The organism is Marinococcus halophilus, assembly GCF_900166605.1.
GTDB classification, from domain to species: domain Bacteria; phylum Bacillota; class Bacilli; order Bacillales; family Marinococcaceae; genus Marinococcus; species Marinococcus halophilus.
In genome coordinates, this window is record NZ_FVZD01000006.1 from 1,605,176 (window position 1) to 1,718,626 (window position 113,451).

Genomic DNA, 113,451 nt, shown 5'->3' on the forward strand with positions numbered 1-113,451 from the left:
TTTCGTTCTTCAAGCTGCTGTCGTACTTCTGCTTTTGTCATCGTTCAGGCTCCTTCCCTTCTCTATTACGACCTGGGTTTTCGCTCCTGTTCCATTTTCTCACTCATCTGCTTCCAGATGGACCCTTTTGCTTCTTTCCCGCCTTCAATTCGTTTTAGTGCGAGCTTAATCTGCAGATCCACTTCAAATTCCGGGTCCCCGCTGGCTTCTTTTAAAGCCTCCACGGCGGAACTGTCACCTACTTCATATAAAAACATTGCCGCACGCCAGCGCACCAGCTTGTTTTTGTCCTTCAGCGCTTCAATCATGTCGGGGATGCCCGCAGGGTCCCCCAGATCAGAATACGTGTCTGCTGCTGTTCTTCGCACGGTGACAGACGGATCCTGCATCGCCTTTTGCAGATCCGGAAGTACCTGAGGATCTTCAAGCATGCCTAAATACACGACGGCGAGCCGGCGAATCGCCGGTTTTTCATCTGCAAGCCCTTTTTGGATGACCGGAAGATCTTCCATGGAAGGATCCATCTGGTCAAAGGCTGCATAGCGCTGTTTCCAATCCGGCTCCTCCATCATCTCCATGGTCACTTTTTTAAACTTCGGCTCTGTTTCTTCCGCTTCCGGCGTATTCGCGATTCGCACCAGCCGTTTCAGCCGTTCATCGGGATAAGCAGCAGCAATCTCTTCTGCCATGTCGCTGCCTATCTGTTCCAGATCCTGGCCGTAACGAACCCCGTAATCCTCCCATTTGCGCTGCATCACGATGTTATCGTCTTCAAGCTGGGCTTCAAACGCAGCGGTCTGAAAGCGTTCCGGCAAACCCTGGCGTTTTTCTTCCTCGCCAGCCAATAGTTTTATCTGCATCGGGATGTTTTTAAACATCTGTACCTGTGCCTGTACTTCCCCGAACGCTTCCTGCGGCTCCTCCGGCTCTTCGGCCGGCTGCTCCACCTCTTCGCCGAATGCCTGGCGCACCTGAGGGAGCAGCTGCTCCCAGTCGGCTTTTGGATGACGCTCGAGGGCCATAAAGTCAGCGACGTGATACACACCTTTAATGCCTTCGATCTCCAGCAGTTGCTGGATCGGTGCCGGTGCGTCTTCTTTATTTTCCGGTTTATAATTGCCTGTCGTTCCAGCAGGCAGCGTTTCGTTAACATTCAGCTTCATCGTATGAGGACTCGGTGTTGGCTCAATGGATGTAATATGCATGATTAATCTCTCTCCTTTAAAATAACGTCCCGATTTGCACGTCTGATTATAGCACAGGAGAAGCCTCTCCTGCCAACCGGCTTGTGCATTTGCATTCCAAACCAGCCCGCTGTTCTGATACACTGTAATAAGATTGTTTCAAAAGCTCATGAGGAGGTTATTACGTTGCAAATTGCACTTCTTTCCGACGTCCATGGCAATGCACGAGCGTTAAAAGCTGTATTAAACGACCTGCATGCCTTATCGGTAGACCATATGTATATGCTTGGCGATCTTGCTTTTCGCGGACCGGAGCCAAAAAATTCTATTGAAACCGTTCAGTCCCTGCCTGCAAAAGTACTGAAGGGAAATGCAGACGAATGGATTGTCCGCGGCGTGCGCGAGGGGGAGGTGCCTGAAGCTAAGCGCTCTATTATGAATCAGGAGAGAGAGTGGGCACTCGAGCGACTCTCCAGCAATGACATTAAATACTTAGAAGAACTTCCTGAGTCATTTCTCGATGACTATGAAGGCTTCCGCTTGTTCGCCTTCCATGCGGTGCCGGGCAGCCTGTTCCCTCCAGTGCCTGTCGACAGTGATGCTTCTGTTTTTGAAGAATCATTTTTCCAGAAGCAGGAGGCAGACATTTATGTATACGGCCATGTGCACACTCCATCCATTCGAAAAATAGGAGCGAGATGGGTGATCAATACAGGGAGCATCGGCCTGCCCTTTGACGGGGACCCAACACCGTCCTACGTTCTTTTGACTATCGAAGACGGAGAAATCATCCCGGAAATCCGCCGGGTGCCTTATGATACTGATGAAGTTTTAGCACAGTTTGATGCTAACGATTATCCAAACAGCGATCAGGTAAAACGCATTATTTCTTCTGGACGCCCGCCAAAATGAAGCTTATCCAATATATGCAAAAAGCCCGCCGTCCGCGGCGGGCTTTTTATATGCTGTTTACCTTCTGCAGGCTTTGCATAATATCAATAAATGATGCTTTATCTCCGTATTGGGCAACAATGTCGCCTTGTTCATCAATAATAAACGTACTCGGCACACCTTCGCATTTATAGCGTCTGTACGTATCCACGCCTTCGTCCTGAAGTACCGGGAAACGATAATTGTTGTTTTCCACATACATTTCAGGATCTTCTTCCCGCCGTTCACGGCCGGTTACGTTAATTGTAACAAACTGCAGCGGACTGTCTACGTTCATTTGTTCATAAAACCGGTTTTTCTGCACCAGATCCGCGGAAGAATCCGGGCACCAGGATGCCCAGAACGTTAACAGTACCGGCTTTCCTTTCAGCTGTTCCAGCGACCATTCAACGCCGCTCGACATTTCTTTGAGTTGAAACTGAGGGGCCTGCATGCGAATCCTCCTTTGATTCTGTCAAATCTTTTTTCAAGTACGAATGCAGCTGCTCGAGCAAATATGCGCCCGACTGCATTTTGTACAACCGCTGCTTTTCTTCTCCACTGGCAAATACCATCAAGCACGGCACGCTCTGGATCTCGAGCTGCCTGGCCCGCTCAGGAGCGGTGTTAATATCTACTTCCAGAAAAGAAGCACCGGCATACAGTTTTTCTATCGGTGCAAGCATCCGTTTTGCCAGCTGGCACGTGCCGCACGTCGGGGAAGTGAACAGGACCACCTGGCGCCCCTCCCGCGCTTTTAGCATCTGCTCAAGCTGTTCGCTCGTTTTTCGTTCCAATTAGTCCTCCCCGCTTTATCTCTCAGACCTTTACCAGCTGGCTTCTTATAAAATGCCCGGCTGGCGCAGTCTGGTCTTTTTACTGCGCACGAAAAGCTTCGACAAGCGCCTGATTGTAAGCTGGAATATCCGGCGGGCGCTGGCTTGAAACGATATGACCGTCTACGACTACCGGGTCGTCTGACCATACTGCGCCTGCGTTGGTCATGTCGTCCTTGATGCCTGGCGTGCTTGTTACATGAACACCCTTCAGAATCCCTGCTGAAGCAAGTACCCACCCGGCATGGCAAATTTCACCAATGATTTTTTTATGGTCATTCATATACCGTACAATCGAGAGCACTTCACTGTAGCGGCGGAGTTTATCCGGTGCCCATCCTCCGGGCACCAGCACACCGTCATAGTCTGCCGGGTCCACGTCGGCGAGCGCTGCTTCAGCTGCCGCCGGCACGCCGTGTTTTCCCGTGTACGTTTTGCCGTTTTCTTTTCCGGTAAGGAGCACCTCAGCGCCTTCTTCACGCAGCCGCATGACCGGCACCCACAATTCTAAATCTTCAAAGTCGTCTTCTACAAATGCAATAATTCTTTTGCCCTGCAGTGTCATGATGATTCCTCCTTTATCGTGCTTTTAACAGCTAGTCCGCAGGCTGCAAAGTTACCCGGCGGCTGTCCGGCTTCACATCCCACAAATCCTTGGGCGCCTGAAGCGGCTGTTTTACGCAGCGTCGTTTTACCTCAACGGTAAAAGGTTCCGTAAACGGAAACGGCTGCAGAACTACCGTCTCTTCATCTTTCCAATGGGCCTGGATCGTTTCATGATTGAGCGAGTCGAACGTCTGGCGGAAGCCGTCCCGAAACCAGGGAACCTCCTGTTCTTTGGAAGCCCCCGGCGTATTCATGCATATATAAAGAGATAAGTCGTCAAAAAACTGAAGCAGATGAAAATGCTCAGCTGCCATCAGAAAATTCCACTGCCAGCCGATAATCAGCCGCTGCTGGCGGGCAATTTCTTCCTGCATAAAAGCGATTTCCTCCGGCACCTCGGATTCTTTAAAAAACGAGCCGTAATGGCTGCTGAGCAGGTAAGCCTGGTACGGATCTTCCTCTTCAAGAGCATTAATAGTATTTCGGTAGGCGTCAAGCTTCGGCGGCACCGGATAATGCACAAACGATACCGGCCACCCGTTTTCATCAAGCATCGGTTCTTCATCCAATGTTTTCCAGGCATCGTCGTGCCTGGAGGTGGCCTGAAGCGCTGAAGGCCAGGATGGCTGTTGTTTGAATGTTTCATGGTGCCAGTATTTCATGCACTCTCCCGAAAGAGCCGCGTGCTCCTGCTGCATCATAACCTCTACCCAGCCGTTCCGATTCTCGCTGATCATTGTATCCGCTCCTTTTCTGCCCTTGTACCGTTTTTAAATTAGGAAATTAAACAGCGTTTCTTCTTTATTGATTTCCGTATATTTGATGCCGCGGTCTTTCATCCTTGTCAGCAGCTTGTCGTAGTCCGAAGGGTAAGTCACTTCAATACCGACAAGCGCCGGACCGTTGGACTTGTTGTTTTTCTTGTTGTATTCAAAGCGGGTAATATCATCATCCGGCCCAAGCACGTCGTGTAAAAATTCCCGTAAAGCGCCCGCACGCTGCGGAAAATTCACAATAAAGTAGTGCTGCAGTCCTTCATAGATCAATGATTTCTCCCTCATTTCTTCCATGCGGCCGATATCATTGTTTCCTCCGCTGACAATACAAACGACCGTTTTTCCTTTGATTTCTTCTTTATGGAAATCAAGAGCTGCAATCGACAGGGCGCCTGCCGGTTCAGCCACCACCGCATTTTCATTGTACAGTTCCAGAATAGTGGTGCATATTTTGCCTTCAGGCACGAGCGTAATGCTGTTAAGAAGATCCTTACATACATCATATGTCAGTTCTCCCACCCTCTTTACTGCAGCTCCGTCTACAAATTTGTCGATGTAGTCGAGGGAAACGACGCCCTGATTTTCAATGGAGGCCTTCATTCCAGGTGCACCGGCCGGCTCACAGCCGATGATCTTCGTGGAAGGAGAAATGGAGTTAACATATGTGCCGACCCCGGACACAAGCCCTCCACCGCCAATACAGGAAAATAAATAATCGATCGGCTCTTCAATATCATTCATAATTTCCATCCCGACCGTGCCCTGTCCGGCGATCACTTTTTCATTGTTGAACGGGTGCACAAATTCCATGTCGTGCGCTTCCCCGTAAGCATTCGCTTCGTAATAAGCGTCGTCAAACGTGTCTCCTGTAAGTACTACTTCCACATACTCCTTCCCAAATAACTTCACCTGGGAAATTTTCTGGCGCGGAGTCGTATTAGGCATGAAAATATGGCCCTTTACCTTCAGTGCCTGGCAGGAATACGCCACCCCCTGGGCGTGGTTACCAGCGCTTGCGCACACGACGCCATTTTCAAGCTTATCCTTGGGAAGGCTGCTCATCATATAGTACGCTCCGCGAATTTTAAATGAGCGCACCACCTGAAGATCCTCCCGTTTTAAATAAATATTGGCCCCGTAACGTTCAGAAAGCACCTGGTTTTTCTGCAATGGGGTATGCGTTACCACGTCTTTCAGCGTTTGATTTGCAATGATAATGTCTTCAATGTGTATATTCCCCATACAAGCAACGTTCCTTTCTACTAAGCGCGCCTTCACTTTAGGTGTGAATGCCCGGTTAACATGATTATTGTAAATGCTCGAAAGCGGCAGAGATCTTCTCCGCCGCTTGTTGCTCTCGTTCAAACCCTTACTATTATAACATGAATATGCACACTGAAAAGCCGTGCGTTTTCAGGCTTTGCCTGCAGGGTACATAAATGATAATTCCGGCATTTCTTTATCCGTCCCGATCTTTGGTATAATGTATTTAGTGCAATTCTTTCAAATCATAAAGGGGGAATTTTTCATGAACGATATGCTGAAAAAAGGATTTTTTCTCGGACTCGGAGCGGCCTCATATGGACGGGAAAAAGTCCAGACATACCTTGATGATCTGGTGACCAAGGGAAAGATTACCCCGAGGGAAGCAGACGAATGGAAAGAAGAAATGATTCAACGAGGATCGGTGCAGAGCGATTCCTGGAACAGCCAGGCGAAAAACTCCTTCGAAAACCGGGTGGAAAGCATGGGCATCGCAACAAAACGGGATATTGAGCGGCTTGAGCTAAAGCTCGATGCCATTGAAAGGGCGATGAACAATTCTGACCGCGAATAACCGCAAATTTTAATTAAAGGAAGGAACGCTTCATGGCCATAACAAAAAGTATCCGGCACGCAAATCGATACAGAAAAATTGCTACCACTCTTGCGAAACACGGCTTCGGATATATTTTGCAGGAAGTGGGACTTTTTCATATTCTTTCTCTTCCTAAGCGGATCATGTCGGATCCCAACGACTGGAATACCCAGTCTATCGGGGTCCGCCTCCGGCTTGTTGTGGAAGAGCTTGGCCCAGCATTCATCAAACTCGGCCAGCTTGTAAGTACCCGGAGGGACATTTTTCCTCCGTCCATTGTCGATGAACTTGCAAAGCTGCAGGATCATGTGCCGCCGTTTCCGTATGAAACAGCCAAATCGGTAATCGAGCATGACCTTCATGAACCTCTTGGCAACATTTATTCCTATTTTGATGAAATTCCTATAGCCGCTGCATCAATTGGCCAGGTACATAAAGCAGTACTTCATGACGGACGGGATGTTGTTGTAAAAATCAGCCGCCCGCATATTAAAGAGATTATCGAACAGGATATCGATATTCTTCGGGATCTGGCCCGTCTCCTCACTCAACGATTCCAATGGGCCCAGTTTTATCAGCTTCAGGATGTTGTAGAGGAATATGTTGCTGCCATACGGGACGAATTTGACTATTTTACCGAAGCACGCAATGTAGAAAAAATGGCACGGGCCCTTCAGCACTTTGATTCCGTTCAGGTTCCTGAAGTTTATGAAACCTGGTCATCACGCCGCGTGCTGACTATTGAATATATCGAGGGGTATAAACTCTCCGAGCTTAGATACGCTACTGTTGAATTTGATAAAAAGAAGCTCGCTCACCATCTGGTGGACTCTTTTTTACACCAGGTGCTGCGTACCGGTTTTTTTCATAGCGACCCCCATCCCGGGAATCTGCTTTTTAAAAGGGGAAACATTGTTGCCTACATTGATTTCGGGCAGGTCGGCCGCTTAAGCAAAAGCATGCGCAGACAGTTCATTAACTATGTTATTGCCATGACGAGGCAGAACACCCGGGATGTAGCGGCTGCGATCTATGAAATGGCCGACTTTCCGGAAGATATGGATACAGAAATTTTTGAAGAGGACGTAGAATACCTTTTATCCAAATATTACGAAACACCTTTTAAAGAGATTGAAATCGGCGCAGCCATCAACGATGTATTTTCCACCTCACACCGATATGGTATCAGCATCCACAAAGAATTTACGATGCTTGCCAAAGCCATTATTACGATTGAATCCATTGCTACTGAGCTCGACCCGGACTTAAGCATTGTGGAAATTGCCGAGCCTTACGGCAGGATGCTTGTAAAAGAACGGCTGAACCCGCAGGACCGGATCGAGGATGTATTTCGCGAAGGCAAAGCACAGTTTGGCTATATCCGCGAGCTGCCGAAGGAAATTCGTTCTGCATTGAAAAAAATTAATGATGATGAACTCGGCGTCGATGTGCGCATGCCCCGCATAAATATTTTAATGAACAAGCTTGATCGGATCGGCAACCGCCTAAGCTTCAGCGTCATCTTACTTGCGTTTAGCATCGTGATGGTCGGCTTGATCGTCGGCTCTACGTTCGGGGATAACAATTCAATCCTCGTTCAGCTCCCAGTCATCGAAATCAGCTTTATTGTCGCGTTCTTTTTGTTTGTCTGGCTGCTGTACGCAATTTTCCGATCGGGGCGTTTTTGATGCATTTATATAAAGCAAAGCTGCCGGCTTCCTGCCGGCAGCTTTATTATTTCATCCACCTTATAAAGTATTTGGCTCTTTTTCAATTGGAAGGTCCGGATAGGAAATCCAATCACTCCAGCTTCCATTATAAAGACGCACCTGTTCGATTCCAGCCTCTCTCATGCCGAGTACGTTGACGCAGGCTGTAATACCCGAGCCACAGTAAGAAATAACTTCATCAAATCCCTCGAGTCCCCGGAAGTGATCACGCAGCTCACCCTGGGATTTCCATGTGCCGTCTTCGCAAAGTACATCCTTCCAGAAATAATGATAGGCACCGGGAATATGACCAGAAACTGCATCCACTTCTTCGTTTTCTCCAGCATAGCGCTCATAGCTTCTCGCATCCACGAGGGCCACGTGTTCGTTTCGCAGCTGCTGCTTTACTTCTTCGAGATGGACCAGCTGGTTCGGCTCGCGGTCTATTTTCATCTGCTTCATAAGCGGCGTTGGGATTTCCTCTGTTGTCGGGAACCCTTCTTTCACCCAGTGAGTATAAGAGCGATCGAGGACATATGTATTCGTATGGCCTGCATACTGCATTAGCCACCAAAATCTAGCTGCCCCCATGCCTCCCTGGTCGTCATAAGCTACCACGGTCGTCTGCATGTCTATTCCACGCTCTGACAAAACCTGGGCGAAAAAGTCCATATCCGGTAATGGATGGCGCCCTCCGTGGGTACCTGCCTGGGCAGATAGATGCTTATCTACATCGATAAAGACAGCACCGGGAATATGATCTTTAACATACGCTTCATGTCCCGCGGCTGCATCTTTCAGTTCAAACCGGCAGTCCACCACCCGGACGTGTTCATCGCGGCGGTGTTCATCCAGCCATTCAGAAGAAATTAGAAAGCTCAACTTACTCTCCCCTTTCTAGGATTCCTGTTTTAACTGCGTTTGAATGCTATTTAGAATAAACTCCACAGCCTGCAGCGTTTCCTTGAACTGTTTTTCTTTTGTTGTCCGCTGGTAGGCCTGGAGAGAGGCATTCATAATGTTATCGTACGTATCCTCCATCTGGGATTCGTGCAGGTACGGATAGCTTGTCGTCTGCACCCAGGCAGAAGCCTCCTCTTTCCATACATCTGCTTCCCCTTTTACCTTGTCGACAAACGGCTTCACTTCCTCGTAAAAATCCGGACGGTCGTCCCGTTCCTGTACCTCGTAAAAAACCTGTTCCGCTTCGTCCATCCGGCGCTTCATCTGGTCACAGCTTTCGAAAAGCCCTGGCATCGAAAAACCCCCTTTTGATACAAAGAACGCTTCCCTTTTCAGGAAAGCGAATATTTTATGAAGTGCTCTCTTCCTGCTCCTGCTGATTGCTTACCCTTTGAGCAACTGTTTCCGGCTGAATGGCCGACAGCAGCACATGGTCGCTGTCCGACAGGATGATGCTCCTTGTTTTCCGTCCGTTGGTTACATCGATAAGCATTTTTCTTTCACGTGCTTCCTGAATCAAACGTTTTGTCGGGGCAGAATCAGAGCTCACAATTGAAATTACCCGTTCTGCCATCACCATATTGCCAAATCCAATATTAATCGGTGTATCGCTCATGCTATCCCCTTCCTTTCTCATTCTTTTCTATCCTAACACGAACAACCAAGGCTTTGTCTATCATTGTAAGCACAGGAAACATAATTCCCGGCAGAAATTATGGTAAAATAGCAGAAGGCAGTAATTTTTAGAAAAGGAAGATTCCTATGGCTTACCGCTACCCCAATGGAAAAGTATACCGCCCGAACAAAAACACTCCCTCCCGGCAGAGCCCGCCGGCGGAAAAAAGCTTTGCCAACCGCGGCATGACACTTGAAGAAGACATTAATGAATCCAACGATTACTACATTGCACGTGACATCGGGATCATACATAAAAAGCCAACGCCCGTACAGATTGTCGATGTGCATTATCCGAAGCGAAGCGCTGCACGCATCACCGAAGCATATTTCAAACAGGCTTCCACCACAGATTATAATGGTGTTTTTGCCGGGCGTTATATTGATTTTGAAGCGAAAGAAACGCGCAATAAGACAGCCTTTCCGCTGCAGAATTTTCATGATCATCAGGCGGAGCACATGCATAAAGTCCAAAAGCAGGACGGTATCGCATTTGTGCTTCTCCGTTTCACTGTACATGGGGAGACGTACCTGTACGACGCTTCCCGGTTTCTTCACTGGTATTACGGCCAGTCGAAACGAAAATCCATTCCTTATAAGGAACTTCAGGAACACGGGCATCCGATTCCGCTCGGCCTTCATCCAAGACTCGACTATTTAAAGACCGTGAAGGACGTTTATTTTCACTGAACATACGTGTAACAAAATAAAAATTTGAACGTCTAATGCCTGGGTACACAGAACTAGATGCTATGCACAACGAAAGGACGAACGTCAATGAGTGACAATTACCGGTCCCGCCGGGAAAAACGAACGGCCGACCAGAAGAACCCTAAAAATAAACAAAAGAAAAAGCGCAAACGGCCGCTTTGGCAGACATTCATTATATGGGCGCTTTCGCTCATGCTTGTCTTCATGACTGCCGTTGTCATTATTGTCGCTTATATGATCAATCAGGCCCCGGAACTAGACGCGGAAGCGATCGTTTTATCGGAGGCTGCTACGGTATACGACCAAAACGACGAAGAAATTGCCCAGCTGCAGAACAGCAGCAACCGGGAACTCGCCGACATTGAAGAAATGCCCGACTATGCGAAGGAAGCATTTATCGCGGTAGAAGACGAGAGGTTTTACAGCCACTTCGGCATCGACGTTCAGCGGATTTTTGGAGCGTTATGGGCAAATGTTACTGACGGTTTCGGCTCCCAGGGGGCTAGCACTATCACCCAGCAGGTTGTGAAAAATGCGTTTCTTTCCCCTGATAAAAATATATCGCGTAAAGTCCAGGAGCAGTATTTAGCCATCAAACTTGAGCAGCAGTACAGCAAGGATGAAATTCTCGAAATGTACGTCAATCTAATCTATTTCAACCAGGGAGCCTACGGCATCACCCAGGCCGGGCAGACCTATTTTGGAAAAGAGGAGCCAGGCGAGCTCACGATCGCAGATGCTGCTCTTCTAGCCGCTATTCCGCGCCGGCCTACGTATTATGACCCGGTGCAAAATCCGGAAAATGCCGAGGAACGAAGAAACCAGATTATTTCTATGATGAATGAACAAGGCTACATTACCGACGAGGAAGCGGAAGAAGCTTCTAGTACCCCGGTAGATGAACAGCTTAACTACCAGCCGCCGGAAAACGGCGCCGCCTATGACTCCTTTATGTCTTACGTCCAAAACGAGCTTGAAGACTTTGACGGCATTGAGGCATCTGATATATACACAGCTGGCCTGAAGGTCTACACGACGCTTGATACTGAAGCACAGGAACAGGCCGAAGAGCTAATCCAAAGCCCCGAGGCGCTTGCAAGCTTTCCGGATAATGAAGAATTTCAAATCGGCTTCACGTTGCTTGACACCCAGACTGGCGCAGTGAAAGCCATTGTCGGCAACCGTCAGAGCCCTGATACGGCAATGAGCTATAATTTCGCTACCGACCCCAACCAGCCAGGCTCCACTATCAAGCCTGTCCTGGATTACGGTCCGGCTATCGAAAATATGCAGTGGTCTACGTACCATCAGATCGAGGATGAAGAATACCAGTACCCGGACACAGACACCGACGTACGCAACTATACCCGGGACTACCGGGGCAGTGTCAGCATGCGTGAAGCGCTGACGGATTCCCTGAACGTCCCTGCAGTAAAAACGCTTGAGGAAGTCGGCCTTGATAATGCCAGGTCGTTTGCCAACGGTCTTGGCCTTGGCCTTGAGGACGTCTACTATGGTTCAGCTCTCGGCGGGCTTGAGCAGGGGGTTTCCTCTGAGCAGATGGCCGGGGCCTACGCCGCTTTCGGAAATGAAGGGGTTTATAACGATCCTCACTCTATCCGGCGGATTGAGTTTCCGGATGGACGGACGATTGACTTTGAACCAGAGCAGGAGCAGGCGATGGAGGACTACACTGCCTATATGATTACAGACATGCTAAAAGACGTCATATCTGAAGGCACCGGCACCGGCGCTCAGATCGACGGTCTCCCGCTCGCCGGCAAAACTGGCACAACCAACTTTACAGAGGACGAAATGAACAGCCTGAATATCCCTGATGGCGGTGTACCAGACGTATGGTTTAATGGTTACACTACAAATTATACAGCTTCTGTCTGGGCGGGCTTTGAAAGCCGGTCGGAAAATAATTATCTTGTAGACGGGCAGACTGAGGCTGCCAAAGATGTTTTCCGCGAGATCATGCAGCAGGTGAGCAGCGGCATCGACACTCCTGACTTTGAACAGCCCGATTCTGTTGTGACAGTACAGTTGAATGAACAAACGGGGGAACGGGCTACATCCAGCACCCCGGACGCTGAGACAATTACGGAGCTGTTTGTAGAAGGTGAAGTGGACGTCCAGGTTACTGAACCATCCTCTGAGAATGAATCGGAAAACGGGAGAGCACCAGAGAATGAAGAGCCAGCTGAAGACAACAGCTCTGACGAAACTGAAGACAGTCAGAGTGATCCCGAACCGGCAGAGGAGCCAGCTGAAGAAGCTGAGGAGAACCCAGAAGACACACCAGAAGAAAACCCAGAACAGAGCCCGGAAGAAAGCGGTGGAACTGAAGAGGAGACGCCGGCAGAGGAAGATTCCGGCACCACAGAAGAAGGCCGCGAAGAAGAAACAGACACAGGCAGCGAAGCCCCGGCCGAATCTGAATCAGATGCCGGCGGGGAAAGCGGTACCGGCGGCAATAACGGGGACGAGGACACCGGAGATTCCCCACCGGAGTCAGAGACCTCCGAACCTGCGGAGCCAGAGGATAGTGCGTCTGAACCGGAAGAAGAAGCCCAGACAAACGAATAATAAACAAGAACCGCACGCCTTGTGGGCTGTGCGGTTTCTTTTATATATGAACCTCATTTTCTCTTTTAACCAACGGCGCAAGTTTTTCCCATTCTGCCTGCAGCACGGTGTAATAGCTCTGGTCATACCATGTGGACAGTCGCTCGAATTCCCTATTGAGAGCCTGGCTGTGTTCAGCATAAATATATTCAGAGGCCGCCCCGATGCCGGCTTCAATGTTTTCTTCAAGCTCCTGGACTATTTCTTTCGTTACTTTTGCTGCTTCATTTTGAACTTCTTCTCCGTAGACCTCTTTCAGGTTTTTTATTTCCTGATGCACAAAGAAATCCTTTGCTGAGCGAAAATACGTTTCAAATGCTTTAGGCTCCACCTCGATACCGAGCGTTTTTTCTGCTTTCGGAATAAAAGAGCGGCTGGCATCGGGAACCTGAAACATTGGGAAATCTTCCCGGACGTTTCTGTACTGTTCTTCTATTTCCTGCTTCAACTGCCGCTTCATTAATTCTTCAAGACGGATAAACGCTGTTTCTCTTTCCTGGCCGGCCTGCACCAGCAGCTCCTCTTTAATTTCAGTCAGCCGTCCGGCCAGCTGCCTTCGCTGTTCTTTCCGGGTAGCCCCGTCGATAGTAACTGGGTTCACGGCTTTGTTAAAGTAGTCCTGATAAAATAGATAGAGACGCTTACGCACATGAATCAGCCGCTCTTCGGTGTCTGAGGCGAGCTCTTTTCGCAAACGCTCCATATGAAAGCGCTCCGGGACTTCTTTGTACTGCTGAAGCTTTTGCTTTAGCCGTTCTGCTTCTGCAGCGACACTTTTTGCATCGTGCTTTTGTACCTGCAACGCCCGCTCGAGCTGTTCTTTTAAATTGAGCGCCTGCTCGACGACATACTGCTGTTGCACCACAAGCAGCTCCTGCCAGATCTGTCCGGACAAATAATTTTCAAAGGCTGAAAACATCTCGTCTTCTTCGCCCTGCTGTTTTGCCTCCAGGCCGCGCTGGCTTGAAACAGGCAGCAGAAACGGGGCCTCAAATCCATTCCGGCGCAGCTGTCCGCGCACATGATTGACGACCTGCCGGCGCTCATTGTCATCTCTTGCCAAGTCGGCGGCATTGATCAGGAAGTACAGTTTATTTTGTTCAAATTCCTCATTTGCCCGCGAAAGCTGCTGGATAAATCGTTCATCGGCATCTGAGAATGCATGATTGAAGTACGTAACGTAAAAAATAGCATCCGACTGGCGTAAATGATCAAACGCGACATTGGTATGGCGCCCGTGGATGGAATTAACCCCTGGCGTGTCGGTTAATACAAGTCCCCGGTTCGTCCAGTAGCTCTCATAATAAAGCGTTACCTGTTTGACGAGACATGCTTTTTGTTCATCCGCCACCCAGGAGCTCCAGTCCTCCATATCGATGGTACGAATTTCGCCGAGCGAGGAATGATGTTTTTTGATGCTTTCCTGCAGGGTGTACATATACTGACTGTATGTTTCCATCCGGGCGTCGCGGGTCCGGTTTGGCTTTTTCCATTTTTGAATGGAGGCAAGCGAATACTGTTCCCCAAGCTCTTTTGATACAGCCTGGATTTCCTCGTCCAGAAAATCTTCATCTTTCAGCTGCAGAATAACCGTGCCATGAGTGTAATCATTCTCCGGCGCACGGACAATATTTACAGCAGCCGTTGTCGGATGCGGTGATACGGGGAGCGCCGGAGCGCCAAGAAGCGCGTTGATAAAGCTCGATTTACCCGCACTGAAAGCGCCAAACACTGAAACATGAAGCTCCTGGTGCTGCAGATTCTCACATAGACGCTGCAAATGCTTCTTTTCTTCTTCAATTAACGGAGAATCAGAAGAATCGGCTGCGAATGCTTCCACCATCTGAATTTCTTCTTTGTACGAAGGAAGTTCCTTTTGCACTGGAGAAATACTTTCCTGTTCTTCTGTCGTTTCTTCCTTCTGCGATATAATAATTTCCGGAACATCGAAAGGCGCCTCTTCGCTCATCATCTGCCGGATTTCCTGCTCCCATTCCCGCCGGGAGGCTACGCTTTCCATCTGGCGTTCGAGCCGGGTGATTTCCTGATTCAGCCGTTCTTTTTCCTCTTGCCAGCCGTTTTGCAGTTCATTTAGTTTCGTTTGCTCCTCTTCCGACAATACCGGGCCTGCAGTTGAGGTAAGCACCCGTTCTTTTTCTTCGAGCAGTGCCTCCGCCTGATCTTTAAAGCGCCGGGTAATTAAAGCGGCGAGCTGATCGGTCACTTGAAATACATACTGCCTTCCCGTTTCCCCATCCGGGATAAACACTTCCAGGTCTTTACGTCCGAGTTGAACATCAATCTCCTGCACACGATCTGTAAAAGCAGCGCTATAGGAAGAAGCGTCCTGCTTCTCAGGCTGCAGCAGTTCACGCACGTGAAACGTCAGTGACGCTTTAATGTTCTCATTTATATCTGCCAGCAGTGCTTCTGCCCGCTCCTCTCTGGCTTGTTCCGTTTTCCGTTTTTTATTAAACAAGGACCCTGCTTTGAATCCGGGCTGCCAGCTTTCAAGCCAGTCTCTTGCTTTATCTACAGTGGATGCTGGAAACAAATGTGCCTGGTCCAGTGTTCGTTTCCATTCCCTGAACCACTCGTTCCATCTTTCTTCACTGTCAGGCTGAGCGCTATCGTCAATAAGCTGTGCAGGAATTCCGGCGTGCTCTGTCCGTTCCTGCCAGTCTTCAAGGGCTGTCTGCTGTTCCTCCCGCAGCCTGTCGCGGATTCGTGACAGCACGGTCTGGCGCATCCGTTCCTCACTTCGTTCGAGCAGTTCGCTTCCGTGATACAGGAGGCTTCGCACGTGGGCGGCAAACGTCTCCAGCTCGTTATCCGGGTACTGCTCCTCGCGCATAGAAATATAATACGTCGCAAGCACGTGCACCTGATTACGTTCAAGCGTTGCGGCAATCTGGTTGCGGTACGCCCGCAGCGTTATTTCTTCTTCCCGGTGCTTGTCCATCTGGTTGACAACAAAAATAATCGGTTTGCCCTCTGCCGTCAGCTGCTGCAAAAACCGGATGTTTGTTTCCGACTGAGCATGGTTATAGTCTGTAACATAAATAACAGCGTCGGTGGCCAGCAGTCTCTCCATTGTCACTGCCTGGTGCAGTGGATCCGTCGAATCCACTCCCGGGGTGTCCACCATCCGGCTGTGAGGCCCTAAAAACGGCAGGGGGGCCCGCATACGGATAGAACGGATATCCGCTCCATCCCGTCCCCACTTTTGCACCTGCCCCCACGGAATATCGTCTTCCCAGGCTTGGATTTGACCTTCGCGCGTCTCAACTTCAAGACCAAGCTCCCCGTTTTCAATCGATATAATATTGGCGCTTGTTGGAATCGGACTTGCGGGCAGCAGTTCGTTTTGAAGCAGGCCGTTTAATACAGTCGACTTCCCAGCTGAAAAATGCCCGCAAAACGCAGCTTCAAAATAAGGGCGCTCAATCTTTTCCTGCACCTCTTTAAGCATGGCGGTTTCTGCCGGATCCAATTGTACGTCTGTCTGCAGCCATTGTTGTTCCCAACCGCTCGTATATGCCATATTTTACTCCTTTATCATTCGTGATTTCGGGATCGTTTTGCCAGCGCTTCTTTTTTCTTCACTTCTGTATACAGCTCCTTCAGCTGCAGGTAGGAATGAAAATAATTCGGATACTCAAGCAGAAAGCTGAGCCTTTCCTCTACGTTGATCGGCTTATGGGCGAGCTTTCTGCTTTCTGCGATCAATTCTTCCGGCTCCGCAGAAGGCACCGGCCGCTCGTTCATCCAAAACAGCATGCACAGCCAGTGGGCGAGCCCGCGTCTCATGTAGGGAGCCGCCTTTTCCTTGTCTCTTTCGTCCCAGCATTCATCCAAGAAAGGCAGATGCTCTTCCCACCACTGTATAAATGTTTTGATATGCTGGTTAATGTTTTCCTGCCACGGCGGAGTACCGGCCAGTCCATTTTCATAAGCAATCTCATACCAGAACGGGTAACGAAGCGCTAATATCTGCTGCCCTTCCGTTTCGTCTGCTTCGATTTGCGTTACGGTATAAAAAATTTCGTGCTGAAATGACGCTGGAATTTGTATGTTCACCATGCTGCACCTTCTTTCCGCATCCGTTTTTGTCCTTCCCTGCAGTACTCAAGCACTGGACAGGACGGACACTGTGGGGCCTGGGACTTGCAGTGATAGCGGCCGAAAAAAATAAGCTGGTGGTGCATCTGTGACCACTTTTCCTTTGGCAGCCGCTTCATTAATGTCTGCTCTACCTGGGTAACGTTGTCTTTCCATCTGCATATGCCTAAACGTTTGGCCACCCGCTCCACGTGTGTATCCACTGCAATGGCCGGCACCCCGAAGGCTACCGATGCTACCACGTTCGCCGTTTTTCTTCCGACGCCGGCAAGTCCAACCAGCTCTTCCTGCGTTTCCGGGACACGCCCGTCATGTAACTCGAGAAGAGAGGCTGAAAGCTTTTTTAAATTTTTTGCTTTGTTACGATAAAGTCCAATGGAACGAATCGCCTGTTCAATATCCTCAAGTGGAGCATGGGCAAAATCTTCCGGAGAGCTGTACTGTTCAAACAGGCCGGGAGTGACTCTGTTTACCAGCGCATCAGTCGCCTGGGCGGAGAGCACGACCGCTACCAGCAGTTCAAACGGGTTGCGGTGATTCAGTTCACATTCCGCCTCCGGAAACATGTGCTCGATCCGTTCAACCACAACTTGTAAATCTTTATTCGTCAATGCCATTTTTTTCTCCTCTACTCTTTATCCAGCCAGTTAATATTAGGGTATTCGGGCAGTTTTTCCGACTGGGCCGCCTGCGTACGCCTTCCGCCTTTTTGTTTAAACTGTTCGGTCTGCGCTTTAGCGTCTTCTTTGGTTTGAATGCCTTTGCGTTTCCACTCGTGCAGCATCCTGTCCATGTAGCGAAGGCTGAATTTCTGATTCATGACCGCTTCTTTCAGCGCAATCTGAATCATATCCGGCGAATAATGATCCTGATCGAGCCAGACATTAATCGTTTCCCATTCCATTGGGGAGAGCGGCCGGGAAAATTCCTGCTCAATGTTTTGAAACAGATGCTGCTCTTCGATCTGCTCCCCTTCACTGGACGGAACTTCAGCCGTAAGAGCCTGGCGGAAAAAAGGGTAGAGCGAATATGATTCCTGGCGCACTGCCTCGCGTTCGTATTCGTCAATCTGCAGCAGGTTCCGCTTAATCATTGAGCGCAGGCAGCCGGCGCATTCATTTTCATCCATGCTCATTTTCTCTGCCAGTTCCTTCGGTGTTGGTAGCGGCACGTTGTTTTGGCCAAAACGGTAGATATGCAGGAGCATCATTGCTTCTTTTTCATTCAGCCCCACCTGATGATATTTGTCCAGAATAATTACTGGAATGGAAAGATGACCATGCATCAGTGCTTCTATTTCTTTATCCTTGTTCATCTGTTTGTCCTCCTCTTCACCCGGCCGGCCGTCGGCAAAGTGCATAAAGGAAAACCCCCGGGACGGGGGCTTTTTCTCTTATGGGTACAGCCTGTTCAACAAACGCGGAAACGGTATGGTTTCCCGGACATGTTCAGTGCCTGCAATCCAGCCGACTGTACGTTCAAGTCCGAGACCGAATCCGGAGTGCGGCACGGTGCCGTATTTTCTTAAATCCAGATACCAGCCATAGGCTTCCTCCGACAGGTTGTGTTCTTCGTACCGCCGTTTCATAAGCTCTGGGTCGTCAATACGCTGGCTGCCGCCAATAATTTCCCCGTAGCCTTCCGGAGCAATCAGGTCGGCACAGAGCGCGGTTTCTGGATAATCCGGGTCCGGCTTCATGTAAAAGGCCTTGATGCCGAGCGGGTAATTAGTAATAAATACCGGCTTTTGAAACTGCTCTGCTATATACGTCTCATGAGGCGCACCAAAATCCTCGCCCCAGCTTACTTCATAACCTGCTTCCTGCAGCATTTCAATCGCTTTATCGTACGTGATGCGCGGAAAAGGCGCCTGAATGGCTTCTAGCTTGGATGTGTCGCGCTCCAGCGTAGTCAGCTCCTGTCGGCAGTTGGCAAGCACCGCCTGCACGACATGGGAGACGTACTGCTCCTGAATTTCCAGGCTCTCGTTATGATCACAAAAAGCCATTTCGGGCTCAATCATCCAAAATTCAATCAAGTGCCTTCGGGTTTTTGATTTTTCCGCACGGAATGTCGGGCCAAATGAAAACACACGCTGAAAAGCGAGAGCCGCAGCCTCCATATACAGTTGGCCGGACTGGGACAGGTACGCGTCTTCATCAAAGTACTTCGTATGAAAAAGTGATGTTGTCCCCTCCGCCGAGCTTCCTGTCAAAATTGGGGGATCGACTTTAATAAACTGATTTTCCCGGAAAAAAGCGTAGGTTGCCTGAATAATTTCATCACGTATACGCAAAAGCGCGTGCTGCTTGCTCGAGCGCATCCAAAGGTGACGGTGATCCATCAAAAATTCTGTCCCATGCTCTTTCGGGGTAATCGGGTAAGGTTCTGCTTCCTGGATAACCTCGAAGCCGGTCACCTGAAGCTCCACGCCGGTTGGGGAACGATCATCTTCTTTCACCGCACCGTCCACATACAACGAGCTTTCCTGAGGAAGGTTTTTGGCCTGGGCGAACAGCTCTTCCCCGACTTCATTTTTTACGATAACACCCTGCACAAAGCCGGTGCCGTCCCGCAGCTGTAAAAATGCGATTTTGCCGCTGGAGCGCTTATTGGCCAGCCAGGCGCCAAACCTTACCTCCTGGCCGATATATTGATTTAAACGTTCAATGGTTACTTTCACGTTAGTCCCTCCGGTTCGTCCTGTTTATACTCATTAAATTATTTTTCTACGAAACGGCGTATTCTTGCCACTGCTTCTTCCAGCTGTCCCAGGGACGTAGCGTAGGAGAGCCTCACGTTTTGCGGAGAACCAAATCCGCTGCCTGGAACAACCGCCACGTTTTCTTCTTCCAACAGTGCCTTCACCCATTCGTCTACGTCTTTATATGAGCTGGCTGCTTTTTCAACATTTGGAAATAAATAAAAGGCGCCTTCCGGCTTCACGCAGGTAATTCCCGGGATAGAGACGAGCTTGTCGTAAATCGTGTTCAGCCGTTCGCTGAATGCCTGGCGCATCGTTTCTACAGCACCGTCGTCTTGCGTATAGGCGGCGATCGCTCCGTACTGGGCATTCGTTGTCGGGTTAGACGTTGAATGGCTCGCAAGGCTCGTCATTGCCTTGACAATCGCACGATTGCCGGCTGCGTAGCCGATTCTCCACCCGGTCATCGAATGGGATTTAGAAACGCCGTTAACGACAATAGTCTGCTCTTTTAATTCCGGGGAAAGCTCTGCGATGGATGTATGCTGCTTGTCTCCGTAAATCAGTTTTTCATAAATTTCATCGGAAACGATCAGCAGATCTTCGGCTTTTGCTGCTTCTCCCAGGGCCTCGAGTTCCTCCCGGCTGTACATCGTGCCAGTCGGATTGCTCGGTGAATTAATAATGACGGCTTTCGTTTTGCTCGTTACTGCCTCGCGCAGCTGCTCCGGAAGGATTTTGAACTGGTTTTCTTCCTTGCCGTCGACAAATACCGGCCGCCCGCCGGCAAGCTTAACCTGCTCCGGATAGCTGACCCAGTAAGGCGTTGGAATAATCACTTCATCTTCCGGATCAAGAATGGTTTGAAACAGTGTAAACAGAATATGCTTGGCGCCGGTTCCAACGATGATTTCGTCGCGGGAGTACTCAAGTCCCTGATCCTGCTTGAATTTTTGAATCACTGCATCCTTTAATTCCGGCAGACCGCCGGAAGGGGTGTATTTCGTTTTTCCTTCCTGCATGGAGCGCACCGCTGCATCTATTACGTACTGCGGGGTATTAAAATCCGGCTCTCCGGCGCCAAGGCCGATAACGTCCTGGCCGGCAGCTTTTAATTCATTGGCTTTGGCTGTAATCGCCAGAGTTGATGAAGGGGTAATTTCTTTCACTCGTTGGGACAATTCCATACTTTTTCCTCCTCAATAATTTCCGTGCTCAATCTATCCATAGTTAGTGTAAAGAAAAGCGAAAAGGAGTTCAAGCGTGGTTTAGCGTACTTAGCCCCGGTCCAGGCTGAAGCTTTTCACAAATTCTCCCGTTTCCATATCAATGTACACATAATGCTGCTGGTTTTCCGTCCGGTATTTGCCTTCGTATACCGGACGGTCGTCTTCGTAGCCGGGCGTCACCTTCCGTACAGCGTCAATCCCCTCTATTTCCACTATACGCTCCTCAGCTTCCTGCATACTCAACGTATCAGCAGCGGCCAGGCGTTCGAGCAATTCCCCGTCGTGGAAAAACAGCCAATCCCTGCTGCCGTCATTAGTTTCGACGCGCACTGTTTTTACCGGCTGTTTGCCGTTATAAATAAATGTATTCTGTACTTCGGCAACATTATTTTCTTCAAGTGCCAGCGTTTCTGCACGCTCCTTGTCATCAGCAAGCGGCGCCCGGGCCTGAAAATAGCCGACGACAAGGCCGACTACCACCAGAAAAACAACCAGAAAGGCTGCAAGCGTCATCCAGTTTTTCACGACATCTCCCCCTATGTGCGGTAAATGGTAAACACCATCTGCTCTTCGTTTTCCTTATCAAGAGAAAGGCCGAACATTAATTCCTCCTGCTTTAACGTGCGATTTAGTGTATCAACAATTTTATACAGATCCGACGACGCTTCGATTTTTACAGAGGCGACGACCTCAAGCTGTTCGTTTCCCATTATTTCACCTCGCCCGGCGTACTATAAGTACGCTTCATTTAATTTACGGTAATGGCGGTTGGCCTCGGCGTTAATTTTTTCTTCATCGAGCGTCAGAAGTTCGCCGTCTTTCATCAGCTGTCTGCCGTTCACAAAGCTGTCAGTGACATCTCTGCCGGAGGCCGCGTACACTAGGTGCGATAAAATATTATCATACGGCTGGAGCGCAAATGATGCACTGTCGAGTAGAATAAAGTCGGCTGCAGCTCCTGATTCCAGCTTGCCGCTGTTGTCAAATCCCATCGATGCTGCACCGTTCTCTGTTGCCATCTTCCAGACCGCTTCTGTTTCTATTGAACTGGGATCCTGAAAGGCAACTTTCTGCATCAAAGCGCCCAGGCGGAGCTCTTCAAACATGTCAAGGTTGTTGTTGGAAACAGCACTGTCCGTGCCAATTGTCACCCTTAGGCCGCGTTTTAGCATTTCCGGAACACGAGCAATACCTGAGCCAAGCTTGGCATTGCTCATTGGATTGTAGGAAATAGTCACTTCCGGCACGCTCATGTCGTCGAGATCCTCATCTGTCGCATGCACGACGTGCGTAAGCATCGCCGGGCGTGAATAAAATCCAATCTCCTTTAATTTCCTGGCCGGAGTCATGCCATAATCGCGCTGATAATCTGCCACTTCCCTGGCCGTTTCCTCAAGATGAATACCAAGCGGCAAATTGTAGCGGTGCCCCGCATCAACAATTTTTTCCAAAAAGTCCGGTGTGCATGTATACGGTGCGTGTGGGAAAAGCATCCCTGTTATTCTTCCGCTTGAATCCTGCTCCCACTCGTTTAAGTCACGGGCGGCCGCTGCAAGCTTTTCGCTCTGCTCCTCCGGCGTTCCAATACTCATCATGCCCTTAGAAATCATTGACTTGATGCCCGAGCTTTTCACGAGTTCATATGTGTTTTGCATGCCCATATGGTACATGTCGAGGAAGCCAGTCGTGCCAGTGCGGATCATTTCCGCGAGAGCAAGCTCTGTGCCGGCCTTCGCTGTTTCGCTGGTAAACAGGCGCTCTCTTGGCCACACATGGTTGTTCAGCCATTCCTGGAGCACCACGTCATCCGAAACCCCCCGCATCATTGTCATCGGGGTATGGCCGTGGGTGTTGTACAGACCCGGGCTCAGCCATTTGCCCCGGCCATCCAGAATAATAGCGCCGCTTTCCCTATTCTGGTAGTCTCCCGGGGCTACAGTAATGATTGTGCCGTTCTTCACTTCAATATGGCTTTTGACCGCCCGGACGCCGCGTGCATTTGGGATTGGGTAAACATGCTCGATTACAAAGTGTTCCATTTCTGCACTCCTTTTAACGTTTTTTTGCTTCTTCAAAAAAATCAGCGATACGGTCCAGCACCGCATACATCGGTTCATAATACGTATTGGTGCGGGGAATCGAGTCAATGAATGAGGAGCCGTAGGAAGCCTCCATAATCCTTTTATCAAGGACCGTTACTACGCCCCGGTCATCAGAATGGCGGATCAGGCGGCCAAATCCCTGCTTGAACCGGAGCACAGCATGCGGCAGGGCCTCTGTATAAAATGACCTTTTTCCTTCGCGCTGCAATTTATCCGACACAGCTTCGTAGACGGGGTCTGTGGGCGGGGAAAACGGCAGGCGCACAATAATTACATGCTGCAGCTTTTCACCGGGGATATCGACACCCTCCCAGAAGGCATTGGTCCCAAGTAAAAGAGCATTGTCCTGCTGTTGAAACAGCTTGGTCAGCTTGGCATGGGTGCCGCTTGTAATCCCTTGCCCGATAACACTCAATGTCGATTCTTCCGTCCATTCCTTGAGCTGATGATACACCTGTTTAAGCATATTAAACGAAGTAAACAGCACCATTGTTTTACCTTCCGTAATATTAACAGCATGGAAAATATATTCAGCCGCTTCCAGCTCAAAGTCTGCGTGTTTGTCGTTCACCCCGGAAATGTCTTTTGGAACGAGCAGCTGTGTCTGGGACGCGTAATGGTAAGGAGAAGCGATCAGGCTTGTTTGTGGCAGGAAATCATTCAACCCCATTTTTGATTTCATGTAATCAAACGAGCCATTAACCGCCAGGGAACCGGACGTAAGCACCACGCTGTCTTTTCTCATAAACAGCTGTTCACTCAGCTCCGATGCCACTTCCATTGGGCGGGCATAAACGTACGCGGCATTTTTGGCGCCGCTCTGCTCTGCTTCCACCCAGTACACATGCTCAGGCTCCCGTTCAAACAGCAGGTGAAACAGATTGTCCCCAAGCCCGTCCAGCTGTTCCATATATGCATTTAGTTCAGCAAGTTCATTTACAAAACTTTTAGCTGATGGCTGGGTTTCCCACACTTTCTCAAACGTTTGCCATTCCTTGAATTCCTGTTCCAGCAGGGCGAGAAAACGACGGCCGGCTTCCTCCACCTGTTCCCATACCGGACCCGCTTCTCCGCCGGGAATAAAGCGCTGGCTGTATCTGCCCACCTCCGAACGACGACGGCCGGAAGACGTGCGGCACCAGCGGGTGAGAAGGCGGAACAGTTCGTCACATTCATACATGAGCACCGCGTGGTTATCCTCGCGTTCCTGGTACCAGCCTGACTCAAACGTGATTCCGGCTTCTTCGCCAAACCAAATGAGCGGCCGTACCACACTCTGCTTCGTATCCAGGCCAAATCTGCGGAGCAGGCGGTTCGCTTTTGTATAGTGCACGGCTCTGCCTGCATATTTTCCTGCCGTGTCCGGCAGATGATGCGCTTCATCAATAATCACATAAGGGTAGGCGGCAAATAAATTCTTTCCCTGGTATATGTCGCTTAAAAGCATCGCATGATTGGTAACGACAATATCAGCATATTCAGCTTTGCGGCGGGCCCGTGCATAAAAGCAAAACGCCTCCCATCCTCTTTGGGCATGCTCCTCCTGGTAATGGTTTTGACGCAGACTTTCCCACAGGGCATTTCTGCGGCCGCCGGCCATATTTATTTCATCCAGATCCCCGTGCCTGGTTTCCGTCAGCCATACCAGCACCTGGCCGAGGCCAAGCGCTTCTTCGAGCGAAAATTGGCGGTGCTGCAGCCATTTTTCAAACCGCTGAAGAGAGATATAGTTGCTCCGGCCTTTTAAAACTGCCACAGAGATCCGGTCGTCAATGAGCCGCTCGAGCAACGGCAGGTCCTCATTCATCAGCTGCTCCTGCAGGGTAAGTGTCTGAGTGGAAATTAAGATTTTTTGGTTATATGTACGATGGTATTTTACTGCCGGAAGCAAATAAGCTAGCGTTTTCCCCAGGCCGGTGCCGGCTTCTATGACAGCATGAGACCGCTCCTTAAACGAAGCATAGACCATTTCAGCCATCTCCAGCTGCCCCGGGCGCTCCTCAAAGCGTTCCCAACCGCTTCGTTTAGCATGGCCTTTGCTGAGGGTTTCCTTAAGCGATACGCTTCTCTGCTCCGGCTTATCCGCTGGAAGCTCTTTACGGAACACAATGCCGTGGTTTTCCTCTAAATCGTAGGGAAGCTGCTGCGGTGCTTTTGCAATGCAGCGTTCAATATACCGGTGGAGATCACTGTGCAGAAAGCCAGCCAGCCGGTCCAGATGGTGGAGCACAGCCTTCGGAAGCATAGCAAGTTTTTTACGGATGGATATCCACAGTTCCGCCGTGACGAGGGCGTCACTGTCCGCCCGGTGTGGACGATCATGGTCGAGGTCCAGCCACGACGTGATCTGCGACAGCCGGAACCCCGGAGCTTCGGGATAGGCCAGTCTCGCACACTCCACCGTATCCACTACGGCTCCCTGAAACAGCGGGAATCCCGCTTCCTGCATGCCGGCATTGATAAATGCCAGATCAAACTGCACGTTGTGTCCGACAAAGGCGGCATCCTCGAGCCAGGCAGTTAAGGTGGGAGCTACTTCGTAAAACTCGGGGGCGTGCTCTACATCCTGGTCATGAATGCCCGTAAACTGCTGGATAAAAGGAGGAATCGGCATATGCGGCTGGATAAAGGTCGAAAGAGTGTCAAGCACTTGTTCATCCTCCATCAGCACTGCGCCGATTTCAATTATTTTTGCTCCTTTTCTTGGAGAAGTGCCGGTCGTTTCTACATCTATGACTACATATTTTTGTCCCATCTGCCTGCCTCCTTTCTTCCGTTACCCGGACGGCGGATCATCCAAAATTTCGCCGCTGTGCACCGTCTGGGTGTTTCCGTCTGACCTTTGAACCTGCAGTGCCCCTTCCTCCGTTATACGAAGAGCTTTTCCTTCTACTGTCTGCCTGGACGTCTCTACCTGGATAAAGCTGCCCAGAGTATCAGCCTTGGCGGTCCAGGCTGCTTTGACTGCACCAAATCCATTCGTTAAGTATTCATTATACCAGGTCTCGTAGCTTTTTAAGATAGAAGCGATAACCTGCGGACGGCTCTGGCGGACACCTGCGTACTGACGGATAGAGCCAGCTTTTTCAGCAAGTTCTTCAGTGAAATCCCCGTCGTTTTGATTCACATTAATACCCATGCCGACAATGACCGTCTGTACTTCATCCATGTCTGCCTGCATTTCCGTTAGTATCCCTGCGACTTTTCTTTTATGAATGCGTATATCGTTCGGCCATTTAATCGTCGTCGGCTCCGGCAGATAACTGTCAAGCGCCTCGGCAAGAGCTACCGCTGACAACAGAGTGAGCTGCGGAGCGTAGCGCGGGGGCACCTGCGGGCGAAGCAGCAGGCTCATCCAAATGCCTTGTTCGGGCCTGCTCTGCCATACGCGCCCAAGTCTTCCGCGGCCCTGCATCTGTTCATTCGCGACCGCAATAAGTCCTTCTTTGGCTCCTTTTTCAGCTTCTTCCCTCACAATTTCCTGAGTGGAGGTAACGGTATCTTTATAAATAATCGGGCGGCCGAGACGTGCAGTTGTAAGATGAAGCATTATTTCTTCTGTGCCGACACGGTCGGGAATACGCACCAGCCGGTATCCGCGCCGGGACGCTGCTTCAATTTCGTACCCGTTTTTCCGCAGTTCTTCAATTTGTTTCCATACAGCAGTACGGGACACCTGCAGGTCATCGCTGATTTCCTGCCCGGACACCGGGCGATCCTGGTGAGCCATCAACAGCTGCAGCAATCGGTTTTTATTCATCGTTCTTTTTCCTCCAAATAGGCTAACAGCTTTTGTTCACTGTTTTCTACCTTTTCGTTCACAACCGCCTTTTCCAATAATGCTACTGCCTCTCCAATCTTCGCCGTGCCCTTGTAGGCCGGCATTAAAGCGATTGTCTTCGGCGGAAGCGCAAGCTCCTGACTGGAATGGATTGGAAGACCTTCCCATTTTCTTTTCCATTCTGACCTGGGGCGTCGGTGGTAAGCAAAATACTTCCACTGTTTAAGTTCTTCAAGATCCGCCACCTGCTGCGGCCCGAAATAATACAGCCACTGCAGCCACGTATCGGGGGAAGCGGGGACGTCGATCCGTTCCAACAGCCAGCGGCACTGTTTTCGTGCCTGGTTGGAAAACCTCCATCCATGCAGCATGTTCAAGCTTCTATGCCCATACAGGGCGTATAATAAAGCTGCCCACGAAGCCTCTTTGCCAGCAGGGAATTGTACAAGCGTCGAATGATAAAAAAAGGCGGACACCGTTTGTATTGCTTGCGGAAAATACGAAAACAGACGCAGCTCCCTCATGTTTTCCAGGGCGTCCAGCCGCTTTTGGCCCTCAAGCAGTCTGGTAATTTCATCACGTATTCGTTCCACAGCGGTATGTGCAAGACCAGCCGCAGCTGATTCTGCTGCCCGCTCGACTCCCGGGTCCAGCGAAAATCCGAGGACCGAACTAAACCGAAACGCCCGCACAACCCGAAGCGGATCAAGGGAAAAGGTCTGTTCAGCCGGGCCCGGCGTGCGCAGCACCTGCTGCCGGATGTCTCTCCGGCCGTTAAATGGATCTATTACCATGCCCTGTTCATCTGCTGCTATCGCGTTACATGTAAAATCCCGCTGCTGCAGGTCCTCTTCAATTGTTTTTGCCCCTGCGCGGAATGGGGTAACCTCCACGATATTCTTTCCACTCTTCACGAGCAGGGTTCCGTGTTTTTCCGACGGCTTCACTGCGTGCGGAAATATAACCGAAAGTTCCTTCACAGTCGCGGCGGCTGCTATATCTATATCACTCGGCTCCCGGCTCATCAGCCCGTCGCGCACGGCTCCCCCTACCACGTAGGCATCGATGCCGCGCCGTCGTAACGTCTTGATAATATGCAGCCCTTCTTCCCACGTCTGCCCTTCGTTCATTATTCGTCCCCCATGGTCCGGCGGTACACTTCTTCGTATTGGGTTACGATGCGTGAGGAGGAGAAATGTTCTTCCACCACGTCGAGCGAACGCTGCTCAAACCGTTTCATTTTGTCTGGATCAAGTAGCAGTTCCACCGCCTGCTGGGCGGCTAGTTCCACAGCCCCGAGCGGCACAACATAGCCGGTTTCATTATGAAAAACTACTTCAGGAATGCCTCCAACATCCGTGCCGATTACTGGCACTCCGCACGCCATTGCTTCCAGCGCGGCGAGTCCGAAGCTTTCTTTCTCGGAAAGAAGCAGCATCAGGTCAGCAATATGCAAATAGTCGGCGACCTCCCGCTGATTGCCTAAGAACAGCACATCCTGGTCAACGCCTAGTTTTTTTGCCTCGGCCCATGCCTTTTCCCGGTCCGGTCCGTCCCCGAGCATGACGAGCTTGCAGGAAACTTCGGTCTGTACTGCTGCAAATGTGCGAACAACGTCTACCACTCTTTTTACCGGCCGAAAATTAGAGACATGGAGAAGCACTTTTTCGTCCTCATCAATATTGTACGCTTTTTTTAAATCCTTTTTATCCTTTTTCGGGGCATAAACCCGTTCATCCACGAAATTGTATATTGTATGAATATCACGGTCGACTTCAAGCATATGCCGGGTCTGGTTAACTAAAGCGTCAGACACGGCCGTTACTTCATCCGAACGCTGAATGGCGTAGCGGATAATGTCCCGAAGCGATGAATCATGTCCGAGAACGGTAATGTCAGTGCCGTGCAGCGTTGTTACTACTTTCACAGGATGGTCGGTCATATCTCTGGCTAAAATCGCACAGACAGCGTGAGGTACGGCGTAATGCACATGCAGCACGTCAAGCTGCTCCCGGTTGACCACTTCCGCCATTTTACTTGCGAGTGTTAATGAATAAGGCGGGTACTGAAACACTTCGTACTGATTCACGGAAACTTCGTGGTAATAAATATTCGGTGAGGTTTCGGTTAAACGATATGGGATGGCCGAGGTGATGAAATGGATCTCATGGCCTTGTTCAGCGAGCAGCTTGCCGAGCTCCGTCGCAATCACTCCCGACCCTCCTACCGTCGGGTAGCACGTTATTCCAATTTTCATGCTTAGTCACTTCCTTGTTTGCCGGGCACCTGTTGAAAAAGCATCGGAGTTTCTGCGATAAACCCTTCCGCGTAAGTCACTCCCGTTTCTTTGCCGAATAGTCGGTCTCTTGCCTGTATCGTTTCGAGGTACCCATCCGTAAGCGGCGTACTTGTGGCCTCTTCTCCCGGATTAAACTGGCTTTTATACGCCCGTAATGCCGCTTCTTTGTAACCGGCGGCCGTGGTGATATCCACATAAAAGGTCGGCCGGTGGTAGCCGTTAATCATGTAGTAGTACATGTCTGGCACCTTGTGGGCATTTTCATCCACACCCGGATAAAGCTTAACCCCCGCATCAAACAAAGCCCGCTTAACGATATTCCCGGCATCGCCGTGGTCCGGATGCCGATCGATATAGTAAGGGGCAAATATCGTGTCCGGCTGGATGCGGCGGATCAGCTGCACAAGCTGCGTGTACTCTTCCTGGGTTACTGCTGTAAGCATCCGGTCTCTCCAGGTAAGCTGCAGCCGCTGGGCACCGAGGATTTCCGCCGCACGCTCTGCTTCCTGCTGCCTTGTTTCCACTGTGCCGTTGGATGAAAGGTCCCCCTCTGTCAGGGAAAGCATATAGACATTGTCGGTTTTACTGTGCTGCGCTACCGTTCCGCCCATCCCGATTTCGATATCATCAGGATGGGCTCCCACGGTTAAAAGCGTTCGTTTATGTGTCATATTGATCTGTGGACTCCTTTAAAATCTCCCGAAAGGCAAACAATCCGTGTTCCAGGCCTTTAATCAGCACTTCAGCCGCAGCCATATTTGTTGCCAGCGGCACCCCATGTACGTCAGCAAGCCTCATCAGGGCCGTAATATCGGGTTCATGAGGCTGTGCAGTTAACGGGTCCCGGAAAAAAAGCACCAGGTCCACCTGCTGTTCCGCTATTTTTGCCCCGATCTGCTGATCGCCCCCGAGCGGCCCGGACTGATATTGTTTTACGTGCAGGCCTGCTTCCTTCTGCAGTCTTCCTCCGGTGGTTCCTGTTGCTGAAAGAGTATGACGCTCGAGAATATGTCTGTAGGCTTCGGCAAACCGAATGAGGTCGTCTTTTTTCTTATCATGGGCAATCAATGCGATATTCATAAAAAAGTCCCCTTACTCCAGAATATTTTCGAGGCCATACACAAGTTCTTTCATCGTGATTACCTGCTCGATTGCAAATTTAACTCCCGGCATAAACGACGCACGGTTAATCGAGTCGTGCCGTATAGTGAGTGTCTGGCCTTCACCGCCAAACATTACCTGCTGATGAGCCACCAGCCCTGGAAGACGGGTGCTGTGAATCCGCATCCCATCGAGCTCCGCCCCGCGGGCTCCCGGCATGGTTTCTTTTTCCTCCGGGTGCCCCTGGGTTTTTTTGGCCCGGTTTTCTTGAATCAGCTTTGCTGTTTTCACGGCTGTGCCAGACGGAGCGTCGAGCTTACGGTCATGATGGAGTTCAGTAATCTCTACATCCGGGAAGTAGGCCGCTGCCATTTGTGACATTTTCATCATCAGAACAGCACCAATGGCAAAGTTTGGAACAATCAGCACTCCCCGCTGCTGTTCCTTCGCTTTCTGCCGCAGGCGTTCAAGATCTTCATCAGAAAAACCGGTAGTCCCGACGACAGGTGCCAGTCCGTAATCGAGCGCTTTCTCTGTATGTACCTTTCCAATTTCCGGAGTAGTCAGATCTACAAACACTTCTGCTCCAATCTCGCTAAGACACTGGTCGACGTTCGTATAGACGCGAGCTTCCACGTTGGGCATGCCTTCGATATCGGAAAGCAAAGCACCCTCGTATTTATGATCCACTACGGCAGCGAGCTCCAGGTGGTCTTCTCTTTCAATCATATGTACAGCTTCTTTGCCCATGTTTCCTCTTGGCCCGGCAACAATAACGCGGATTGATTCAGTCATTTGTCATTCTCCTTTTTCGTCCATCTATCCTGATCTCTTGTTTCAAACTTGTCCATTACGATACGAAAGGCTTCCTCTAGATCAATATCAAGTGAATTCGCAAAGCAAATAAGCACAAACAGCAGATCACCCATTTCTTTATCCAGAGATTTATGCTCTTCGCTTTCTTTTTTCGGCTTTTCTCCGTAGTAGTGATTAATTTCTCTAGCAAGCTCGCCCGTTTCCTCGGTCATTCTTGCAAGCATGGCCAGCGGACTGAAATACCCTTCTTCAAACTGGCCGATAAAGGCGTCTACCTTTTCCTGCATATCTTTCATTGTTATTTGTTCCTGTGTCATACCGGCTTCCTCCCCTCAATCGTATAAAAATCCTTTTGGTTTGACAAACATCGATTGCCTCCTGCTGCAGGCTTTACTATAATGTAACGGTTGATACGAGCTTTCCGGCCAGAGAGGAGGAATCATTATTAACGTTTGGATACATACCCGTAATATCTTTTTTGTCGTACTTGGCTCTGCCATTATGAGTTTTGGACTCGTCTATTTTAACATGCAAAACCAGCTAGCGGACGGCGGCTTTACTGGTATTACCCTAATTCTTTATAATTTATTCAATATCAACCCAGCCTTCAGCAACCTTTTTCTAAATATTCCAGTTCTGATTTTGGGCTGGCGGCTGCTTGGCCGGCACGTGTTTGTCTATACGCTTATAAGTACAGCCGCTGTCAGCTTTTTTCTATGGCTGTTTCAAAAAGTCGATCTCCTCCGTCTACCGCTCCAGGATGACCTTGTGCTTGTCGCCCTGTTTGCCGGAGTTTTTGTTGGTTCAGGGCTCGGCATTGTTTTCCGGTACGGCGGTACGACCGGGGGAGCCGACATTATCGCCAAGCTTGCAAGCAACGTATTCGGCTGGACGATGGGGCGGTCATTGTTTATGTTCGATGCTTTCGTAATCATTGCTTCCCTGTTGTATTTGGACTACCGGGAAGCGATGTATACACTTGTGTTCGTGTTCGTGGCTGCGCGGGTCATCGATTTTATTCAGCAGGGCGCATACTCCGGCAAAGCTGCCATGATCATTTCCGATCAGGCGCCGGAGGTAGCTGATGCCATTTTACAGGAAATGAACCGAGGAGCGACCATATTAAATGGAAAAGGAAGCTTCACCCGCCAGGAAAAAGAAATACTTTACTGCGTGGTCGGTAAAAATGAACTGATGCGTCTGAAGCATCTTGTCGAGCGGGTGGACCCCCATGCATTTGTTACAGTTAATGATGTACAGGATGTTATTGGCGAAGGCTTTACTCTCGATGAAAACAAAAACCCGCTGCAATGAGGAAATCCCCAGGCTCTCAGTGTCTGACAGACAAAAACACCTGCGCCGATCGTTATCGGGCAGGTGTTTTCCACTATTCTTCGCTTGTCATGAGAAACATGGCGATAAAACGTCCCAGTTCCAGCACGGCTACCAGAGCAGCTGCAACGTACGTTAATGCTGCGGCGTCAAGCACTTTTTTCGTTTCCCGCTCTTCGTTGTTGCTGATAATACCGGTTGCCACTATTTGGTTCATTGCCCGGCTGCTCGCGTTAAATTCCACCGGAAGAGTGACAACCTGGAACAGTACGGCGGCCGAAAAGAATATGATACCTGCCAGAAACATGCCGGTCGATTGAAGAAAAATACCTCCAAGGATTAAAAAGAACGACAGGTTTGAGCCAGTCGAAGCAACCGGCGCAAGCGAGGAACGGAAGCGCAAGAACGCGTAGTTTTCTGCGTCCTGGATAGCGTGCCCCACCTCGTGGGAAGCAATGGCCTGAGCCGCTACTGTCGAATTGTAGTAGTTCTCCTCCGACAAGCGGACGACTTTTTTCGAAGGATCATAATGATCCGTTAATTTTCCTTTAGTTGGCTCTACGCGTACGTTATAGATGCCGTTTTCCTCCAGGATTTTTTTTGCGACAGAGGCGCCTGTCATCCCGGACGAATTGCTTACGTTCGAATATTTTTTGTATGCTTTTTTCACTTTGGACTGCGCCCAAAGCGGAATGAGGATCAGCGCTGCTAAATATAACAGAAGCATTCCCATTTTTTCTCATCCCTCCATTTATATATACTTACATTATATGCAGACGGGGGTATAAAGTCAAAGATTACGCACTATTCCTCCATGAGCCGAAGCTCTGGCCGGCCGGGGCTGAGCCTCCACCAGAGCAGCAGTCCGACCGAAAGAATGCTGAGCCAGAACGTGCCGTAGCCGATTAGGGAAATATACGGCTCAAGTGGTGTGGAAACCCACGGATACATTCCAAAAACATAATCAATCACGTCATTATGTAGCGTCCATACGGCCACTGCCCCGATATGCCAGAGCTTCACCCGGTAATATGGAAGATACAGCAGCGCCTGCAGTGCCATGCCCGCATGAGAGGCAATAAGCATGTAGTGCTGCCAGCTGAGCGCCTCTCCGGCAATGCCGGAAAACACATTCATTCCTACCGCCCAAAGCCCGTATTTCACAAGTGTTATAAAAGCGAATGCTTCCGCCAGTCCGCTTCTCCTGCCAATAATGTACAGACCGAGAACGACCGTAAAAACCAGGCTCGCCGTCGGGCTGTCCGGGACGAAAGGCAGAAACACAGCCGGAGTCTGCTGCAGCTGCCCTCCGTACCAGACGTAGCCGTAAATAGTGCCGAGCGCGTTAATAATAAAAAGCGGGATTAACACATAGGGCGTCCCAAACCATCCAAGTAGCTGTTTCACTGTATCATCCGCCTCATTGTATATGTAGGAAAAGACACCAGGTTCGTGTCTTTATTCGCTCATACGAAGGTCTTCAAGCAGAAGCTGCAGCTCTGTGTTGTCCGGCTGCATAACTGAAGCCTGTTCCAGATGCTTCAACGCGTTTTCACGGTAGCCAAGCTCGAGCAGCAGACGTCCGTATTCTTCGAGAAATACTTCGTTTTCCTGGTATACGCTGTAAACCTCTTCATACTTTTCCTTTGCCTCGACGGGCTCGTCCTGAAGGTTTTTGGCACGGGCATAGTACCACTGAAAACGCACGTCCGGCTCGCCCATTTCGTACAAATGATCAATCAGATCAATCATTGCCTCTGGTTCTTCCTGCTCCATCCACATGCTGAGGAGCGCATTCGCCGCTTCCAGATGTCCCGGATTTAAAGCCAAAGCCTCTTTCAGGTGTTTCTCTCCTTCTCCTTCATTGCCAAGTGCCATGTAAAGCTTTCCGGCTTCCGCATACAGATTCTCATTGTGTTCATCTTCCTTTATGCCAGCCTGTGCTGCTTCAAGGGCCTTTTCATGATCTTCGAGCCCTTCGTAGCTTCGCACCAGGTACGGATATAACGCCACAAAGTCTTTATCCATATTCCGGAGTTCTTCAAATTTCTCCGCGGCCAGCTGATAATCACTCACCTGTAGAGCCGTATACCCATAGCCGAACAGCGCATGAAGCTCGGTGTGTTCTTTCAGTCCGGCTTCGTAGTAATTCAGCGCATCCTCAAATGAACCGGTTACGCTGTATGCTTCAGCGAGACGTAGGTTCAGACTGCCGTCCGGAAATTTAAACCCGGCGCCCTCGGCCTGCTTCAAGTAAGGAATACTTTTGGCATAATCCCCACGCGATAAATAATAATCGCCGACAGCGGCAAGCAGTACCGGCTCTTCAGGGCTCTGCTTTAAGGCGTCCAGAAGTTTCTGTTCCGCTACTTCATCAAGCCCCTGCATCTGATACAGATCGGCCAGCAGAAGCTGAGCCCGTAAATATTCTTCGTCTGATTCTTTCACTTCGAGCAGCCACTCAATTGCCTCATCTTCATCGTCGAGGTCAATGGCATTCTCGGCCGCCGTAGTGAGCAGAGCCCCCTCGTCCGGGTAGTTCCCGAGCAGCTCTTCAATAAGTGGCTGAGCCTTATCCGAGCGGCCCAGCTCCTGGTACACTTCCACAATATCGTATTTTTCCTGATCGTTCGCAGATTTGGTATATTTCTCGAGCTCTTCCAGGCCTTTTTCCGTATCACCATTTTTTATCGTTTCGAGGATCGTTTCTAAATTCACGCCGTCAACAACCTTTCTCCCAGATAAATCTCGTTTAGCACTGTGTAATTATAGCAAACATTGCCTGCTGTGACGAACAGAAAACCTTTAATCCCGCCTCCTTGATAACGCTTGCAAAAACAAAAAAAAACACCCGATGTCTACTCATCAAGTGTGCCGCCATTCCGGCTAGTTTTAAGATAAAGAGTATGGATAGGAGTGGAGAGAAACCATACGCTAATATTAGTATAACGTAATTGTAAGCGTTGTCAATGATTCTCTCCTATTTTTTCATTCTTTTTTGCGTTACCCAATATAAGATTCATAATCATGCTTTTCAAGCTGCTGCATTCCAGCCCGCCGGTCGTTTTCAGTACGGAACGTCAGCTGCAGCACTCCCATGATGTCCTCTCTCGTTTCAAGAATTCGTATATTAATAATACTGATACCGCTTCGTCCAAGAATCCCGGTTACATCTGAAATCACCCCGGGGTGGTCCGGCACGTCGACAAACAGGTCATAAATAGCCGGTATGGCTCCCTGTTTTTTAGCCGGCAGGCCATCCCGGTACGACTTGGCATGCTCAAAAAATTGATATATTTGTTGCTTGTCCTGCAGGACAAGCATTTGTTCAATGGCACTCATCTGCTGTTTCCAGTCTTCCATCAGCTGCCGCATGACGTCATTGTTTTTCAGCAGAATATCCGTCCACATTTCGGGACTGGCTGAAGCGATTCTTGTAATATCCCGAAACCCGCCGGCGGCGAGCTTCGTTACCCAGGCTTGTTCGTCCTCCATCCCCTTCACCTGATGTACGAGTGCCGATGCTACAATATGCGGAAAATGACTGATTACTCCTGTCAGCATATCGTGCTGCTCGTAGGACAACTCAATAAACTTTGCCTGCGTGCCCTGAAGCCACTCTTTAATCTCTCCAACCTTTTCGGAAGAGCCCGGGCCGTTTGGCACCAGTACGTAGTAGGCATTTTCGAACAGGCGGACACGGGCGGCATGAACGCCGCTTTTATGTGAGCCGGCCATCGGGTGGCCTCCGATAAAATGTACTTGCTTTCCCGATAAAACTTCTGCCTGTTCACAGATTGATGTCTTTGTACTGCCGACGTCGGTGACGATGGCTCCGGATTTCAGAGACATGCCAGCCAGCTGTACCAGCAAGTTCTCGGTCGTTGCCACCGGGGTGGCAAGCACAATCAGATCTGCTTCCTTTACGGCTTCCTGCAGGCCCGGGGCAGCTTCGTCAATAACATTCAAAGAGACCGCAAGCTTGGTCTGCGCTTCGTCCACGTCTGTTCCTGTAATATACACGCCAGGGTGCTCCTGTTTGATGGCAAGGGCAATCGATCCTCCGATCAGTCCCAGCCCGATAACTGCTGCTTTTTTCTGCATCTGTTTCCCTCCAGGCCTCTCTTTGTTCCATACATAAAAACACCCGGCCCACGCGGAGCCGGGTTCCAGGCACTGCCCGCTAAAGCTTGGCCTGCTGGTGTTCAAGCACTTCACTCAATGTCTTTCGGAAGGCTTCGTTCTGCTCTTCAGTTCCTATCGTTACACGGATCGATTCCGGATAGCCAAGAGCTTCTCCTGAGCGGATGATAATCCCCTTTTTCAGCATCTCATTAAAAACGATGCTGCCTGCCACTCCGGTATGAATCAACAGAAAATTAGTCTGCGAAGGGACATAGTCCAGCCCCTGCCCTTCACAAAACGCCGTCATTTTTTCGAGTTCTTTTTTGTTTTGCTCCCGGCAATTTTCAATAAAGCTGCGGTCCTTCAACGCAGCTGTTGCTGCCCTTTGGGCAACAGCTGTTACGTTAAACGGCGGCCGCACCGGGTCCAGAGATTGAATCAGCTCTTCATGGCCGATTCCGTACCCGACCCGAAGCGATGCCAGGCCGTATGCTTTTGAGAATGTACGTAAAAGCAGGAGGTTCGGGTATTCCTTCAGCAGCTTCAGCGTGTCCGGATAATCCTTTGCAGTAACGTATTCGATATACGCCTCGTCCGACACCACCAGGACATTTTCCGGCACCCGGTCAAGAAAGTCTACAAACGCTTCCTCATTGATGTAAGCTCCCGAAGGGTTATTCGGGTTACACACCCAGATGATGCGTGTGTTCTCATCGATTGCTTCAAGCATTGCTTCGAGCTGATGCTCTCCGTGCACCGCCGGAATTTCCCGGATTTCTGCTCCTTCAATAACCGCGTTATGTTTATACTGCGAAAATGAAGGAACTGCCATGACTGTATTTGTATCCGGTCCAAGCATTGCCCGGCAAAGCATCAAAATCACTTCATCAGAGCCGGCGCCAAACAGCAGCTGTTTTTCCCCGACATTCAGCTCTTCAGCGACGGCCTGACGCAGTTCGGCCGCATAGCCATCCGGGTAAATTTCCGGATCGGCTGCAGCTGCTTGAATCGCCTGTTTGGCCTCCTGCGGAGCACCATATGGATTTTCATTGGAAGCCATTTTATGAACAGTGGCCAGGCCAAGCTCCCGTTTTACTTCTTCAATCGGTTTTCCCGGCTGGTAAGGCGTCATGCCTTTAATCTGTTTTTTAATATACAACATTGTCACCTCGTCTTTGTATGCTGATTACTATCTTACGACGAAATTAACGTGGAGACAAAGGTTTTAATTTCGTTCAGTGCCTGGTTTCGATCTGCTTTATTACTCGAAGTCAAGGCTTTCTGCTGCTCTTCAACAATTTTCATAATCGCACTGCCAACAACAATACCGTCGCTCACACCATCAAGCAGCTCCACCTGCCGGCGGTTGGATATACCAAAACCGACGGCGACCGGCACCGTACTTGTTTCTTTTACTTTGCGGATAAATGCATAGGCTTCATCCGGGAAGGCATCTCTGGTGCCGGTTACGCCGAGACTTGAGACGCAGTACAGAAAACCCCGGGCCTGGGAGGCAATTTTTTCAATACGGTGGGCAGACGTTGGTGCCACGAGTGAAATGACCGACAATCCTTTCTCTTTAGCAAAGGTACTAATCAAACTGCTTTCTTCCATGGGAAGGTCCGGAATCAGCACCCCGTTTGCTCCCGCAGATGCCGCTTCTTTGACAAACGTTTCTTCTCCCATGCGGAGTACCGGATTGACGTAGGAAAACACGACGACCGGAATGGTCAGCCCGTGTTCTCTCATCGTCCGGATTAGGCGCAGAGCCCCTTTCAGGCTCATGCCTCCTTTGAGCGCACGCTGGGCTGAGCGCTGAAGCAGCGGCCCATCAGCCAGCGGATCAGAATACGGAATGCCAAGCTCTAAAATATGAGCCCCCGCCTCCTGAAGCGAAAGAGCAATCGAAATGGTCGCCTCCTCATCCGGATCCCCTGCCATAATAAATGGCACGAACAAAGGGTACGATGCCCGAGTTGCTGCTTCTTCCACCGTCAGCACATTTGTTGCTTTATTCATCACTGCTCTCTCCTTCCATGCGGCGGCGGATCGTTTCGACATCTTTGTCCCCGCGGCCCGAGAGGCAGATAACGATTCGTTCATTTCTGTCCATCTGTTTGGCTTTTTCAAACGCCAGGTAGAGCGCGTGGGAGGATTCAATTGCCGGTAGAATACCTTCTTTTTTCGTTAACAGCGAAAGTGCTTCCAGCGATTCTTCGTCTGTCACACCCGTGTATTCTACGCGTCCGCTTTCGGCCAGATGGGCGTGCTCCGGCCCAATGCCCGGGTAGTCCAGCCCCGCGGAAATAGAATACGGCTCAATAATCTGCCCGTTTTCGTCCTGGATTAAATACGTCAGCGATCCGTGAATCACCCCGCGGGTGCCTTTTGAAATCGTTGCTGCGTGCTGGGCGGTATGAACGCCCATGCCGGCTGCCTCTGCCCCGTAAAGCTTTACATTGTCTTCGAGAAACGGATAAAACATGCCGATCGCATTGCTTCCGCCCCCCACGCATGCTGCAATCGCATCTGGAAGAGCCCCGCAACACGTCTGCATCTGCTGTTTTGTTTCGTCTCCAATAATCCGCTGGTAGTTCCGGACAATCATTGGATAAGGGTGCGGCCCGACAACGGATCCAATTAAATAAAACGTATCTTCAACGTTCGTCACCCAGTAGCGGATCGCTTCGTTGGTAGCATCCTTTAAAGTTTTGTTTCCGGACGAGGCAGGCAGCACTTCCGCTCCGAGCAGCTCCATGCGGAAAACATTCAGTGCCTGCCGTTCCATATCCTCTTCACCCATAAACACTTTGCACTCCAGCCCGAACTTCGCACAAACCGTAGCTGTTGCTACTCCGTGCTGGCCCGCTCCGGTTTCTGCAACAATTTTTGATTTCCCCATCCGTCTGGCCAAAAGCACCTGGCCGATGGCATTATTTAACTTATGGGCGCCGGTATGGAGCAGGTCCTCCCGTTTTAAATAAATCTGCGCTCCGCCCAGGTGCTCCGTCAAATGCCCAGCAAACGTCAGCGGGGTTTCACGGCCGGCATATTCACGCAGAATATCCTGATATTCTTCATGAAAGGACGCATCCCCCCAGGCAGCGTTAAATGCTTCTTCAAGCTCCTCCAGTGCATACATGAGCGTTTCCGGCACGTATTTTCCGCCATAATCCCCGTACCGTCCACGTTCATCGGGATATATCTGCTGCATAGCTATTCAACCTCTTCTCTAATTGTTCTAATAAGCCGGCATCTTTTATTCCGTCTTTTTCCAGGCCACTGGAAATATCAATACCTGCCGGATGATACGCGAGCAGGTCTTCAACATTTTCCGGGCGAACGCCTCCTGCGATAAATAGCGGAAGCCGGTGGGCTTTTCCAGCTTTTATATAACCGGGTACGTGCTCCCAGGCGAAGGATTCGCCTGACCCTCCAAACCGGCCATTGACTTTGGCGTCGATGATGAAGCCATCAACATAATCCGCATAGGCATCAATCTGTTGATGCGTATATTCTCCGTGCGGAAGGGCTTTCCACACATCCTTCCCAGTACGGTGGCGAATAACAGCTGCTTCCTCCGGTGGTTCTTCGCCGTGGAGCTGGATTACGTCCGCCTGAATTTCTTCAACGACAGCAATCACTTTCCGGACCGGGGCATTCACAAACAGGGCAGCTATTTTTTTACTGCACAGCGGGTGAGCCTGCAGCCATTTTCGCACGTTGGCAGGCTCTACGTTTCTTTTCCCCGGGGCGAAAACAAACCCTGCAAACGACGCGGAGGAAGAAGCCGCAAGCCGTACATCGTTTTCGGAATGCAGGCCGCACATTTTAAACATCGGTGTCTGTGGAAGCATGAATATTCACTCCCCGTAATTTTAGTAGCGCCTCCCGCACATCCGGCTGCCTCATCAGTGATTCACCGACAAGAGCCGCCTCTGCTCCGAGCAGCTGCACATAATCAAGATCTTCCTTTGTACGGATGCCGCTTTCGCTGACGAGCACACTGTCTTCCGGTATAAATGAAGCTGCTTTCCCTGTCTGCCCGAGCTCTGTATGGAACGTGTGAAGGTCACGATTATTAATACCGATAATTTCCGGGGTAAACTGATGAAGCAGTTCATGAAGCATTTCCGGGGAATGAGCTTCTACAAGTACTTCCATACCCAGCTTGTAAGCCTGTTGATACAATTCATGGAGTTTCTCCGGGGCAAGTGCTTCTGCAATCAGTAAAATGGCGTCTGCCCCCATTGCTGCACTTTCCTCCACCTGTCTGGAATCGATAATAAAATCCTTGCGCAGCACAGGCAGCGAGGAAAGGGTTTTAACCGCTGTCAAATAACTGCCGCTTCCCTGAAAATACGTTTCATCGGTCAATACTGACAGGGCGGCAGCCCCTCCCTGTTCGTAGTCTAAAGCGATCGTTTCCGGATCAAAATCGTTTCGTATCAGTCCTTTGGATGGAGAAGCTTTTTTTACTTCCGCGATAATTTGTACATTCAGCGAATCCTGCTGCAATGCGTTTTTCAACGAACGAAACGGCACGTCCGGCCGCTCGCCGATCACAATACGGGAGAGCTCTTCCTGTTTGGTTTGCAGTATTTTTTCAAGCATACGTTGATTTAACCTCATTTCCCCGCAGACGCTGCAGCTGTTGCTCGGCCTGGCCGCCGCCGATGGTCTCTTCTGCAAGCTGTACGCCATCTGCAATTGTTTCTGCCCGGCCGACAGCGTAAAATGCAGCGCCCATGTTTAAAAGTAAAATATCTTTTGCTGCCCCGGTTTTTGAGCCATTAAAAATATTTTCAATTAGAGATGCGCTTTCCTCTGCCGTTTCCACCTGTACCTCCTCGATAGGAGCCCTTGTAAGGCCTGCTTCCTCAGGTGTAATTTCATATTTCGTAATTTCACCATCACGAAGCTCCGTGATATACGTACTGTCTGAAATCGTCATTTCATCGAGGCCGTCTCTGCCAGTAACAAATAGCGCACGGCTCGCACCCAGGTTTCTTAGCACGTAAGCCATTTTTTCCCCGTATTCCCGGTCGAACACACCGACTACCTGGATATCGGCATTTGCCGGATTCGTTAACGGTCCGAGCACATTAAAAATCGTACGAAAGCCCAGTTCTTTTCTGGGAGTGACCGCATGCTTCATGGCTACATGGTACAGAGGGGCAAACAGAAAGGCCAGGCCTTTTTCCTGCAGAGCTTTCACTGCTTCCTCCGGCCCTGACTGTACGGGCACTTGCATCGTTTCAAGCACATCGGCGCTGCCGCTTTTGGATGAAACCGAGCGGTTGCCGTGCTTGGCCACCTTGATCCCTGCTCCACTCAACGCGATCGCAGAAGCAGTGGAAATGTTGTACGTGGAACTTACGTCGCCGCCGGTGCCGCACGTATCGAGAAGAGAAGGTTCTTCATGCTCTAATGAAAGGGCATGCCGGCGCATACTGCGGACAAAACCAGTTAACTCTTCCACCGTTTCGCCCCGAAACCTCATGATGGTAATAAGGCCGGCAATCTGGCTTGGTGTAGCCTCACCCTGCATAATAAAGTCCATAGCCTGTTCTGCTTCCTGTTCTTTTAGTGTATGCCCCTCAATGCATTTATTCAACAGTGCTTTGAGCATGAATATTCTCTCCCTTCTCATCGGCAAACATTGCTTCAGCTGCAGCCACAGCACGGAGAAGAGCTGCCGCTTTGTTTTGTGTTTCTTCATATTCTGACTCCGGGTCCGAATCAGCAACGATGCCGGCCCCCGCCTGCACCTTCGCCACCTGATTTTCCACAAGCATCGTACGGATTGCAATACAGGAGTCAATGTTTCCGTCAAAACCCATATAGCACACGGCTCCGGCGTACATTCCTCGCCTTGTGGGCTCGAGTTCTTTCAAAATTTCCATCGCCCGGATTTTCGGTGCACCCGAAACAGTTCCGGCCGGAAAAGCAGACTGAAGGGCAGCTACCGGAGAGACAAATGGAGAAAGGCGCCCTGTCACCTTGGAAATGATGTGCATCACGTGCGAAAAACGGACCGTTTCAAGCAATACCGGTGTTTCCACCGTCCCGTAGGAGGCAATCCTGCCCACATCGTTTCGTGCCAAATCAACGAGCATAAAGTGTTCAGCCCGCTCTTTTTCATCGGCAAGGAGCTCTTGTTCAAACGTTTTATCCTCCTCATTCGTTTTGCCCCGCTTCCGGGTGCCAGCAATTGGATGAATTTCCACATGACCGTCCAGCACCTGGACAAGCCGCTCCGGAGAGCTTCCCACAACTTCTGTTTCCCCAAGGCGCAGGTAAAACAAATACGGTGACGGGTTAATCATCCGCAGTACCCGGTAAAGGTCAAAGCCGCTTACGGTCGTCGGAATCTCGAATCGCTGGGACAGCACCGTTTGAAATACGTCTCCGGCTACAATATACTCTTTGATTTTCTCCACCGCATTCATAAAGCTTTCCTTCGAATAATTAGATTGGACCCGGCTGAAGTCCACTGCTGTATTTTTTTCAAGCGGAGGATACATTGCAGAGCCTGAATTTCCATTCTGAAGGCTTTTTTGAAGCTTCCCGACCGTATTTTTTGCTTCTTCAAACCGGCCGTCAGGCGCTGTCTCTGTATGTTCATCGTAATAAATGATCGTCAGCTCTTTGTTTGTCTGGTCGAGTGCCATAATCGTCTGGCAGTACACGAAATGAATGCGCGATTCCGGAGACGTCTCTGGAGCAAGCTTTGGTTCAAACAGTTCTACTGCATCGTACGACAGCGCTCCAACAGCTCCTCCTTTAAAGGGAAGATCCACCTCCGGGAGCGCAGGGTCAATATAATCTGTTGCCTGCTGCATGCACGATTCCAGATCAGCTGCTGTAAGTACAAGGGTCCCGTCTATCTTCTCGAGACGAAACTCCCCTCCCTGTTCTACAATCCGGTAGGAGGGATGAAGCCCGACAAATGAGTACCTGGACCACGGGGATGCTTCGTCTTTACTTTCAAGCAGATACACCGCATCCTCCTGAAAGTGACGGAACACATCAATCGGGGTGAGAGTATCGGAAAAGTAATGCTCCATATAGGGAATCGTCCGGTGGGATGCACATGCATCAGTAAATACTTGCTTCGTTGTTTTGGTCACGGTTTTTCCTCCTTTAGTGGAAAAGCATGCCAGAACACAAGAAAAACCTCTCTGCAGGCAGAGAGGCATAATAGAAGAGAACCCTGCATATGCTACGCAGGATTGTTTTGTTAAATGTATCGTTAGGTATCTTCTATTCTCTGCTATTCTGTCTCTGCTCTTCTAACTCTCTAGGCTGCCTCCGGCGGCAGCGCTCGTCTATACCTTAACTGTCGATTCTCTAAACTTATCCTTATCCTACTAGGAATCGTTCTGCTTTGTCAAACCCAGATCCGGACGAAGCGCTACTGCCTCGTTTAAAAAGACATGCTGCACATCTTTTGCAGGCACTTTCACGTCCGCAGTCATCATCACGCGGATGCACTTCTCCAGACTGCCGGGCACTGGTATCTCCTGGGCACACATTACGGGCACAAATTCCCAGCCCGGGATTTCCCTTGCCGCTTTTGCTGGAAAAGCAGCGTTGAGGTCGGAAGTGACCGTAAACCAAATATGTGACACCTGATCTGCAGTAATATGATTTTCCGCAATCATCTCCCGGAGCACCCGTTCGGTTTCCTCCCAGATCTCTTCTGCACGATTTTCTTTTACCGTTGTTGCTCCCCTTACACCTCGTATCACTATGGTCACCTGCCTATTTGTAGTAGCGATCTAGCAGCTGCCTGATCGTATCTTCTTCCACTTTTGCTTTCCGTGGCTTCCCTGGTTCCTCAAGCAGCACGTAATGGATATTCCCGTGGGAAGTCTTTTTATCTCTTTTCATTGATTCCACCAGCGTGGCCGCTGAAAGCTCACCGGGGGCGTCCATTGGATAGCCGAGCGATTCGAGCCATTTTTTTTCTTTGCCCAGGTCCCAGTGGCCCACGCCCTCATCGTTACTTAAGGCGAGCGCAAACCAAAGGCCGGCCGCCACACCTTCCCCATGAGTAATCCGGCCGTACCCCAACTCTTTTTCCAAGGCATGGCCCAGGGTGTGCCCCAGGTTTAAAAACGCCCGCACTCCCTGCTCGCGTTCGTCTTCTTCGACAATACGGGCTTTGACTTCAATCGACCGTCTGATCCATGAAGCGACTTCAGGTGACTTCATATCTTCCACACTCTGGACGCGGGCTTTTAAATCCTGTAAAAAGCTCTCTCCGTCAAGATAGGCATGCTTGATCATTTCTGCGAATCCAGAGCGCCACTCGGCGTCTGGCAGGGTATGAAGCGTCTGTATATCGTATATTACGGCAAGTGGCGGGTGAAAAGCGCCAGCGAGATTTTTGCCGGCATTCAGGTTAATACCGGTCTTCCCCCCCACACTGCTGTCCTGAGCAAGAAGAGTGGTCGGCAGTTGAATATAGTCCACACCCCGCATGTACCCAGCCGCTGCAAACCCGGTCAAGTCTCCTGCCACTCCGCCACCGAGTGCTACAAAGACTGATTTTCTGTCCATCTCCTTTTCCGCTGCGAACTCCCAAAGCCGGGCAAGCTCCATTACCGATTTGGATCCTTCTCCTGAAGGCATCACATAGGTGCTTACGGGAAGCAGCCGGGCGAGCTGGCTTTCTGTTTCTCTCCGGTACAGAGCTTCTACCGCCTCGTCCACGACGAGCAGAAAGCGGCTTTTGCCGGCCGCCGTTTCCTGTAAAACGTCTCCAAGCTGATAGCGGAGCCCTTCCCCGATTATTACCGGATAGCTTCTTTTCTCCGCTTGTATCTGTACGGTTTCCATCGCTTAAAATTCCTTCGCTTCCTGTACGTACTCTTCAAAATTCCGGCGGATGCGGTCAACATTATCTGTGCCGAACATATCCAAAAAGGATACAGCCACTTCGAATGCTACAACGTTTTCCATCACAACTGAGGCAGCAGGCACCGCACAGCTGTCCGAACGCTCAATGCTCGCTTTAAACGGCTCTTTAGAATCAATGTCTACGCTTTGCAGCGGCTTGTAGAGAGTTGGAATCGGCTTCATCACGCCCTGAATGACTACTGGCATACCGTTTGTCATACCGCCCTCAAAACCACCAAGGTTATTGGTGCTGCGATAGTAGCCGTGCTCTTTGTCCCAGACAATTTCATCATGAACCTGGCTCCCCGGCCGGTTCGCTGCTTCAAAGCCAATACCGACTTCCGCCCCTTTAAAAGCGTTAATGCTTGCAACGGCCCCAACGATTTTACCGTCAAGCTTATGATCGTACTGCACATGGCTTCCCAGCCCCACCGGCAGGCCTTCCACCACAGTCTGTACAACGCCGCCAATGGAATCGCCATCCGCTTTCGCCTTGTCGATCGCTTCCATCATTTGCTTCTCTGCTTCCGGATCCAGGCAGCGAACCGGGGAAGCTTCTGTTTTTTCCTGCAGTTCCCGGATGGAGGAATAAGACGTCTGCGCTGAATGAATACCGCCAATCGTAAGTACCTGTCCGCCAACCTCTATTCCAAAGGTCTTAAGAATTTTTTTCGCGAGTGCCCCCGCCATTACCCGGGCGGTCGTTTCTCTTGCCGAAGACCGCTCGAGGACATTTCTCATGTCGCGGTGGCCGTATTTAATAGCCCCGTTCAAATCCGCATGACCAGGACGCGGGCGGGTAATTTTCCTTTTCACTTTTTCCGCTTCCTCTTCAGATAAAGGCTCCGTGCCCATAATTTTTTCCCAGTGTTTAAAATCGTCGTTTTCTACGACCATTGTGATCGGTGCTCCGGTCGTTTTTCCGTGCCGGACCCCGCTTAAAAACTTCACTTTATCTTTTTCAATCTGCATCCTGCGGCCGCGGCCGTAACCGCCCTGGCGCCTAGCCAGCTCCTGGTTGATGTCCTCTTCAAGAAGCTCCATCTGTGCCGGAACTCCCTCAACGATCGTTGTCTGTTGTGGTCCGTGTGATTCCCCTGCGGTTAAAAATCTCATGTGTGCCTTCTCTCCCCTTTACTCCATGCGTATCTCTTTAGTGCTTTTATGCAGTAAATGATAACATACTCCTCTATTTAGCGAAACTGCCTTCTGCCATCTTCCTGAAAAGCTTATATTTTACGGTAAAAAAAAGTCCCGGCCGGCTCAAATTTATACTTTTCCGGATGAAACATCTGCTCCGTGCTTCCGACAAACAACACCCCGCCCGGCCGCAATGTTTGATAAAACTGGTGATAAATATACTCCTTTGCTTCTTCAGTAAAATAAATCATCACATTTCTGCAAATGATAACATCTACATCCCTTACTGGTTTGTCTGCAAGAAGATTCTGCTTTTTAAAACGAATATCTTTGGCCGCAGCTTTTGTATCAAATTGGTAGGCAGGCGGACCTGCCTGGAAATATTTTTGCAGATATGCCGGCGGCACATTTTCCACAGCCCGGCTTGAATAGATGCCCAACTGCGCCTGCTCAAGAATCCGGCGGTCAATGTCAGTGGCAGTAATAGAAAAAGGTACTCCCGAAAATTGTTCTTTCATCATCATCCAAAGAGAATATGGTTCTTCCCCCGTGGAACAGGCTGCAGACCAAATGTGCGGGTTGCTTTGCTTTTTAACTATTTCTGGAAGAATCGACGTCTGCAGCACCTCCCACCGGGAGGGATTACGAAAAAATTCGGAAACATTAATGGTCATCCGGTCCAGCATTTCTTCTAAAAGTACTTTGTCATTTTGAATCCCCCGGTTATATAAATCTGTAAACGAGTAAAACCCTTTTTTCTGCAGAAAGGAAAACAGGCGCCGCTTCATCTGCGCCTCTTTGTATAAATGCAGATCCAGACCGGTGAGGCCTTTCATTTTTTGCACAAACACACCATAATCATCGTTTATTTGATCTTCCACTACTGTGTTCTGCCTGCCTGTCATAGTATCCCCACTTTACTGAGTATCAATATTATAGCACGGCGTTCTTTTTTCATCAGAGCCCGTGCGAAAACCTTTTTAATTATATCGACTGGCGGCATAAAAATATTCAATTGAAATAATACAGGAGGCGTTTTGATAGATTATAAAAAAACGAGCCCCCTGATGGGGACACGTTTTAAGTTAGTACCTTTTCGCTCGTTTTTCTGCTTTGGCATCTGCAACAACAAAGCAGGCATGAATGGACGCCGGCACCCAGAAAATCAGGAGCAGCAGAAAATTAATAAACGCCTGAAATGGCCGGCCAACGATTAATACAGCCACCGGCGGCAAAAGTATTGCCAGTAAATACATCATTAGTTATCACCCTTATCTTGGATTGTCTATAAGGGTGTATTCCCAAAAGCATGTCAGCTTAATCTTATTTTACAGCCAGGCATCAATGGCACGCTCGTACTCGAGCACTTCTTCTGCTTTGAAGAACAAACCAATTTCCCGGTCCGCACTTTCGAGAGAATCCGAACCATGGACTACGTTTTTTTCTTTTATATGGCCATAATCGCCGCGGATTGTTCCTGCCAGTGCTTCTTTTGGATCTGTTTTCCCGATCAGTGCCCGGGAAATATGTATGGCGTCCTGGCCTTCAAGCACTACGGCAAATACTGGCCCTGATGTAATAAAACTGACCAAATCATCAAAAAAAGGCTTTTCCTTATGTTCTTCGTAATGCGTTTGAGCTAATTCAGTTGAAATACGCATGAATTTACCGGCAGCCATTTTCAATCCTTTTTCTTCAAAGCGTTGAACAATTCTGCCGACTAAGCCGCGCTGGACCCCGTCCGGCTTTACCATCACAAACGTTCGTTCACTGGTCATAATACTTCCCCCATCCATAACTATTTACCAGAAATAGTATAGCAAAAGTTGAAAGCGTTAGCAATTACAGGCTGGACGGGAAATTAATATTTTCTGCCGCCAATATATGCAGCTATATCCTTTAAAGAGTCCTTTGCCTCTATTTCCGGCAAAGTAGCAATGGCTTCATATGCTTTCTCAAGATACCGTTCGCTCATCGCTTTCGCGTATTCTATTCCCCCGGAATTGTTAATTTTTGAAAGAATTCGGGAGACCTGCTCTTCGTCTACCCTCTCTTCCAGAATGGCCGCACTAATTTCTTCCTGTAGATGGGGATTGTGATACATGGCAAACAGCGCAGGGAGCGTTACATTTCCCTGCCTCAGGTCACCGCCGGCCGGCTTTCCGAGCTCTTTTTCACTGCCGGTGAAGTCAAGAATGTCATCGATAATCTGGTAGGACATGCCAAGGTGATAACCGTAGCGGTAAAGCTGGCACTGTGTTTGCTTCGACGCTCCGGCACTAGCAGCTCCAAGTTCACATCCGGCAGCAATCAATACCGCTGTTTTTCTCCGGATTCTTCGCAGATAAGTACGCAGCGGCTGATCCCAGTTATACTGATCGCGAATCTGTTCGATCTCTCCTACGCATATTTCGATCAGCGTTTTCGAGATAATCCGGTTAATAACTGGGTCCCGGTAATAAGCAGCCCGTTCGACCGCACTACCAAAGATGTAATCGCCAGTATACATTGCTACTTTATTGTCCCACGCGGCTTTCACTGTAGGTTCACCCCGACGCAGTTCGGCATCATCTATCACGTCATCATGAACAAGAGAAGCCATGTGTATCAGTTCGAGCGAGGCAGCAGCGTGCTTAATGTGCCCGATATCATAATTTCCAAATTTCGCGCTTAACAACACTAAAACCGGCCGGATGCGCTTGCCCCCAGCTTTCAATAAATGATTCGACGCTTCTGTTAAGACGGCATGCTTCGAATCCACCGCTTCCTCGAGCGTCTTTTCAATCACTTTTATATCCGGTTTCAAGTCTCTGTACAGATCCATCAGCTTCATCTTATTCACCTTCAAAATAAATAATGCACCTCGTCTCCCGGCTGCAAAATATCTAAACTTTCAACTGCTTCATTTAAATACCCATACTTATAAGCGAGATGGTAATAATAAAGCAGGCCTTCCTGTTCTTTGGTCCCAAGCGTGAAATGAAGGCCCCGGAAGTACTCCTGCCAGTAAGCACTGCTCCCTCCAAGCTGCTGGCTGTACTCAGCGGCCATGCCGGTAAAATTATCTCGTTCAGCTTTCTGGCGGCTCTGTAAAAAATTCTGGTAAAGCACTGTCCACGTACTCTCATTCTGCTGAAACGAATCATTTTGGACAGCAAATACGGCATAAACCATTGGAAGCCCGGTATGAGCATACCACAATTCGCCGAGGTCGTACTGGAACCAATCACTCTCTTCCCATGAAGCTTTAATGGCGTCGTCGCCAATTAAAAGGTAAGCGTCGTTCTGTTCTTTCATTTTCACTGGGTCCGGGGTCTGTGTCTGGTAATCTGCCTCTGTCACCTGGTAGAATTCCTGCAGAATGATTTTCAGCAGATGAACGCTGGTGGCGCTTGTCGAGGTCAAAGCAATCCGTCTTCCCGAAAGCTCGTCAACCGGGTACCTGGAGTAGAACAGAATGGACCTTACCTTCCCCACAGAAGCTACACAAACAGAAGGCAGAAGCGAAAGAGCACGTATGCTCGAGCCAAAAGCAAACGAAGAAACGGCGCTTCCGCTCAGTTTCTGTTCTTCGAGCTTCCGGTTCAGCGATGCCGGAACGTCCTGTTCGAATTGGACTCCTTCCTGAAGCAGCTTTTGCCGGTCAAGATAATAAAAAAACGGTTTTGCATTCGTATAAGCGATTTCTCCCATTGTTATGGACATAACCATCTCTCCAAATCGTATACATCTTCAAATATGCTAAGCAAGCTTTTACATTAAAATATCCCCGAGGGTAAATACCAATATCACGATACTAATGATTCCATTCATAGGAAAAAAAGCTACACCAACCTTTGACAGATCGTAAGGCTTCACCAGGGAATGTTCGTAAATCATGACCGCTGCGGCGGCGGCTAGACCGAGAAGGTAGAACCAACTGAGCGGGGAAAGCAGATACAAAATCAAAAGTGAAATAAGGCTGACAAGATGAAAACCCCGGGAGATATAAAGTGCTTTCGTAATCCCGAAGCGGGCCGGAATAGACTTTAGGCCGACGCGCTTATCGTATTCCGCATCCTGCGTAGCATAAATAATATCAAATCCACCAATCCACATCGCTACTGCCGCAAACAGCAAAAAAGCCTCCGGCTGCAGTGTGCCTGTTGCTCCGACCCATCCTCCGAGCGGAGCGATTCCGATTGTTACCCCTAAAAACACGTGGCAGAGCCAAGTAAAACGTTTTGTGTAGGAATACAGAGTCATAAAAAAGACAGGGATTGGCAGCAGATAAACGGCCAGCATGTTTAACTGGAAGGCAGCGATAAATAAAATAAAAAAAGAACCAAGCACAAACAAAATGGCTTGACCTCTTGAAACGTCTCCAGCAGGGATGGCACGTGTTTCCGTTCTAGGATTGCGGGCATCTATTTCTGCATCGATCAGGCGATTCAATGTCATTGCAGCGCTTCGTGCGCCAAACATTGCAAGTGTAATCCAGATCCAGTCAGCAATGGACGGCCAGGCTCCGTTGATCATGAGGCCGCCGAGCGCCGCTCCCAAAAATGCAAATGGGAGGGCAAATACGGTATGTTCAAATTTAATCATTTCTAAAATAGTTTTAAGTTTACTCATTGGTTCAACTTCCTTATTATTATCATCTTATCATTTTTTCCGTGCAATATGGGCACAGACCGTTCCGGCAGAAAAAGGAGACATCTGTACCTGGCTGAATCCTGCTTCCATGAACATTACCCCGAGCGTTTCTTTTGATGGGAATGCCATGGTCGACTCCTGCAGCCAGCGGTATTCCTCGTACCGATTAATTAATACCTTACCTACTATCGGCATAACCGATTGAAAGTAAAACGAATAGAATTTTTCTACTACATTGTTTTCCGGCCAGGATGTTTCCAGGCATACTGCGGTTCCGCCAGGCTTTAACACCCGCTGCATTTCCTTCAGCACCCGCAGATAGTCCGATACATTACGCAGACCAAAGCCTATTGTAACGTAATCAAACGAGTTATCCTCAAATGGCAGGTTGTTCACATTTCCGTGTATCAAATCAATGTTTGCAAGCTGTTCCCGTTGAATTTTTTCCCGTCCGACTTCGAGCATCTTTTCGCTGAAATCGATCCCGGTGACACCGCCGCCTGGCCCTGCTGCTTTACCCAGCTGAATAGTCCAGTCTGCTGTCCCGCAGCATAAATCAAGCGCGGTTGTTCCGCGTCGGACGTTCATCTGCTTCATCGTTTTTTTCCGCCAGAGCTTATGCAGCCGGAAGCTGATCACGCTGTTCATGTGATCGTAGCTGCCTGAGATGGACTGAAATACTTGATATACTTTTTTTTCTTTTTGGGTAGCCATTATTGAAACCCCTCTTTACTCAATACCTACAGCTATCCATTCATCCATCAACGACTGCAGCGCAGTTGAAAGTTGATCGTCTTGTTTAACATGCTGATGAAAAAAGCTGTGTTCTTGATCGATTAATTGTTTTAGTATTTGCTGGGCGTTCTGTGATTGACATTCCCAGTGCTGCACCTGAACGGCACAGGCAGAAAATTCTTCACTGCGGTCAAACCACTCCCGTTCATGCATAAGCCTTTTCAAGGCGAATATAGATGAAGAAGCTACTGCCAGATGCTCTCGTCCGTAAAAACGAGTGACTGCTTCCACAATTCCTGCTTCGCCCGTTCTCAATGTTTGGAGCATATCGGCAAAATCCCGGCATTCCCCAAAATGCAGCTTCATTTTTGCCTCGTTCATGCTTCGGATTGCTGATGTAAAGATCAGAAGGATCTCCTGATGGAAGACAGTGCTTAGCAAGCGGTAGTAGAGACTGCTCATTAAATCGCCATTTAGAATCGTCAGCTGCCTTATCTTTTTGTCGTCTCCGTCATTATGGAGCTGAATTTGTTCATGAGCTTTAAACGCTGACTGTACGAGCAGCACAGCAGCGATTTGTTCCACTGCCTGCTCCTGGGAAACTTTGGTTTCCCTTAGCGCTTCCAGCAGCAGATAGATCGTTTCTTCGTGCGCTTCCGGCAGCCCGATTTTCTGCTCAATATACGAATGCTGGGTCAGGCGCTGAAACTCTTTTTTTATTTCCTCTGCACATTGTGTCCAGTAGTCGTTCATGCCGCTCCCCCCAACCCCTTAAATGCTGTTGATTTCATTTCTCGCATTCTCTGCTCTCCAATTATAGCACAGCCTCTTTATTTCCAAGAGAGAATGCTTTAATCTTCCTTGCTTCCTGCCTTCATTTCCCCGTAGCTCGTCTGTATAATCGCATTGCCGCGTACCTTAATCGCAGACGTATGCTCGGTAAACTGGGCGATGAGTACTTCTCCACCGTCCAATTTTTCCAGATGATGAAAACGGGTATCCTTGCCGCGGGTCAAACCCATGACATTGACACCATCTTCTTCTGCACGGATAACGATAAAATCATCTCCGTTCTGCATTTAAGACCCTCCCTGATTTCGGTTTGCGTTCATGGTAAAGCGCCCGCTCTCTGCAGGCGCCTGATAATTATCTGCTATTTTCAATGCTTGATAAGAGACAGAACTTCACTTCTTGCTGCCTGATCTTTTTCAAATGTTCCTCTCACCGCAGATGTCACCGTCATCGATCCCGGCTTTTTCACGCCGCGCATCGTCATGCACATATGTTCTGCTTCAAGCACCACCATCACACCGTGCGGTTCGAGCGTGGATACAATTTCGTTGGCGATCGTATAGGTGATGCGCTCCTGAAGCTGTGGACGCTTGGCGATCGTTTCTACGGTCCGTGCCAGCTTACTGAGACCTGTTACCATTCCGCCTTTAGGGATATAAGCTACGTGTGCTTTTCCAAAAAAAGGAACTAAATGATGTTCACACATCGAAAAAAATGGAATATCCTTTACCAGAACCAGTTCCTCATGGTCTTCCCCAAATACAGTTTTCAAATGCTCATCGGCTGATTCGTGCAGCCCGGCAAAAACTTCCTGATACAACCTCGCTACTCTGTCCGGAGTATCAAGCAGTCCTTCACGACCGGCATCTTCGCCTACTCCTTCGAGAATCAGCTTGACACCTTCTTTTATTTTTTCGTGATCGAAATTAGCCACCGTAAGTCCTCCAATCAACTTCTGCTGCCTTCAACTGCTGCTATTTGTCTTGAAAAATTTTAGCATAAGCCCTTTTAGAAAGCAAAAAAGGTGCCTTTGGATCTGAATGGCGCATTAATTATTATCAAGCAGCATGATGGAGTGCTCTTTTTCATTCTTCTTCCCACGCTCCATCAGGGATTTCGCCATGTTTTCCGGCGGCACGTGTTCAAACAGTACCTTGTACAGCCCTTCGGTAATCGGCATCTCTACTCCGAGTTCCCGGGACCAGTGGTACACAGCTTCAGTGGTGCGCACGCCTTCGACAACCATACCCATTTGTTCAAGCACATCTTCAAGGCTTTTACCCGACCCGATTTGATTCCCCGCACGCCAGTTCCGGCTATGTTCACTTGTACAAGTAACGATCAAATCCCCAAGGCCGGAAAGGCCGGTAAAGGTTAACGGCGAAGCCCCCAAATGAGTACCGAGGCGGGTGATTTCCGCCAGTCCTCTCGTCATTAAAGCAGCTTTTGCATTATCGCCGTACCCGAGACCTGAAGTAAGCCCAATGCCCAGAGCAATAATATTTTTCAACGCCCCGCCAAGCTCAACGCCAAGAAAATCATCATTTGTGTATACTCGAAAAGCCTGGTTCATAAACAATTCCTGTACAAGGGTCTGAACTTGTTCAGAGGTGCCGGATACCGCGACAGTGGTCGGCTGCTGCTCTGCTACTTCTTCCGCATGGCTGGGGCCTGAAAGTACTGCCATTCCTCGAAAAGAAAGATCCGCCCACTCTTCTTTCAGAATCTGTGACACTCTTAAAAACGATTCCGGTTCAATGCCTTTAGCTGCGTGGACGACAATGGTGTCCTCGTGAAGGTAGGGCATTAACTTGCGGGCGATTTTTCTGACTGCGCCGCTCGGGACCGCCAGCACAATATAAGAGGCCTTTTCGGCCGCTTCCTTCATGTCAGTGGTAGCCACGATGTTGTCGGGCAGTACGATGCCTTTTAAATAACCTTCGTTTTTGTGTGCCGTGTTGATTTCTTCAGCCAGTGCTTCCCTGCGGCACCAAAGACGTACTGTGTGCTGGTTTTGGCCTAAGACGGAAGCCAGGGCCGTCCCCCAGCTCCCAGCCCCAATAACAGCTGCCTGTTTCTTCATGTTTTTAACTCCTTTTATCCTTCCCTGCTTTTTTTATACAATGAACTTTCATTGCCGCGCAGCAGGCGGACGATATTTGTGCGGTGCTTCCATATCGACAGAAGGCCGAGGAAAACGGTTAGATACAAATAGGTCTCTGGATGGTCGTTGGTCGACTGGGTATAAAAGACGGCAACCGGAGTCAAAACAGCAAACAACAGTGACCCAAGCGACACGTAGCCAGTTATTGCAATGGCCGCAATGGCTATAATACCGACATAGATAGCCGGGAAAAAAACAAGTACACTGATGACCCCAATGGCCGTTGCTACTCCCTTACCGCCCCGGAACCCAAAATAAACCGGCCAGTTATGGCCAAGTACAGCAGCCAGTCCCCCAAGAGCGGGTGCCAGGCCATCCACCTGGCTTAATGACAAAAAGCCCGGCAGCAAAGTCGAAGCTGTCCATTGTAAAAAGAAGCCTAGCCAGACGGCCGCCATTCCCTTCAGCACATCCAAAAGAAGTACCACTACCGCCCATTTCGTTCCTAGTACCCGCCGGGTATTAGTAGCGCCGGCATTGCCGCTTCCTACAGAACGGACGTCCACCTTCTTTATCCGCTGAACAAATAGATAACTAAAACTAATTGAGCCAATTAGATAACCAATCACAACTGCAAGAACTACTCCCATTGCACTCTCCCCTTACCAAACATTTCCGGCTGCTATTCGTTTTTCTTTCTGGCTACAATCCGAAGCGGGGTGCCTTCAAACGAGAAAGCTTCGCGGCATTTGTTTTCCAAATATCTGCGATATGAAAAATGCAGAAGCTCCGGGTCGTTTACAAACAATACGATAACCGGAGGCCCGGAGGCCACTTGTGTTGCAAAATTAATACGCAGGCGTTTATTACTGTGGGTAGGTGTCGGATTCATAATCACTGCGTCCATGATCACTTCATTCAGAACGTTGGTAGGCACCCGCACGTGATGGTTTTCAGCCACCTGACGCACTACCGGCAGAAGGTTCTGCATTCTCCGCTTGGTTTTGGCAGAAAGGAAAACGATCGGTGCATAGTCCAGAAACTGGAATTCTTCCCGTATTTCTTCGGTAAACCGGTGCATTGTTTTGTCGTCTTTTTCTATTACATCCCATTTATTGACTACAATAACAATCGCCCGGCCAGAGTCATGCGCATAGCCAGCTACTTTTTTGTCCTGCTCCCGGATACCTGCTTCGCCGTCAAGCACCACTACGGCGACATCGGCCCGTTCCATGGCCCGCATCGCCCGGAGGACACTGTATTTTTCTGCTTTTTCATACACTTTTCCCCGCCGGCGCATACCCGCTGTATCAATAATGCTGTATTTTTGATCGTCTTTTTCAAACTCTGTATCCACCGCATCTCTCGTCGTACCAGGGATATCGCTCACAATTACCCGTTCTTCGCCCAGCACTGCATTCACGAGAGAGGATTTACCAACATTTGGCTGGCCAATGACAGCCATATGAATCGTGTCATCGTCCTTTTCTTCTTCTTCCTCCACAGGAAAACGTTCGAGTACTTCATCAAGCAGATCTCCGAGGCCGAGGCCATGGGAGCCTGAAATCGGAAATACTTCTCCAAGACCAAGCGAATAGAATTCGTACATCTGCTCCCGCATTTCATAATTGTCTATTTTATTCACAGCCGTGATGACTGGTTTCTTAGACCGAAGCAGAATATCTGCCACTTCTTCATCAGAAGCCGTAATACCATCCCGGCCATTCACGATAAAAATAATGACGTCTGCTTCATCAATGGCAAGCTTTGCCTGTTCCCGGATTTGCGTGAGCAGTGGTTCATCGTTTAGTTCAATGCCTCCGGTGTCAATTACGTGAAAGAAGCGGTGAAGCCATTCGCCCTCTCCGTAAAGTCTATCTCTTGTAATCCCAGGCTCGTCTTCGACGATAGCCATTCGTTCTCCGATAATGCGGTTAAATATTGTTGATTTGCCGACATTTGGCCTGCCGACAATGGCAACTGTAGGTTTTACCATCATTTTGATTCCTTTCTGTCTCTAAATCTATCTTCATTATCATAACACGAAACAGAACCGTTCCTCGCCCCCAAATTTGCATCAAGCCTTAAAACAAGGAAAGAACCAGGCACGTTTGTTGCGCCTGGTTGCTTTTCTGCCTTTATATTGAACGCCGGCTGTAGACAGTCGTGTCAATTCCGCGTTCTTTCAGCCAGTAGGCTGTCTCTCCGCGCAGGACTACCGGAGCTCTTTTCAGCTCCTCAATATTTTGTGCTCCCACCGCCGTCATCACTATTTTCAGTTCTTCCTGGGTCTGGCGAAGAAAAGCAGCGGCTCCATCCGCTCCGTGATTTTTAGCTTCCCGCAGAACCGCCCCTGCCATACCGCTTGCACTGCCTCCAAGGGCGATAATTTTTGCGATGTCCAGACCGTGCCGCACTCCGCCTGAGCCGATCACGCTTCCGGGGTGCCAAGCATGCACTGTTTCAGCAATGGCAGCTGCTGTCGGTATGCCCCATTGATCGAAAAAAGCAAATGGCTGGTTTCTCCTTTTATTTTCAATCATGGAAAAGTTAGTGCCTCCACTGCCTCCCGCATCAATGATGACCACTCCGGAACTACGCAGTTTGGCTGCTGTTTCAAAGGAGATACCAAATCCTACTTCTTTTACAATAACCGGTACAGAAAGACCTTCAGCAATACGCTTAATCCGCTCCAGGGCTCCCTGAAAATCCCTGTCTCCTTCCGGCATAACAAGTTCCTGAATAACGTTTAAATGAATCTGAAGGGCATCCGCCTGAATCATTTCTACTGCCTGCGCAGCCTGCTCCACGCTAACTTCACTTCCTGTATTGGCAAAAATAACGCCATCAGGGTTTTTTTCGCGGACGATTTTGTATGTATAGGATTCCTGTTCGTTTTTGATCGCCGATGTTTGAGACCCGACTGCCATAGCAACGCCGGTTGCTGCTGCAGCTTCTGCCAGTGACGCATTAACAGCGGCTGTTTCATCGCCGCCGCCACCTGTCATTGCATTAATAAGAATCGGCGAACTTAAGGAAAGTCCGCCGATTTCTACTGATGCATCTGTATAAAGAGAAGCTGAGTCAGGCAGACTCTGATGGACAAATTGAATGTCATCTAAACTGCTTTCGGCTGAAAAACCTGTGGATAAAGCATATTCAATGTGATCCTGTTTCCGCCTAGCCCGCGACACAAGCAAATCTCCTTACTTTTTATATTTTTTCAACTGATCGCCGACCATATCTCCGAGGGAGAAGCCAGCATGATCTTCTTCCGGTGCTTCGTATTCGCTTTGAACTTTCGAATCACTGGTCTCGGCGCTCTCAAGCTCTCTGATGCTTAACGAAATACGGTGCTCGGCAGGGTTAATATCAAGCACTTTAGCCGTTACTGCCTGACCTTCTTCAAGCACCTCTCCCGGCGTTCCGATGTGACGGTTCGCGATTTGGGAAATGTGGACAAGGCCTTCTACTCCGGGAGCCACTTCAACGAATGCGCCGAAGCTGACAAGCCGTTTTACATGACCGTCGATAACATCGCCGGCTTCAATTTGTCCTTCAATAGTTGTCCACGGTCCAGGGAGGGTATCTTTAATCGACAGAGATACTCTTTCGCTGTCCGGATCAACAGCCAAGATTTTTACTTCAATCTCATCGCCTTCGTTAACGACTTCTCCTGGTGATTCCACACGGTGATGGGCCATCTGCGAAATGTGGACAAGACCGTCGACACCGCCGACATCCACAAATGCACCAAAGTTAGTCAGGCGCTGCACTGTTCCTTTCACCGTATCTCCTACATTCAAGTTTTCAAGTACTTCTTTCTTCTTCACTTCGGCCTCCTCGTCCAGAACGGCACGCTGCGATAAAATCAGCTTGTTTTCTTCCGGATCTATTTCTGCAATTTTTAGTCTTAATGTTTTTCCCTGATAATCTGAAAAGTCTTCCACATAGTATCTTTCCACGAGCGAAGCCGGGATAAAGCCACGCACGCCTAAATCGACGACAAGCCCGCCTTTGACAATTTCAGCCACCTGGGCTTCAATGACATCGCCGGATTCATATTTTTCCTGAAGCTCGCCCCAGGATTTATCAGCAAGTGCTGCCCGGCGGGAGAGAACCAGCTCATCATCTTCCATTTTTGTCACTTTGAATTCGAGCTGATCTCCTTCCTTAAGCACATCGTCTACTTTCTCTACATGCAGGCTGGAAAGTTCACTGATCGGAATAACCGCATCAACTTTGTATCCTGCATCTGCATACGCTTGCTTTTCTTCTACTTTTGTTACTGTGGCAGTGATAATATCTCCCACGTTAAACTCTTTCATTCCTTCTAGTTCATTGTTCATTTCATCTGCCATTGACCATTGCCTCCTTCAGTGTCCTAAAATCCTGTCTATGGGGTTTTGGGGATTTCAAGGAAATTAACCGGTCTTCGCCTGCTGATGAACGGCTTTAATTTCTTCCATGATTACTTCGGTTGCTTCTTCAGCTTTCGCTTTATTCGTCCGAAGGTCCTGCATGGGTACCGGCCGGCCTATCACTACGTTCACACGCCTAAACAAACCGCAGCGGCCGCTGATGGCTACTGGAACTACTGCCGCGTCTGAACGGAGGGCGAAAAAACCGGCGCCGGTTAATCCTTTTCCTATTTCCCCGCTTTTACTCCTAGTACCCTCAGGAAAAAGACATAAAACCTGTCCCTCGTTTAAAAATTGAATTCCCTGTTTTAATGACTTTCGGTCTACCACGCCTCTGCGGACGGGAAAGGCTCCGACAAAATACATAATAAAACCGAGAACTTTTTTATTAAACAGTTCGCTTTTAGCCATAAAGTGCACTTTTCTGCGAATATGGGTGGCGAGCAGAGGCGGATCAAAGTTGCTAATGTGATTCGAACAAAGCAGGACGGGACCTTCCTTTGGGATATTTTCTCTTCCGGTGACCCGGACCCGCATAAGAATAACCGCAAGGAAGTAGGCAGAATACTTTACGATATTATACATCATGTGACTGATTCACCTTCTCCTCCGCGAGCGCCGTGATTTTACTGATAACCTCGGGTACAGTCAGCACCGTTGTATCAATTTCCACAGCATCCGCTGCTTTTTTTAACGGTGAATGCTCTCTGGCTTTATCAAGCTCATCCCGGTGAATGATTGCTTCATAAATTTCTTCGTAATCTGCCGGTTTTCCGCGCTCCTGCATCTCCTTGTACCTGCGCAGTGCACGTTCCTGTACAGAGGCGATTAAAAATATTTTCAATTCCGCATCCGGAAGGATAGTCGTGCCGATGTCCCGTCCGTCAAGTACCGCGCTTTTTTCTGCTGCAAGCCGCCGCTGCTTAACAGCCATTTCTTCGCGTACTCCAAGATGAGCCGCAGTTAGAGAGACCACGCTGTCAACTTCGCTCGTGCGAATAGCCTCCGATACGTTTTCCTCGTCCAAGTAAACTTCACTTACCTTCGGATTACCGACGAGACGGATGCTTGTGCTTTTTAACAGCTCCGTCATTTTTTCGCCGTCATCAAGCGGCGTGCCCGTCCGCAGCGCCTTTAATGAGAGCGCCCGGTACATCGCCCCTGTATCGATGTATGTATAATCAAGCTGTACGGCACATCCTTTCGATACAGTGCTCTTTCCAGCACCGGCCGGCCCGTCGATTGCAATATTGATTTTCCTCATCCTCCTGCACCCCGCCCATTAGATTGTTGAACATGTAGCCTTTGCCCATCATTTTCAAAACTAACATATTTCGCACGGTTTGCATATATTGTTCCGCCTGAACTTTTTATTTTCTCCTATTCAAAAGAGACAGTAAAAAGACCGCTTCTGCGGCCTTTAGTTTCTTAACTCCTTACTCGTTTTTCCTGATTCGCTGCTGCACGCTGCCGCTCAAAGCAGTACCTGATCACTGCCTGGCGCTCTTTTTCAGTAATCTCCAAAAACTCCATGCTTGCCCGCTTTGGCCTCCGCTCTTCTTTTTCAAGTACTCTTCTTACTGCAGCGGAACACTGCAAATATTGCATTGAGCCATCTTCCATCGGGAAAGCCAGCGTGATTTGTACGTGCTCCTCTTCCATCAGTTTTGCTTTTGGCGGCACAATGAGCATGCATCCACCACCGCTCACATTTACCGTCACAGTTGTAAACGGCCGGGAAGATCCGTGGACAGCTGCATTAACGCTCGTGTCGACACGTACATAGTTTCTGCGCTGGACACGCTGCCATTCTTTTTTTTCTGGACGTTTAATGATTAATGCCGGTATTTGCCCCTTTAGCCGGGAAAGGACCGTTGAACGGAATGAATAAACAGCACTGTCTTCTCCAACATACCAAACATGCACTGCTCTGCCTGCCTGAAAAGAAATGCTTTTCCCGGTTTCCTGGTCCGCGGGCAAAGCAATTGTAAACGTATTTTCATCTGCATCAAGCAGCTGGGATTTGTATTGAACCTTATTGTCATGCGGTTCCTTTGTATTTATGTTTTCATGCAAATGCCAAACGCTTCCAATTTCGTACAATAGCTAAAACCCCTTTTATATTATATGTCGGACGAAAGGAAAAACTGTTAAATTTCTGTAACGCCAGCTTCCGTCTGCTCCCGCACATACCTTGTCAGTTCAGCCGTAATTTCATAGCGCAGAAACGGCGTAATTAAATAAATACCGTTAAAGTACCGGAGTGTTTCATCAATCAGTTCTTTCGCAATAGCGATTCCTTCCCGTTTGGCTGCTTCAGCATCATTCCCGCAGGCTGCCATTCGCTTTCGCGTATCGTCTGTTAACTGAATGCCCGGCACTTCATTGTGAAGAAACTCTGCATTTCCAGCGCTCACTAGAGGCATTATTCCGATAAATACAGGAGCTTCGAGTTCCTTGACCGCTTCGTGAATTGTTTTAATCCGGTTAACATCATAAACGGGCTGACTCATAAAGTAATGCGCCCCCGCATTCACTTTTTTCTCCAGCCGTTTCACGGCTTTATCAATATGAAGCACGTTCGGATTAAACGCTCCCCCAATGGAGAAATTTGTTTTTTCTCCAAGCGACTTTCCGGAAAACAGACGCCCTTCGTTCATTTCCCGGATGAGGGAAATGAGTGAAACAGAGTTGGCGTCATATACAGACTTTGCTCCTGGAAAATCCCCCACCTTGGAAGGATCTCCGGTAATGGCAAGCAGATCCCGCACACCAATGGTATGAAGTCCCAGCAGATGGGACTGCAAACCGATCAGGTTCCGGTCCCGGCAGGCAATATGCAGGAGCGGCCGGGCAGAGCTCTGCTGCTTAAGCATCGCCCCCATCGCCAGGTTGTCGATCCGGGGGGAGGCGAGGGAGTTGTCGGCAAGTGTCACTGCGTCCGCCCCAGCGTCGTGAAGCGCCTGGGAGCCGCGCATAAATTTCCCCGTTTTCAGCTTCTTCGGCGGGTCCAGCTCTACAATAACCGTATTTTCATTTTTTACTTTTTCATGGAGAGGGACAAACTGTTCCTTTTCAGCTGGGGGCTCAGCTGCTGGGGGCTCCACCTTCACTGGAGGCTTAGTTTTTTCCGGCACGTCGTGTTTCACTGCTTCCGCTATCATGCGCACGTGTTCGGGGGTTGTGCCGCAGCAGCCGCCTATCAAACGTACGCCTTGTTCTTTAAAGCGGAATGCCTGTTTATAAAAGTACTCGGGATTGGACTGGTAGACATACCGGCCATCGTACCAGTTTGGCAGACTGGCGTTAGGGTAGGCGGAATAATACGCCTTTCCGGTCAATTCTGCCTGCTCAAGGGATTTCAATATATGATACGGGCCCATACGGCAGTTGAGACCGACCACTGAAGCGCCGGCGTCCTCGAGCCGGCTGAAAGCTTCACTGATCTGCACCCCGCCGTGCATAACGCCAACGTCTCCAAGCGCCACCTGGGCGATAACCGGGATTTCTGCATCCTTACTCTGGATGTAGCGGACAACCTGCAGAAGCTCTGGCAGGTCATAGAACGTTTCAAGCAGCAGGCCGTCCACCGGCTCCGCCAAAAAGACATCCACTTGCTCCTGCAGCGCATTTCTCAAATATTCATCCGAATATTCACTTACCTGGACGCCTTTAATGCCTCCAACTGTAGCAAATACATACGCTGTTTCACCTGCTGCTTTTCTTGCAAGCTGCACGCCGGCACGGTTAATATCCAACACTTTATCTTCAAGCTCATAGCCTTCAAGCTTCACCCGGTTGGCAGCGTAAGTATTCGTTTGAAGGATATCTGCCCCGGCCTCTGCATATTCCCGGTGAGCGCGCTCCACAGTATCTGGACTGGTCAGGTTCATGGCTTCAAACGAACCCTTATAGCCTTTCTGATAAAGATACGTCCCCATTGCCCCGTCGCCGATCAAAATTGAGGAACTGAGTTTTTTGAGTACGTTCATAGCTTTGCCCCTCTCCTGGTTGTTAGTTACAGCGCCCTTAGCGCCTGCTCGAGATCCTCAATTAAATCGTCTTTATCTTCGATGCCGATGCTGAAACGAAGCAGCCGGTTATCTACGCCGTTGTTAACCCTTACTGCCTCTGGCATGTCGGCATGTGTCTGCGTGGCCGGATACGTGATAAAGCTTTCAACTCCGCCCAGGCTTTCTGCGAAAGTAATGATTTTTATATTTCGCAAAAACGAGTCCACCCACTCTTCGTTTTCGAGACGGAAGGAAAGCATGCCTCCCCGTCCGGAGTAAAGCACATCCGTTATCTTTTCATGGCGGCTGAGATACTCTGCGATCGCCTTCCCGTTTTCTGTATGCTGCTTCATGCGGAGCTTTAAGGTTTTCATACCGCGCATGAGCAGCCAGGAATCAAACGGGCTTAAAATTGTCCCCATGCCGTTCTGAAGCGCACCAATTTTTTCGGAGAGCTCGTCCACGTTGGATACAATCAGGCCGGCAATCAGATCATTATGCCCTCCTAAATATTTCGAGGCCGAGTGTACTACAATGTCAGCGCCTTCTTCGATTGGGCGCTGAAGTACCGGGGTATAAAACGTATTGTCTACAATAAGCCAGGCCCCGTGCTTTTTCGCGAGCAGTGACAGTTCCTTCAGATCCGCTTCCTGCATCAGCGGGTTCGTCGGTGTCTCAATAAACAGCGCCTTCGTTTTCCCGGTAATCAGCTGTTCGAATGCTTCAAGATCCCTCGGGTCACCGTATGTAACCGTCACGCCCCAGCGCCGCCATCCTTCTTCAAACAGACGGTACGTACCGCCGTAAATATCGCTTGTTGCAATCACTTCATCACCGGTTTCAAAGATCGCAAACAGCGTCTGAATAGCAGCCATCCCCGAGCTGAGAGCAAACCCCTGTTTACCTCCTTCGAGCGCGGCGATACCATTTTCGAGAAGATCTCTCGTCGGGTTCGCCGTCCGGGAATAGTCGTATCCCGTGGACTCTCCAATACCTGTATGTTTATACGCTGTGGAAAAATAAACAGGAGGGTTTATTGCACCGGTCCGCGGGTCGGAATTATTCCCCAGTTGTGCAAGGATGGTTTCTATCTGCAGTTGCTTTGACATGTCACAGCCCTCATTTCTCTAAAATTAATGCATTAAATGTACGAAAAGGCCTTCTTCCGTAGACAGAAGAAGACCTTGGCATGCAATACTTCTTCTCATCTCGCAAGCACAGCTTGCAGGAGTTAGCACCTGACCGCATCTTTTGCAGCTGGTTGCTGAGACTTCCAAGGGCCGATCCCTCCATCTCTCTTGATAAGAAACGTTATATGATTACTTTCCAAAGTACATGAAACGAATCGATATTGCAAGTCACCATTTTACTCCGGCGCAATATCAATATGCAGCTGGCTTTCATTGCCGCAGACACAGCGGCGAAAACCCGTTTCCATTTCCCCGTTGGTGTTCTTTCTGCCACGTAGAATATACTTTTCGCCGCATTTCGGGCAGCGGATAACAACGCGGTAGCGGCGGTCTTCTGACATAGTAGCTTCGTCCTTTCGAGTTGTTATTTCGCATTGGCTTTATTAGCCTTTGACAACGCAAACCACCATAAAAATAGCATGAACGGTATGAGATAATACAGAATATTGGCTAAAGAAGCACTTAATATATAATCATACAGCCCGTGAAAGATAAGCGGAATGGCAAGGGCAAGAAAAAAAGAGAATAACCTCCTGCCATGGCGAGAGGCGCGCTTAGCCGATACCGCATAATATCCCATGATCACCCCGAGGAGCGCATGAACCGTTACAGGCAGAAGAGCTCTTGTAACCGCTGTTTCAATGCCGTTTGCAATTAAGTACAAAATATTTTCGAGCGAAGCAAATCCAAGCGACAGGGAAAGTCCGTATATAACGCCATCATAAGTATTTTTAATCGGAGCAAAACGCAGCACAAATGTATATAAAAGGAAAAATTTAATTCCTTCCTCCAATACAGCGGCCTGAGTGTACTGGGCCGCGAAAAGCGGCATGCCTACTCCTTCTGTTTCGAGCGCGTGCTCGATTACAAGCACTGGAAACACGATCAGCACCCCGATGACAAACGCCCGGATGACCGGCAGCCTCCGCTCCACGTCCGCCCGGCGTTTTAATGTAAAATATAGCAGTAAAGCGACAGCCGGCGCCAGGGCCGCCATAATCAGTGCGATCACCTTTCGTTCTCACCCTCTCTTGTTAAACGTATCGTATCATGCTATGTTCAGATTCGTAAAAGAATAATGACAGTCCAGCAGAGCCGACGAGGAGGAATTGAAATGAAAAAAATACTAGTTATCCATACAGGCGGCACGATCGCCATGACCCAGACAGAAGAAAGCGGCGTCGAGCCAGGGCTTCATAATCCGTTAAGCCAATGGAGCCGCATTGCTAATCAAATTGCTGAAATTGTGACGAGCGATTTTCTACATCTCCCTTCCCCTCACATTACTCCGGAGCATATGCTTTCTTTGCACGAACATATGCTTGAAAAGCTGTCCGAAGATATATATGACGGGGTCGTCATTACTCACGGCACCGATACGCTTGAAGAAACCGCCTACGCACTTGATCTTTTTCATGACAAAGAGCTGCCGGTTGTCGTGACAGGCGCCATGCGTTCGAGTAATGAAATCAGCGCCGACGGTCCGCAAAACTTTCTAGCAGCGGTCCGTACTGCTGCAAGCGATAAAGCCCGCGGCATCGGCGTCCTCGTCGTTTTAAACGAAGAGATCCATTCTGCAAAAAACGTTACAAAAACCCATTCGTCCAACATCGCCACATTTCAGAGTCCGCAATACGGTCCGCTCGGCTTTGTAACGAACAATGAAATATTTATCCATCACTACCCGGCAAGCCGGGAGCATTTTTCACCGGTCCATCTGAACAAGAAGGTGCTCCTCTTAAAAATGGCAGCCGGCATGGATGCAGCTTTACTTTCCCCACTGCTCTACCAGCCTCTTGACGGAATCATTATCGAAGCGTTCGGCCAGGGGAACATTCCTCCAACTGTCGTGCCGCTGCTGGAGGATTCAATAGCCAAACAAGTTCCTGTAGTCCTGGTCTCCCGCTGCCATAGCGGTGTGGTCCAGGCTACCTACAGCTATGAAGGGGGAGGCTATCAGCTGAAGCGAAAGGGCGTTATTTTCACGAACGGTCTTAACGGCCAGAAAGCGCGTCTTAAGCTGCTCGCTGCTCTAGATGACCAACGGTCACTCGAGGAAATACGCGACTGCTTTGAGCATGTCGAATAAGGCGGATTAATTCATACTAAAAAGCCACTGGTTTGTTAAAACAAAGTGGCTTTTTTTCGTGCTATATCCTCCGCTATTTGTTCACCGTGAAAACGGCCGTTTTCAATAAATATTTCATTTGCTTCATCTCCGGCGGCAATAACACCGGCAATATAAATGTTTTCCCGGTTTGTTTCCATCGTTTCTTCGTCAAAGGAGGGACGGCCCGACTGTTCGTCAACAGCAATGCCAAGCTGGCGGAAAAAGGCCCGGGACGGGTGGTAGCCGGTCATGGCAAAAACAAAATCTGCCGCAACGGACCGCTCCCGTTCCTCCTGCTTGTATATAACCCGGTCCGGCTCAATGCGCACGACATCTGCTTCAAATTCCATACGGGCCGCACCACGCCGGACCATTGCCTGAAAATCCGGGAGAATCCATGGCTTGATGCTTTTGGAATATTCAGAGCCGCGGTAAAGCACTGTAACCTGAGCATTCACCTGCTCGAGGGCAAGAGCGGCATCCACAGCCGAATTTCTCCCGCCGATAATAACGACCTGCTGATTAAAATGGGGATGAGCTTCTTCAAAGTAGTGCTTTACGTGCGGCAAATTTTCCCCCGGCACGTTCATAGGATTAGGGTTATCGTAGTAGCCGGTGGCTATAATCACGTGCGAAGCTTCCCACTCCCGGGTCCTGCCCTGAAGTGTTTCGGTTTGCACCAGATAGCCGCTGCCCGTTTCCTGGATCTTTTGTACTTCCTCATAGTTATATATACGCAGTTTTTCCGCTTCCGCTACTTTCCGGTAATACACCAGAGCTTCCTGGCGCCGTGGCTTTCGGTCTACCACTGGAAAAGGGTGCCCGCCGATTTCAAGTTTATCTGCAGAGCTGAAAAACGTCTGGTGGACAGGATATTCATAAATGCTGTGCACAATATTTTTCTTTTCAATTATTGCCGCATCAATGCCACGGCGCTTTAAAGCGATAGCTGCCGACAGGCCGCAGGGGCCGCCCCCGATAATAATTACTTCCTCTTTCATATTCATACTCCCTTATTCGCTATAAGAATGACCGTTTGTCAGTACAAACAGGTGCGTTTCCGCCGGGGCGCCATGGCGCAGCGGTATGGTAGTCGTACCGTAGCCGTTGCTGATAAACAGATTCTGATGTTTTTCGCGGTACCAGCCGCCCTTTAATTTTGGGCCCCACCCGAACAGCCGGATCTGGCCCCCGTGGGTATGGCCGGTAAGCATGTAGGCCGCCCGTTTCGGGAAGGGCCCGTACCGGTAATATGCTTCTGGGTTGTGGGCGATAAGCAGATCCGCCTCCGGCACGTGCGCTGGATAATGGTAGGATTCATAAAAGCGTTCCTCCCCAAAGGAAGCAATCGCAAAAGCAGTTCCCTTTAACGTATACACATTTTTTTCAAGAATACTGATTCTTTCCTGCTCCAGTAGCGGCCTCAGCCATCCGCGGCCCACCTGCAGGTCATGATTTCCCCACACAAACACAACCGGTGCATAACTGCGGAGCATACGAAGGTTTTGCCTGATCCGCTCCGCAGACACGCCAATTTCAGCCAAGTCCCCGCCGATTATAATCAGATCCGGAGTCAAGCCGAGCTTCCGGAACAACGCTGGCGACACCCGCCGCCGGTGGATGTCGGTAATAAAGAAAATGGTAAAGCCCTGCACTTCTGCCGGAAGATTTTCATATTCAAGCTCATGGGTTCTTACTTTATTCTGCCATGTCTCCTGCAGGACCCTGCCGGCATACAGCACAGAAAAAAGAAGAGGAGCCAGCAGCCATTTTTTCATGATGGAACCCCTCTTTTCTTTTATAAAATTTGAACGTTTCCGGACAATTTAAAAACGAGTATACGCACACCGCTTATCTCCGCTATACTTATGTAAGGAAAAAATTGACCGGAAAGAAGGTATCAAACAATGGATCTTATTGTCTTTTTAGCAGGAGCCGCTTTATTTGGAGGAGGCTTTTTTTTGCTTTTATATTTCTTATTTAGAAAAAAACCACTTACCTGGCCATTTATATTAATGATTTTAGGTGTAATTGCCTGCTTTGCCGGTCTCCTCCTATCTTCACCACTGACAGAAACTTCCACGGCGTTCCCTGCTACTGAAACATACTTATAATGAACGGCGAGGCGAGGGCTGTAATTACGATAAATATGAACGCAGCCAACAGCGTATGAGGAAGGGTGAGCATTGGCGGTTCTTCCTCCTCCGGTTCTTCTTTCCTGCCCGCATAGCGTGAACGTCTTGAAGCTGCTTCCTGCCCGGCTTCACTCGAAGGTTCTTCGCCCGTACTACTCCGGCGGCGTCCGAGTCGGCTTCGCTCTGTTTCCGGCTGTTCTGCATTTGAACCAGCATTTCGCCTCTCCATACGTGTTTTATTCATGCTCCCTCTCCTTTCCGAAAAACAGCTCCTGCAGTCGCATTTCCCACGGAGCTGTTACTTTTTCTTTTTCATTTCCCGGCTGCTTACGAACAGGAATAGTACTCCCGCATATATCGCAGCATGGGTCGGGGCGTTTCATTAATGCTTCCCCAAAAACCTGCAACAATAAACGTCTCCGGCAGGTATTGCTGTTTTCTAACCATTGTACCATAACCTTCAGCTTTTTTTCCTTTTCAAACCGCCGCTGCTGCACCTTTTCTTCCAGGTCTTCAAGAAGTTCACTTTTTCGTTTTCGGGGATGTTTCTCAAGGTAAAATGCGAGAAAACGGGCAGCGGTCTCTGTCCATCCCAGCTTATTGATCAAGTCGGCAGTTGTTTCTTCCTGCCGGCTGCTGGCTGCCGTCTCCCAGGCAGCGTCAAGCTCATCCACGGGGGGAAGCTCGGATTCCATCAGCATCTGTGGAATAATAATATCCTCCTCCAGGTACAGTACTGTGGCCCATGCCTGCCTTCCGTCCCTTCCCGCTCTTCCGATTTCCTGAATGTAGGATTCTGCATCTTTTGGGAAATGATAATGAAGCACAAATTCAACATCAGCTTTATTTAATCCCATGCCAAAGGAGTTTGTACATACTACTACATCCAGATCGCCGTGTAAGAACTGCTGCTGAATCATCAGCCTTGCCTCATTATCAAGTCCTCCGTGGTAAGCCTCCACCTGGTGGGCGCTTTCTTCTTGGAGCAGCTTTTTCAATTCTTCACATTTTTTCCGGCTGGTAACATACACCAGACCGGGGCCCGGGGCATTCTGGATGATACGGACCAATTCTTTCTTTTTTTCCCGCTCGCTGGTGCATCTTTGAACAAACAGAGCGATGTTCACCCGGTCCACGGAATGAATATACTCTGCCGGTTCCTCCATCCGCAGCTGCTTTTTAATGTCGAGCTGTACTTCCGGTGTTGCAGTGGCAGTGAAAGCAGCCATACAAGGATTGCCGACAGCTTCCCGCACCGGCCCGATTTTTAGATAATCTGTCCGGAACTCATGGCCCCACTGCGAAATACAATGGGCCTCATCCACCACCATCATTACCACATTTACCTCCTTCAAGCGTTCAACAATAAACGGCAGCGAGAGCGCTTCCGGTGAAATATACAAAAGCTTTAATGACGACAGCCGGCGGAGCACCCGGGATTTTTCCTCCGGACTCATAAAGCTGTTATAGGCGGCGGCTGCTTTAATGTGTTTTGCCCGCAGCTCCTGAAGCTGGTTGTCCATCAATGACAGCAGCGGGGAAACAATAAGCGTCAACCCATTTTTCATTAAAGCGGGCAGTTGAAAACAGATGGACTTGCCGCTTCCTGTGGGCAGGACAGCCAGAGTATCTGTGCCTTCAAGCAGCTTATCCACGATCGGTTCCTGATACGCACGGAGGGAGGAAAAGCCAAAGTATTTATTCAATGCTTCTGTTTTTTTGTCCACTCTTCTGTCCTCCTTTTGCCAGCGCAAGCCGGATTGCAAAGTATGTCGTATCGGCATCGAGCTGTTCTTTCAGCGTTTTCAGCTTAAACGTATCAAGAGATGCAGCCGCCTGGCGTATTGCTTCCTGCTGTTTTGGAGGCACCAGCTGGTCAATGGAAAATTCTTTTATTTCGCCGGCAATTTCCACAAAATGATCTTCAATGGTGCTTACCTTTAGCCCTCGGGAACGGGCCACCGCTTCGAGGGTGAAGCCCTTGTTTATGAAATCCAGTGTTTTTTGGGCTGTGACGGTAAGCTCTGGCGTGCCACCAGTATCAAGACATTCATGAAGCACCGTTTCCGGCTGATTTTCCGCATTTTTTATTAACGTGTGGATGCTTCCCTGAAGCAGGTAGTCAACTTCCTCCTGTTCCCTGTGCTGCAGGCGTGAAATCTGCTCAGTCGTTTTCCCGAGAATTTCTGCACCTGTGAGCTTGTATACAAAAATAAAGGCCTGCAGCTCTGTCATGTCACGCAGACAGTCCGCCATTTCCTCATACAGTTTTTTCATGGCAGTATATTTTCCTTCTCCCCACGACGAAAGTTTCTGTTTTACCCATTGCTGAGACGCATGGTCCTGAATGATTGGAACAAATTGTTTTTTTCGCTGATACAAATGCGACAACGTTTGAATTAAAAGTGCAATCCTTTTCCAAAACTGATGGCCGGTATCCCGGTAGGCCCACCCGTCAAAGCCTGCTTCCTCCACCAACTTTTCCCACGGGCGCATAGAAGCAGAAATGGATTCAGCCGGAACGCCCCCAGGTTCGATCCAGCCGCGGTGGTACAAGGAAGCAGTGATGCGTTCAAATTGCAGCTTATCGAGCTTGGGAAGAGCCCCAAATAGATCCTTTGACTGAAACCACTTCGCGTCTGTGATCGTCTGCGAAGAGCGCTTTCCGGACAAAAGATGATAAGCTGATGCGTCCGTACGTTCTCCGCGGAGCCTTTTTAATGCTATCAGGATCATTGCCTCTTGAAACAGCAATACACCTCTTCCTTTCTATTCGTTCATCAAAATGCCACAAATTAGGCTGTGTGCCGCTTTTCGTTTCTGTTGAAAAGTTTATCATGAAGAAATACAATATGGAATAGACCTTACGACGCTCTTCATACAAGCGTATAAGTTATATAGATTTTTTATGACATGGAGGGACATAGATGGCGAAATACACCATTGTTGATAAAGATACATGTATCGCCTGCGGTGCCTGCGGGGCAGCCGCTCCCGATATTTTCGATTACGACGAGGAAGGCCTGGCCGAAAATATTGTCGATGACAATCAGGGGACAGAGAGCATTCCAGAGGACCTCGAGGAAGATATGATTGACGCTTTTGAAGGATGCCCGACCGATTCCATTAAAGTTGCAGAGGAACCGTTTTCCGGGAACCCTTTCAAGTTCGAATAAGCACTGTGCCCCCAGGCTGCTGGGGGTTTTTTTACAGATTCTGTTCCCCGCCTTTCTTCCGTGTTTCATTCCTGCTATAATGCAGAAGATGTTTACTATACATATTGAAGGAGGAGATTGCCTTGGCAGAAAACAAAGAAGTGGAAGTACTTATTGAAATTCCGACAGGCAGCCAGAACAAATACGAATATGATAAAGACAAAGGGGTCTTTAAACTCGACCGCGTGCTTTTCTCCCCAATGTTTTACCCGGCAGAATATGGCTATATTGATGATACTCTTGCACTCGACGGCGATCCGCTTGACGTACTCGTTCTCGTTACTAACCCAACATTCCCAGGCTGCGTTATCGACGCCCGGGTTATCGGTTACTTAAACATGCTTGACGACGGCGATGAAGACCAGAAGCTTCTGGCTGTGCCAACAGAGGATCCTCGTTTTGAAGGTGTTACTACGCTTGATGATGTGCCTCAGCACAAGCTCGATGAAATCTCCCACTTTTTCCAGACGTACAAGGAACTTGAAAAGAAAACAACTAAAATCGGCGGCTGGGAAAACGAAGCAGAAGCGGCCAAGCTTGTGCAGGAATCCATCGATCGTTATAACAATCAGTAATTATTAAGCAGGCCGGCAGCGGGATACTTTTCTGCTGCCGCCAGTTTTTATACATGCGTGTAATTGAAGAGGCTGAACCCCAGTCTCTTTTCGTATTTTCAGCCGCGCCAGGTAAATTGACACTTATACTGGAGTATGATAAAGTACTTCCCAACTACGCATAGACATTTGTCCTCCAGAGATATACATTTGGACATTTAAGTAAAATCGTTAACGAACTTTTTGTGAATGAACGAACAAGGGAGTGGAGTAACATGCAGAAAACTATGAACGAAGAAGAAACAGTGACCAGCAATCAGACATTTCGTGTGCTTGTATCCGATTCAATGAGCAGCGAGGGGCTTGCCCCGCTGCTTGAAAGCGATCAGGTGCAGTGTGTCCAGCAGCACGTAGACGATGCAGAGGACCCCGGTTCCTTTGACGCTCTTTTGGTCCGAAGCGGCACCACCGTTACGGCGGAAGTGATGGATTCCATGCCGAACCTTCGCATCGTTGCCCGTGCCGGCGTTGGGGTGGATAATATTGATATCGATGCAGCTACTAAAAGAGGAATTGTGGTAATTAATGCTCCCGACGGCAATACGATCTCCACAGCCGAGCATACATTCGCAATGATGGCTTCACTCGCCCGGAAAATTCCCCAGGCAAATGCTTCACTTAAATCCGGTGAATGGAACCGTAAGGGTTTCCAGGGTACAGAGCTTCGCGGTAAGACACTCGGTATTGTAGGCTTTGGCCGCATCGGCTCGGAACTTTCTAAACGGGCGCAGAGCTTTGAAATGAGCGTTATCGTGTATGATCCATTTCTCACAAAGGAACGGGCAAATGAAATGGGAGTTGATCTCCGGGACTTTGAAGAACTGCTCGGAGAGGCGGATGTCATTACCGTACATACGCCGCTCACCAAGGATACAAAAGGCATGCTCGGCCACGAGAACCTCGGCAAAACAAAGCCTGGTGTCATGCTTCTAAACTGCGCCCGCGGCGGTATTATCGATGAAGAAGCACTCGCTCATTACCTTGAATCCGGCCACGTAGCAGGCGCGGCGCTCGATGTTTATGAAGAAGAACCAGCGAACGAAAATCCGCTCGTCGCATTCGATCAGGTTGTCAGCACACCACACATTGCTGCTTCTACAAAAGAAGCCCAGCTAAATGTCGCTTCCCAGGTATCTGATGAAGTGCTTCAATTTCTGCAGGGGCTCCCTGCCTTAAACTCCATTAATCTCCCGACAATGTCAAAAGAAAAGTTCGAAGCTATACGTCCATACTATGAATTTGCCCGCCGCATGGGCAATATTATGTCCCAGAGTGTAAAAACGCCTGTCCAAGAGTTGAACGTGCGCTACAGTGGCAACGTAACGGATCTGGAAACGTCTATTCTAACCCGTTCCCTGCTGGCCGGCTTTCTACAGAGCCGCATTGACGCACCGGTCAACGATGTGAATGCCTCCACGATCGCCAGGGAACGGGGCATTGACTACGGCGAACAGTTCGGCTCCCAGTCGCTGGGTTATTCCAACCTGATTAAGGCTACCGTCGAAGGGGAAGGCCGTTCGTTTGCCTTGTACGGCACATACGTAAAGGAATACGGTCCGCGCATTGTGCGCATTAATGACTTTAACGTCGACTTCTACCCAACCGGTCACCTCATTTATATCCAGCATACGGATAAGCCAGGGGTTATTGGTAAAATGGGCCAAATTCTCGGACGCCATCAGATTAACATCGCCACCATGCAGGTGGGGCGCCGGGAGGAAGGCGGCGAAGCTATCATGATGCTCGCCGTTGACCGTGAAGCCAACCAGGATGTTGTAAAAGACTTAACATCCATTGAAGAAATTTCTCTGGCCGATACCATTGAGCTATAGCAATAGTACAAAAGACGTGCCTGCGGGGGCGTCTTTTTTTATGTGCCTTGCCTTCCCTGCCTTTTATCCTTTTTTAAATAAATATCAAAATGATAGCCGTCCTCCCGCTCGCCCATTGATTCATATAGTGCCACGGCTGGCGCATCCTCCTGGTCAGCCTGAATGAAAACAGCGGATGCATCAAGGTTTTTAGCTTCTTCCAGTAGAAACCCTAATAGGTTCGTCGCAATTTTCCGTCTGCGGAATTTAACATCTACGGCGAGGTCATAAACGTAGATTTCACACGTTTCCTCTTCCAGCTTGTTCATGACGTAGGCCGTGAGACCGGCCACCACCTGTTCGCCCAGGACAGCTGTACAAATGATCGTATTCTCGTTTGAGAGCTGCTTTAAAAGGTACGCCTCCGAAGGTTTATTTCCCGTATACATCTCTTCTTCTTCAAATACTTCTGCGTAAAGCTCGTTTAGTTTCCTCATTTGTTTCAGACTGTTCTCATTGTTCTTTAAACGTTGATAAATGATCAACATAAGAAAATACCTCCCAGAACAAGTCCTTTTGCGTTAATGATAGCAAAAAGGACGGGCCGCAGCCCGCCATTTTTAGCTTTTTCATGATTTCGGCCACAAATAGCCAAGCAGCTCATTAAGCTGTTTCTCACGGTTTTCTTTCAAATAGTCATCGCCTCTCCGGGTAATAAACGCATGCTTTCCGTCCTTTTGAATCCACTGCTTTTGCATGGCCATCTGCTCTAAAAAGCAGTAGATAAAAATATTTTTCGTTTTTGTATGCTTGCCGTGCCTTTCTAATCTTAAAGACTTCTCCATGACTTTCCAGAAGCGCCGGTGGATATGACCGTCCTCATCGAGCCGGATACGTTCGTGAACCCTTATTCGGATCAGAAAAAACAAACATGCCTCCAGCAGCCAGTTATCCCGTGCTACAGATCCGGACTGCTCGTTCAGCCAGCGGAGCAGTCCGACATCAATGAAAATATCCTCTCCACTCAGCTGGGTTTGAATAGTCCGGGCCGAAAGCTGCTTCATTGCTTGTTCTCCCTCTCCTTCTCAGTAGTGAATACCTTCGCACTTCGTTCATATTCAACATCTGTTTTTCCTGCGCGGCTATTGGCAATTCTTGCGGCACTAAACAAGTAGTCCGACAGACGGTTCACATACATAAGAACCGGGACGGGGACATCTTCATTTTCTCCTGCCCGCACAAGCTCCCGCTCGGCCCGCCGGCATACAGTGCGGGCAAGGTGAAGCTCTGCTGACAACGGCGTTCCGCCCGGAAGAATAAATTTTTGCAGTGGCGGCGCTTCTTCCGTGTACTCATCAATTCGGTTTTCAAGCCATACCACGGTGGAATTATCAACTTTGCGTACCGCCTCTGCCCTTATGTCAGCGACATCACTGCCACAGTCAAATAATTCATGCTGAATACGCTCAAGATCTGTCTGCAGATCCCTCCCGCTTTTTTCCTCCGCCGCCAACAATGCCGCTTTACCAATCAATGCGTTTACTTCTTCAAAGCTTCCAAACGCTTCAATCCGTGCATCACCTTTGTTTCTTTTTCCGCCCACCACGGAGGTATCACCGCGGTCTCCCTGCCTCGTGTACAGCTTCATGTTTTTCACCCTTTCTATCCGGAATCCGAATTGTAGTCATCTAACAATGATTCTATCAATTCTCCGATGTGAAGGTAGTGCCAATGTAACTGTTCTTCCGAAAATGTTTCATTCTTTTTTACTGGTGCTGTCACCATGATCTCTTCCAGCGCCCGGAGGGAAAGCCCGGTATTTGTATGGTAATACATCCATTCAAATGCTTTCCGCTGTATGTACAGCTGCAAGGCTGAAATTTCCTGGGCCGGCCACCCTTCTGCCATATGGAGCCACAAAAAGCACGACCGCCCAGCCCCAAACACAGCCTCCCGGGGGCCTGAGCTTTTTTTCCATATGCGCATCCCCGGCGAAAAGTGAATGATGTGAGCTGACCGCCTCCTCAGTCCATCCTCGAAAATATGCAGATCTCCATTTATTTTATCCACTGATAACACGGTGCCGTAAACCAGCTTTTTTAACGAAGGAGCATACACATTTAATGTTACGCTCGAAACCGCCTGGCATTGATCCGGTGTTTCCGACCATGACAGCGGGACATTCAAAATATTGTCTTCCTGCTTGGGAGGGCGCCAGTACACGGCTGGTGCTTTTATTTCATGCTGCAGACTGACACGAATATCAGCCTGGTACACTTCCGAAAGCCGGCGTTCGTCAAAAACAGCCGCCGGTTCATCGAACGCTTCCACCCTGCCCTCCGAGAGCATCAACACCCGGTCGCAGTAAAGAGCGGCCGCCTGAATATCGTGCATCACAACTATCACAGTTCGGTTTTGTTCCGAAGCCCAGCTGCGGATGTAATTCAACAGCTCAATACGATAGTGAATATCCAGATGGTTGGTCGGCTCATCGAGCAGAAGACATTCCGGTTCCTGTGCCAGCAGTCTTGCGAGCAGTACCCGCTGTTTTTCTCCCCCGCTTAATGCGTGGAACGAATGGAATCTTTTGGTCCAGACGTGCATTTGTCGCATAGCATTCTGAATCACTTGTTCATCTTTTTTATTATTTGCTGCCGGCCACCAGCTTTTTTGATAGGCGTATCTTCCCATTTCTACGACCTGGCGGGCCGAATAGGCCGCCGCTAATTCATCAAACTGCGGCAGGTAGGCGACAGTTTTAGCTCGTTCGGAAGAAGTGAACGAGTTCAAAGGTTTATCTTTATACTGAATACTTCCCGACCATGCCTCATGCAGGCCGGCCATCACGCGGAGCAGTGTGGACTTTCCACTGCCGTTCGGACCGACAACGCCAACCATTTCTCCCGCCCCGGCCATAAAGGAAACCCGGTCGACTACCGTGCTGCTTTTCCCGTAACCTGCAGTTATATTTTCGACTTGAACTTCCGACATTACTGCCACCGCCTTCTTCGCTGATGAAATAGGAGCAGTGCAAACACAGGCGCCCCGGCCAGTGCCGTAATCACCCCGACAGGCACCTCCACCGGAGCAGCAACTGTGCGTGCAATTAAATCCGCAAGCATTAAAAAAACTGCCCCGCCACCAAAGGATAATGGCAGCAGATGTTTATGGTCCGGGCCCCACAAAAGCCGGATCATATGCGGAATCACAAGTCCTACAAACCCAATGGTACCTGAAACAGCAACCGCTCCGCCTGTCAGTACTGACGTGCCGGCGAGAAGCAGCATCCTTGTCCTCGGTACATTCACCCCTACCGAGGAAGCGCTGTCCTCGCCAAACGCAAATGCATTAAGGGCGCGCGCCTGTGAAAGCAGCAGCAGTGCTCCTGCCAGAAGGCACGGAACGATCAGCCTAAGATAATCCCATCCTCTGCGGCTCACGCTCCCAAGAAGCCACTGAATAATCTGCCGGAGTTCTTCTCCGCTGAACGCAATCAATAAAGACATAAATGCGCTGAGAAATGAGGTGATAATAATACCAGCAAGAATCATGGTCTCGGTCCGCACGGTGCGTTCCACAGAATAAACAAAAAGCAACAGAACAGCAAGCGTCAAAAAACCGCAGATAATACTCACCACCGGCAGCGTAAAGCTGCCAAGCAAAGGCAGCTGCCAGCCAAAATACAATACGGCGACCGCTCCGAGCGAAGAGCCTGAGGACACACCAAGCGTGTAAGGATCGGCAAGCGGGTTTCGAAGCAGTCCCTGAAAGACAGCCCCGGCGAGTCCCAGCGCCCCTCCTACCGCTGCCGCCAGGAGTACACGCGGCAGCCGCACCTCCTGAATAATCGCTTCAGCGCCAGCCGTTGTTTCAAGTGAAAAAGGGAGAAACGGAAATACCTGGACTAACACCGCTTTGGTGCTTATAGAAAGAGGCACCGCTACACTCCCCATCGAAACAGCGAGAAGAAGCACCCCGGTAAATGCTCCGACCATTAGGAGATAGGCACTTGTGTAATTATTTTTCAGCCATCGCATCCGGATGAATTCTTTCCGCCATTTCCTCCAGCCCCTCAGTAAGACGCGGGCCCGGGCGGCTCACTTTATCGCTGCTCAATGCGTATACTTCGTCGTTTTCTACTGCAGGAACAGTCTCCCAGCCTTCTCTTGAACCAATCATTTCCAGCGGTTCTTTCTCTGTAGGGTACGTCGTTAAAATGACATCTGGAGAGGCATCAATAATTTCTTCTTCGCTCACCATCGACCAGCCTTCCAATTCGCTGGCAGCATTTTCTGCATGAACCGCCGACAGCATTTCATCAATAAACGTTCCGCTCCCCGCGGTATACAGGTCAGGAGATGCACCTACTTCCACATACACCTCCTGGCTGGATTCTGCTTCTTCGGTCGCCTTTTTTACATCTGATACGTCTTTCTTCATTTCACCGATGACTTCCTTGGCTTCTTCTTCCTCTCCGATAGCGGTGCCAATTAATTCGATGCTGTCGTACACAGCGTCAAATGACTGGGCGTCCGGTACGGTAATGACTGGAATACCCGCTTCCTCCACCTGGGATAGAGAATCTTCAATGCCGGAGGAAGCGTGTGCGAGCACCATATCCGGATCCATGGCAATAACCTCTTCAATATTTGGCTCAAGACCCGAACCTACGCTTTCGATGTCTGTCACTTCCTCCGGATATGTATCCGCGTCGGTTCTTGCTTCGATTTTGTTGAGTGCTCCCAGCTCATAAACAATTTCTGTATTGCTCGGCATCAAACTGACAATCTCGTCCGGCGCCTCGTCAAGTGTGATTGTTTCCCCGGAAGCATCCGTAACTTCAATGGCCTCTGTGTTTTCATTACTGCTGCCGTCGTTACCGCTTTCCCCATCAGTGCTGCAGGCAGCAAGTGTCCCTGCTGCCGGTATTATCATCAGTGCTTTAATTTTCATCCATGTTCTTCCTTCCTGCTTATTGTTCTGCAAGCTGGGCGATAAATATCTGCCTCGGGGAAGTTTGGAGTTGAAAAGGAGAAGCATCATAATCGCCGTAAAACGCATGAATCTGCAGGCCGTGCGCTTCCATCATGCTTCGCAGCTGGCTTTCCTGATACATTTTCACTTTCTCCATATATCTTCTGGTGGAATCCCCTTCTACAATACTGATTCGCTTTACGATAAATTCATCCTGGATGCTCCGCTCCTGATAAATTTTCAGCCCATCTTTCACCGTTTCATCCCGGGGGACGATATGCTGCTTGATATACTCGGGGTTCAGGTAATCAAAAACAAACCAGCCACCCGGCTTTAATGCAGAAGCCGCCTGTTGAAATATTAATTCATTTTCTTCGTCGTCCGGGAAATAACCAAAGCTTGTAAATAAATTAAAAGCCAGGTCATATTCCTTCCTAATATGCACGTTGCGGATATCCCCCCGCTGGTACTGCACCGGCAGCCCGTTCGTCAGCTCAATTGCTTTTTTCAGCAGCGCCGGCGACAGATCGATGCCGGTAACATCTACACCTTTTCTCGCCAGCCAACGCGCATGGCGTCCATTGCCGCAGCATAAATCAATAGCTTTCGCACCGGGAGTGAGCGGAATTTTTTCCATCAACGCTGTCAGTTCACTGGCTGCTTTTGTTTCATCACGGTGGTCGTACACTCGCAAATAATCTTCCTGAAAGTGTTCTTCGTACCAAGCTTTCATGCTTAACCGCTCCTCTGGTCTTTACTTATTCGGCAGATCAATATAAAATGTCGTCCCTTTTTCCTGCTCACTTTCTGCTACAATGGCGCCCTGATGGGCATCGACAATATTTTTGACAATGGCAAGGCCGAGTCCGGTGCCGCCCTTACCCCGTGTTCTCGCTTTATCCGCTTTATAAAAGCGTTCAAACACATAAGGCAGATCTTCTTTCGATATACCGCTGCCTGTATCGCTGACTTCCATATGCAGTGATTCGCCGTTTACAGCCCGGATAGTGATGGCTCCCCCTGCCTCTGTATGGCGTATCGCATTATGGACCAGGTTTGTTAGAATCTGCTCTACCCGGTCAACATCAATATAGGCGTATTTTTCCGGGGCGTGCAGGTCCAGAACAAGCTGTACCTCAGATTCTTCGGCAAGTCCCTGGAATTTCCGCTCCACCCGCTGAAAGAAGGAGGTAACCTCCTCCTCTTCTTTTTCAAGCTTCAGGTACCCGGCCTCCATCCGGGCAAGGTCAAGCAGTTCATTCACCAGGCGCCCCATCCGCAGCGATTCATCATAAATGATGCGCCCAATCTCTTTCTTCTCTTCCTCTGACGCTGCGATATCATCTACAATTGCTTCACTGTAGCCCTGGAGCATGCTGATGGGTGTCCTCAACTCGTGGGAGACATTGGCAATAAAGTCCTTGCGCAGCTTATCGTGCCGGCGTTCTTCTGTCATGTCCCTGACTACAGCTACTGCCCCGCGCACATCCTCGTTTCCGTAAAGCGGGGTGACAAGCACGGCAAAACTCCGGCCCTGCACCTCGAACTCATCAAGCTGCTCCATTTCTGTCTCTACCGCTTTTTCAAACAGACTCGTCAGTTCGACTGGAATGGCACGAGCTTCCTGCTTCTCTTCGAGCCGATTTAAACGAATGAAATAGTCCGCCGGAGGATTGGTTAATACCATAGTTCCTCCCCGGTCAAACGTGATTACGCCATCAGCCATACTGTGCAAAATGCGGCTGAGCTGCTCTTTCTCCTGATTCAAGGCTGTCAGATTCTGCGACAGCTCCCGGCGCATCCGGTTAAAGGCGTTACCGAGCTGCCCGATTTCATCGTTGCTGACTACAGGAACCTTGGATTCAAAGTCTCCCTTGAGCACATTGAGAGCGAGCTCCCTCATTTTCCGAAGCGGGGCTGTGATACGTGTGCTCAGAAAAAACGCAAAAACGGTCGTTAAAATAATAGCAATGCCGGCCGAAAGCAGGATAATCTGCTTTGTTTCCCCCGTCGTTTCTTCAATAACCGAGAGCGACTGATACACATACACTTCGCCCTCCCGGCCATCGCTTGTCGTAAACGGCTCACCCACAACAAAAATTTCGTCTTCGCCGCTGTCGGTGGAAAAGGTGTCGTGAACCGTCACCTGCTCCCTTGCTCCAGAGACACTGCCAAGCTCACTGCTATCCTGAATATCCGAAGCCGCCAGCCCTTCTCCTTCTCCTGAGCCGTACCAGAGATTATCATCGATAAATACCATCACTTCGGAATTATATGTGCCGGCAATTTGATCAATGACTGGCTGCGAACTTTCCGGGGAATTCTCTTCCTGCAGCGATGTAGCAATAATCTCAGCATTGTTGGTTAACTGGGTTTCCGCTTCCGAAATATTAAACTGTTCGAAAAACTGAAGCAGCAGGATGGTAAGAATTAGCAGCACCACTGTTAAGAGTCCCAGTATCGTCAGCCAAAGTTTTCCGACGACGCTGCGCCAGATCATTGCTTCTGTTCCACCTCGAACTTATATCCAACGCCCCAGACCGTCGCGATCATGTCTGCGGCATCTTCAGAAACCTTATTCAGTTTTTCACGCAGACGCTTCACATGGGTGTCCACCGTTCGAAGGTCTCCAAAGAAATCATATTTCCATACGTCTTTCAGAAGCTGCTCCCGCGAAAATACTTTGTCCGGAGATTGGGCCAGGTACAGCAACAGCTCATATTCCTTCGGTGTGAGGCCGATAATTTTATTATCCACTGTTACCCGGTGGGCATCATTATCAATAGTTAAATGCGGGAAAACCAGCACTTCATTGGCAGAAGCTTCCGGCTTCATATATTTGGTGGAAGAAGAGCGCCGCAGCAGTGCTTTTACACGCAGCGTCACTTCACGCGGACTGAATGGCTTAACGATATAATCGTCTGCCCCTACTTCAAACCCCTGCACCCGGTTGGACTCTTCTCCTTTAGCCGTCAGCATAATCACCGGGGTCGCTTTCGTTTCGCGCAGCTGTTCACATACTTCCTCGCCGTCCATGCCAGGAAGCATTAAATCGAGCAGGATGACGTCGTAGTCCTTTTCCAAAGCCATCGCGAGGGCATCTTCCCCGTTTTCCGCTTCTTCGATCACAAAGTCTTCGCGTTCCAAGTACATTCGGATGAGCCGGCGGATCCTCGCTTCATCGTCTACGACTAGTATTGTTGTCTGCTGATCCATGAAATCCTCTCCTGTCTGCAAAGCTTATACATTCATTTTACCCACCGCCAGGTCAAGATTCCAAGCGGCAGAACTGAAACATTAATGAACTTTTAGGCCAGGTCTTTGAGCTGTTTGACTTCTTTTGGCTTCAGCGGGCGTGTCTCTCCCGGGTTCATTCCGAGCAGATCTAGCATGCCATAGCGTTCGCGCTTCAGTTTTTCTACCGGATGACCGATTTTTTCAAACATACGGCGAATCTGATGATTTCTTCCTTCATGAATAACAATTTCAATAATCGAGCTGTTGCCTTTTTTATTAGCCGACTTAACATTTACTTTCGCCGGAGCCGTTTTTACCCCATCAAGCTCAACGCCATGGCGAAGCAGCTGCAGCTTTTCTGCTGACGGCTTCCCGGTCACTTTCGCAATATACGTCTTTTTCACGTTACTTTTTGGGTGCATCATTTTATTGGCAAATTCACCGTCGTTGGTTAAAAGCAGCAGACCGGATGTATCATAATCCAGCCGGCCGACGGGAAAAATACGTGCTTTCACTTCCGGAAAGAAATCGGTAACCACTTTGCGGTTTTTATCATCTGCTACTGCCGAGATCACCTGCTTCGGCTTGTACAGCAAATAATACACTGGTTCTTCCTTCGTAAGAGGAATGCCGTCCACCTCCACTTGGTCATTCATACCAACTTTACTGCCGAGCTCTTTAACTGTTTTGCCGTTCACTTTCACCCGGCCATCGGTAATATAATCTTCTGCTTTTCTTCTTGAAGTGATGCCAGCCTGGGCAATCACTTTTTGTAGTCTTTCCATAAATGGGCCTCCTAGAGTTTCTTCTGCTTATTTTATTTTCTTCCTGCTTCCGCTACAATACGGAGAAAGGAGCGTTCCACATGACATTTCATTTTTTGATTCTTTATACAGCTTTGCTGCTTCTTGCCGGAACAGCTGTCGGCACCACTGCCCGTATTCGCCGCACAGGCAGGCGGCTCAGAGAGATAGAGCAGCGGGTAAGTCGTCTCGAAACCGAAACGGAATCCGCCCGGTCACAGGCCTATACTGCCTCCGTCGAGCAAGAGATCTACATCCAGTTTATGACGGTGAAAGACGCCTTGTTTCAACAGCTTAAATCTCCTCACCCCCGGGCTCTCCGAGAATCCGAACACGCGATACGGCTTTCAGGGGAACAGCTGAATATCGCTTTTTCTCCCAGCGAAGCGGAGAACCTGCGGCAGTTTTTTCAGCACTACCATCTGTATCTCAATACATACTGGAAGACGGGCGGGAATGGATGGAAAACCGTGTTTTTATCAAACGTACAAAACGGCGCTGACAGTTGGGAAACTGTCCACGCCGCCACGAAGTCGCTGTACCAGGAAGCAGAGCGCTTATCAGCGCTGTTTACTTATTCTTCATCTTGATACAGCTCCCGGAAAAACAAATCCGCCTGTTCTACTTGCTCTTCCTCTCCAAGCGGCGGCAGTTCCTCCAGGGTTTCGAGCCCAAAATACTCTAAAAAGCGGGTGGTCGTTATAAAAGACATTGGCCTTCCCGGCTTCTGTGTCCGTTCAAATTCTTTTACGAGCCCTTTGGTCAGCAGAGTCTGCAGCGCCCGGTCCGACTTCACTCCGCGCACCTGATCGATATCTGCTCGCAGCACCGGCTGATTGTAAGCAATAATCGCAAGTGTCTCGAGCGCCGCCTGACTGAGCGTCTGCCGGTTCTGCTGCTCACTGAAATGCTCAATCGCTCCGGCTGCTTCCGGCACCGTTGCAAAGAAAAACGTATTCTCTGCCTGAGTGATCTGCAGGCCGCCTTCCCGCTCTGCCCAATCTTCCTTTAAGGAGGTTAAGTATTCAAAGGCGGCCTCCGTTTCTATGCCCAGTGCTCCGGCGGCCTGTTTGGCTTGCAAACCCTCATCTCCACTAATATAAAGCAAGGCTTCGAGTGTGCCCTCAATCGTTCTTTCCCGTTTCATGCCTTCACCTTTTCTGCCTGTTGAATCGTTATATCATCAAAGTTATTCGCCTGCTCGCAGCGAATCTGTTTTTGTTTCATCAGCTCAAGCAGAGCGAGAAAAGTTACGACCATCTGAGGCCTGGTTCTCGTTTCTGCGAACAGCTGGTAAAATGAACAGCCTTCAAGTCGTTCGAGTTCTTCCATTACTTCCGTCATTCGCTCTTCTACCGAGTACTCATCTGCCCGGACGGTGGCCTGGGGCGGGTGGGCATTTTTCGCCCGTTCTTTCATTTTCTGGAATGCTGCAACCATGTCGTATACCGTCAGCCCATCTGGAAGACCTTCTTCCCTTGCATCATCGGTGCTCCATTCACTGAGCGGCTTTTTGTACACCTGCTGCTGTTCCTGCTCCCGGTGCTGCAGTTTTCCGGCTGCTTCTTTGTAGCGCTTGTATTCTTCAAGCTGCTCAATCAGCTGTTCTTTTGGATCTTCTTCCTCCATCCAGGTATCCTCGTCCACTGTCACAGGCAGTAAGGTCTGGCTTTTGATCTGCAGAAGCGTTGCGGCCATTACGAGATATTCTCCCGCTACGTCAAGCTCGAGCTCCTGCATAGTGCGCACGTACTGCAAATACTGATCCGTAATTGCAGCCAGCGGAATATCCTGGATATCCATCTCCGCCTGCTGGACAAAATGGAGCAGCACATCGAGCGGACCTTCAAATTGATCAATTTTTACTTTATACTGCTCGGACATAGTTCTCATCCTTCATCACTTGTTGAGTGCTGTTGCAAGTATATCATATCCGCTGTAAGCAGAGCATGCGTTTTCCCCGCCTGTTTTTGATACAATCAGTTTCATCAATAATTTTTAAAAGGAGAAATTACTGTATGTATCCGGACGCCTACATTCTATTTCTTGTCGAATTTCACTGCACCCGCGACTACTTTGAATGCCACGAAATACTCGAAGACCACTGGAAAGAAACCCCTTCCGGAAAACGCGATCCTGTATGGCCCGGCCTGATCCAGATCGCTGTCGGCCTGTATCACGAGCGGAGGGGAAATCTTACCGGCGCTTCAAAGTGTCTTCGGAACGCCTTCTCGATTCTCGAACCACTGCCTCTCCGGCTGCAGGAACTCGGGCTTGATGCTGAAAGACTGGCGCTTCGTATCCAGAAGCAGCTCGACCACCTCGGAGAGCCGTACCAGGACATGAATCTACCAATTATGGATTCCGGGCTAGAAGCCCAGTGCCAGCGTTTGTGTGAACAGAAAAATATGCGGTGGCTTCAGGCATCGCCGCTTGAAGATACGGACCTTGTACACAAACACGTGCTTCGGGACCGTTCGGATATCGTTCATGAACGCGACAAACAGCTCCGTATCCGGGCCAAGCAGCGCCGGAGCCGTCACCCATGATTCTCCCCTCTGTACCTTTCCATAAAAAAACCCGCCGTTTACCGGCGGGTAATATTAGTTCACTTCATTTTCAAGAATATCTTTTTGGTGTTCATCACATACCTGCAGGAACTGGACTGTTTCTTTACTGGCACTCAGGTCCTGATCGAGCCGCCCCCGGACAGCCTGTACCATTTTTTTGCCAATTCCTTCATCCCGATAGGATGGATTTACGCACACATGGCGAAGCTCTGCTGTGCCGTTTTCGGTATAGCGCAGACCAACGACGCCAACAATGTCATCTTCTTCTTTCCACATAAACAGCTGCCAGTCATCCATTTCTTCATACTGCTGGACTGTTTCCTGAAGCTTTTTCACATCTTTTTCTTCCGGCATGTACGAAAGAAGCCCCATCGCTATCTTTTTATAGGATTGTTTATACTTAATCAACATAGCCAATTATCCCTCTTTGTAATCAGAATTTCAGACAAATTTGTCTTCATTTCCATAATTTACGCAAACCGGTATCTAAATTCACCATTGACCATACACGCTTTTGGGCAGAAATGCAAGAGGAATATAGGTATTTATAACTGAAAGCCGCTCATCCCTGCTCATGCGCATGTACTCAATCACAAAAGAATCACACGGCTTTAAACCGTGTGATTCATTCTACTCCATACGGATATTTTTTGCAAGATTGGCCATTTCCACTGCACCCATAGCCGCTTCCGAGCCTTTGTTCCCGGCTTTCGTACCGGCCCGCTCGATCGCCTGCTCAATGGATTCAACAGTAATGATGCCATTGATTACCGGAAGCTGTTCCTGCAGGGAAACATTCGCGACTCCCTTGGCTGATTCACTGCTAACATAGTCAAAATGCGGCGTTGCACCGCGTATGACGGTCCCAATTGCCACAATAGCGTCGTATTTTTTCGTTTTGGCTGCCTGCTGGGCAGCGAAAGGAATTTCAAATGCCCCCGGCACCCAGATGATATCTATATCTTCTTCCTTCAGCCCACTGCGGGTAAGCGTACTTTCTGCTCCTTCGAGCAGCTGTTTGTTAATGAATTCATTAAACCGTGCTACGACGATCGCTATTTTTTGTCCACTGCCGTTTACGTTTCCTTCAATAGTATTTCCCATTGTATATTCCTCCTAAAAATGAAGCATGTGTCCCAATTTTTGAAACTTCGTGCGCATGTATTTCTCGTTTTCCTCCTGCAATGGCAGCTGTATCGCAATTCGCTGTGTCACTTCAAGGCCATAGCCGGAAATGCCCGTGATTTTTCTGGGATTGTTTGTAAGAAGCTTCATTTTGCCAACTCCAATATCCCGGAGCACCTGGGCACCGATCCCATATTCGCGCAGATCGTCCGGAAAGCCAAGTTTTTTGTTTGCTTCCACCGTATCGTAGCCGGCTTCCTGCAGTTCATATGCTTTCAATTTATTAATCAGGCCAATGCCGCGCCCTTCCTGGCGCATATAGAGCAGCACGCCTTTCCCCTCTTTTTCAATCTGCATCAAAGCTGCTTGCAGCTGCGGCCCGCAGTCACAGCGCTTCGAACCGAATACATCCCCGGTCAGGCATTCCGAATGCACCCTCACCAGCGTTTCTTCCTCCGGATCGATCTTCCCTTTCACCAGCGCCATCATTTCTTTACCATCAATAGACGAGGTGAAACCGAGCGCACGAAAATCACCGAATTCGGTCGGAAGACTCGTGTCCGCCTCCCGCTTCACTAATTTTTCACGATGGCGCCGGTAGCTGATTAAATCTTTAATCGTTACCATTTTTAAGCCGAACCGGTCGGCGATTTCGCGCAATTCCGGCACCCTGGCCATTTCCCCGTCTTCTCTCGTAATTTCACAAATCGTGCCTGAAGGCGTCTTTCCGGAAAGCCGAGCAAGGTCTATCGCAGCTTCCGTGTGGCCGGCCCGCTGCAGCACCCCGCCTTCCTTTGCTATCAGTGGAAACACATGGCCCGGACGCTGAAAATCTCCCGGTTCTGCGGTCTGGTTGGCCAGTTGCTGAATTGTCAGCGCACGCTCGGAAGCACTGATGCCGGTTTTGGAAGATACATGGTCAACGCTCACCGTAAAAGCAGTGCCGTGCGGATCGGTATTCTGATCAGCCATTGGCTGAAGCTGCAGGAGCTCCGCCTGCTCTTCTGTGATCGGCGTGCACACGAGGCCGCGACCGTGCGTAATCATAAAATTAATAGTTTGGGCATCAATATTTTCTGACAGGGCGACAAAGTCTCCTTCATTCTCCCGGTCTTCGTCATCACAAACGATCACCACCTGCCCGTTTCTCAGTTCGTCTATTGCTTCTTCAATGGGGTCAAACCAGCGTCGTTCCTCCATGGTATCGTTCCTACTTTCTTTGCAAAGGTTTTATTTTTCTGCAGTCAACAAACGTTCTGTATATTTAGCAAGCATATCGCATTCGATATTGACCAGATCACCGGCCTGTTTTGCCGACAGGTTGGTTACCTGCCAGGTATGCGGAATAATCGAAAGAGTAAATGTTTCTTTTTCATCATCCACCCCGAAAATCGTCAGGCTGATACCGTCGACCGTGACGGAGCCCTTATTGGTCATATAACGAAGCTGCTCCTTTGGTGTCTGGACATGAACATAAATCATGTTTTCTTCTTCTTCAATGGAAGCAATGGTTCCAGTGGCATCTACATGCCCCTGTACAAAATGCCCGCCAAACCGTCCACCGGCCTGCATCGCAAGCTCCAGGTTTACGCGCGTGCCTTCTTCCATATGCTTTAGGCTCGTATGCTTGAGCGTTTCAGCCATAACATCCACGTATACCCTCTGGCCTTTTTTAGCCGTGGCCGTCAGGCAGATGCCGTTCACCGCGATGCTGTCGCCAATCCGGATACTATTCATATCCAAATCACTCTCAAGCTCCAGCTGAATTAAATTTTCCTGTTGCGTCATTTTTGACACTGTTCCTGTCGCTTCTACAATTCCCGTAAACATGCTTTCACTCCCCGGCCTGCAGCGTATATTTTCGGTCCTGCCCGAATGTCTCTTCTTTTATCAGTGAAAATGCCCGGGCCTCCTGAAGTGTCGAAATACCGCTTCCCTGGTATACTCCGGGTGCATTTTCCCCGCCAATCACCATCGGCGCTACGTACATTAAATATTCCTGAATCATTTCAGCTTCCAGAAAGGACCCGAGAACGCCGGCCCCTCCTTCCACAAATAATGAGACGATTTTCGTTTCTCCGAGTACATCCAGTACCGCGGAGATATTTTTCACGCCGGAAGCGACTGGTATCACTTCAGCCCCCGCTTCTTCGAGGCGGCGCGTCTTTTCAGTGTCGGCCGGCTCATTCGTAAGGATATAGACTGGAGCTGCTCCGTCCTTCAGCATCCGGCTGTTCTCCGGCATACGAAGTGCGCTGTCAAGTACTACCCGCGCCGGTGTCACTCCCGTTTCCGGCACCCGGGCCGTAAGGGATGGATCATCGCTTAACACAGTGCCGATGCCGACCAATATGCCGTCGCACCGGCGCCGTTCCTTATGGACGTCCTCCCGGGCTTCTTCCCCTGTGATCCACTGGCTTTCTCCTGTTGCAGTAGCCGTTTTGCCATCCAGAGAAGAAGCTGTTTTGGCAGTGACATAAGGGCGGCCGGACTCAATAAAATGAAAAAACTTCCGATTTAAATAGGCTGCTTCTCCCTGCTTCACTCCGGTGACGACTTCAAGACCAGCGTCTTTCATCATCTGTATGCCATTTCCAGCTACAAGCGGGTTGGGGTCTGTCGCCGCTACCACGACCCTGGCTATTCCCGCTTCAATAATCTGCTTAGCACACGGCGGGGTTCGGCCGTAATGGCTGCAGGGTTCGAGAGTGACATAGATCGTCGCCCCTTCAGTTTTGTTCCCTGCCATGTCAAGGGCATGTACTTCTGCATGTGCTTCACCAGAGCGAAGGTGCGCCCCCATCCCAACGATTCTTCCCTCTTTAACGACGACGGCACCGACCATCGGATTCGGGTAAGTTTGCCCTTCTGTCGAGCGTGCCAGTTCAAGCGCTGTATGCATCCATGTATGATCCATATGGCCGGACCTCCTTTGGTGTTCACCTGTTTTCATTGATTACAAAAATAAAAAGCCCCCGGATAAACATCCGGGGGCTTTTACACATACGTATCCAAAATAATCTCCTATTCTTGTCGCACGAACCTTGCGGCGGCAGACAGAAAAACAGAATTTTTTCGAATACGGTTTTCCTTCTCCCATCCAGACTATTACTGTCGGCTTCAGAGTTGCACTGAATCCACCGTCCACGCCTTTGGCGCTTACCGGGTCACGGACTGAAAAGCATTCGCTTTATCACCGTCGGTTGGGACTTGCACCCGACCCCGAAGGATGTTGATCACTATCAACGTACCGTATGAAGTTAAAATACATTTTATTACTTTCTTATTTATCCGTCAAAACATTCAGCTTATGCTTCGTCCCAGACACGTACTTCCTTCATAACATCCTGCGCCTGGATCCGGTCCACCTGGTCCATATTATCTGTCACACGGCCAAATACCGTATGTACACCGTTTAGGTGCGGCTGTTGGTCGAACAGAATAAAGAACTGGCTGCCGCCTGTGTCTTTTCCAGCGTGAGCCATCGACAAATAGCCTCTTTCGTGGGTGCGTGGATTGCCCTCCGTTTCACACGGGATTGTATACCCCGGGCCGCCATCGCCGCGGTTGTTCGGGCACCCCCCCTGGGCGACAAAGCCCGGAATAACGCGGTGGAACGTGAGCCCATCGTAAAAACCTTCATTTGCCAGGCTTTCAAAGTTTTTCACTGTTCCCGGTGCATCCTCCGGGAAAAATTCCAATGTTACTGTTTCTCCTTTTTCAAATGCGATTTTGCCTTTTTTCATTTCTCTCTACTCCTTTTTATTTGGTTTTTGCTTTTGCCGGTACGTAAGACAGGTCGTACTGAAGAATGTCTTCATACGTTTCTCCGCGGACCACCAGGTGTGATTCTCCGTCTTCGGCAAAAACGACTGGCGGACGCGGGAGGCGGTTGTAATTGTTGGCCATGGAATACCCGTAGGCTCCAGTACAAAAAACCGCCAATGTATCATTGGTTCTCACTTCTGGAAGCGGCAGGTTCCAAATCAACATATCGCCGCTTTCACAAAGCTTGCCGGCAACCGAAAACGTATCATCAGCTTTTTCATGGCCGCGGTTGGCAAGAATGCCTTCATACTCTGCCTGATAAAGCGCCGGACGAATGTTATCCGACATGCCGCCATCCACTGAAATGTACCGGCGGACCCCTGGAATGTCTTTTTTCGAACCTACGTCATATAAGGTTGTGCCGGCATCGCCACTGATGGACCTTCCTGGTTCGATCCAAATTTCTGGCACGTCCATGCCGGTCCGCAGCGCTTCCTGTTTAACCGACTGAATCATGTCCTGAACGTACTGCTCCGGCGCGAGCGGTTCGTCTCCTTCCACGTAGCGGATCCCAAAGCCACCACCGCAGTTCAGCACCTCCGGCGTGAACTGTAGGTGCTCCTGCCAGTGCACAAACTGATCGAACAGTTTTTTGATAGCCATGGTAAAACCGCTCGTTTCAAAAATCTGTGAGCCAATATGGCAATGCACGCCCTTTATATTGATGGACGGACTCTGCTGGAGACGGTAAATAGCCTGATCTGCCTGGCCGGAGGTGAGATCAAAGCCGAACTTTGAATCCTCCTGCCCGGTGGAAATGTATTCATGTGTATGCGCCTCGATACCCGGAGTGGTCCGGATCAACGCTTCCACATGGGTCTGCTGCTTCGCCGCCTGCTGTTCAATCAAATGAATCTCATGAAAATTATCGATCACAAAACAGCCGATGCCGAGCTCAATGGCAAGGGCGATTTCTGCTTCGCTTTTATTATTACCGTGAAAATGCACTTTTTCCATCGGAAAACCGGCTTTTGACGCCGTCATCAGCTCTCCACCGGAAACCACATCCAAACTGAGTCCCATTTCCTTCGCAAGCTGGGACATTGCGACACAACTGAATGCTTTGCTCGCATAGGCAACCTGATACGTTATCCCGTTATCTTCAAAAGCTTGCTGAAACCCCCGGGCCCGCTCACGCATTAAAGCGACATCATACACGTAAACCGGGCTCCCGTATTCATGCTTTATATTAACCGTGTCCACTCCGCCAATCTCCAGGTGGCCGTGTTCATTTATATGGTGCGTTCCATGAAGCTGCATATTATTCTCCCCTTCGTTTCTCCTCCTCGTCCGTTTATTTTAGCACGCTTCTGAAAAAGACAAAAGCTTTATGCAAGTAAAGAAACCGTACAATTACTGCACGGTTTCATAAATGAGGACTGGCTTTTCAACAGCAGCTTCTGAAATTGTAAATGCCTGGGAAATTTTTTCTGCACTTTCGGTGCTGTTCTGGTCATTAACATGCATAATAGCTATCGTATCGCCCTTTTGCACAACATCACCGATTTTCTTCGTAAGTTCAATGCCCACACTATAATCAAGCACGTCATCTTTGGTGGCCCTGCCCGCTCCGAGAAGCATCGCACTTACGCCGATTTCTTCAGCTTCAATGCCATGCACGTAGCCGGAAGCTTTTGCTTTCACTTCGACACGGTGTTCAGCAGCGGCAAGGCTATCCGGGTTGTCTACAGCGGCGGCGTCGCCGTGCTGGTTTTCCACGAACGCTTTCATCTTTTCAAGTGCTTCGCCGTTTTCAATCACCTGAAGCACCATTTTTTCCGCCTGCTCGAGTGAGTCGGCTTTCCCGCCTGCAACAAGCATGTAGGAAGAAAGCTTGACGCTCAGCTCATGAAGGTCTTCCGGTCCGTCGCCCTGCAGGGTTTCAATTGCTTCTTTAACTTCGAGGGCGTTCCCGACGGTCCGGCCGAGCGGCTGATCCATGTTGGAGATAACTGCCATCGTTTTACGGTCCAGGGACTGCCCGATCTCCACCATCGCTTCTGCCAGACGCTTGGCATCCTCCACCTCTTTCATAAAAGCTCCCGAGCCTGCCTTCACGTCCAGCACAATCGCATCTGCCCCGGCTGCGATTTTTTTGCTCATTACCGAGCTTGCAATCATCGGGATGGAATTTACGGTAGCCGTCACATCGCGAAGCGCGTACAGCTTTTTGTCTGCCGGCGTCAAATTGCCGCTTTGTCCTGCGACTGCAATTTTATGCTCGTTAACAAGATTGACGAATTCTTCCTTAGGAATCTCTGTTTCAAATCCACGGAAGCTTTCAAGCTTATCAATTGTACCGCCGGTATGGCCGAGCCCGCGCCCGGACATTTTCGCTACGGGAACGCCGCAGGCTGCTACAATCGGCCCGATAATCAACGTCGTTTTGTCGCCGACGCCGCCGGTGGAGTGCTTGTCCACCTTGATACCTTCAATCGCCGACAGGTCAAGCTGGTCGCCGGACTCTGCCATCGCGTAAGTAAGCGCGGCGGATTCCTTCTGGGTCATGTCCTGAAAGTAAATTGCCATGGCAAACGCTGAGGCCTGGTAATCCGGCACCTCGCCGCTGCTGTAAGACTCCACAAACCAGCGGATTTCTTCTTCACTCAGTTCTTTTCCGTCTCGTTTTTTGGCGATAATATCCACCATTCTCATAGTATGGCCCCTTTACACATTGCTATTGATTACGTATTTTTAACAATTTCTTTCATTAGAGAAATAAAAATTGGTTTGGTTCTGGCTGCCGTTTCCATCACTTCTTCGTGGGAAATGCTGACGATTTCTTCGCCGATGGCCATATCAGTAATACATGAAACACCGAGGACTCGCAGGCCGGCATGCTGGGCCACAATCACTTCTGGCACCGTAGACATGCCCACCACGTCAGCGCCGACGTTCCGAAGCAAAATGAGCTCTGCCCGGCTCAGGAAGTTCGGCCCGCTGATGCCGCCGTAGACACCGCGTTTTAAATCAATTTCAAGAGCTTCAGCGGCCTGAAATGCCTTACCGCGAAGTACCGGATCATACGCCTGGCTCATATCCGGAAAGCGCGGACCGAGACTGCTGTCGTTCGGGCCTATCAGCGGACTGCTTCCGGTAAAGTTGATGTGGTCTTCAATAACCATTAAGTCTCCTGGGCGAAACGATGACTGCATTCCGCCGCACGCATTAGTAACAAACAAAAATTCGGCGCCAAGCGCTTTCATCACCCGGACCGGAAATGTCACATCCTGCATCGAATAGCCTTCATAGTAGTGAAAACGGCCCTGCATCGCTACAACGGTTTTGCCTTCAAGCTTTCCAAGTACAAGACGTCCTGCATGACCTTCTACTGTGGAAACAGGAAAATGCGGAATATCTTCGTACGGAATAACGGTGCCTGCTTCAATATCGTCAGCCAGACCACCGAGCCCGGAGCCAAGAATCATGCCGACCTCAGGAGCTGCACTGTATTTCGACTGGATATAATCCTTTGCTTCCTGTGTTTTTACAGCATCCATTCAGGCGTCCTCCTGTGCGATCCGCCGGAGGGTTTCTTTCATTAATTTCAAGAAATCTTCCTGGACCTTTGATGTTGTATCCATAACTTCGTCGTGGCTTAACGGCTGGTCAAGCATGCCGGCAGCCAGGTTTGAAATGCAGGAAATACCGAGCACTTCCATCCCGCCGTGAACGGCAACGATCACTTCCGGCACCGTGGACATCCCAACGGCGTCCGCCCCAAGCACCCTTGCCATGCGAACTTCTGCAGGGGTTTCATAGGCCGGTCCGGTATTTGCCATGTAGGTGCCTCGCTGAATACGAATGTTTAACGACAGGGCCGCCTCGTCGGCAATTTTCGCGAGCCCTTTCGAGTACGCTGAACTCATATCCGGAAAGCGCGGACCAAGCTCTGCATCGTTTTCTCCGATGAGCGGGTTAGCACCAAGCCAGTTGATGTGATCATCAATAATCATTAAATCGCCCGGTTCAAAGTCATGATTTACGCCGCCGGCAGCGTTAGTGACAAGAAGCCGTTTGACACCGAGCGCATTCATTACGCGGATTGGAAAAGTCACTTCCTGGAGGGAATACCCTTCGTAGTAATGAAAACGCCCCTGCATCGCTGCGACCTGCATGCCTTCAAGTTCACCAAACACAAGCTGGCCCGCGTGTCCCTCCACCGTAGAAACGGGAAAGCCGGGAATATCTTCATATTTTAAAACAACCGGGTTTTTGATCTCGTCGGCAAGCACGCCCAGACCTGAACCGAGCACAAGGCCGGTCGATGGCACAGTGGAGATATTGGATTGAATATATTGAACTGCTTCTTTGGTTTGCTGCTGGATACTCAAATTATTCACCCTTCCTTTTTAATTGCTGCAAAAAGCTTGTGCCATACTGCGGCATCGACAGCCGGAAGTTATCCGCTATCGTCGCACCGATATCAGCAAACGTTTTCCGGGCTCCAAGCGGCGCAGGACCGGTGCTTTTACTGTAAGCAAGCAGCGGCACGATTTCACGGGTATGATCGGTTCCGTGATGGACAGGATCATTTCCGTGGTCGGCAGTAATAAGCAGAAGGTCATCCTCATGCATCGCTTCCAGCAGCTCCGGAAGCCGGGCGTCAAATTCTTCGAGTGCTTCTCCGTATCCCTGCGGATCACGGCGGTGGCCGAACTTGGCATCAAAATCCACCAGATTCAAAAAGCTGAGCCCGGTAAACGACTTCTGCGCTGTTTCCGTTACGCGATCCATGCCATCCATATTGGAGGAGGTCCGGATCGACTCCGTCACACCCTCCCCGTCATAAATATCGCTGATCTTTCCAATAGCAATACTATCAAAGCCAGCGTCTTCAAGGTCGTTCATGACCGTGCGGCCAAACGGCTTAAGCGCGTAGTCGTGGCGATTGGATGTCCGTTCATAATTACCCGGGGACCCTTTGAAAGGACGTGCTATAACGCGCCCGATCATATACGGCGCTTCGTATGTCATCGCCCGGGCTTTTTCACAGATGTCATACAGTTCTTCAATGGGCACTTCGTCTTCATGGGCGGCAATTTGGAGTACCGAGTCCGCCGAGGTGTAAACGATCAACTTTCCGGTTTGTTGATGCTCCTCACCAAGTTCTTCAATAATCTCGGTGCCGGAGGCTACTTTGTTTCCAAGCACACCCCGTCCGGTTTCCTGTTCAAGCTGCTGCAAAAGCTCGGCTGGAAAGCCGTCCGGAAATGTGCGGAACGGCTCATCAATATAGAGGCCCATGATTTCCCAGTGGCCTGTCATCGTATCTTTGCTTCGAGACATTTCTTCCATATAGCCATACGAGGCTGTCGGAGCTCCAGACGCTTTCACGCCTGGAATTTCCCGGATGTTTCCAAGACCGAGCCGCTCTAGATTGGGAATTTTAATTCCGTTCATATGCTGGGCGATATGGCCGAGGGTGTCGGCCCCTTTGTCTCCGTATTCTTCAGAATCCAGAGCTTCCCCGATGCCGACGGAATCCATCACAACTAAAAAAACGCGTGGATACTTGTAGTTTTCCATTTTTATCTCTCCTTTTCAGCTATGCTCTCGGGTGAGCCTGCTGGTATACATCTTTTAATTTATGGTTGGATACATGGGTGTAAATTTGGGTCGTGGAAATATCAGCATGCCCAAGCATTTCCTGCACAGCTCGCAAATCCGCCCCGTTTTCAAGCAGGTGGGTAGCGAAGGAATGTCTCAGGGTGTGCGGCGTTAATGATTTGTCGATTCCCGCCCTGCCAGCCGTCGCTTTTAATATTTTCCAAAATCCCTGCCTTGAAAGCGGATTACCGTGATGATTTACAAAGAGCAGGTCGTGGCGTTTGTTTTTCGCCAGAGTACTCCGGCCATAATGTATGTACGTATCAATAGCCTCGGAAGCCACTTTCCCAAGCGGCACAATCCGCTCTTTATTTCCTTTGCCAACACAGCGGATAAATCCCATCTGCAGATGCACATCAGATATTTTCAATTCACACAGCTCTGTTACACGCAGTCCGGTGGCGTACATGCATTCAAGCATTGCCTGATTGCGTTTTGCAAAAGCCGAGGTTCCTTCTGCAGCCGTAAGCAGCCGGTCAACTTCCCGGGTGGACAGTACAGTCGGGAGCTTTTTCTCTCCTTTTGGAATTTCAATTAATTCCGCAGGATCTTTTTTTACCACCTGCTCTCGCAGCAGAAACTGATGAAACGCCCGGACTGACGACAAAAAGCGTGCCAACGTAGCGGTGGAGCGCCCGGCTTCTTTTTGGGCATACAAAAAATCCACGATGTCCGCACGGTCGATCTCTGCCCATACAGATTTATCCCGAAGCTGCATAAATGTTCTATAGTGTTCCAGGTCTCTTTGGTACGACTGAATCGTGTTTTTGGAGAGGCCCTTTTCAACTTGGCAATAATGTATAAAATCCAGTACCTCCGTGGTCATGTGACCGCCTCCCGCTTCCCAATCTTCCCTTCTAAGAATAGCATAGTCACTTATTACTAGGGAAGGGCGAATGCAGCAGTAAATATACCGCTTTCATTTTTTGTATGGCATAAAAAAAGCACCGCTCTTTGTTAAAAGACGATGCCCGTACATGTATTAATTCGTGTGCAGCGAAGCAGCCTCCGCACTTTCTTCGTTCTTTTTCACCTTCGCCTGACAGCGGTGGCAGACCCCGTGGAACGTTAAACGGTGATCCTTTACTTTAAACTGATAATCTTTTTCTACAATTTTTTCAACCTCGGCAAGCAGGTCCTCCTGGATCTCATCCACTGCGCCGCATTCAATACAGACAAGATGGTGATGGGAGTGACTGGCGCCTTCTTTTCGCAGATCATATCGTGACACCCCGTCACCGAAGTTAATCTTATCCACAACTTCGAGTTCATTAAGTAATTCCAGTGTCCGGTACACGGTGGCAAGACCAATTTCCGGTGCTTTTTCTTTCACCAGAAGATATACATCTTCTGCACTTAAATGATCTTCTTCATTTTCCAACAGTACCTGGACAGTCGCTTCCCTTTGCGGGGTAAGCTTGTAGCTTTGTTCATGCAACTGTTTTTTAATACGTTCTACCCGATTTTCCAATTATCGCTACCTCCCTTATTCCTTCAAGGGTAATAAACTTATTATAATAATTTTAAATAAGCCTGTCAATATAAAAACGATAACCATTCTCAGTTTAAAATTATTCTAAATAAATTGGCATGAAATTTGCATATAAGTCTCTTTTTTTCCGCAATTTCAGTGTATCGGGCATTGATTATCAATGAAAACGCCGTGTGACAGATAAATGACGATATTCAATCTCAATTACTTTTTATCCAGAATAGTTTTTACATACTGGACCGCATACATGGTTTTGGCATCATGAATTTCTTCTTTCTGGATCAATTCATCCGCTTCCTCCAGGCTTACTTTTATTAGTTCAATGAATTCATCTTCTTCGGTTTCTGGCTCACCAGCTTCCAAGTCGAATGCTTCATACAGGTGAACGATTTCGTCTGCAAAACCGGGAGAGGTATAAAACGAAGCGATTTTCTGCAGGCGTCCTGCAGTGTATCCAGTTTCCTCCTTCAGCTCCCGTGCCGCCGTCTCTTCGGGACTGTCGGTTCCTTCCAGTTTTCCTGCCGGTATTTCCACCAGCGGTTTTTCAAGCGGCTTGCGGTACTGCTTCACCATAACTATTTTTTGTTCTGGCGTCACCGCCACCACAGCAACCGCACCACTGTGATTAATTACTTCCCGTTTGCTCCTCCTGCCGTCCGGGAGCGTTACGTCGTGAACTGATAAATCAACGACCTTTCCTTCAAATATCGTTTCCTTCTTCGTAGTTTTTTCTGTGAACTCCATCAAAAACGCCCTTTCTGCATCATATATGATTCAGCTGTTTTAGTTTACCAGTCTTTGACTGGCTGTGAGAATAGTCATTCGCTTATTTTCACTCTTCCTAATTATCACCAGATTTGCTACACTATCCAAGTAATCTGATGGAGGAGTTGGACCCCATGAATATTTTTGAAGCTATTTTTCTAGGAATCGTCCAGGGAATTGCAGAATTCCTGCCGATTTCAAGCACCGCCCATATCATCATCGCAGAATTTCTCCTCGGCCATTCGATCCCCGGCCTGTCATTCGAAATTTTCCTGCATTTAGGATCAATCGTAGCCGTGATTTTTTATTTTCGCAAAGACATCGTTCACCTGATTCAGGTGTTCTTCCGGTACATTGCCAAACGTCGGCGCGAGGACCGTCCCGAGTTTTTCCTCTGTTTATACATAGTACTTGCGACCGTCATCACCGGCATTCTTGGTGTTTTCCTCGAGGATTCTCTCGGCAGCGCCCTGAAAACCCCAGTGATGATTGCAATATCGCTTACGCTGACTGGTATTTTCCTGATTGTCATCGAACGGGCCTATACGATCGGAAATCGCACAGTTGATGAAATGACCACGCTGGACGCACTAATCGTCGGCCTGGCCCAGACGGTGGCTGTCATCCCCGGAATTTCAAGATCCGGCAGCACGCTGATTGCGGCGCTTTTCTCCGGCCTGGACCGGGAGACATCGGTCCGGTTTTCATTTCTGCTTTCTATCCCGGTTATTTTAGGATCAACCGTTCTCGCTCTCGGCGATATTACCGACGGCAGCCTCGCTTCTATTGGAGCGGTGTCACTCGTTGCTGCATTTATCGCATCGCTCATAACCTCATGGCTCGGCATTATTTGGCTGATTAATTTCTTAAACAAAGGCAAATTGACCTATTTTGCGATCTACTGCTTTCTGCTTGCCCTTGTAACTATTTTGTTTCTCGATCCGGGAAGCGTTGTCGTTGAATAGCTCCCCGTAAAAGAATCCAGCCGCACTGCGGCTGGATTCTTTTTGCTTTATTATTTTTTTACAGTGACGGTCGCCACTACGGTCTCGCCCGCTTTTAGGCGGTTTTCACTATGCATCTGAATATTATCCACCTGATCGCCTTCAGTAAATACGACCGGCGTGATTTTACTGGCGGCTTTTTCGCTGATCACATCCATATCAAACTCCATCAAAAGCTCGCCTTCCTCCACGCTGTCGCCTTCAGAGACTTTACATGTAAATCCTTCTCCGTCGAGTGATACCGTTTCAAGGCCGATGTGAATTAGTACATCCAGCCCTTCCTCGGAACGAATTCCGATGGCGTGCTTCGTAGGAAAAATCTGTTCCACCTTCCCTTTAACCGGAGAAAGTATAATTCCTTCTGATGGATCGACAGCAAAGCCTTCCCCCATCATTTTTTCCGAGAATGTCGGGTCCGGCACTTCTGTAATATCAACGAAAGTTCCGCTGACTGGTGATTTTATTGTAACGTCTACAGGTTTTTGTTCTTTTCCGAATAATTTTTTTAACATTTCATTCACTTCCTTTGTGTATATTCACAACCGGATACAAGCTGTGGGCATGCTTAAGTAAGTGTAACGAACTTGCCTCCTGTGCACAAACTTTTGAAAATTTCTTTTACCAGGTACCGCCCAGGAGACCAAAAACAGCTGGTCATTTCCTTTTCGTGTGTTTATACTGTACGTTTTAAATGGGCGTGAATAAGGAATAGAATTCTATTCTATTTGTATATACCTTCTTTTTGTAATAATTTAAACCTGTATTCTATTCCTACAGCCAAACACAGGGGGTGCGCAGATGATTACAGAAAATAAACAACCGCTTTTTGAAAAGTTGTTTTATTTGTATGACCGGCGCTTGATCCAAAAGCATTTTTCTGCCGTACATATGCACAACAACAGCATCTACACCGACGATGCTGCACTTTTTTACGTAAATCACAGCAACTGGTGGGACGGACTTTTAATATATTTTTTAAATAAATACTGGTTCCGCCATCCCGGCTACGTCATGATGGACGAGGAAGGGCTTCGCGAATTTCCGTTTTTCCGCAGGCTTGGCGCCTACTCGGTGGACCGCAGCAGCCGCCGCGATATTATCGATGCTCTCCGCTACACGGAGGACAAGCTCGTAAATGGCCATCACGTCTGGCTGTTTCCGCAGGGGGCAGAAACTCATGCCGACCAGTTTCCAATCACCCTCCAGCCCGGTATTTCCTATCTTCTCCCCCGGGTGAATGTGCCGTTTGTGCCGGTTACGATGCACTATACCTTTTTGCATCATCAAAAGCCGGAAATCTTCATTAATATTGGCCCTCCGCTTCCGCGGACGCCGGAGAATCTCGCATCGAGAGCGGCTGCCCAGGACGCGCTGGAAAGTCATCTTCAACACCAGTGGGACGAGATGCGCGAAGATATCGCCTATGAGCATCTGGAGAATTACACTACCGTTTTGAGTGGGTCGCAGACAATGAGCAGCTGCTGGACTTCCCTCCGCCAGAAAAAATAGAAAGGACGCCCGCCATGTTGATATGGATCTTCGTATTTGTCCTCGGCTTTTGGACACTGTTTACGATCATTAATGTGTGGACCCTTCCTTCTCTTGCTACTTTTTCTGTTCCAAAGCGCCCGGGCGTAATCAGCGTGCTTATACCGCTTCGAAATGAAGAACGAAACCTTCCGGCACTCGTGCGCAGCCTTCGCCAGGCCGATGATTTAAAAACAGAATTTATTTTTCTGGATGACCATTCCACCGACCGTACAAGAATGCTTCTTCAGGAAGCCGTCCGTCATTGGCCCAATGCCCGCTACATTGAAGGGGCGGCGCTTCCGGACGGATGGAACGGCAAAGTGCATGCATGCCATCAGCTTTCCCAGGAAGCAGCCGGCCAGTACTTGTGTTTTATCGATGCCGACGTGCGCCTCCACGCGGATGCCCTCCGCTGGGCCGAAGGGGCACTTCAAAAACACCATGCCGGCCTTGTCACCGGCTTCCCTCAATTTGAAACTGAGGGCTTTTGGGGACGACTGCTTGTGTATATGCAGCATGTTGTCGTATATGCCCATCTGCCTGTAGCGGCTGCCAACCGCACCGCCTGGCGGTCCTTTACTGCAGCACACGGAGCTTTTTTATTTTTCAGCCGGGAAGCCTACGACCAGGCCGGCGGCCATGCCGCTGTTAAAAATGCTCTTGTTGATGATATGGCTCTTGCCCAAAATGTGAAATCAAGCGGCCTGAAAACGCTGCTCGTCTCTCCAGGCCACGTCGTGACCTGCTATATGTATACGTCGAGCCGGGAAGCCTGGCTTGGCTTCAGCAAAAATATTTTTCCAGGTATCGGCCGCTCGATGCCTATTGCATCAGTTGTCATCGCTGTGCATACTCTTTTCTTTATCGTGCCGGCCTTTCTTCTGCTGGCTGCCATTTCCATGCTCGACTGGCAGCTTGCCATTCCATACGTTCTGACTGCTGCCCTGCGTGCAGCGATTACGATAAAGGCATCACACCCGTGGTGGACAGTGCTTATTCAGCCTCTTTCCTCCGGAGCAATGATTGCCGTGCTGCTCTATTCAATTTATTTGGATAAAACGAAAAAAGGTTATTCCTGGAAGGGGCGTACCTATCAATGACTACTGCTATTATCGGTGCCGGTCTCGGTGGCTTAAGCGCGGCCATTGTACTGGCTAAAACCGGTGAAAAGGTTACTGTATTTGAAAAAAATGAACGGGCGGGAGGCAAGCTCCGCCCGTTTCAATTAGGGACCCATTCCTTTGATTACGGGCCGAATACCATTACGATGCCGGACGTGTTCCACCGGGTGCTCGCTTTTGCCGGACGAGTTCCCGAACGACTCCTGCCATTCAGACAGCTGCCGGAGCACACCCGAAATTACTTCCCTGATGGCAGCACGCTCGAGATTTCTTCAGACGCCGTAGAAACAAAACGGGCTATTGCCCGTCTTTCAGAAGCCGACGCCAGCCGGTACGATGACTATCTCCAGGAAGTCAAACGGCTTTACACGCTTGCTATTGAAAATTTTCTGCAGCGCACCTTTGAGTCTCCGCGGGATTACCTTTCTCCCGGACTCGCCCTCGCCATTCGCAAAGTCCGTCCGGCCACTTCCATGCATGCTTTCCACCGGCGTTTTTTCAAGCATCCGGATGTCCAGCAGGCGTTTGACCGGTATGCCACGTATATCGGCTCTTCTCCGTACGACGCCCCGGCGACATTCGCATTAATCGCCCATCTTGAGCTTGCTGATGGCGTATACTATACTCCGGGCGGAAATGTAAAAATTGCCGATGCGTTTTACGACACGGCTAAAGAGCTTGGCGTCACCTTTTCCTTCAATGATCCTGTGTATCACGTCTCCACCCGTAATGGCCGTGCCCAGACGGTGCATGCCGCCTCCGGCTCCATGGAAATCGACAGTGTGCTGCTGAATGGTGATCTTCTCAGCCAGTATCCTTTGCTTTTTCCCGCATCCGGTCAACAAAACCGGACAGTTCCAAAAGATCCTGAGCCATCGATTTCCGCATTTGTAATCATGGCAGGGCTGAATACCCGCCTGCCGCAGTTAAAGCATCACCAGGTCTACTTTTCTGCCGACTACCCGCAGGAGTTCAGACAGCTGAAGCATGGTAGCTTTCCCCAGGACCCTACTGTTTATATCAGCAACTCCTCATATAGCGAGCGCGGACAGTCACCGGATGGCGATAACCTGTTTATTCTTATTAATGCTCCGCCTCTTCCGGGGGGAGCCATGGCCGAAGAGGAAAAACAGTCCTACAAAAACCTTGTCTATGATAAGCTCGAACAATTCGGGCTTTGTTTGCGCCCCTATATTGTCGAAGAACAAGTGCTTGGGCCTTCCTATCTTGAAGAAACGTTTAGCTCGTATAAAGGTTCTATTTATGGACTCGCGTCCAACCGGCGTAAAGACGCCTTTCTCCGGCCGTTTAACCGCTCCCGGGATTTAAAAAATGTCTACTTTGCCGGCGGCTCCACCCATCCCGGCGGCGGATCTCCAATGGTAACCACAAGCGGCGTTCTTGCCGCCTCCGCCCTGCTCAAGGATAACGGCATTCTGCTTGATTTCTGGGGGAATAGATAGCCTGTTTTTATATGCCCAGCTTATGCAGCAAGCCCCGCTCACGTTTAAAGCGGGGCTTGTTCTGCAGCTGAAGATTTCATTGGTTCTTAGCTTTTTACCGGAATCCATATTTCACTTGTAAAGTCCGGGTTATGAAACTGGTTATTCTCCATCCACAATATTTCCGGACCCTGAGCTTGCTGATACCCGGAAGACGGAAACCATTCCGAGTATATTTGTCCCCACGTTGTTTGAAGATGCTCCGGGAAAGGCCCTGACGAGGTGAAAACAGCCCATGTGGAAGCCGGCACCTCCAGCGCCTCCCACGCTTCTGAAATAGTTTTATCAGTAACTACACCAATATAATGATCCAATTCACCCTGTTCCTCCATACGTGCTTCAGAGAAATTCGTTGAAGCTTGTATCATCCCTCCCGGCTCTCCATTTGATAACGCAAGCAATTCATGTATTTTCTCCTCACTCAATGATTGCCACATAGCATTAATTTCAGGATTTTCTCCTTCGAAAATGATAGGGACTCTTTTACTTATGCCAACAATACGAAAAGCTTCTTTTTTTTCTATGCGATAATTCATTTCATTTCCTCCCTGAACAGATAGTTGAAAGGTCAGCTTCGGATACGCTTTTAAAGAAATTCCCTGCTCTTTTACTTTTGAAGGAGCTATTCCATGCAGCTTCTGAAAGGCCCTCGTGAAGGAGTCGGGGGAATCATACCCATATTTTAACGCTGTGTCGATGATACGGACCTGACGATTCTGAAGATCCAGCGCTGCCATTGTTAAACGCCGGCGCCGAATATATTCTGATATGGGGACACCGGCTAAAGAAGAAAACATTCGTTTAAAGTGGTATTCCGAGCAGGAGGCGATAAGGGCTGCCTTTTGTAAATCGATTGCTTCTGTTAAATGATTCTCGATGTATTGCAGGGCATTATTCATTTCTCTCAAGTTATCCATTACACTAACCCTCCTTATCTAAAGAATACCGATTATAAATTAATTACACCCTGCTTTTCGTGCCTGATAATGCCGGGTAGTAACTTTTTTTATCTCGTACGTCCATCCTGCTTTCTACCGTTTTTGAAGTTAATATTGCCTGACCAAAAGGAGGTACTTAGGAATGCATAAACACTCCAGAGTTAATTGGGATTATAATGGAAAGCCTGACTTTATTAATGGCACAGGGGCTTATTTGGAAGAAAAACTGCTCGGGTACAGCGCAGGCTTCATTGTGCCATTACTGCTTTTTATTCTTATTTTAACTGACTATGTAAACTGGAGCCTTCTTCAAATAGCTGTGGCTATTCTTATTGCTTTTGATGTCAGCGGAGGCGTAATAAGCAATTCCCTCAATTCCGGCAAACGCTTTTACCATTCCGGGCGCAAAGCAGAGGAAGGAAAACAGGGTTTCATTTTTAAAAACAAATGGATATTCAGCTTTCTTCATATTCACCCTTTAGTAGTCAGCCTGCTGTTTACTCCTGTCAATATAACGTATGGAGTTGCATGGTACCTCTTCTTTATGGTGTCTGCTACCATTGTGATTGCTACGCCTCTGTAATTGAAAAGACCTGTCTCCATGTTAATTATCCTGCATGCTATATTATTGAACCAATACGTTATAGCTCCCATCCCCGGCTTTGAATGGCTAATGCCTTTATTATTTTTGAAAATTATTTACGGGCACCTGGTGAGAGAAGAACCGTATCGCAGGTTGCTGAAAAATACTATATAAAGATACGCTATATAAAGATACGCTATTGGGCAAATAAGAAGCTTTGGAAAATTCCAGAGCTTTTTTCTTGTTATATCATTGACTTTCCATCGATTGGTCATATACTTATATATATAACCATATTACCTTTTCGCTTAAGGTGGTGAATATTATGGACGCCGATTTTCATAACAAAAAGCCGATTTTCCAACAAATTAAAGAGCAAATTGAAGATCAGATAATGGATGGGCGCTTAAGAGAAGAAATGCAGGCGCCTTCAACCACCCAGCTGGTTTCTTTTTATAAAGTGAACCATCTGACGGTTGCTAAAGGCGTCAATGAACTGGTGGAGGAAGAAATTTTATATAAAAAACGGGGAGTAGGAATGTTTGTTACTTCAGGAGCTAAAGAAAGACTAATTAAAAAGAGGCAGAAAGCCTTCGGCGAAGAGTATATTGATGAGCTTGTGAAAGAGGCCAGAAAATTACGTATGTCCGAGGAAGAGCTGGTAAATATGCTGCGGGAAAGGATGAAAAAGTAATGGATATGAACCCGGTATTAAACCATGTGGATCTGTATTACGGAAAAGAGCAGGCACTTACGAATGTGTCTCTGCAACTTCATTCGCCCAGGGTTTACGCCTTGATCGGACGGAATGGTTCGGGTAAAACTACTCTTTTGTCCCTTATCGCCAATTACCGGAAGCATTCTTCCGGCCAGATCACGCTGAACGGGGAGCCGTTGTTTGAGAACAGCCGCCAGACCAGGCATGTACAGTTCCTGTTCCAGCGAAACTTTGATGAATACTACGAATCCGGAGAGGAGCTTCTTCAAACTGCCGAGGAGCTTATTGATACTTTCGATATAGAAGCAGCCCGAAGAATCGCCAGTAGATTCGGCCTTGACTTAAGCATCCCTATGAAAAAACAATCAACTGGAAGAAGGTCTATGTTTCAAGCTGTACGCGGACTTGCCTCCCGGGCCCCGGTGACCATTTTTGATGAAGCTTATACGGGCATGGATGCTCCTTCCCGTGAAATTTTCTACGAAGAAATTTTGAAAGAGCAGGAAAACCATCCGCGATTGATTATCATGTCTACGCATCTGATATCTGAAATGGAGCATTTGTTTGATGAAGTAATCATGCTGGACCAGGGGCGCGTATTGCTTGCGGACGATTATGAAAACGTAATCTCTAAAGGGATGACGATCACCGGAGAAAGCAGCCTGGTTGAGAAATTCACCGCGGAGCTCCACGTAGTCAAAACCCGGCAGCTCGGCGGCACCAAATCTGTCGTTATTTTTCAACAAGTGGATCAAAATTTTCTCCAGGAAGCAGAAGAGCTCGGATTAGATGTAGGCAGAGTCACGCTTCAGGATATATTTACCAGCATGACAAAAGGAGGGGAGCTTCATGAGGAACAATAAAGCTGTGCCACTAATAATAAAAGAGCAGCTCAAATGGACCCTGTGGTTTCTTGGCATCTTATACCTTGTTCGGGTTGCCGCTCATTTTATCAACCTTTTTTTCCTGGGTGCAGAATTTAACATTGTTTTACTAAATTTCGCCTATGAACCGAGTAAGGTTTATATGCTGGTAATTGGTTTAGTATCTGTATATACCTTTCTGGGGTTTTGCATTGAACATGGACTGACAAGAAGACATTATTACCAGGCTGCGTTACTTTCTTCCGCTGCTGTAGCTCTCGTAATCACAGCCGCAATAGCTGTGTTTAACCTTATGGATACGGTTATTTTCAATACAAATGCTTCAGTATTTTATCTGATAGATACAGATACACTTTTCGAAGTTCTTTTACCTGGAAGTGCAGCGTATTTTGTGACCGTGCTGCTGTATTATCTGCTCGGATTGTTCATTGCTTCCGGATTTTACCGTTTTGGCTGGCTCACGGGGCTTGGGTTTATTGCCGCCGGGATACTTTTCCTTTTGATTGAAAGCCTCATCTGGGGTACGGAGTTTGTGCTATTTGATGTAGGAGTAATCACCGAAGGACTGCCGGTGTTTTCAGCCATACTTGCTACAGCTGTCCTCGCCGGTGTTGTTTACACTGTTTCTGCAAAGAGTCTCAAGGATACCCCAGTAAAAATTGTGTAACAATAAAAAAGAACAAAAGCCCCAGTGTGGGGGCTTCTGTTCTTTTCATTTTCATTACTTGTTTTTAAAATCGCCTTTTTTATCCTGGGCGACGCCTTTAAGCTTGTCTTTCTTTCCTTCGCGCTGCATTTTGGAATTATTTGTGGCGCTTCCCATCCGGTCTTTTGCTTCCCCTTTAACCTTGTTTGCATTTCCCTTCAGTTTGTCGCCAAAACCTTTTTTACCGCTCATTTGTGATCCCTCCAGGATGTTTGTCTACAGCAGGAGTTCCCTTCAGCAGGCATCGTCAAACAAAAGAGTTTCAGTTTGTGTATTATTTGCAGCTTCTCACCAAACCGTCCAGCCGCCATCGACCATGATCGTCTGCCCAGTAACCATATCGGAGGAAGCCGAGCTGAGAAATGCCACCGCTCCAAAAAGGTCTTCGGGACGAGCCAGTCTGCCAAGCGGAATTCTGGCAAGCACTTCTTTTTTAAACTCTGTATCCTCGAACATTTTTTCTGTCATCGGTGTTTCTATAAAGGTCGGAGCTACAGCATTCACATTGATGCCGTGAGAAGCCCACTCAATAGCAAGTGACTTGGTCAGCTGCGTAATTCCTCCCTTGCTCGAGCTATAGGCTGCACGGTTGTAATAGCCCACAAAAGCCATCTGGGAGGACATATTAATGATTTTTCCGTGTCCTGCTTCACGCATCCACTTTCCAGCTGCCTGGCAGGCAAAAAAAACGCTTTTTAAATTAATGTCGTGGATACGGTCCCACTCCTCTTCCGTGACTTCTTCCGCCGGGGCTGGGATGTTCGTGCCGGCGTTGTTCAGAAGCACGTCAATTTGGCCCAACCGTCTGTGAATACTGTCGAACAATTCATCCAGTTTGTCGATTTTAGTTAAATCGAACGGAAATGATGCTGCTGATCGATTTTTATCCTGAATAGACCATTCCGTTTCCTGTAAAGCCTGCTCATCCCGGGCTACCATTGCTACGCTGGCCCCAGTCTCAGCCAGCATAATCGCTATTTCTTTCCCAATGCCTTTATTAGCACCAGTAACGACGATCGTTTTCCCTTCTAAAGAGAATAGATTAGAACTGATGGCCTTCCCTCCTTTTTTGTATACGTATTCAAGACACTCAAAATTTTATAAACACATGGACCATAACAGTCAAACTTTTATTTATAATCGTTCACTTGGTTTTATTAATCATTTACGTGATAATCCACTCAATATCACGCCGATATTCAGTCAGTTGTACTGTATCTCTGCACACGTAATGAAGCCTGGGCTTTATGGCCTTTGAAGCCTTCGAGCTCACACAGCCGTTCGGCGTACTTGCCTATTTCCACACTGGCTTCTCTTGTTACGCGCTGATACGTACAATTTTTCAAAAACTTGCCTACCCATAAGCCGCCCGTGTATTTTGCCGCCTGCTTGGTCGGAAGCGTATGATTGGTGCCGATGACTTTGTCCCCATAGGCGACGTTCGTTTCAGGCCCGAGAAAGAGCGCCCCGTAATTTGTCATATTTTCCAGAAAGTAATCCGGGTCCCTGGTGAGAACCTCTACGTGTTCATAGGCCAGCTTATCCGCTTCCTGGACTGCTTCTTCCACATTTTCCACTACAATAATAGAACCATTGTCCTGCCAGGCCTGCTCTGCCACTTCCGCTGTCGGGAGTGTTTTTAACTGACGGGCAATTTCCTCCTCCAAAGATTCGGCAAGCGATTGGGACGTTGTAATAAGGGCGCCTGGAGACGTTGGTCCGTGCTCTGCCTGCCCGAGAATATCGGTAGCTACCATTTCGACGTCGGCCGTCTCGTCAGCAATCACAAGCGTTTCCGTCGGTCCAGCAAATAAATCAATCCCCACTCTGCCGTATAGCTGCCGCTTGGCTTCCGCTACAAAAGCGTTGCCCGGGCCGACAATCATATCCACCGGCTGAATCGTTTCTGTGCCAACAGCCATGGCAGTCATTGCCTGTACTCCCCCCAGCAGATAGATTTCGTCCGCCCCGGCCATATGCATTGCCGCGACCGTAGCTGCCGGTATTTCCCCGTTACTTGGAGGCGTGCAGGCGATCACCCTTTCAACTCCGGCCACCTTCGCTGTCACAATACTCATATGGGAAGAGGCTACCATCGGATAGCGCCCGCCCGGAATATAGCAGCCCACACTGTTCACCGGAATATTTTTATGCCCTAAAATCACGCCGGGCCGTGTTTCCACTTCAATATCCTGAATTGACTCCCGCTGATGGCGGGCAAAATTTTGAATTTGCGACTGCGCAAAAGCAATATCATCAATCACCTGCTGCGGCAGCTCATCGATCACCTGCTGAATAGTTTCGGATGACAGGCGGAACGATTCCGGCGACCACTTGTCGAATTTCTCAGATAGCTCCCGGACCGCTTCATCTCCCCGCTGCTCTACGTCATGAATGATTCCCTGCACCGCCTGCTGAACCTTCGTGTCCGCCTCCTGTTTTTCCTGATCGCTTTTTCCTCTTTTCAAATAAGTGGGCATCGAGTATCCTCCTTTTTTTTGAATACGTATTCAACATAAAACAAACTAACTATTTTGTAAACGCTTTATTAAATAACCTGGCGTTCTCTCATAGAAAATACGGTGCCTGTTTATGGTAAACAGGCACCGTACCGTTGAAAATTAACCCCACACCTTTATTTCATTCTTACCAGCCTGCAGCTGCCCAATCGGTCCCAGCACGTCTGTTTTGGCTTTTTGTTTACCGAAAAAGTCGGTATCTATCCGGAGCTCGCTTCCATCCGGATTTTCAAAATCTGCATCTACGATACGCGCCCGCTCCAGGTTTCCTGTATGCTTTATCTCGCCGCGCATGTGTTCAAATTCGTCAGGAAGTTCACAGGACAGATACACCTCGTTCCCCTTTTCGATTATCGTAAGCTGGGGGTCAAAAGCATCTTTGGTTAATGCCTCCTGCTCTCCTTCAAACGGAACCGCTCCATTAAAGTAAGCATTATGGTTAATATAGACCGGCTGCTCGATACTGTGGAACGCTTCATGGTCCCCGCCGACCTGATCCACCTTTTCGATATATTTCTCAAGCGACGCCGTGTATCCGTTAAAATGGGACGTGCCCACATCATTCAAATCCGATTTTCCAACAAACATATTATTGTAAAAACGGTCGTCTCCGCCGTAGACAGGCGCAAATCCGGCTACCTCCGTGCTGTGGGGCACGTGATACGGTGTGGCCCGGTCCAGCATCTTCTTGTGCACCATTTTGCCCGCAATCAGATTGTTAACGTAAGCTCCTCCCTGCGCATGATTATCCAGAGCGTAGTCCGCTGTCAAAATGTTATGGTCCACCACATACGGTCCGCTGCTCACTTCTACAAATAGATCACGGCTGTTTTTGTAAAATAGGTTTTTACTTACTCTCGTGCCCTGGGTCTGCCAGTCGAGCCATACTCCAAGCGAGCAGTCATGAATGCGGTTGCTGTGAATCTGGACATCAATCGCTGCGTGCAGCTTAATTCCGGCAATTTCATGGCCAAAAAATTCCCGCTTTAATGCGATATTGTAAATGTGGTTATGATAGATTTCACTGAACACGCAGCCCAAATGACCGACCACCCCGTTCTGGCCACAATCATAAATGGTGTTGTTCCGGATAATGTGAGAGCCGATGCGCTCCCTGCTCCAGCCAATGTGCCGGGCCATAAACACAGATTCCAGCTGGTACTGATAGCCTGGTTTGTCCTTTCTTCTCGTCCGGTAATTGTCTCCGGTGGATGCTTCCTTTCCAATACTGATTGCACTGCATTTGGAATCGTGAATCACGTTGTTTTCAATAATCCATCCCTTGCTCCAGTTCGGTCCGATCAATCCCGGCTGATCCGCTGTCGGAGGTGTCCACGGCGTTGCTGCCTGGGCCATTTCAAACCCCTGCACCGTGATATAGTTAAGCCCCGTCAATTCCGGATAAAAGCAGGCTTTCCGCACATTTATTTCCACCAGCTCTTTATTCGGATCAGCGCCCTGAAAGTTGGCGAAAATCGTCGTATGGCTGCTGTCTGCTTCCGCATACCAGCGGTACGTCGTCTGCTCCGGATGATGGACAGGAACAGTCGTTTTTGTCCAGTGGTCCAAAACCTCGTTCTGTGCTTCGGGATTCAGCATTTCCGCAAAGGTTTCGGATTCGTAAAAGGACATGCCGTTTAAATATACATCGCCCAGATGCCTGCCTGGATTGTGAACGATCCAGTCTCCGAATATTTTTTCCGTATACGGATTGTAGCCGCCAAATAACGTGTTAGGGACGACTGCCTTCCAGACCGTGCCCTCCACCTGTTCCCAGTAGTCAATTTGTTCCGAACCTTTAATCACCGCCTTTTCTCCAGGAGCAGCGGTATATGTAATTCTCCGGGTCTCACTCCGGCCGCCATTTCGCGGCTTCACCCATTCTCTATATTCACCTTCATGCACCACTACGGTGTCTCCCGCTGTGGCTAGTGAAGCTGCTCGATTAATTGTTAAAAAAGGATTTTCCGGTGTGCCTTCGTTTTTGTCAGAGCCATTTTTTGCTACATGATATTCCAATGCCATGAAGCTTTCCCCCTTCTATCAATCTGTTTTTATTATAGGCGGGAAGCTTCTTATGCTTCTATTCAAAAAATAGTATAATATAAGACAATATTAGTGTTTCTGAAAGGGGGAGCCGGCTTTGGTCTTTTTTGAGCCTCATGGAGTCGAAGAACAGGAATCATTTCAACGTGTTACCTTAACCAATTTCAGCTTTCCGCTTCACTTTCACCGTGCCTATGAACTGATTATTGTCCATGAAGGGCAGGTGCGGGTAACCATTGACCAGAAAGAGTATCTTCTGCAGCAAAACGAGGCAGCCTTTATTTTTAACAATCAGATGCATGAATTTACCACAGTCGGGCATTCCGCGATTACCATCATTATTTTTTCTCCTGAATTGATCGGCCGTTTTTTTATGGATTATAAAGGCTTCACCCCTGTAAATAATACGTTCTCTCTTTCGCCGGACGTGCAGCTGCCGTCCCGGGGCTCCGTCTACAGGCAGAAAAGCTTTTTGTACGGCATATGCAGTACGTTAGAGGAAAACACCGATTTCAAGCCCGTCCAGTATTCTGCTAAAACGAAAATTCTTCATCAAATGCTTTTGTATGTGGATACTAATTACGCCGCCGAGTGTACGTTAAAAGCGGTGGCTGAACATTTACAGTACGACTATCCCTACCTGTCCAAGCTGTTTGCTCACATGGCGGGCATGACCTTTACCGAATACTTAAACTATTACCGGATATCGCGTGCCTGTTATTTACTGAAAAGCAGCCAGCAGCCGATCGGGGAAATTGCTGCAGACTGCGGGTACAGCAGCCTCCGCTCATTTAACCGCAACTTTCAGGCATTCGTCCGCGATTCGCCCCGCAGGTTTCGGGAGCTTTCATCCCAACAGGCTTAATTACCGACTGAGGATTTCGTGATCCGGAGAAACGAATTCGCATTCCTTTGAAATTCATACGAAACAAAGACCTCTTCCCCCACATGGCCCTTCGTTGTTAAATATTCAATCACTGTATCCAGATGCTCGTACCTCTCGCCCTTCAGATCCACCAATGGAAAAATGCGCACTTCCTCTTTTGCCACTCTCAGCAATTCTGTGAGCGTGTCAATGTGAAAGTCATAGCTCAGACGGTCGGCATACATAAATAGAAAATGGGCGGATAAAACGATGTCAAAGGCGCTGTCTTTAAAGGGAAGCACCGGCAGTACCGCTGGAA

At 49.1% G+C, this 113,451-nt stretch carries 123 protein-coding genes and 2 riboswitches (2 of these 125 only partly in view); of the genes, 22 read left to right on the top strand and 101 right to left on the bottom strand.

What is annotated here, in order from left to right:
* Window positions 1–41 carry the beginning of a hypothetical protein gene (locus B5066_RS14140; RefSeq protein ID WP_079476544.1) on the bottom strand. It extends 169 nt beyond the left edge of the window, so the window shows 41 of its 210 coding nt (coding positions 1–41); its start codon is at window positions 39–41; the stop codon falls past the left edge of the window.
* Between the two features lie 24 nt (window positions 42–65).
* Complete coding sequence (locus B5066_RS14145; protein WP_079476545.1) at window positions 66–1,205, bottom strand: conserved virulence factor C family protein; 1,140 nt, start codon at window positions 1,203–1,205, stop codon at window positions 66–68.
* Window positions 1,206–1,370: 165 nt separating this feature from the next.
* Between B5066_RS14145 and B5066_RS14150 the strand changes: the two genes are divergently transcribed.
* Window positions 1,371–2,096 carry a metallophosphoesterase family protein gene (locus B5066_RS14150; RefSeq protein ID WP_079476546.1) on the top strand — a complete coding sequence of 242 codons (726 nt, stop codon included), beginning with the start codon at window positions 1,371–1,373 and terminating at the stop codon, window positions 2,094–2,096.
* Window positions 2,097–2,142: 46 nt separating this feature from the next.
* Here B5066_RS14150 and B5066_RS14155 read toward each other — a convergent pair whose 3' ends face one another.
* From B5066_RS14155 to ilvA, 5 genes are all read right to left on the bottom strand, one after another.
* Complete coding sequence (locus B5066_RS14155) at window positions 2,143–2,568, bottom strand: TlpA family protein disulfide reductase (RefSeq protein ID WP_079476547.1); 426 nt, start codon at window positions 2,566–2,568, stop codon at window positions 2,143–2,145.
* Window positions 2,522–2,911: a thioredoxin family protein gene (locus tag B5066_RS14160; protein WP_079476548.1), complete on the bottom strand. Its 390-nt coding sequence runs from the start codon at window positions 2,909–2,911 to the stop codon at window positions 2,522–2,524. Before B5066_RS14160 ends, B5066_RS14155 begins: the two co-directional genes overlap by 47 nt.
* Before the next feature lie 79 nt (window positions 2,912–2,990).
* A complete protein-coding gene (locus B5066_RS14165) occupies window positions 2,991–3,515 on the bottom strand; it encodes a type 1 glutamine amidotransferase domain-containing protein (RefSeq protein WP_079476549.1) in 525 nt (174 codons plus the stop codon).
* A gap of 31 nt (window positions 3,516–3,546) precedes the next feature.
* Entirely contained in the window at window positions 3,547–4,293 is a 747-nt protein-coding gene (locus B5066_RS14170; protein WP_079476550.1) for a DUF3891 family protein, read from the bottom strand.
* 33 nt (window positions 4,294–4,326) lie between these two features.
* Complete coding sequence (ilvA, locus tag B5066_RS14175; protein ID WP_079476551.1) at window positions 4,327–5,574, bottom strand: threonine ammonia-lyase IlvA; 1,248 nt, start codon at window positions 5,572–5,574, stop codon at window positions 4,327–4,329.
* A gap of 286 nt (window positions 5,575–5,860) precedes the next feature.
* On the opposite strand from ilvA, the gene B5066_RS14180 reads away from it, so the two are divergent.
* On the top strand, window positions 5,861–6,169 hold the full coding sequence (locus tag B5066_RS14180) for a phasin family protein (protein ID WP_079476552.1): 309 nt from the start codon (window positions 5,861–5,863) through the stop codon (window positions 6,167–6,169).
* Window positions 6,170–6,201: 32 nt separating this feature from the next.
* Window positions 6,202–7,878 carry an ABC1 kinase family protein gene (locus tag B5066_RS14185; protein ID WP_079476553.1) on the top strand — a complete coding sequence of 559 codons (1,677 nt, stop codon included), beginning with the start codon at window positions 6,202–6,204 and terminating at the stop codon, window positions 7,876–7,878.
* A gap of 60 nt (window positions 7,879–7,938) precedes the next feature.
* Here the strand turns inward: B5066_RS14185 and B5066_RS14190 are convergent, their stop codons facing one another.
* Genes B5066_RS14190 through B5066_RS14200 form a run of 3 tightly spaced genes read right to left on the bottom strand, consistent with a single transcriptional unit; the run spans window position 7,939 to window position 9,478 of the window.
* Window positions 7,939–8,781: a sulfurtransferase gene (locus B5066_RS14190; RefSeq protein WP_079476554.1), complete on the bottom strand. Its 843-nt coding sequence runs from the start codon at window positions 8,779–8,781 to the stop codon at window positions 7,939–7,941.
* Between the two features lie 15 nt (window positions 8,782–8,796).
* Window positions 8,797–9,156, bottom strand: coding sequence for a DUF1798 family protein (locus B5066_RS14195; RefSeq protein WP_079476555.1), 360 nt, complete (start codon window positions 9,154–9,156; stop codon window positions 8,797–8,799).
* 55 nt (window positions 9,157–9,211) lie between these two features.
* Window positions 9,212–9,478, bottom strand: coding sequence for a DUF370 domain-containing protein (locus tag B5066_RS14200; RefSeq protein ID WP_079476556.1), 267 nt, complete (start codon window positions 9,476–9,478; stop codon window positions 9,212–9,214).
* A 146-nt stretch (window positions 9,479–9,624) separates the two neighbouring features.
* On the opposite strand from B5066_RS14200, the gene recU reads away from it, so the two are divergent.
* Window positions 9,625–10,227, top strand: coding sequence for a Holliday junction resolvase RecU (gene recU / locus B5066_RS14205; RefSeq protein WP_079476557.1), 603 nt, complete (start codon window positions 9,625–9,627; stop codon window positions 10,225–10,227).
* An 87-nt stretch (window positions 10,228–10,314) separates the two neighbouring features.
* Complete coding sequence (locus tag B5066_RS14210; protein ID WP_179124123.1) at window positions 10,315–12,840, top strand: PBP1A family penicillin-binding protein; 2,526 nt, start codon at window positions 10,315–10,317, stop codon at window positions 12,838–12,840.
* Between the two features lie 40 nt (window positions 12,841–12,880).
* Here B5066_RS14210 and B5066_RS14215 read toward each other — a convergent pair whose 3' ends face one another.
* From B5066_RS14215 to B5066_RS14295, 17 genes are all read right to left on the bottom strand, one after another.
* Window positions 12,881–16,423 (bottom strand): dynamin family protein, encoded by a 3,543-nt coding sequence (locus B5066_RS14215; RefSeq protein ID WP_079476559.1) that lies wholly within the window; start codon window positions 16,421–16,423, stop codon window positions 12,881–12,883.
* A 14-nt stretch (window positions 16,424–16,437) separates the two neighbouring features.
* The gene (locus B5066_RS14220) at window positions 16,438–16,962 is read right to left on the bottom strand and encodes a YpoC family protein (protein WP_079476560.1); all 525 of its coding nucleotides are present in this window, start codon (window positions 16,960–16,962) and stop codon (window positions 16,438–16,440) included.
* Window positions 16,956–17,618 carry an endonuclease III gene (gene nth, locus B5066_RS14225; RefSeq protein WP_079476561.1) on the bottom strand — a complete coding sequence of 221 codons (663 nt, stop codon included), beginning with the start codon at window positions 17,616–17,618 and terminating at the stop codon, window positions 16,956–16,958. Before nth ends, B5066_RS14220 begins: the two co-directional genes overlap by 7 nt.
* 11 nt (window positions 17,619–17,629) lie before the next feature.
* A complete protein-coding gene (locus B5066_RS14230) occupies window positions 17,630–18,316 on the bottom strand; it encodes a DnaD domain protein (protein ID WP_179124124.1) in 687 nt (228 codons plus the stop codon).
* Between the two features lie 78 nt (window positions 18,317–18,394).
* Entirely contained in the window at window positions 18,395–19,684 is a 1,290-nt protein-coding gene (asnS, locus tag B5066_RS14235; protein WP_079476563.1) for an asparagine--tRNA ligase, read from the bottom strand.
* 38 nt (window positions 19,685–19,722) lie between these two features.
* The gene (locus tag B5066_RS14240; protein ID WP_079476564.1) at window positions 19,723–20,892 is read right to left on the bottom strand and encodes a pyridoxal phosphate-dependent aminotransferase; all 1,170 of its coding nucleotides are present in this window, start codon (window positions 20,890–20,892) and stop codon (window positions 19,723–19,725) included.
* A 90-nt stretch (window positions 20,893–20,982) separates the two neighbouring features.
* Window positions 20,983–21,459, bottom strand: a complete 477-nt coding sequence (locus B5066_RS14245; RefSeq protein ID WP_079476565.1) for a PepSY domain-containing protein — start codon at window positions 21,457–21,459, stop codon at window positions 20,983–20,985.
* A gap of 11 nt (window positions 21,460–21,470) precedes the next feature.
* Complete coding sequence (locus B5066_RS14250) at window positions 21,471–21,644, bottom strand: YpmA family protein (protein ID WP_022792243.1); 174 nt, start codon at window positions 21,642–21,644, stop codon at window positions 21,471–21,473.
* A gap of 21 nt (window positions 21,645–21,665) precedes the next feature.
* Window positions 21,666–22,973: an amidohydrolase gene (locus B5066_RS14255; protein ID WP_179124125.1), complete on the bottom strand. Its 1,308-nt coding sequence runs from the start codon at window positions 22,971–22,973 to the stop codon at window positions 21,666–21,668.
* A gap of 13 nt (window positions 22,974–22,986) precedes the next feature.
* Window positions 22,987–25,791, bottom strand: a complete 2,805-nt coding sequence (dinG, locus tag B5066_RS14260; protein ID WP_079476567.1) for an ATP-dependent DNA helicase DinG — start codon at window positions 25,789–25,791, stop codon at window positions 22,987–22,989.
* A gap of 21 nt (window positions 25,792–25,812) precedes the next feature.
* The gene (locus tag B5066_RS14265) at window positions 25,813–26,796 is read right to left on the bottom strand and encodes a biotin--[acetyl-CoA-carboxylase] ligase (RefSeq protein ID WP_079476568.1); all 984 of its coding nucleotides are present in this window, start codon (window positions 26,794–26,796) and stop codon (window positions 25,813–25,815) included.
* The gene (locus tag B5066_RS14270; RefSeq protein ID WP_079476569.1) at window positions 26,793–27,947 is read right to left on the bottom strand and encodes a tRNA nucleotidyltransferase/poly(A) polymerase-related protein; all 1,155 of its coding nucleotides are present in this window, start codon (window positions 27,945–27,947) and stop codon (window positions 26,793–26,795) included. The genes B5066_RS14265 and B5066_RS14270 overlap by 4 nt, the downstream gene beginning before the upstream one ends.
* On the bottom strand, window positions 27,947–29,074 hold the full coding sequence (gene bshA / locus B5066_RS14275; protein ID WP_079476570.1) for an N-acetyl-alpha-D-glucosaminyl L-malate synthase BshA: 1,128 nt from the start codon (window positions 29,072–29,074) through the stop codon (window positions 27,947–27,949). The genes B5066_RS14270 and bshA overlap by 1 nt, the downstream gene beginning before the upstream one ends.
* 2 nt (window positions 29,075–29,076) lie before the next feature.
* Window positions 29,077–29,787 (bottom strand): bacillithiol biosynthesis deacetylase BshB1, encoded by a 711-nt coding sequence (gene bshB1, locus B5066_RS14280; RefSeq protein WP_079476571.1) that lies wholly within the window; start codon window positions 29,785–29,787, stop codon window positions 29,077–29,079.
* Window positions 29,777–30,196, bottom strand: coding sequence for a methylglyoxal synthase (mgsA, locus tag B5066_RS14285; protein WP_079476572.1), 420 nt, complete (start codon window positions 30,194–30,196; stop codon window positions 29,777–29,779). Before mgsA ends, bshB1 begins: the two co-directional genes overlap by 11 nt.
* 12 nt (window positions 30,197–30,208) lie before the next feature.
* The gene (dapB, locus tag B5066_RS14290) at window positions 30,209–31,012 is read right to left on the bottom strand and encodes a 4-hydroxy-tetrahydrodipicolinate reductase (RefSeq protein ID WP_079476573.1); all 804 of its coding nucleotides are present in this window, start codon (window positions 31,010–31,012) and stop codon (window positions 30,209–30,211) included.
* On the bottom strand, window positions 31,009–31,350 hold the full coding sequence (locus B5066_RS14295; protein WP_079476574.1) for a nucleotide pyrophosphohydrolase: 342 nt from the start codon (window positions 31,348–31,350) through the stop codon (window positions 31,009–31,011). Before B5066_RS14295 ends, dapB begins: the two co-directional genes overlap by 4 nt.
* A gap of 127 nt (window positions 31,351–31,477) precedes the next feature.
* On the opposite strand from B5066_RS14295, the gene B5066_RS14300 reads away from it, so the two are divergent.
* Window positions 31,478–32,347, top strand: a complete 870-nt coding sequence (locus B5066_RS14300; protein ID WP_079476575.1) for a YitT family protein — start codon at window positions 31,478–31,480, stop codon at window positions 32,345–32,347.
* Window positions 32,348–32,420: 73 nt separating this feature from the next.
* Here the strand turns inward: B5066_RS14300 and B5066_RS14305 are convergent, their stop codons facing one another.
* The 36 genes from B5066_RS14305 to prsW form a co-directional block, all read right to left on the bottom strand.
* Window positions 32,421–33,098 (bottom strand): zinc metallopeptidase, encoded by a 678-nt coding sequence (locus B5066_RS14305; protein ID WP_079476576.1) that lies wholly within the window; start codon window positions 33,096–33,098, stop codon window positions 32,421–32,423.
* A 71-nt stretch (window positions 33,099–33,169) separates the two neighbouring features.
* Window positions 33,170–33,772 (bottom strand): DUF1405 domain-containing protein, encoded by a 603-nt coding sequence (locus tag B5066_RS14310; RefSeq protein WP_079476577.1) that lies wholly within the window; start codon window positions 33,770–33,772, stop codon window positions 33,170–33,172.
* Window positions 33,773–33,823: 51 nt separating this feature from the next.
* Window positions 33,824–35,083 (bottom strand): tetratricopeptide repeat protein, encoded by a 1,260-nt coding sequence (locus B5066_RS14315; protein WP_079476578.1) that lies wholly within the window; start codon window positions 35,081–35,083, stop codon window positions 33,824–33,826.
* Window positions 35,084–35,368: 285 nt separating this feature from the next.
* Window positions 35,369–36,469 carry a prephenate dehydrogenase gene (locus tag B5066_RS14320; RefSeq protein ID WP_079476579.1) on the bottom strand — a complete coding sequence of 367 codons (1,101 nt, stop codon included), beginning with the start codon at window positions 36,467–36,469 and terminating at the stop codon, window positions 35,369–35,371.
* Window positions 36,470–36,548: 79 nt separating this feature from the next.
* Window positions 36,549–37,649, bottom strand: a complete 1,101-nt coding sequence (gene hisC, locus B5066_RS14325; protein WP_079477043.1) for a histidinol-phosphate transaminase — start codon at window positions 37,647–37,649, stop codon at window positions 36,549–36,551.
* 35 nt (window positions 37,650–37,684) lie between these two features.
* Entirely contained in the window at window positions 37,685–38,509 is an 825-nt protein-coding gene (gene trpA, locus B5066_RS14330) for a tryptophan synthase subunit alpha (protein ID WP_079476580.1), read from the bottom strand.
* Window positions 38,502–39,704, bottom strand: coding sequence for a tryptophan synthase subunit beta (gene trpB / locus B5066_RS14335; RefSeq protein ID WP_079476581.1), 1,203 nt, complete (start codon window positions 39,702–39,704; stop codon window positions 38,502–38,504). The genes trpA and trpB overlap by 8 nt, the downstream gene beginning before the upstream one ends.
* Window positions 39,682–40,347 (bottom strand): phosphoribosylanthranilate isomerase, encoded by a 666-nt coding sequence (locus B5066_RS14340; RefSeq protein ID WP_079476582.1) that lies wholly within the window; start codon window positions 40,345–40,347, stop codon window positions 39,682–39,684. The genes trpB and B5066_RS14340 overlap by 23 nt, the downstream gene beginning before the upstream one ends.
* Window positions 40,322–41,104 carry an indole-3-glycerol phosphate synthase TrpC gene (trpC, locus tag B5066_RS14345; RefSeq protein ID WP_079476583.1) on the bottom strand — a complete coding sequence of 261 codons (783 nt, stop codon included), beginning with the start codon at window positions 41,102–41,104 and terminating at the stop codon, window positions 40,322–40,324. The genes B5066_RS14340 and trpC overlap by 26 nt, the downstream gene beginning before the upstream one ends.
* Window positions 41,097–42,122, bottom strand: a complete 1,026-nt coding sequence (gene trpD / locus B5066_RS14350; RefSeq protein WP_079476584.1) for an anthranilate phosphoribosyltransferase — start codon at window positions 42,120–42,122, stop codon at window positions 41,097–41,099. Before trpD ends, trpC begins: the two co-directional genes overlap by 8 nt.
* Window positions 42,100–43,623 carry an anthranilate synthase component I gene (gene trpE, locus B5066_RS14355; RefSeq protein ID WP_342351584.1) on the bottom strand — a complete coding sequence of 508 codons (1,524 nt, stop codon included), beginning with the start codon at window positions 43,621–43,623 and terminating at the stop codon, window positions 42,100–42,102. Before trpE ends, trpD begins: the two co-directional genes overlap by 23 nt.
* A gap of 240 nt (window positions 43,624–43,863) precedes the next feature.
* Window positions 43,864–44,244, bottom strand: a complete 381-nt coding sequence (gene aroH / locus B5066_RS14360) for a chorismate mutase (RefSeq protein ID WP_079476586.1) — start codon at window positions 44,242–44,244, stop codon at window positions 43,864–43,866.
* Window positions 44,245–44,257: 13 nt separating this feature from the next.
* Window positions 44,258–45,337: a 3-dehydroquinate synthase gene (gene aroB, locus B5066_RS14365; protein ID WP_079476587.1), complete on the bottom strand. Its 1,080-nt coding sequence runs from the start codon at window positions 45,335–45,337 to the stop codon at window positions 44,258–44,260.
* A 3-nt stretch (window positions 45,338–45,340) separates the two neighbouring features.
* Complete coding sequence (aroC, locus tag B5066_RS14370) at window positions 45,341–46,513, bottom strand: chorismate synthase (protein WP_079476588.1); 1,173 nt, start codon at window positions 46,511–46,513, stop codon at window positions 45,341–45,343.
* Between the two features lie 113 nt (window positions 46,514–46,626).
* Window positions 46,627–47,442, bottom strand: coding sequence for a CheR family methyltransferase (locus B5066_RS14375; RefSeq protein ID WP_179124126.1), 816 nt, complete (start codon window positions 47,440–47,442; stop codon window positions 46,627–46,629).
* A gap of 180 nt (window positions 47,443–47,622) precedes the next feature.
* Complete coding sequence (locus B5066_RS14380) at window positions 47,623–47,796, bottom strand: YqaE/Pmp3 family membrane protein (RefSeq protein WP_079476589.1); 174 nt, start codon at window positions 47,794–47,796, stop codon at window positions 47,623–47,625.
* Between the two features lie 69 nt (window positions 47,797–47,865).
* Window positions 47,866–48,315, bottom strand: coding sequence for a nucleoside-diphosphate kinase (ndk, locus tag B5066_RS14385; protein WP_079476590.1), 450 nt, complete (start codon window positions 48,313–48,315; stop codon window positions 47,866–47,868).
* 83 nt (window positions 48,316–48,398) lie between these two features.
* Window positions 48,399–49,370 (bottom strand): heptaprenyl diphosphate synthase component II, encoded by a 972-nt coding sequence (gene hepT, locus B5066_RS14390; protein ID WP_079476591.1) that lies wholly within the window; start codon window positions 49,368–49,370, stop codon window positions 48,399–48,401.
* An 11-nt stretch (window positions 49,371–49,381) separates the two neighbouring features.
* Window positions 49,382–50,242: a menaquinone biosynthesis protein gene (locus B5066_RS14395; RefSeq protein ID WP_158219085.1), complete on the bottom strand. Its 861-nt coding sequence runs from the start codon at window positions 50,240–50,242 to the stop codon at window positions 49,382–49,384.
* 48 nt (window positions 50,243–50,290) lie between these two features.
* Complete coding sequence (locus B5066_RS14400; RefSeq protein ID WP_079476593.1) at window positions 50,291–51,151, bottom strand: UbiA-like polyprenyltransferase; 861 nt, start codon at window positions 51,149–51,151, stop codon at window positions 50,291–50,293.
* A gap of 30 nt (window positions 51,152–51,181) precedes the next feature.
* Window positions 51,182–51,886: a demethylmenaquinone methyltransferase gene (locus B5066_RS14405; RefSeq protein WP_079476594.1), complete on the bottom strand. Its 705-nt coding sequence runs from the start codon at window positions 51,884–51,886 to the stop codon at window positions 51,182–51,184.
* Window positions 51,887–51,901: 15 nt separating this feature from the next.
* Entirely contained in the window at window positions 51,902–52,660 is a 759-nt protein-coding gene (locus tag B5066_RS14410; protein ID WP_079476595.1) for a heptaprenyl diphosphate synthase component 1, read from the bottom strand.
* A gap of 98 nt (window positions 52,661–52,758) precedes the next feature.
* Entirely contained in the window at window positions 52,759–52,986 is a 228-nt protein-coding gene (gene mtrB / locus B5066_RS14415) for a trp RNA-binding attenuation protein MtrB (RefSeq protein WP_079476596.1), read from the bottom strand.
* 80 nt (window positions 52,987–53,066) lie between these two features.
* A complete protein-coding gene (gene folE, locus B5066_RS14420; protein WP_079476597.1) occupies window positions 53,067–53,633 on the bottom strand; it encodes a GTP cyclohydrolase I FolE in 567 nt (188 codons plus the stop codon).
* A gap of 114 nt (window positions 53,634–53,747) precedes the next feature.
* A complete protein-coding gene (locus B5066_RS14425) occupies window positions 53,748–54,782 on the bottom strand; it encodes an NAD(P)H-dependent glycerol-3-phosphate dehydrogenase (protein WP_079476598.1) in 1,035 nt (344 codons plus the stop codon).
* Window positions 54,783–54,796: 14 nt separating this feature from the next.
* On the bottom strand, window positions 54,797–55,453 hold the full coding sequence (gene plsY / locus B5066_RS14430) for a glycerol-3-phosphate 1-O-acyltransferase PlsY (RefSeq protein ID WP_079476599.1): 657 nt from the start codon (window positions 55,451–55,453) through the stop codon (window positions 54,797–54,799).
* A gap of 32 nt (window positions 55,454–55,485) precedes the next feature.
* A complete protein-coding gene (gene der, locus B5066_RS14435) occupies window positions 55,486–56,799 on the bottom strand; it encodes a ribosome biogenesis GTPase Der (protein ID WP_079476600.1) in 1,314 nt (437 codons plus the stop codon).
* Between the two features lie 142 nt (window positions 56,800–56,941).
* Window positions 56,942–57,997, bottom strand: a complete 1,056-nt coding sequence (fni, locus tag B5066_RS14440; RefSeq protein ID WP_079476601.1) for a type 2 isopentenyl-diphosphate Delta-isomerase — start codon at window positions 57,995–57,997, stop codon at window positions 56,942–56,944.
* A 12-nt stretch (window positions 57,998–58,009) separates the two neighbouring features.
* On the bottom strand, window positions 58,010–59,164 hold the full coding sequence (gene rpsA, locus B5066_RS14445; RefSeq protein WP_079476602.1) for a 30S ribosomal protein S1: 1,155 nt from the start codon (window positions 59,162–59,164) through the stop codon (window positions 58,010–58,012).
* 63 nt (window positions 59,165–59,227) lie between these two features.
* Window positions 59,228–59,812, bottom strand: a complete 585-nt coding sequence (locus tag B5066_RS14450) for a lysophospholipid acyltransferase family protein (protein WP_079476603.1) — start codon at window positions 59,810–59,812, stop codon at window positions 59,228–59,230.
* Entirely contained in the window at window positions 59,802–60,488 is a 687-nt protein-coding gene (cmk, locus tag B5066_RS14455; protein WP_079476604.1) for a (d)CMP kinase, read from the bottom strand. Before cmk ends, B5066_RS14450 begins: the two co-directional genes overlap by 11 nt.
* Before the next feature lie 164 nt (window positions 60,489–60,652).
* A complete protein-coding gene (locus B5066_RS14460; RefSeq protein WP_079476605.1) occupies window positions 60,653–61,327 on the bottom strand; it encodes a flagellar brake protein in 675 nt (224 codons plus the stop codon).
* A gap of 47 nt (window positions 61,328–61,374) precedes the next feature.
* A complete protein-coding gene (locus B5066_RS14465) occupies window positions 61,375–63,216 on the bottom strand; it encodes a bifunctional homocysteine S-methyltransferase/methylenetetrahydrofolate reductase (RefSeq protein WP_079476606.1) in 1,842 nt (613 codons plus the stop codon).
* Window positions 63,217–63,242: 26 nt separating this feature from the next.
* Window positions 63,243–64,346, bottom strand: coding sequence for a methionine biosynthesis PLP-dependent protein (locus B5066_RS14470; RefSeq protein WP_079476607.1), 1,104 nt, complete (start codon window positions 64,344–64,346; stop codon window positions 63,243–63,245).
* Window positions 64,347–64,438: 92 nt separating this feature from the next.
* Window positions 64,439–64,545: riboswitch (SAM riboswitch) on the bottom strand.
* A gap of 58 nt (window positions 64,546–64,603) precedes the next feature.
* Window positions 64,604–64,768, bottom strand: a complete 165-nt coding sequence (locus tag B5066_RS16850) for a hypothetical protein (RefSeq protein WP_179124127.1) — start codon at window positions 64,766–64,768, stop codon at window positions 64,604–64,606.
* A 23-nt stretch (window positions 64,769–64,791) separates the two neighbouring features.
* Window positions 64,792–65,439, bottom strand: coding sequence for a glutamic-type intramembrane protease PrsW (gene prsW / locus B5066_RS14475; protein ID WP_079476608.1), 648 nt, complete (start codon window positions 65,437–65,439; stop codon window positions 64,792–64,794).
* Window positions 65,440–65,541: 102 nt separating this feature from the next.
* Between prsW and B5066_RS14480 the strand changes: the two genes are divergently transcribed.
* Entirely contained in the window at window positions 65,542–66,516 is a 975-nt protein-coding gene (locus B5066_RS14480) for an asparaginase (protein WP_079476609.1), read from the top strand.
* A 35-nt stretch (window positions 66,517–66,551) separates the two neighbouring features.
* Here B5066_RS14480 and B5066_RS14485 read toward each other — a convergent pair whose 3' ends face one another.
* A complete protein-coding gene (locus tag B5066_RS14485; protein ID WP_079476610.1) occupies window positions 66,552–67,538 on the bottom strand; it encodes a YpdA family putative bacillithiol disulfide reductase in 987 nt (328 codons plus the stop codon).
* A gap of 12 nt (window positions 67,539–67,550) precedes the next feature.
* Window positions 67,551–68,315 (bottom strand): metallophosphoesterase, encoded by a 765-nt coding sequence (locus B5066_RS14490; protein WP_079476611.1) that lies wholly within the window; start codon window positions 68,313–68,315, stop codon window positions 67,551–67,553.
* A gap of 129 nt (window positions 68,316–68,444) precedes the next feature.
* On the opposite strand from B5066_RS14490, the gene B5066_RS16590 reads away from it, so the two are divergent.
* Complete coding sequence (locus tag B5066_RS16590) at window positions 68,445–68,651, top strand: hypothetical protein (RefSeq protein WP_143745445.1); 207 nt, start codon at window positions 68,445–68,447, stop codon at window positions 68,649–68,651.
* Here the strand turns inward: B5066_RS16590 and B5066_RS14500 are convergent.
* Genes B5066_RS14500 through B5066_RS14510 form a run of 3 tightly spaced genes read right to left on the bottom strand, consistent with a single transcriptional unit; the run spans window position 68,632 to window position 71,426 of the window.
* Window positions 68,632–68,916 (bottom strand): hypothetical protein, encoded by a 285-nt coding sequence (locus B5066_RS14500; RefSeq protein ID WP_079476613.1) that lies wholly within the window; start codon window positions 68,914–68,916, stop codon window positions 68,632–68,634. The two genes, B5066_RS16590 and B5066_RS14500, sit on opposite strands and share 20 nt — an antisense overlap.
* A complete protein-coding gene (locus B5066_RS14505; protein WP_158219086.1) occupies window positions 68,909–70,399 on the bottom strand; it encodes a RecQ family ATP-dependent DNA helicase in 1,491 nt (496 codons plus the stop codon). Before B5066_RS14505 ends, B5066_RS14500 begins: the two co-directional genes overlap by 8 nt.
* Window positions 70,371–71,426 (bottom strand): YpbB family protein, encoded by a 1,056-nt coding sequence (locus B5066_RS14510; protein ID WP_079476615.1) that lies wholly within the window; start codon window positions 71,424–71,426, stop codon window positions 70,371–70,373. The genes B5066_RS14505 and B5066_RS14510 overlap by 29 nt, the downstream gene beginning before the upstream one ends.
* Before the next feature lie 173 nt (window positions 71,427–71,599).
* Here B5066_RS14510 and B5066_RS14515 point away from each other — a divergent pair, with 173 nt between their 5' ends.
* From B5066_RS14515 to serA, 3 genes are all read left to right on the top strand, one after another.
* Window positions 71,600–71,848 (top strand): ferredoxin, encoded by a 249-nt coding sequence (locus B5066_RS14515; RefSeq protein ID WP_079476616.1) that lies wholly within the window; start codon window positions 71,600–71,602, stop codon window positions 71,846–71,848.
* Between the two features lie 122 nt (window positions 71,849–71,970).
* On the top strand, window positions 71,971–72,462 hold the full coding sequence (locus B5066_RS14520; protein ID WP_079476617.1) for an inorganic diphosphatase: 492 nt from the start codon (window positions 71,971–71,973) through the stop codon (window positions 72,460–72,462).
* A 254-nt stretch (window positions 72,463–72,716) separates the two neighbouring features.
* The gene (gene serA / locus B5066_RS14525) at window positions 72,717–74,333 is read left to right on the top strand and encodes a phosphoglycerate dehydrogenase (RefSeq protein ID WP_233133227.1); all 1,617 of its coding nucleotides are present in this window, start codon (window positions 72,717–72,719) and stop codon (window positions 74,331–74,333) included.
* Between the two features lie 38 nt (window positions 74,334–74,371).
* Here serA and B5066_RS14530 read toward each other — a convergent pair whose 3' ends face one another.
* The 10 genes from B5066_RS14530 to B5066_RS14575 all read right to left on the bottom strand — a co-directional run bounded on the left by B5066_RS14530 (window position 74,372) and on the right by B5066_RS14575 (window position 83,308).
* A complete protein-coding gene (locus B5066_RS14530; RefSeq protein ID WP_079476618.1) occupies window positions 74,372–74,860 on the bottom strand; it encodes a GNAT family N-acetyltransferase in 489 nt (162 codons plus the stop codon).
* Between the two features lie 81 nt (window positions 74,861–74,941).
* Window positions 74,942–75,376: a hypothetical protein gene (locus tag B5066_RS14535; RefSeq protein WP_079476619.1), complete on the bottom strand. Its 435-nt coding sequence runs from the start codon at window positions 75,374–75,376 to the stop codon at window positions 74,942–74,944.
* Window positions 75,373–75,960, bottom strand: coding sequence for a cob(I)yrinic acid a,c-diamide adenosyltransferase (locus B5066_RS14540; RefSeq protein ID WP_079476620.1), 588 nt, complete (start codon window positions 75,958–75,960; stop codon window positions 75,373–75,375). The genes B5066_RS14535 and B5066_RS14540 overlap by 4 nt, the downstream gene beginning before the upstream one ends.
* Before the next feature lie 14 nt (window positions 75,961–75,974).
* The gene (locus B5066_RS14545; RefSeq protein WP_079476621.1) at window positions 75,975–77,303 is read right to left on the bottom strand and encodes an ABC transporter ATP-binding protein; all 1,329 of its coding nucleotides are present in this window, start codon (window positions 77,301–77,303) and stop codon (window positions 75,975–75,977) included.
* Complete coding sequence (locus B5066_RS14550) at window positions 77,303–78,349, bottom strand: FecCD family ABC transporter permease (protein ID WP_079476622.1); 1,047 nt, start codon at window positions 78,347–78,349, stop codon at window positions 77,303–77,305. Before B5066_RS14550 ends, B5066_RS14545 begins: the two co-directional genes overlap by 1 nt.
* Entirely contained in the window at window positions 78,330–79,265 is a 936-nt protein-coding gene (locus B5066_RS14555; RefSeq protein ID WP_179124128.1) for an ABC transporter substrate-binding protein, read from the bottom strand. Before B5066_RS14555 ends, B5066_RS14550 begins: the two co-directional genes overlap by 20 nt.
* 19 nt (window positions 79,266–79,284) lie before the next feature.
* Window positions 79,285–80,019, bottom strand: a complete 735-nt coding sequence (locus B5066_RS14560) for a class I SAM-dependent methyltransferase (protein ID WP_079476624.1) — start codon at window positions 80,017–80,019, stop codon at window positions 79,285–79,287.
* A 21-nt stretch (window positions 80,020–80,040) separates the two neighbouring features.
* On the bottom strand, window positions 80,041–81,786 hold the full coding sequence (locus B5066_RS14565) for an ATP-binding protein (RefSeq protein ID WP_079476625.1): 1,746 nt from the start codon (window positions 81,784–81,786) through the stop codon (window positions 80,041–80,043).
* Window positions 81,783–82,502, bottom strand: coding sequence for a response regulator transcription factor (locus B5066_RS14570; RefSeq protein ID WP_079476626.1), 720 nt, complete (start codon window positions 82,500–82,502; stop codon window positions 81,783–81,785). Before B5066_RS14570 ends, B5066_RS14565 begins: the two co-directional genes overlap by 4 nt.
* Before the next feature lie 92 nt (window positions 82,503–82,594).
* Complete coding sequence (locus B5066_RS14575) at window positions 82,595–83,308, bottom strand: pseudouridine synthase (RefSeq protein WP_079476627.1); 714 nt, start codon at window positions 83,306–83,308, stop codon at window positions 82,595–82,597.
* A gap of 80 nt (window positions 83,309–83,388) precedes the next feature.
* On the opposite strand from B5066_RS14575, the gene B5066_RS14580 reads away from it, so the two are divergent.
* Window positions 83,389–83,916, top strand: a complete 528-nt coding sequence (locus tag B5066_RS14580) for a hypothetical protein (RefSeq protein WP_079476628.1) — start codon at window positions 83,389–83,391, stop codon at window positions 83,914–83,916.
* On the opposite strand, the gene scpB is transcribed toward B5066_RS14580, so the two are convergent.
* Window positions 83,901–84,473, bottom strand: coding sequence for an SMC-Scp complex subunit ScpB (gene scpB / locus B5066_RS14585; protein ID WP_079476629.1), 573 nt, complete (start codon window positions 84,471–84,473; stop codon window positions 83,901–83,903). The two genes, B5066_RS14580 and scpB, sit on opposite strands and share 16 nt — an antisense overlap.
* Complete coding sequence (locus tag B5066_RS14590; RefSeq protein ID WP_079476630.1) at window positions 84,470–85,210, bottom strand: segregation/condensation protein A; 741 nt, start codon at window positions 85,208–85,210, stop codon at window positions 84,470–84,472. The genes scpB and B5066_RS14590 overlap by 4 nt, the downstream gene beginning before the upstream one ends.
* Window positions 85,211–85,344: 134 nt before the next feature.
* Here B5066_RS14590 and B5066_RS14595 point away from each other — a divergent pair, with 134 nt between their 5' ends.
* A complete protein-coding gene (locus B5066_RS14595; RefSeq protein ID WP_079476631.1) occupies window positions 85,345–85,875 on the top strand; it encodes a DUF309 domain-containing protein in 531 nt (176 codons plus the stop codon).
* Window positions 85,876–85,929: 54 nt separating this feature from the next.
* Here the strand turns inward: B5066_RS14595 and B5066_RS14600 are convergent, their stop codons facing one another.
* From B5066_RS14600 to B5066_RS14665, 14 genes are all read right to left on the bottom strand, one after another.
* The gene (locus B5066_RS14600; protein WP_079476632.1) at window positions 85,930–86,307 is read right to left on the bottom strand and encodes a GNAT family N-acetyltransferase; all 378 of its coding nucleotides are present in this window, start codon (window positions 86,305–86,307) and stop codon (window positions 85,930–85,932) included.
* Window positions 86,308–86,526: 219 nt separating this feature from the next.
* Window positions 86,527–87,000 (bottom strand): 6,7-dimethyl-8-ribityllumazine synthase, encoded by a 474-nt coding sequence (gene ribH / locus B5066_RS14605; RefSeq protein ID WP_079476633.1) that lies wholly within the window; start codon window positions 86,998–87,000, stop codon window positions 86,527–86,529.
* Window positions 87,001–87,012: 12 nt separating this feature from the next.
* Complete coding sequence (locus tag B5066_RS14610) at window positions 87,013–88,221, bottom strand: bifunctional 3,4-dihydroxy-2-butanone-4-phosphate synthase/GTP cyclohydrolase II (RefSeq protein WP_079476634.1); 1,209 nt, start codon at window positions 88,219–88,221, stop codon at window positions 87,013–87,015.
* A gap of 30 nt (window positions 88,222–88,251) precedes the next feature.
* The gene (locus B5066_RS14615) at window positions 88,252–88,851 is read right to left on the bottom strand and encodes a riboflavin synthase (protein WP_079476635.1); all 600 of its coding nucleotides are present in this window, start codon (window positions 88,849–88,851) and stop codon (window positions 88,252–88,254) included.
* A gap of 4 nt (window positions 88,852–88,855) precedes the next feature.
* Complete coding sequence (gene ribD, locus B5066_RS14620) at window positions 88,856–89,938, bottom strand: bifunctional diaminohydroxyphosphoribosylaminopyrimidine deaminase/5-amino-6-(5-phosphoribosylamino)uracil reductase RibD (RefSeq protein ID WP_143745446.1); 1,083 nt, start codon at window positions 89,936–89,938, stop codon at window positions 88,856–88,858.
* A 167-nt stretch (window positions 89,939–90,105) separates the two neighbouring features.
* Window positions 90,106–90,255: riboswitch (FMN riboswitch) on the bottom strand.
* Window positions 90,256–90,329: 74 nt separating this feature from the next.
* On the bottom strand, window positions 90,330–90,767 hold the full coding sequence (locus tag B5066_RS14625; RefSeq protein ID WP_079476636.1) for a peptidylprolyl isomerase: 438 nt from the start codon (window positions 90,765–90,767) through the stop codon (window positions 90,330–90,332).
* Between the two features lie 16 nt (window positions 90,768–90,783).
* The gene (gene lysA, locus B5066_RS14630) at window positions 90,784–92,109 is read right to left on the bottom strand and encodes a diaminopimelate decarboxylase (RefSeq protein WP_079476637.1); all 1,326 of its coding nucleotides are present in this window, start codon (window positions 92,107–92,109) and stop codon (window positions 90,784–90,786) included.
* Window positions 92,110–92,202: 93 nt separating this feature from the next.
* Entirely contained in the window at window positions 92,203–93,504 is a 1,302-nt protein-coding gene (locus tag B5066_RS14635; RefSeq protein ID WP_079476638.1) for a pyrimidine-nucleoside phosphorylase, read from the bottom strand.
* Window positions 93,505–93,533: 29 nt separating this feature from the next.
* Window positions 93,534–94,349, bottom strand: coding sequence for a purine-nucleoside phosphorylase (locus B5066_RS14640; RefSeq protein ID WP_079476639.1), 816 nt, complete (start codon window positions 94,347–94,349; stop codon window positions 93,534–93,536).
* The gene (locus B5066_RS14645) at window positions 94,350–95,192 is read right to left on the bottom strand and encodes a purine-nucleoside phosphorylase (RefSeq protein WP_079476640.1); all 843 of its coding nucleotides are present in this window, start codon (window positions 95,190–95,192) and stop codon (window positions 94,350–94,352) included.
* Complete coding sequence (gene deoB / locus B5066_RS14650; RefSeq protein ID WP_079476641.1) at window positions 95,185–96,378, bottom strand: phosphopentomutase; 1,194 nt, start codon at window positions 96,376–96,378, stop codon at window positions 95,185–95,187. Before deoB ends, B5066_RS14645 begins: the two co-directional genes overlap by 8 nt.
* Window positions 96,379–96,397: 19 nt before the next feature.
* Entirely contained in the window at window positions 96,398–97,285 is an 888-nt protein-coding gene (xerD, locus tag B5066_RS14655; RefSeq protein WP_079476642.1) for a site-specific tyrosine recombinase XerD, read from the bottom strand.
* 156 nt (window positions 97,286–97,441) lie between these two features.
* Window positions 97,442–97,930, bottom strand: a complete 489-nt coding sequence (gene fur / locus B5066_RS14660; RefSeq protein ID WP_079476643.1) for a ferric iron uptake transcriptional regulator — start codon at window positions 97,928–97,930, stop codon at window positions 97,442–97,444.
* Window positions 97,931–98,155: 225 nt separating this feature from the next.
* On the bottom strand, window positions 98,156–98,698 hold the full coding sequence (locus tag B5066_RS14665) for an NUDIX hydrolase (protein ID WP_425320082.1): 543 nt from the start codon (window positions 98,696–98,698) through the stop codon (window positions 98,156–98,158).
* 152 nt (window positions 98,699–98,850) lie between these two features.
* On the opposite strand from B5066_RS14665, the gene uppP reads away from it, so the two are divergent.
* The gene (gene uppP, locus B5066_RS14670; RefSeq protein ID WP_079476645.1) at window positions 98,851–99,681 is read left to right on the top strand and encodes an undecaprenyl-diphosphatase UppP; all 831 of its coding nucleotides are present in this window, start codon (window positions 98,851–98,853) and stop codon (window positions 99,679–99,681) included.
* A gap of 50 nt (window positions 99,682–99,731) precedes the next feature.
* On the opposite strand, the gene B5066_RS14675 is transcribed toward uppP, so the two are convergent.
* The gene (locus tag B5066_RS14675) at window positions 99,732–100,232 is read right to left on the bottom strand and encodes a PTS sugar transporter subunit IIA (RefSeq protein ID WP_079476646.1); all 501 of its coding nucleotides are present in this window, start codon (window positions 100,230–100,232) and stop codon (window positions 99,732–99,734) included.
* 286 nt (window positions 100,233–100,518) lie between these two features.
* On the opposite strand from B5066_RS14675, the gene B5066_RS14680 reads away from it, so the two are divergent.
* The 3 genes from B5066_RS14680 to B5066_RS14690 are packed head-to-tail and all read left to right on the top strand — an operon-like array spanning window position 100,519 to window position 103,834.
* Window positions 100,519–101,229, top strand: coding sequence for a lysophospholipid acyltransferase family protein (locus tag B5066_RS14680; RefSeq protein ID WP_079476647.1), 711 nt, complete (start codon window positions 100,519–100,521; stop codon window positions 101,227–101,229).
* Window positions 101,230–101,243: 14 nt separating this feature from the next.
* Window positions 101,244–102,350, top strand: coding sequence for a glycosyltransferase family 2 protein (locus B5066_RS14685; protein WP_079476648.1), 1,107 nt, complete (start codon window positions 101,244–101,246; stop codon window positions 102,348–102,350).
* Window positions 102,347–103,834, top strand: a complete 1,488-nt coding sequence (locus tag B5066_RS14690; protein WP_079476649.1) for a phytoene desaturase family protein — start codon at window positions 102,347–102,349, stop codon at window positions 103,832–103,834. Before B5066_RS14685 ends, B5066_RS14690 begins: the two co-directional genes overlap by 4 nt.
* Before the next feature lie 86 nt (window positions 103,835–103,920).
* Here B5066_RS14690 and B5066_RS14695 read toward each other — a convergent pair whose 3' ends face one another.
* The gene (locus B5066_RS14695; RefSeq protein ID WP_079476650.1) at window positions 103,921–104,790 is read right to left on the bottom strand and encodes an AraC family transcriptional regulator; all 870 of its coding nucleotides are present in this window, start codon (window positions 104,788–104,790) and stop codon (window positions 103,921–103,923) included.
* A 163-nt stretch (window positions 104,791–104,953) separates the two neighbouring features.
* Here B5066_RS14695 and B5066_RS14700 point away from each other — a divergent pair, with 163 nt between their 5' ends.
* From B5066_RS14700 to B5066_RS14715, 4 genes are all read left to right on the top strand, one after another.
* Window positions 104,954–105,394, top strand: coding sequence for a hypothetical protein (locus tag B5066_RS14700; protein WP_079476651.1), 441 nt, complete (start codon window positions 104,954–104,956; stop codon window positions 105,392–105,394).
* A 325-nt stretch (window positions 105,395–105,719) separates the two neighbouring features.
* Window positions 105,720–106,088, top strand: a complete 369-nt coding sequence (locus B5066_RS14705; protein WP_079476652.1) for a GntR family transcriptional regulator — start codon at window positions 105,720–105,722, stop codon at window positions 106,086–106,088.
* Complete coding sequence (locus B5066_RS14710) at window positions 106,088–106,975, top strand: ATP-binding cassette domain-containing protein (protein WP_079476653.1); 888 nt, start codon at window positions 106,088–106,090, stop codon at window positions 106,973–106,975. The genes B5066_RS14705 and B5066_RS14710 overlap by 1 nt, the downstream gene beginning before the upstream one ends.
* Entirely contained in the window at window positions 106,962–107,663 is a 702-nt protein-coding gene (locus B5066_RS14715) for a hypothetical protein (RefSeq protein ID WP_079476654.1), read from the top strand. The genes B5066_RS14710 and B5066_RS14715 overlap by 14 nt, the downstream gene beginning before the upstream one ends.
* A 54-nt stretch (window positions 107,664–107,717) precedes the next feature.
* Here B5066_RS14715 and B5066_RS14720 read toward each other — a convergent pair whose 3' ends face one another.
* From B5066_RS14720 to B5066_RS14735, 4 genes are all read right to left on the bottom strand, one after another.
* Window positions 107,718–107,894 carry a CsbD family protein gene (locus B5066_RS14720; RefSeq protein WP_079476655.1) on the bottom strand — a complete coding sequence of 59 codons (177 nt, stop codon included), beginning with the start codon at window positions 107,892–107,894 and terminating at the stop codon, window positions 107,718–107,720.
* Window positions 107,895–107,990: 96 nt separating this feature from the next.
* Complete coding sequence (locus B5066_RS14725; protein ID WP_079476656.1) at window positions 107,991–108,755, bottom strand: SDR family NAD(P)-dependent oxidoreductase; 765 nt, start codon at window positions 108,753–108,755, stop codon at window positions 107,991–107,993.
* A 146-nt stretch (window positions 108,756–108,901) separates the two neighbouring features.
* A complete protein-coding gene (gene hisD / locus B5066_RS14730; protein ID WP_079476657.1) occupies window positions 108,902–110,182 on the bottom strand; it encodes a histidinol dehydrogenase in 1,281 nt (426 codons plus the stop codon).
* Window positions 110,183–110,323: 141 nt separating this feature from the next.
* Window positions 110,324–112,246: a right-handed parallel beta-helix repeat-containing protein gene (locus B5066_RS14735; protein ID WP_179124129.1), complete on the bottom strand. Its 1,923-nt coding sequence runs from the start codon at window positions 112,244–112,246 to the stop codon at window positions 110,324–110,326.
* Window positions 112,247–112,364: 118 nt separating this feature from the next.
* On the opposite strand from B5066_RS14735, the gene B5066_RS14740 reads away from it, so the two are divergent.
* A complete protein-coding gene (locus B5066_RS14740) occupies window positions 112,365–113,132 on the top strand; it encodes a helix-turn-helix transcriptional regulator (RefSeq protein WP_079476658.1) in 768 nt (255 codons plus the stop codon).
* Here B5066_RS14740 and B5066_RS14745 read toward each other — a convergent pair.
* Window positions 113,129–113,451: the end of a class I SAM-dependent methyltransferase gene (locus B5066_RS14745; RefSeq protein WP_079476659.1), read on the bottom strand. 391 nt of this gene lie beyond the right edge of the window; the window shows 323 of its 714 coding nt (coding positions 392–714); its start codon lies off the right edge, out of view — the gene reads right to left on this strand; it ends in the stop codon at window positions 113,129–113,131. The two genes, B5066_RS14740 and B5066_RS14745, sit on opposite strands and share 4 nt — an antisense overlap.

Bases quoted from the DNA above. Each gene is read 5' to 3' on its own strand.
- B5066_RS14145 (WP_079476545.1), bottom strand. From the start codon at position 1,205: ATGCATATTACATCCATTGAGCCAACACCGAGTCCTCATACGATGAAG.
- B5066_RS14155 (WP_079476547.1), bottom strand. From the start codon at position 2,568: ATGCAGGCCCCTCAGTTTCAACTCAAAGAAATGTCGAGCGGCGTTGAA.
- B5066_RS14165 (WP_079476549.1), bottom strand. From the start codon at position 3,515: ATGACACTGCAGGGCAAAAGAATTATTGCATTTGTAGAAGACGACTTT.
- B5066_RS14170 (WP_079476550.1), bottom strand. From the start codon at position 4,293: ATGATCAGCGAGAATCGGAACGGCTGGGTAGAGGTTATGATGCAGCAG.
- ilvA (WP_079476551.1), bottom strand. From the start codon at position 5,574: ATGGGGAATATACACATTGAAGACATTATCATTGCAAATCAAACGCTG.
- B5066_RS14180 (WP_079476552.1), top strand. From the start codon at position 5,861: ATGAACGATATGCTGAAAAAAGGATTTTTTCTCGGACTCGGAGCGGCC.
- B5066_RS14185 (WP_079476553.1), top strand. From the start codon at position 6,202: ATGGCCATAACAAAAAGTATCCGGCACGCAAATCGATACAGAAAAATT.
- B5066_RS14195 (WP_079476555.1), bottom strand. From the start codon at position 9,156: ATGCCAGGGCTTTTCGAAAGCTGTGACCAGATGAAGCGCCGGATGGAC.
- B5066_RS14200 (WP_079476556.1), bottom strand. From the start codon at position 9,478: ATGAGCGATACACCGATTAATATTGGATTTGGCAATATGGTGATGGCA.
- recU (WP_079476557.1), top strand. From the start codon at position 9,625: ATGGCTTACCGCTACCCCAATGGAAAAGTATACCGCCCGAACAAAAAC.
- B5066_RS14210 (WP_179124123.1), top strand. From the start codon at position 10,315: ATGAGTGACAATTACCGGTCCCGCCGGGAAAAACGAACGGCCGACCAG.
- B5066_RS14215 (WP_079476559.1), bottom strand. From the start codon at position 16,423: ATGGCATATACGAGCGGTTGGGAACAACAATGGCTGCAGACAGACGTA.
- B5066_RS14220 (WP_079476560.1), bottom strand. From the start codon at position 16,962: ATGGTGAACATACAAATTCCAGCGTCATTTCAGCACGAAATTTTTTAT.
- nth (WP_079476561.1), bottom strand. From the start codon at position 17,618: ATGGCATTGACGAATAAAGATTTACAAGTTGTGGTTGAACGGATCGAG.
- B5066_RS14230 (WP_179124124.1), bottom strand. From the start codon at position 18,316: ATGAACAAGGATAAAGAAATAGAAGCACTGATGCATGGTCATCTTTCC.
- B5066_RS14240 (WP_079476564.1), bottom strand. From the start codon at position 20,892: ATGGAATTGTCCCAACGAGTGAAAGAAATTACCCCTTCATCAACTCTG.
- B5066_RS14250 (WP_022792243.1), bottom strand. From the start codon at position 21,644: ATGGGAAACGAACAGCTTGAGGTCGTCGCCTCTGTAAAAATCGAAGCG.
- B5066_RS14255 (WP_179124125.1), bottom strand. From the start codon at position 22,973: ATGGAACACTTTGTAATCGAGCATGTTTACCCAATCCCAAATGCACGC.
- dinG (WP_079476567.1), bottom strand. From the start codon at position 25,791: ATGGGACAAAAATATGTAGTCATAGATGTAGAAACGACCGGCACTTCT.
- B5066_RS14265 (WP_079476568.1), bottom strand. From the start codon at position 26,796: ATGAATAAAAACCGATTGCTGCAGCTGTTGATGGCTCACCAGGATCGC.
- B5066_RS14270 (WP_079476569.1), bottom strand. From the start codon at position 27,947: ATGAACGAAGGGCAGACGTGGGAAGAAGGGCTGCATATTATCAAGACG.
- bshA (WP_079476570.1), bottom strand. From the start codon at position 29,074: ATGAAAATTGGAATAACGTGCTACCCGACGGTAGGAGGGTCGGGAGTG.
- bshB1 (WP_079476571.1), bottom strand. From the start codon at position 29,787: ATGACACATAAACGAACGCTTTTAACCGTGGGAGCCCATCCTGATGAT.
- mgsA (WP_079476572.1), bottom strand. From the start codon at position 30,196: ATGAATATCGCATTGATTGCCCATGATAAGAAAAAAGACGACCTCATT.
- dapB (WP_079476573.1), bottom strand. From the start codon at position 31,012: ATGACTGAATCAATCCGCGTTATTGTTGCCGGGCCAAGAGGAAACATG.
- B5066_RS14295 (WP_079476574.1), bottom strand. From the start codon at position 31,350: ATGACACAGGAACAAATAACAATGAAAGATATGCAGGAAAAGGTAGAC.
- B5066_RS14305 (WP_079476576.1), bottom strand. From the start codon at position 33,098: ATGGGAATGCTTCTGTTATATTTAGCAGCGCTGATCCTCATTCCGCTT.
- B5066_RS14320 (WP_079476579.1), bottom strand. From the start codon at position 36,469: ATGCAGAAAAAAGCAGCAGTTATCGGGCTGGGACTGATCGGAGGATCG.
- trpA (WP_079476580.1), bottom strand. From the start codon at position 38,509: ATGAATAAAGCAACAAATGTGCTGACGGTGGAAGAAGCAGCAACTCGG.
- trpB (WP_079476581.1), bottom strand. From the start codon at position 39,704: ATGCAGCAGATATATCCCGATGAACGTGGACGGTACGGGGATTATGGC.
- B5066_RS14340 (WP_079476582.1), bottom strand. From the start codon at position 40,347: ATGCTTCCACAGACACCGATGTTTAAAATGTGCGGCCTGCATTCCGAA.
- trpC (WP_079476583.1), bottom strand. From the start codon at position 41,104: ATGCTTGAAAAAATACTGCAAACCAAACAGGAAGAGCTCTCCCGTATT.
- trpD (WP_079476584.1), bottom strand. From the start codon at position 42,122: ATGCTCAAAGCACTGTTGAATAAATGCATTGAGGGGCATACACTAAAA.
- aroB (WP_079476587.1), bottom strand. From the start codon at position 45,337: ATGGAAACCGTACAGATACAAGCGGAGAAAAGAAGCTATCCGGTAATA.
- aroC (WP_079476588.1), bottom strand. From the start codon at position 46,513: ATGAGATTTTTAACCGCAGGGGAATCACACGGACCACAACAGACAACG.
- B5066_RS14375 (WP_179124126.1), bottom strand. From the start codon at position 47,442: ATGACAGGCAGGCAGAACACAGTAGTGGAAGATCAAATAAACGATGAT.
- B5066_RS14380 (WP_079476589.1), bottom strand. From the start codon at position 47,796: ATGATGTATTTACTGGCAATACTTTTGCCGCCGGTGGCTGTATTAATC.
- ndk (WP_079476590.1), bottom strand. From the start codon at position 48,315: ATGACCAGTGAACGAACGTTTGTGATGGTAAAGCCGGACGGGGTCCAG.
- hepT (WP_079476591.1), bottom strand. From the start codon at position 49,370: ATGAAGCTGATGGATCTGTACAGAGACTTGAAACCGGATATAAAAGTG.
- B5066_RS14395 (WP_158219085.1), bottom strand. From the start codon at position 50,242: ATGTCCATAACAATGGGAGAAATCGCTTATACGAATGCAAAACCGTTT.
- B5066_RS14400 (WP_079476593.1), bottom strand. From the start codon at position 51,151: ATGAGTAAACTTAAAACTATTTTAGAAATGATTAAATTTGAACATACC.
- B5066_RS14405 (WP_079476594.1), bottom strand. From the start codon at position 51,886: ATGGCTACCCAAAAAGAAAAAAAAGTATATCAAGTATTTCAGTCCATC.
- B5066_RS14410 (WP_079476595.1), bottom strand. From the start codon at position 52,660: ATGAACGACTACTGGACACAATGTGCAGAGGAAATAAAAAAAGAGTTT.
- mtrB (WP_079476596.1), bottom strand. From the start codon at position 52,986: ATGCAGAACGGAGATGATTTTATCGTTATCCGTGCAGAAGAAGATGGT.
- B5066_RS14425 (WP_079476598.1), bottom strand. From the start codon at position 54,782: ATGAAGAAACAGGCAGCTGTTATTGGGGCTGGGAGCTGGGGGACGGCC.
- plsY (WP_079476599.1), bottom strand. From the start codon at position 55,453: ATGGGAGTAGTTCTTGCAGTTGTGATTGGTTATCTAATTGGCTCAATT.
- der (WP_079476600.1), bottom strand. From the start codon at position 56,799: ATGGTAAAACCTACAGTTGCCATTGTCGGCAGGCCAAATGTCGGCAAA.
- rpsA (WP_079476602.1), bottom strand. From the start codon at position 59,164: ATGGCAGATGAAATGAACAATGAACTAGAAGGAATGAAAGAGTTTAAC.
- B5066_RS14450 (WP_079476603.1), bottom strand. From the start codon at position 59,812: ATGATGTATAATATCGTAAAGTATTCTGCCTACTTCCTTGCGGTTATT.
- cmk (WP_079476604.1), bottom strand. From the start codon at position 60,488: ATGAGGAAAATCAATATTGCAATCGACGGGCCGGCCGGTGCTGGAAAG.
- B5066_RS14465 (WP_079476606.1), bottom strand. From the start codon at position 63,216: ATGAACGTACTCAAAAAACTCAGTTCCTCAATTTTGATCGGCGACGGG.
- B5066_RS14470 (WP_079476607.1), bottom strand. From the start codon at position 64,346: ATGTCAAAGCAACTGCAGATAGAAACCATCCTTGCACAACTGGGGAAT.
- B5066_RS16850 (WP_179124127.1), bottom strand. From the start codon at position 64,768: ATGTCAGAAGACCGCCGCTACCGCGTTGTTATCCGCTGCCCGAAATGC.
- B5066_RS14480 (WP_079476609.1), top strand. From the start codon at position 65,542: ATGAAAAAAATACTAGTTATCCATACAGGCGGCACGATCGCCATGACC.
- B5066_RS14485 (WP_079476610.1), bottom strand. From the start codon at position 67,538: ATGAAAGAGGAAGTAATTATTATCGGGGGCGGCCCCTGCGGCCTGTCG.
- B5066_RS14490 (WP_079476611.1), bottom strand. From the start codon at position 68,315: ATGAAAAAATGGCTGCTGGCTCCTCTTCTTTTTTCTGTGCTGTATGCC.
- B5066_RS16590 (WP_143745445.1), top strand. From the start codon at position 68,445: ATGGATCTTATTGTCTTTTTAGCAGGAGCCGCTTTATTTGGAGGAGGC.
- B5066_RS14500 (WP_079476613.1), bottom strand. From the start codon at position 68,916: ATGAATAAAACACGTATGGAGAGGCGAAATGCTGGTTCAAATGCAGAA.
- B5066_RS14515 (WP_079476616.1), top strand. From the start codon at position 71,600: ATGGCGAAATACACCATTGTTGATAAAGATACATGTATCGCCTGCGGT.
- serA (WP_233133227.1), top strand. From the start codon at position 72,717: ATGCAGAAAACTATGAACGAAGAAGAAACAGTGACCAGCAATCAGACA.
- B5066_RS14530 (WP_079476618.1), bottom strand. From the start codon at position 74,860: ATGTTGATCATTTATCAACGTTTAAAGAACAATGAGAACAGTCTGAAA.
- B5066_RS14535 (WP_079476619.1), bottom strand. From the start codon at position 75,376: ATGAAGCAGCTTTCGGCCCGGACTATTCAAACCCAGCTGAGTGGAGAG.
- B5066_RS14540 (WP_079476620.1), bottom strand. From the start codon at position 75,960: ATGAAGCTGTACACGAGGCAGGGAGACCGCGGTGATACCTCCGTGGTG.
- B5066_RS14545 (WP_079476621.1), bottom strand. From the start codon at position 77,303: ATGTCGGAAGTTCAAGTCGAAAATATAACTGCAGGTTACGGGAAAAGC.
- B5066_RS14550 (WP_079476622.1), bottom strand. From the start codon at position 78,349: ATGCGATGGCTGAAAAATAATTACACAAGTGCCTATCTCCTAATGGTC.
- B5066_RS14555 (WP_179124128.1), bottom strand. From the start codon at position 79,265: ATGAAAATTAAAGCACTGATGATAATACCGGCAGCAGGGACACTTGCT.
- B5066_RS14560 (WP_079476624.1), bottom strand. From the start codon at position 80,019: ATGAAAGCTTGGTACGAAGAACACTTTCAGGAAGATTATTTGCGAGTG.
- B5066_RS14565 (WP_079476625.1), bottom strand. From the start codon at position 81,786: ATGATCTGGCGCAGCGTCGTCGGAAAACTTTGGCTGACGATACTGGGA.
- B5066_RS14570 (WP_079476626.1), bottom strand. From the start codon at position 82,502: ATGGATCAGCAGACAACAATACTAGTCGTAGACGATGAAGCGAGGATC.
- B5066_RS14575 (WP_079476627.1), bottom strand. From the start codon at position 83,308: ATGGAAAGACTACAAAAAGTGATTGCCCAGGCTGGCATCACTTCAAGA.
- B5066_RS14580 (WP_079476628.1), top strand. From the start codon at position 83,389: ATGACATTTCATTTTTTGATTCTTTATACAGCTTTGCTGCTTCTTGCC.
- scpB (WP_079476629.1), bottom strand. From the start codon at position 84,473: ATGAAACGGGAAAGAACGATTGAGGGCACACTCGAAGCCTTGCTTTAT.
- B5066_RS14590 (WP_079476630.1), bottom strand. From the start codon at position 85,210: ATGTCCGAGCAGTATAAAGTAAAAATTGATCAATTTGAAGGTCCGCTC.
- B5066_RS14595 (WP_079476631.1), top strand. From the start codon at position 85,345: ATGTATCCGGACGCCTACATTCTATTTCTTGTCGAATTTCACTGCACC.
- B5066_RS14600 (WP_079476632.1), bottom strand. From the start codon at position 86,307: ATGTTGATTAAGTATAAACAATCCTATAAAAAGATAGCGATGGGGCTT.
- ribH (WP_079476633.1), bottom strand. From the start codon at position 87,000: ATGGGAAATACTATTGAAGGAAACGTAAACGGCAGTGGACAAAAAATA.
- B5066_RS14610 (WP_079476634.1), bottom strand. From the start codon at position 88,221: ATGGAGGAACGACGCTGGTTTGACCCCATTGAAGAAGCAATAGACGAA.
- B5066_RS14615 (WP_079476635.1), bottom strand. From the start codon at position 88,851: ATGTTTACGGGAATTGTAGAAGCGACAGGAACAGTGTCAAAAATGACG.
- ribD (WP_143745446.1), bottom strand. From the start codon at position 89,938: ATGGATCATACATGGATGCATACAGCGCTTGAACTGGCACGCTCGACA.
- B5066_RS14625 (WP_079476636.1), bottom strand. From the start codon at position 90,767: ATGAAAAAAGGCAAAATCGCATTTGAAAAAGGAGAAACAGTAACATTG.
- lysA (WP_079476637.1), bottom strand. From the start codon at position 92,109: ATGCAGCTTCATGGAACGCACCATATAAATGAACACGGCCACCTGGAG.
- B5066_RS14635 (WP_079476638.1), bottom strand. From the start codon at position 93,504: ATGAGAATGGTGGATATTATCGCCAAAAAACGAGACGGAAAAGAACTG.
- B5066_RS14640 (WP_079476639.1), bottom strand. From the start codon at position 94,349: ATGGATGCTGTAAAAACACAGGAAGCAAAGGATTATATCCAGTCGAAA.
- deoB (WP_079476641.1), bottom strand. From the start codon at position 96,378: ATGGAAAACTACAAGTATCCACGCGTTTTTTTAGTTGTGATGGATTCC.
- xerD (WP_079476642.1), bottom strand. From the start codon at position 97,285: ATGACCACGGAGGTACTGGATTTTATACATTATTGCCAAGTTGAAAAG.
- uppP (WP_079476645.1), top strand. From the start codon at position 98,851: ATGAATATTTTTGAAGCTATTTTTCTAGGAATCGTCCAGGGAATTGCA.
- B5066_RS14675 (WP_079476646.1), bottom strand. From the start codon at position 100,232: ATGTTAAAAAAATTATTCGGAAAAGAACAAAAACCTGTAGACGTTACA.
- B5066_RS14680 (WP_079476647.1), top strand. From the start codon at position 100,519: ATGATTACAGAAAATAAACAACCGCTTTTTGAAAAGTTGTTTTATTTG.
- B5066_RS14685 (WP_079476648.1), top strand. From the start codon at position 101,244: ATGTTGATATGGATCTTCGTATTTGTCCTCGGCTTTTGGACACTGTTT.
- B5066_RS14690 (WP_079476649.1), top strand. From the start codon at position 102,347: ATGACTACTGCTATTATCGGTGCCGGTCTCGGTGGCTTAAGCGCGGCC.
- B5066_RS14695 (WP_079476650.1), bottom strand. From the start codon at position 104,790: ATGGATAACTTGAGAGAAATGAATAATGCCCTGCAATACATCGAGAAT.
- B5066_RS14700 (WP_079476651.1), top strand. From the start codon at position 104,954: ATGCATAAACACTCCAGAGTTAATTGGGATTATAATGGAAAGCCTGAC.
- B5066_RS14705 (WP_079476652.1), top strand. From the start codon at position 105,720: ATGGACGCCGATTTTCATAACAAAAAGCCGATTTTCCAACAAATTAAA.
- B5066_RS14710 (WP_079476653.1), top strand. From the start codon at position 106,088: ATGGATATGAACCCGGTATTAAACCATGTGGATCTGTATTACGGAAAA.
- B5066_RS14715 (WP_079476654.1), top strand. From the start codon at position 106,962: ATGAGGAACAATAAAGCTGTGCCACTAATAATAAAAGAGCAGCTCAAA.
- B5066_RS14720 (WP_079476655.1), bottom strand. From the start codon at position 107,894: ATGAGCGGTAAAAAAGGTTTTGGCGACAAACTGAAGGGAAATGCAAAC.
- hisD (WP_079476657.1), bottom strand. From the start codon at position 110,182: ATGCCCACTTATTTGAAAAGAGGAAAAAGCGATCAGGAAAAACAGGAG.
- B5066_RS14735 (WP_179124129.1), bottom strand. From the start codon at position 112,246: ATGGCATTGGAATATCATGTAGCAAAAAATGGCTCTGACAAAAACGAA.